The organism is Ralstonia flatus (assembly GCF_958439105.1).
Lineage (GTDB): Bacteria > Pseudomonadota > Gammaproteobacteria > Burkholderiales > Burkholderiaceae > Ralstonia > Ralstonia flatus.
Genome location: NZ_CAUDLI010000004.1, coordinates 459,439 through 559,744 on the forward strand (window position 1 = coordinate 459,439; position 100,306 = coordinate 559,744).

Genomic DNA, 100,306 nt, shown 5'->3' on the forward strand with positions numbered 1-100,306 from the left:
GGGCGCAGGCCGAACAGCCCGCCCGGTTTGACCAGCAGGAAGGCCAGCGCGGCCACATAGGCGATCCAGCCCTCGATGCCGCCGCCGACAAATGGCCCCAGGTACACCTCGGCGAGCTTCTCCAGCGCGCCGATGATCAAGCCACCGACCACCGCGCCCAGGATCGAATCGAAGCCACCCAGCACCAGCACCGGCAGCGCCTTGAGCACCACCAGCGACAGCGAGAACTGCACGCCCAGGCGAGCGCCCCACAGCAGCCCCGCCACGAGGGCGATCACGCCGGCTGTGGCCCAGACCGTTGCCCAGATGCGCGGCAGCCGCAAGCCCACGGCAATGGCGGCGAATGTGTCGTCCGCCACGGCACGAAATGCCAGGCCCACGCGTGTGTAGCGGAAGAACACCGACAGCGCCGTCACCATGACGCCTGCAGTGGCGGCCGCAAACAAGTCAAAGCTGGAGACGAGGATGCCGCCGATCTGCAGCGGCGCATCGGAAATGCCAAGGTTCAACTCGTGTACCTGCGTGCCCCACACCAGCTGCGCCACGCCCTCTATCACGTACGACAAGCCGAGCGTCGCCATGAACAGCGTGATGGGCGGCTGGTTGACCAGCGGCCGAAGTACCGCGCGCTCGATCCCGAGCCCCAGCAGCACCATCAACGTGAAGGTGAGCAGCAACGCGAGCGGGAACGGCACGCCGCGCTCGAGCAGGCTGACAAATGTGAGCGCGGCAAACAGCAGCTGTGCGCCCTGCGCGAAATTGAGCACGCCGGAGGTCTTGTAGATCAGTACAAAGCCGATCGCCACCAGCGAATACATCACGCCGGACAGCAGGCCGCCCACCAGCACCTCGGCAAAGAACGCCAGGTCGAAGTCGGCCATCATTGGGCCTCCGCCGCGCTTGGCGCGTCGTGTGCGACGCCGAGGTAAGCATCGATGACGGCCGGGTCGTCGCGCACGGCTTGCGGCGTGCCGTCGGCGATCTTGCGGCCGTAGTCGAGCACTGCCACGCGATCGGACAGGCCCAGCACGATGCCGATGTCGTGTTCGATCAGCACGATGGTGGTGCCCCACTGGTCGCGCGCCGCGCGGATCAGGTCGGCCATCTGGACCTTCTCCGTCACCGTCATGCCGGCGAGCGGCTCATCGAGCAGCAATAGGCGGGGCCGCGCGACCAGCGCACGCGCCAGTTCAACGCGCTTTTGCAGCCCATAGGAAAGCGTGCCCGCGAGCTGGTCCTGCACGTCGCCCAGGCCGACAAAGTGGATCACCTGTTCCGCACGCTCGCGCGCATCGGCCAGCTCGCGGCGCGCGCGGCCCAGCCCGAGCAACTGCTCGACGAAGACGGAGCGGGTGTGCTGTACGCGGCCGAGCGCAATGTTGTCGCGCACGCTCAGGCCCTTGAACAACGCCAGGTTCTGGAACGTGCGGGCAATGCCAAGACCGGCCAATCGTGCCGGCGACACCTTGCGCATGGCGCGGCCATTGAGCCAGATGCCGCCGCGGTCCGGTTGGTACAGGCCGCTGATGATGTTGACCAGCGAGCTTTTGCCCGCACCGTTGGGGCCGATGATGGCGCGGATCTCCCCCGGCGCCACAGTGAGGTCGATGCCCTTGAGCGCCTGAATGCCGCCGAACGACAGGTCGATGTCGGCCAGCCGCAACGCGGGTGCCGCGGCCGGTACGGCATGGGTGTCAACGCTGCGCGCAGGCGATGGCGCATCGGCGTTACGCGTGTCGGCGTAGCGTGCGAGCGGCGGTGGCGGGGCAGCAAGTTCAGCGGACGTGTGAGACATGACGGTCTCCGCAAAGCGACAGGCAACAGAACTCCCCCGCGCCCACTCCACTGAGCGGGCGCGTGCGGGAAACGCGGGTATCAGGTCAGGCGGTCAGGCGGCGGACGTGGCGGCCTCGGCCTCGCGCGTGTCGGCGCTTGTGTCGGCACTTGTGGCAGCAGCGCGTTGCGCTTCCAGCTCGCGCACCAGCGGCAGCACCTTGCGACCGAAGTACTCCACTTCTTCGATGAAGTGCAGGAAGCCCGCCAGGATCAGGTCAACGCCGATCGACTTCAGGTGCACGATGCGCTCCGCAATCTGCTGCGGCGTGCCGATCAGGTTGGTGCGGAAACCGTCGTTGTATTGAACGAGATCCTCAAACGTGGATTTCGCCCAGTTGCCTTCGCCTTCGGGCGATGCCTTGCCGGCTTGCTTCACCGCATCGCCAAAGGCATGCACGGCTTCCACGTGCGCATGCTTGATGATGTCGTCCAACACCGCCTTGGCTTCTTCTTCGGTATCGCGCGCGATGATGAAGGCGTTCACCCCGATGCGGACCTTGTGGCCGTTCTCGCGGGCCTTTGCCTGGATATCGTCGATCTGCGCCTTGATGCCTTCGGGCGTATTGCCGTTGGTGAAGTACCAGTCCGATACGCTGGCTGCGTTGTCGCGTGCGGCGCGCGAGCTGCCGCCCTGGAAGATCTCCGGGTGCGGCTTCTGCAGCGGCTTGGGGCTCAGCGTGTAGTCGTTGATGCGGTAGAAGTCACCCTTGAAGGTGAACTTGTCCTGCGTCCAGATGCCCTTGAGCACGCGGATGAACTCGTTGGAGCGGCGATAGCGCTCATCGTGTTCCAGCCAAGGCTCTCCGAGTGCCTGGAACTCGCCCTTGAACCAGCCGCTGACGACGTTGATGGCGATGCGGCCGTTGGAGATGTGGTCGATCGTGGCCAACTGCTTGGCCACCACCGCCGGATGCCAGGGGCCCGGCAGGATGGCGGCCAACACCTTCAGCTTGGTGGTGGCGTGCAGGATGGCCTGGCTGAACGACACCGATTCGTGCTGATGCTCGGCGCCGTAGCCGGCGGTAAAACGGATCTGGCTGAGCGCGTAGTCAAAGCCGGCTTTCTCAGCCGTCTGCGCCAACTTCTGGTTGTATTCGAGGCTCCAGTCGGTGCGCTGCGGGATGGTGCTGACGACCAGGCCGCCGCTGACGTTCGGCACCCAGTAGGCAAACTTGATAGTGGCGCTGGAAGAAGATTGGCTCATCGCGATGGTCCTTTGCTCAGTGCGGGATGGGAACGAACGAAGCGGCGCTTCAGGCGGCTTGCGCCACCGGGGCGGTGCGAAGGTCTGCGGCCGGCGCCGTGCTCAGCAGCGGCAACGCACGCGTGACGGCCAGGGCGATCCGGTCACGCAGTGCCTGACTGGTGATGTCGTAGCCGCTGAAATCCTGCTCCGATGCATACACGCCCAGCGGCAATGTGCGCGCCTGGAAGAAGCTGAAAAGCGGCCGCAGCTGATGGTCGATCACCAGCGCGTGACGGTCGCTGCCGCCCGTGGCTGCCAGCAGGACAGGCACGTCGATGAGCGCTTCGTGGTGGACCAGATCAAAAAGATGCTTGAACAGACCCGTGTATGAGCCGCGATACACGGGGCTCGCGACCACGAGCACATCGGCCGATTCAATGGCGGCAAGTTCCGCCTGCACCCGGCCCGGCAGCTGGTCTCGATACGACGTGCCACCAATGGCTGGAGCCAGCTCTTCGAGCGTGATCAGGTGGACATCGATGGGAAGAACCTCGGCGAGGGCGGCCAGCAGTTGCTCGACCAATACGAGTGTCCGCGAGGGGCGCTGCACGCTGCCCGAGACGGCCACGACCTTGAACTTGCGACTCATTGTGAGTACCTCTGCGCTTGTGCGATCGACGGAACGATGTGAATGCATGAGCGCGGCCGGCCTTGAGCCATGTCCTGCGCTTGCAAATCATTCTGCGTCGCACCATGCGCAGCGGCATACGTAGAAATCGGAGCATCTATATTTCAATGCTCGCGTTTCACGCTAAGTCTCTGAGCTGTAAAGAGAATTGAATTCAGTCTTCGGCGTTGGCGCGGTGTTGCCAATCCGCAATCGCGCAATGTCATATCGAAAGACGCATTCCGGATGTGTGCAAGCGCGCAATCTGCTGGAGACTTGCTTCCAAAGCATCACCATCAACGTGCCGGGTTCGACGACGGGCGAGGGCTTGAGTTGTGCGAGCGAGTGGGGCTTTTTTGAGAGCCCCACGTGTGACTTCAAGTCGCCATGGCCTCGCCACGCGCGCATTCCGGCACTTCGGCCGGCTCGCGAGACATCTCGCTCGCGCGATACGACTCGCCCCATGCGCGCAGGCTGATCAGCACCGGCGCGAGCGATTCGCCCAGCGGGGTCAGCGCATATTCGACTTTGGGAGGCACCTGCGGATACACGTGCCGCGCGATGACGCCGTCCGCTTCGAGTTCGCGCAATTGCAGCGTCAGCATGCGCTGCGTGGCATTCGGAATGAGGCGCGTCAGCTCCATGAAGCGCTTCTTCCCGGACAGCAGGTGGAACAGGATCACGGGCTTCCAGACCCCGCCGATCACGGAAAGCGTGACTTCGACGGCGCAGCCGCTTTTGCCGTCCAGACGTTTCAGACGCATGGTTTTATACCTACAAAATTGATAGTACCTGTGAAAATTGTACGTTCTTGCGACGCAGGAGGTACGCCGTGACAATGCCTGCAATGCGGTATCGCCGCAAGTTTTTCGGCGCTGCCCTTTCGCAACCTTTCCCCTTTCCATTAAGGACGTCGTGCTCATGAAAGCCATTACCCTGCGCCAGCCCGCTGGCCTCGACAAACTTCAGCTCGTTGATCTGCCCGACCCCGGCCAGCCGGGCGCCGGAGAAATCCGCGTGCGTGTGCATGCCAGCTCGCTGAACTTCCACGATCTGGGCGTGGTGACCGGCCGCATGCCCAGCGCCGACGGCCGCATCCCGATGTCCGACGGCGCCGGCGTGGTGGAGGCGATCGGCGAAGGCGTGGACGAGTTTGCCGTGGGCGATTCGGTTGTCTCGACGTTCTTCCCGACCTGGCTGGATGGCGGCCCGACCCTCGCCGATTTTGCGACCGTGCCCGGCGACGGTGTTGACGGCTACGCACGCGAATACGTCGTTCGCCCGGCGCATTGGTTTACGCACGCACCGCGCGGCTACAGCCACGCCGAAGCCGCAACGCTGACGACGGCGGGGCTCACCGCATGGCGCGCGCTGGTGGTCGATGCGGGCTTGAAGGCGGGCGATACCGTGCTGGTGCTCGGGACGGGCGGCGTGTCGATCTTTGCGCTGCAATTTGCCAAGAGCATGGGCGCCACTGTGATCGCAACCTCGTCTTCCGACGAGAAACTCGCGCGTGCGCAGGCGCTCGGTGCCGATTTCACGATCAACTACCGGCGCGATACCGACTGGGCGGCCAAGGTGCTCGAGTACACGAACGGCCGGGGCGTCGACAACGTGATCGAAGTCGGTGGGCCCGACACGCTGAGTCAGTCCATCCAGGCATGCCGCACCGGCGGCCATATCGCTCTGATCGGCGTGCTGACCGGTATTGCCGGCCCGGTGCCGACGGTCGAGCTGATGCGACGCCACCAGACCCTGCAGGGTTTGATTGTCGGCAGCCGGAGCCACCAGCGCGACATGGTGCGCGCTATCGACGCAACCGGCATCAAGCCGGTGATCGATCAGACGTTCGCGCTGGAAGACATTGCCGATGCGTTTGCGCATCAGGCGGCGGGCAAGCACTTCGGCAAGCTCTGCCTGTCGATTTGAATGGCGCGGGGCGACGCCGCCCCGCCTCTGCCGCCCATGCGCCGGCGTGATGGCTGCCCTTATCCCGTGAAATAGTCGGGCCGCTGCCGGCGCGTGATTTCCAGCACCGGCAGCACGTGATCCAGATGTTCACGCATGGCGCGCACGGCGCTTTTCGGGTTGTTGGACGCCAGCGCGTCGATCACCGCCCGGTGCTCGGCCAGCACCTCGGTCATGCGGCCCTCCAAGGGCAGGGTCAGCAGCCGGTAGCGATCGATCTGCGTTTTGACTTCCAGGATGATCTGCCAGACGCCGGGGTAGCCCGACAACTCGGCGAGCGTGGCGTGAAAGGCTTCGTCGGTGCGGAAGAAGCCGCGCCGGTTGCCCTCGCGCACGCATTGCGCCTGCCGTTCCAGCACGACATTGAGCTTGTGGATGCCTTCGGGCGTCATGCGTTCGGCGGCCTTCTCGATGATGGCGACTTCCAGCGCGCTGCGCACCAGCATGGCCTCTTCGAGCGTATTGAGCGGAATGCGCGACACGAATGTCCCGACGCGCGCCTGGACGTCGATCAGCCCTTCCTCGGCCAATCGCTGGACCGCCTCGTGCACGGGCGTGCGGCTGGTCCCGAATTCTTCCGCAAGATCCTTTTCGACGATGCGCGTTCCGGGCAGCAACTCCATCTCGACAATCCGCTCGCGCAGGCTCAGATACACGCGTCGGGCGGCGGTCATGGTGGCTTCGTCCTCAGGTGAGGCACGAAAGGGGCGCGAAGTCATGCAGCGAGCAACGGGTTGAGCGGCGTGGAAGGGATCGCAACGGTGCGGCCTGAGCGTGTCGATGCGACCGGAGACCCGGGGCCGCGCGGGCACCATGATAGCGGCAAACTCCGCACGCTTGAATTGCGATTCAATCCAATCAGGATCGAATACTCAAGGTTTAAAGAAATGCCACTGTCACACAGCATTCCTACCATGCGAATGCCAATCGATTTCACCGATTCATTTTATGAATCGCAGGCAATCAATACAGCATCGAACGCATTCGCTAGCTGAGTTTTTTTGAGAATTGTTCGTCTCGGATGCTTGGCGCGGTTGATCTGTGTCGATGAGAATTGCCGCTTTTCAGGCATGACGTTCATTTCCCTTCGCGCGTTGGACCAGCCCTGCGAATTGCGACGGCAATCGCTTTGCCTTCTGGGTAGCCCAAAACGTAACGGAGAGAACCATGTCAATGAAAAGTCGGGCCGATCAACAGCCGGTGACGCTGGACGATCTGGCGGCTGTTCCTGAATTGAAGCGCCGGCAGTTGCTGCGCATGATGCTGGCTTCGACCGCGGTCGGCCTGTCGGGCACGCTGGGCGGGTGCGGTGGTGGCGATGCGTCGGACGCGTCGACGGGTTCCACCTCAACGGGTACGGGCACGTCCCCCGGCGCGGGCAATCCGGGCACCGGTACGCCTGCGCCAAAAATGGTGTCGTCATTTACGCTGGCGGCCTTGCCGGATACGCAGTTCTATCCGCGCTATGCATCGGCAAAAATGGGCGAGTTGTATCAGAAGAATTATCCGACCATCAATCCGCAATTCGATAATCCATTCAAATCGCAAACGCAATGGATTGCCCAGAATGCAAAAGCGCTGAAACTGGCCTTTACCACCCATCTTGGCGATATTGTCGATCAGTCCTGGTATTACACCTCTGAGGGTTCGGCACCGTGGAGCGCGAGTACCGATCTGCTGAGCAACAGCCAGCTCAGCAACGGCACCGTGACCAAAGAGTGGGAGCTGGCGAGCCAGGCAATGCAGGTGCTGGAAAAGGCCAACTGCAACTATTCGATTTGCGCGGGCAACCACGATATCGGCGCGATCGGCTCGTCGATGCAATGGGGGCCGGACTGGGGCGTGGGCGTTTCCGGTTTCGACAACACCGACGGATACCAGGACGGCGGCAGCCACCGGCAAGGTCTTCTGGAGCCGTATCTGAAAGTGTTCCCGACCGCGCGTGCCCAACAGCAGTCAACCTTCGGCGGCTGCCACGGTTCGGGCTTTCACGAGTACCACGTCTTCCAGGCGGAGGGAAACCAGTTTCTGGTGTTGTCGATGTCGTGGCGCGCTTCGGACGATGCGATTGCCTGGGCCAACTCGGTCATCGCAAAGAACCCCGGCATTCCGGTCATCCTGATTTGCCACCAGCTCGCGGGCATTGGTTCCGATGGGGTGACGGCAACCGATACGGCCTATTCGAGCTACCTGTGGGACAAGCTGATCAAGAATAACGACCAGATTTTCATGGCCGTGTCGGGTCACTATCACGGCGCGTGCAAGATGACGAAAAAGAACGCCGCCGGCAACGACGTCATCTTCATGGTCGTCGATTATCAAATGGCCTATATGGGCGGCAACGGCCTGATGCGCCTGTTCGAATTCGATCTGACGAACAACAGGATCGTCGCCAGTTCGTTCTCGCCGTGGGTGCCGGTCAAGCCGGAAGCGAGCCTGACCCCGTTCGATTCGGCGTGGCTGACGGCGGATAACCAGAATTTCTCGATCGACATCGATTTTGCCAAGCGCTTTGCCGGCTTCAATCCCGGCTTCAAGACCGCGGCGGGCTCGGTGTCGGGCAGCCTGACCGACGTCGCGAAGGGCCTGATCCTGGCGAACTATCACAACCCGCCGCAGGTTGCGGGCAAGCCGGCGTCGGGCCCGAACGACTACCCCGTGGTGCCCAACACGCTGGCGCACTGGCGGTTCTACAACACGGCGGCGGCGGAGGGCCAGGCACTGTCCCCGTATCAGCCGGGCTTCCAGATCAAGGATGCCTCCGTGCCGGGCGATACGACGGCGGGCGCGAATCCCATTTCGCTCAACACGTGGATGGGCGGGCAACCCGGCGACCTGGTCTGGTCGAAGGATCATCATCCGCTGTCGTCGGCCCCGGGCAGCCTGCAGTTCAAGAACGCCAACCAGACGAGGTCTTCGTACTTCACGACCGACACCACTTCGCCGCTGAATGTGCAAACGTTTGCCAATGGCTACACGATCGAGTCGTTCCTGAAGATCGATTCGGCCTGGACCGCGCAGAACAATGCGTGGATGGGCATCCTGTATCGACTCGGTGCGCGCAGCGCGGCCACCGGCGTGTCGTGGCCGGGCGATGTCGACCAGGGCGACACGATGGCGATGTTCGCGTTTTCCAACTTGATGGAGTTCCAGTGGGAGGTCATCCCGACCGACAACACCCAGAACCTGGCGTGCTGGTCAGGCGGTGTCTCGGCAGGGCAGTGGCTGCACGTTGCCATCGTCAACGACGGAAAGGGCAGCACGACGATGTACGTGGAAGGCGCGCCCATCCTGCGCAACAACAGCGGGATGGACGGCATCCGCTACGTGGCGAGCAACCAGCAGATGGCAATCGGCTGCGCGCAATACGGCGGCAGCATGGGCAACGGCTTCTTCGGCAGCCTTGGCGAGATGCGGATTGTCGGCGCGCCGCTGCCGCCCAGCCAGTGGCTGACGGCACGCGCTTCCTAAGGTAAGGGCGCTCCCGCCGTTGCAATGCGGCGGGAGCGCGGCCGGAACGCGTCGATGTGGCAGGTCTGCAGCCGGCCTGGGCATCGAAATGGCGACTCAATTCCGACTCATGCGTCCTCAAAAAGCGCGTATTACGCTTCATTTCATTGACGATGTTGGCGGCACAGCGTTTCATGTCAGCAAAGCAGCTCTTGCATGGAGACGCACGTGCCACACGAAGACAACGCGGCGCCAATGTACCGAAGCGGAACCGCCGCCCGCATGGCCAAGATGCCTGTATCCACCCTGCGTGTGTGGGAGCAGCGCTATGGCGTGATTTCTCCGGCCAAATCGGAGTCCGGCCAACGGCTGTATTCGAGCGAAGACGTCCGGCGCCTCGCGCTGCTGCGGGCGCTCGTCAACCAAGGGCACGCAATTGGCGCGATTGCGCATGCGGACAGCACCGAACTCCAGCAGTTGCTGGAAGCGTCCGTGGCCGTAGAGGCGCCCGCGCCGGCGCCATCCACCGCGGCCATTTCGCTGGCCGTCTGCGGCGCATTGCTGGCGGAGCGCGTCCGGCGCAGAAAGAGCACGCTTGCGTCGCTGGGCATCGAGCCCGTCATCGAACTGCCCGCGCTTGACGGCGAGGCAAACGTCGAACCGCCGCCGCGCACCGACGCGCTGGTCGTGGAAGCCGCCTCCCTGCATCCGGAAACGGCGGAAGCCGTGTTGGCCGCGGCACGCCGTTGCGGGGCCAGCGCCGTCGGCGTGATCTACAGCTTTGGCACGGTGCGCGCCACCGACATGCTCCGCGCAGCCGGCGTGCGGCTGTATCGCGAGCCCAATGCCCAGGGCGAACTCGACCAGGTTCTGCAGGAGTTGGCGCAGCTCGTACGCGTGGATGCCGTGTACGGAAAGCTCGAGCCGTTGCGGCGCAATGCGCGCAGGTTCACGGACCGCCAGCTGGAGATCTTCGCCAACGCCTCGCAGACGCTCGCCTGCGAATGCCCACGGCATCTTGTCGGGCTGATCCGCCAGCTCGACGCATTCGAGCGGTTCAGCGATGGCTGTGCGGTGCGGTCGTCGCTCGATGAACAACTTCACCGCTATCTCGGTGATGTCGCCAACCGCGCCCGGTTGATGCTCGAAGACGCGATGGAATTCGCCATTCGGGCTGAGACGCTGCATCCACCTGCGGGTTAGCTGCGTATAGGTGGATATGCGTCCCATCCACCTCGCGCGGCAGCTTGCCTGAGGCGGCATGGGCGGTGAAAGCACCGCCGACTTTTCGGAGGCAACTTCAATGAAACTGACTTTGGATCCGCCCGGGTTTGCCGGAGCGGTTGGCAGCGTGCCGCTTTCTGTCCGGATTCGGGAGCGGCTGATGAGTGCCGGCCACCGTTTTCACGCCAACGACAACATCGCCGCCTACCTGCGCGAGGGTGAACTGGATCTGCTCCAGGCAGAGGTGGAGGAGCGCCTGCAGGCGGTGCTGCGCGCGCTCGTCATCGATGTCGAGCAAGACCACAACAGCCGGGAAACCGCGCGCCGCGTCGCCAAGATGTTCGTGCGCGAGGTGTTTGCCGGCCGCTACGTCGAAGCCCCCGAAGTGACGGCGTTTCCGAACGCGGAGCGGCTCAACGAGCTGATGGTGGTCGGGCCGTTGCGGGTGCGCAGCGCCTGCTCGCACCACCTGTGTCCGGTGATGGGGCGCGCGTGGGTCGGCGTCATGCCGCGCCAAGACTCCCAGTTGATCGGGCTGTCCAAGTACGCCCGGCTGATCGACTGGGTCATGAGCCGTCCGCAGATCCAGGAAGAAGCCATCAAGCAGATCGCCGATTTGCTGGAAGACCGCATGGCGCCCGACGGCCTGGCGGTTGTGCTGGAGGCCGAGCACTACTGCATGCACTGGCGCGGCACGAAAGACGACGAGTCGCGCATGGTGAGCAGCGTGATGCGCGGCGTGTTTCTGACCGATCCCAGCCTGCGGCGCGAGTTTCTTGCGCTGCTGCCCGGCCGCCACGGCGGATGAGCGCCCAGCCAATCCAAGAGGCATCGCCTTGAACATTCTTCAGTTTCCTGCAAAGCGCATCGCCGTGGTCGGCTCCGGCATCTCGGGGCTGGCGGCGGCGCATTTTCTTGCGAAGCGGCACGCCGTGACGCTGTTCGAGGCCGCGCCACGGCTTGGCGGGCACACCAATACGGTCGACATTGAGGAGGGCGGGCAGGTCTTTGGCGTCGATACCGGTTTTCTCGTGTTCAATGCCCGCACGTATCCGAACCTGATTGCGTTGTTCGACGAGCTGGGCGTGGCGCATTGCGAGAGCGACATGTCGTTCAGCGTATCCGTCGACGGCGGGGCGCTGGAATGGGCCGGCACCAGCCTCAGCACGGTCTTTGCGCAGCCGCGCAATCTGGTCTCGGCGCGGTTCCTGTCGATGTTGAGCGACATCCTGCGCTTCAACCGCCAGGCGCACGCCAACCTGGCCGTGGCGCGCAACGAGCGCCACAGCCTCGGCACGCTGCTGGCAGCCGGCCGCTATGGCGAGCCGTTCTGCGCGCACTATCTGCTGCCGATGGCAGCCGCCATCTGGTCGACGCCGAGCCGCGAGATCCTGGCGTTTCCGGCCGAAACATTCCTTCGGTTCTGTCTGAACCACGGCTTGCTGCAGGTCTTCAACCGGCCGCGTTGGCGGACCGTCAAAGGCGGCGCGCGCAGCTATGTGCAGGCGATTGCCGGACGGCTGGCCGATGTGCGTGTCGGCACGCCGGTGCGCGGCATCCGCCGGGCAGAGGCCCATGTCGATATCCGCACGGATACGGGAAGCGAGCGATACGACGCCGTGGTGCTCGCCACGCATGCACCGCAGACGCTGCAGCTGCTCGACGATGCCACCGACGACGAGCGCGCCGTGCTGGGCGCTTTCCGGTATCAGCCCAACACCGCATTCCTGCATCGGGATACCCGCCTGTTGCCGCGTCGCCGGCGCGTCTGGTCGGCGTGGAACTATCTGGACGCGCCCCACGCCGGTGCAACGGCGGGCGCGCCGTGCGTCAGCTACCTGCTGAACCAGCTGCAACCGCTGCCGGTGTCGACGCCCGTGGTGGTCACGCTCAATCCATCTGCGCCGCCCGCGCCCGAGCTTGAGTATCGGCGCTTCGAATACGAGCATCCGGTGTTCGACCAACCGGCCATCGACGCGCAGGCCCGCCTGCCGGCATTGCAGGGCCGCAGCCGCACCTGGTTTGCGGGCGCCTGGACCGGCTACGGATTCCACGAAGATGGCCTGAAGTCCGCGTTGCGCGTCGTGGCGGATTTCGGCTGCGCTCCGGCCTGGGCACAGGTGGCGCCATGAACGGCGACGCGCAGCTTCTCGTCGGCCAGGTCATGCACCGCCGCCTGCGGCCGGTCGCCAATCGCTTCGTCTATCCGGTGTTTGCCGTGCGCGTGAAGCTCTCCGCACTGGGTCGCCTGACCGGAGCGTGGTTCGGCGTCGACTGCCTCCGCCCGCTGTCTTTGCGCGCGCGCGACTACGGCCCGCGCGACGGCACGGACCTGCTCACGTGGATACGTGGCGTGCTGAGCAGCGCGGGTTTGCCTGCCGATGGCGAGGTCTGGCTGCAGACCTTTCCGCGCATTGCCGGCTGGATGTTCAACCCCGTCTCGTTCTGGTATTGCCATGACGCGGCCGGCACGCTGCGCGCGGTCTTGGCCGAGGTTAACAACACCTTCGGGCAGCACCATCGATACCTGCTGTGCGCGCACGACGGCGGGGCCATCGACGCGCATACCGTGCTGACATGCCGCAAGAAACTGCATGTCTCGCCGTTCTGCCGGGTCGAGGGCGGTTATCGGTTCCGCTTTGCCGAGGGCGCAGCAACGGCGCTGGTGCGCATCGACTATCACGACCGAGACGGCGCCTTGCTGCAGACCGCCGTCGGTGGCCGGTTGCAGCCGTTCGATGCCGCCCACCTGCGACGCGCGCTGCTGCGCCAGCCTTTGCTTGCACTGCAGGTCATCGGCCGCATCCATTGGCAGGCCCTGCGCCTGTGGTTCAAGGGCGTGCCGTTTTTTGGCCGCGTCCCGCACGACAGATCTTCTCCGGAGAACTCCCGATGACAGCCTCGCGCTCCCTTGCCTGGGTGCCGCCCCATGTTCCTGCTGCCGGCCGGCTGTTTCTAGCGCTGGCAGGTCGGTTGCGGCACGGCGTCCTTCACCTTGTCACGCCCGATGGCGAGGTGCAGATCGGCGATGCCCCGTCGCCCCTCGTGGCGGATCTGCGCATCACCGACTGGCGCGCCTGCGGCCGCATCCTGCGCAGCGGCGACGTGGGCTTTGCCGAGGCGTATCGCGACGGATGGATCGACTCGGGCAACCTCACCAACCTGCTGCGGCTGGCCATCGTCAATGCGGCCACGCTGGACCAGGCGATCTTCGGGAATGCGCTGGCGCGCTCCGTCCTGCGCCTGCGCCACCTGCTGCGCCGGAACAGCCGCCGCGGCAGCCGTCGCAATATCCATCTGCATTACGACCTGGGTAACGATTTCTATCGCCTCTGGCTGGACGAAGGCATGGCGTATTCGTCGGCCTGGTTCAACGGCAATCTGCGGCATGGCCTTGCTCAAGCGCAAGCCGCCAAGTACCGCCGCGTGTGCGACCTGCTACGGGTAGAGCCCGGCATGGATGTGCTGGAAATCGGCTGCGGATGGGGCGGTCTGATGGAGATGGCCTGCGCACGCGGGGCACACGTGCACGGCATCACGCTCTCGGAAGAACAGCGCCGCTATACGGCCGAGCGCCTGGCCGACGAGCCCCGGGCCCGCGTTGAGCTGCGTGACTATCGGGACCTGGACGGGGCGTACGACGCCATCGCGTCCATCGAGATGTTCGAGGCCGTGGGCGAGGCGTACTGGTCGAGCTACTTCCGGACGCTGGTGCGCTGCCTGCGGCATGGCGGCCGCGCGCTGGTGCAGAGCATCACCATCGATGAAGCGCATTTCGAGCGCTACCGCGCCGGCACCGATTTCATCCAGCAGTTCATCTTCCCGGGCGGCATGTTGCCCAGTCGCGAGCGCTTTATCCGACTGGCGGAGCAACACGGCTTGCGTGTGGTCGACCGCCTCGACTTCGGCCGCGACTACGCAGAGACACTGCGCCGCTGGAGCCAGCGTTTCGAAGCCCGCCTGGAGGCCGTGCGCGCGCTCGGCTTCGACGAGCCCTTCATCCGCATCTGGCGGCTGTACTTCGCTTACTGCGAGGCCGGCTTTGACGAGGGCCGGATCGGTGTGTCGCAGTTTCTGCTGCAGCGGGGATGACGATGTCGGCGATCGGCGTTGCTCTGGTTGCGCTGGTGTTCCTGGTGGCGGTGTTCAGTGCCGTGTGGGCGTGGCAGCTGAGCACCAGGAACGCCGGCATGGTCGATCCCGTCTGGGCGTTCTCGCTGGGCGTGGTGGCGTTGCTCTACGCGGCGCTGAGCACCGGTTCGTTGCCGGCACGCTTGCTGGTCGGTGCCGGCGGCGCGGTGTGGGGTGCACGCCTTGGCTGGCACCTGTGGCGGCGCAACGCCGGCAAGCCGGAAGACGCGCGCTACCGCAAGTTGCGCGAGGAATGGGGCGCGGCCGCATCGCGAAACATGTTTGGTTTCTTCCAGTTGCAGGCGGCGGTGTCGATGTTTCTGTCGATCGCGTTTGCCGTGCCGAGCTACCGGCCGGATTCCCCCAGCGCTTTCGCCATGGCGGTTGCCGTGGCGCTGTGGCTGATTGCGGTGGCCGGCGAGGCCGTGGCAGACGGGCAATTGCGCCACTTTGCAGCCGACCCGGCCAACCGCGGCAAGACCTGCCGGGTGGGGCTGTGGCGCTATTCGCGGCATCCCAACTATTTCTTTGAATGCGTGCACTGGCTGGCCTATGTGCCCCTGGCGATCGGGTCGCCCTGGGCATGGCTCACGCTGTTGCCGCCCGTGGCCATGGCGTGGTTGCTCGTCAAGGTTTCGGGCGTTCCGATGCTTGAGGCGCATATGCACGCCACGCGCGATGACTATGCCGAATACGCCCGCACGACGAGCGTACTGATCCCCTGGCCGCCGCGCCACTGATACCAGACGTACAGATCCAAGGAGCCCACATGACTGCACTGTCCACGCCGACCCTACCGCCGCAGGCTGCGGCCGACGCCAGTGACGGCTGGCTCATCCAGTGCTGCGAGCGCGGGTGGCTGCCGGATGGGCTGGTGCGCGCCGGCATGCGAGCCCTGATGCGCCAACGCCTGCGAGACGAAGGGCTGAACGACGGTGAACTGCGTTCGCGGCGTTTCAATGCACTGCTGGACGAACTGCACGGCAGCCCCATCGCCATCGAGACAGACGCGGCCAACACGCAGCACTACGAACTGCCACCGGCCTTTTTCGAGGCGCATCTGGGGCCGCAGTTGAAGTACTCCTGCGCCTTGTACCCGACCGGCAACGAAACGCTCGCCGAGGCCGAAGAGGCAATGTTTGGCTGCTACGCCGAGCGTGCCAGCCTGGCCGACGGTCAGTGCATTCTCGACTTGGGCTGCGGCTGGGGATCGTTGTCACTGTGGATGGCCAAGCGCTATCCCAACGCACGCATCGTGGCGTTGTCGAATTCGCGGGGCCAGCGCAGCTGGATCGAGGCTCGCGCAGCCGAGCGTGGCCTGACGAACCTGACCGTGCACACCGGAAACATCGTCGATTTCGAGTTTGCCGAGATGCCCAAGGGCGGCCGCTTTGACCGCGTTGTCTCGATCGAAATGTTCGAGCACATGAAGAACTACGGCCTGCTGTTGAGCAAGATCGCGCGTTGGATGCGACCGGACGCGGTGCTGTTCGTGCACATCTTTGCGCACCGCACGCTGGCGTATCACTTTCAAGTGCAGGACGGTACCGACTGGATGTCGAAGTACTTCTTCACCGGCGGCACGATGCCATCGGAGGCGTTGCTGCTGGAATTCCAGGACGACCTGCGCATGGCGCGGCATTGGTGGGTCAGCGGCACACACTACGCGCGCACCGCCGACCATTGGCTCGCCAACCTGGACGCGGCCCGTGATCGTTTGATGCCGGTGTTCGTCCAGACCTACGGCAAGGCCCAGGCGGCCGTGTGGTTTCAGCGGTGGCGCATGTTCTACCTGGCAGTGTCGACGTTGTTCGGCTATGCAAACGGCAACGAATGGGGCGTGGCGCATTACCGGTTCGTCAAGCGCTAGGCACCGCAGCGGCAGTCAGGGCGAAATGCCGGTGCCGTCACTGCGCTCGCCCAACCACACCAGTAGCGGCATCCATATCGCCCAACCGATGGCCAGTGTGCCGAGCGTGGCAGCCATCTCCGAAATGTGGGCTGCCCCCAGCGCTGCGCCCGCACGAAACGAGAGGGGGCCGGCAACGGCTCCCAGCAGCATCGCCAGCCACCATCTGCCGCGCAGCCAACGAAAGAGGACATTCACTTGGATTGCGAACAGCACCCACAGCGCCAGCAGCCAAGGCGGTGCGAATCCGGTCCACAACGTGCCGTGCGGATAGGCGATGAGGCCGGCACGTATCAGGACGGTTTCCCACGGCGCCGCCAGCACCACGACCCACACCACCAGCTGCAACTCCCACCGCGGCTGGCGGGCTTGCCGCAAGTGCAGCGCGAGCAGTCCGGCGACGAAGACGATGCCGACCCACGCGGCGTCGCGCGCGGCACTCAGCACGCAGACAAACCAGCCGGCCTGTCCGGCCACCGCATAGAGGAGAGCACGATGAGAACGCATCAAAGAGGCCCTCGTGGGGTCATCCTGTCAGGTTGGGCACGTTGTCTGGCCGTCGTCACGCTGGCGCTGGCCAGCACGGCCTGCTCCGGCCCGCCGCCGAATCCGAACCCGCTGGCGGCCGTGCCGCTGCAGACGGTTTCGGTCGACCTGCCGCGCTACATGGGGCGTTGGTATGTCATCGCCAACATTCCGTACTTTGGCGAGCGGGGCAACGTCGGCAGCTATGCCGAATGGTCGCTGCGGCCCGATGGCCGTATCGACGATGCGTACGTCTATCGGCCCGGCAGTTTCGACGCGCCGTTCAAACGCATGCAGTTCGTCGATTCGGTGGTGGACGGCAGTGGCGGCGGCGAATGGCGTGTGCGGTTGTTCTGGCCCATCTACGTGTCTCAGCTGACGCTGTATGTCGACCCCGAATACCGCGTGACCCTGCTCGGCTATCCGGACAAAAGCCTCGGCTGGGTGTTCTCGCGCGAGCCCAACATGAGCGATGCGGACTATCGCGCGGCATTGGGCCGTTTCCAGGCGATGGGTTACGACATTTCGCGTTTCCGGCGCGTACCGCAGTTCCCGAGCCAGATCGGGCAACCGGGCTTCCAGTCGCCGGGAGACGCCAACTAGCCGTGCGCGCATCAACGTGACTTGCCCAGAAGGTGACGGCGCAAGGACGGAGCGCGCGTGCCGGGTGCCAGCCAGATATCGAAAAAGGCGCGCGCAAACGCGGGATCGTTCACCTCGGTCGTCAGTTGTCCATTTGCGTAGAAGCGTGCTCCGCGGCCGGGCAGATACACGCCGCACAAAGTGTCGCCCGGTTTGACATCGGGGAAGGCGGGCGTCATGGCGCGCTGCCATTGCGCGAGCGTTTCGTCGGGCGGCACGGGGCTCTGCAGCCGCCGGATTTCGTCGATGGCGGTTTCGATGAGGCGGCTTCGTTCGATTGCGCGCCGGTATGTCACTTCCAGCGCAAAGGGCGCGTCATAGCTGGGCGGGAGTTCAGCGCTCCACAACTGCGCGTCGTAGAGGCAGAACCCCAGCAGGCACAGCGCTCCCTTGCCTGACAGCTGCGGCGCGGGCACCGTGTCGCGGCAGTCGGCCCAGGCGCCGACGCTCATGATGGAAGACAGGACAAGCGCCAGGGCTCGGGCGGCGTGAACGCGTTTGGCAGGCATATTGCGAGGGCGTGCGTAGGGTCAAGCGTTGAACAGGCTGCTGTGAAAGTCTACTGACAGAGCCTCTGACGCGGAGGCGCCGGTGCGAAATTTTCTCGATGCAAATCGTGCTCACGACTGACACCGATCTGCAACGGGATTCATCGGGTGTAGACGCATTTGCCAACGCAAAGCGTGTTCACTGGTTGGAATGCGCCGCGGGTTCTGCTGCATTTCGTTGACGCGCTGCGTGGTGCAGCGTTTCATGTCGCCATGGGCGGCATTCATGTAGGGAGGATTTGAATGGCAGATGCGTTGACAACCGCGTTTCAACGCGCGAAGCATGGCCTGCGTGCAGTGCGCGCGCGCTTGCAATGGCGGGCGCTGGTGCCGGTGCTGGCAGGCACGATGCTTCTGGCAGGCTGTGTGCCGACGAGCCCGCCCGAAGGCATCACTGCTGTTACGCCGTTCGATCTTCAACGGTATCAGGGGCGCTGGTACGAGCAGGCACGGCTCGATCATTCGTTCGAGCGAGGCTTGACCGACGTATCGGCCACGTACGAGCCCCAACCCGACGGCAGCGTGCGTGTGGTCAATCGTGGCTTCGATCCGGCCAAGAATGAATGGCGCGAGGCGGTCGGCAAAGCGCTGTTCGTGGGCAGCCCCGATACCGGCTCGCTGAAGGTGTCCTTCTTCGGTCCGTTTTATGGCGGCTATCACGTGGCGGCGCTCGATCCGGGCTATCGCTGGGCGCTGGTTGTCGGGCCGGACCGCAGCTACTGCTGGGTGTTGACGCGGGACAGGCAACTCGACCCCGCGCAGCGCGAGGCGATCTTTGCGCGTGCACGTGCGCTGGGCATTGATACGAATGCGCTCATCTTGGTATCCCATGAGCGGCAGGATCCGTCTCAGTAGCGCGAGGGCGTATGCACAAGACCGAAGGCGAGCACGCGGCGCAATGACATGAACCAAGGCGCAAAGATTCTCCGGCTGGTGCTGGGCGATCAACTCAACCCGCTGCATTCATGGTTTGCGGAGGTGGACGCGGACGTCGTTTACGTGCTGATGGAAGTGCGTCAGGAAACGGACTACGTCCTGCACCACGCGCAAAAGATCCTTGCCATCTTTGCGGCCATGCGCGACTTTGCGCGCGCCCTTCGGGCGGCGGGGCACCGCGTGCGGTATGTGGCGATCGACGACGAAAGCAACCGCCAGTCCGTGACCGAGAATCTCGCCGCGCTCGCCCGGCACTACGGCGCCGAGCGGGTCGAATGGCAATACCCCGATGAGTGGCGCCTGGATGAACAGTTGCGTCGTTGGGCGCCAGCGCAGTCGCTGTCGACGTGCGAGGTCGATACCGAACACTTCCTGACGGGCAGGCATGAACTTGCCGCAATGTTTGACGGCCGCAAGCAATGGCTCATGGAGCGGTTCTATCGCGAGATGCGCCGCCGCTTTGGTGTGCTGCTCGACGGCACCGGGGCGCCGGAGGGCGGGCAGTGGAATTTCGATCATGACAACCGCAAGCCGTGGCGCGGCTCGCCGCCGGAGCCCGCCGACGCGCGTCCTGTGCATGACCACCGGGTGTTGTGGGAGACCATTGAACGCAGCGGTGTGCAGTCGTTCGGCAACCCGCAGGCCGGGGCATTGCGGTGGCCTTTGAACCGCGCTGAAGCGCTGGCCTGCCTGGATGCGTTTGTCGGGCAGGTGCTGCCGCACTTTGGCGATTTTGAAGACGCCATGAGCAGCGGCCACCAGCGGTTGTTCCACTCGTTGCTGTCTTTTTCGCTCAACGTGAAGATGCTGAATCCGCGCGAGGTGATCGATCGCGCCGAGGCAGCGTATCGGCATGGCAAGGCGCCATTGCCTGCCGTGGAGGGGTTTATCCGCCAGATCCTGGGCTGGCGCGAATATGTACGCGGCATCTACTGGGCGCACATGCCCGGGTACGCTTCGAGCAACGTGCTGAACCACGATGCGCCGCTGCCGTCCTGGTTCTGGAGCGGAAAGACGCAGATGCGCTGCCTGCAACTCGCCATCGGCCAGTCGCTGCAAACCGCTCATGCCCATCACATTCAACGCCTCATGGTGATCGGCAACTTCGCCTTGCTGGCGGGGCTCGCGCCCGGCGAGGTGCACCGCTGGTATCTCGGCGTGTACATCGACGCATTCGAATGGGTGGAGCTGCCGAATACGGTGGGCATGAGCCAATGGGCAGACGGCGGCCGCATCGCCACCAAGCCGTATGTCAGTAGCGCCGCTTATCTTTCCCGCATGAGCGATTACTGCAAGGGCTGCCATTACGACAGCAAGCAGCGCGTCGGTGAGCGCGCATGTCCTTACAACGCGCTGTACTGGGATTTCTTTGCGCGCCACAGTGAAGTGTTCGGCCGTAACCCGCGGCTGTCGATGGTGTATCGACAACTCGCCAAGATGGAACCCGAAGAGCGCGACGCCCTGCGCAAGCGCGCCGAAGAAGTGCGCGCGAGGCTGGAGGCGTTATGACTGCGTTGAACCGCAATAAGGAGGTCGCGCCATCATGCGCATCCTGCTGACTGGAGGCACCGGGTTGATCGGGCGGGCACTGTGCCGCTACTGGCAGGCGCAGGGGCACGATCTGGTGGTCTGGAGCCGTACGCCTGAACGCGTCGCGCGGCTGTGTGCCGGTGCGCACGGCATCGCAACGCTGCGAGAGCTGGACGGTGCCGCGCCATTTGAGGCAGTCATCAATCTGGCGGGCGCGCCGATTGCCGATCGCCCGTGGAGCGCGGCTCGACGAGAGCTTCTATGGCGCAGCCGCGTCGATCTAACCCGGGAACTCGTGGATTGGCTCGGCCGTTGCGAGCGGCCGCCTCGCGTGCTGGTTTCCGGATCTGCCACCGGCTGGTATGGCGATCGAGGGCAGGAACCCCTGGATGAAGACAGCCGCGCTGGCAACGACGACTTTGGCAGTCAACTCTGCGTCGCGTGGGAGGAGGAAGCCCGCCGTGCCGAGGCGCTCGGTGTGCGGGTCGTGTTACTGCGCACGGCGCCCGTGTTTGCAAGCGACGGCGGCATGTTGCCCAGGCTGCGTCTGCCGTTCAGCATGGGGCTTGGCGGTCGGCTCGGGAGTGGGCGTCAATGGATGCCGTGGATCCACCTTGACGACGTGGTCGGTCTGATCGATTTCCTTTTGCACCACGCCGATTGTTGGGGCGCTTTCAATGCGTGTGCACCGGACATCGTCAGCAACGCAGACTTTGCCCGCACGCTGGCGGCGACGCTGCGCAGGCCGATGTTCCTGTCGGTGCCTGCCTGGGTATTGCGGATGGCGCTGGGCGAAATGTCCGTGTTGCTGCTGGGCAGTCAACGCCTGCAACCGCGACGGGCCTTGGAGGCCGGCTATCGGTTTCGCTTTCCGAATCTGGAGGAGGCGCTGGCGGGTCTGCTGGTGCAGGATGCGCATCCTGCTAGCCGGCAATCCGCAGATTGATGTTGAGCGGCGGAAACCACACCCGCCGCGTAGCTGGGTAGAGACCGGTGCCCGAAGGCCCCCGTCATGCGCATCAGCCTTGCCGCTGGCTGCGTGACGTGACCGCCACCGTGGTGGGGGATTCTGCGAGCGGCACAAAGCGGCGCGTCGCGCCATCCAGGGCGTCGATGCTGCCCCGCTCGATGTCATACACCCAGCCATGCAGGTTCAAGCGGCCCTGCTCGAGGGCGAGCGCAACCGACGGGTGCGTGCGCAGGTTGGCAAGCTGCGCGATCACGTTTTCACGCACGAGGCCGTCCAGCTTGGCGCGGGGCGAATCGAACGTATGCGCCGCGTTGATGACCTTGGCGGCATCGGAGTGACGCAGCCAGTTGGCCACGGCCGGAAGGTGGTCAAGACAGGTGCAGCGCGAGATAGCGCCCATCGCGCCGCAGTCGGAGTGGCCGCAGATCACGATGTCCTGCACGCCCAGCACCGCAACGGCATATTCGACTGTGGCCGAAACGCCGCCCGGCTCAGGGCCATACGACGGCACGATGTTGCCTGCGTTGCGGATGACAAACAGCTCACCGGGTTCGCGTTGTGTCAGCAGCTCAGGAACGACGCGGCTGTCGGAGCAGGTCACGAACAGCGCCTTGGGGTTCTGTGATGTTGCAAGTTGTTTGAAAAGCTCTACCCGTTGCGGATAGATATCGCGCTGAAAGCGCAGGAAACCGTCAATGATGTCGCGCATGGCGTTTTTCCCGTTCAGTGGTTGAATGCCGGCGCGGCCATGGGGGCCAACGCGCCGGCACGGCCGCTATTGTCGTCGATATCGAGCGGAAGAAAAACGGGTCCATACGGATTGCAGGGCCATGATGTTGGCGCACCGGTGGAGCTAGCGGGCGCGATCGCTGCACGTTGGCTTTCGCATCGTGTCCGTCTGGCTGCCTTGGTACGAGGCGTCGGCCGGCTGGCCGCGCTGGTCGGCAGCGGCAGCAGCGCGACCCGCGCCTTGCGACGGAGAGAGACCGCGATTGTTCTCCGGTTCGCCGCCCGACATCTTTGGGGCGGGATGGCGCGAATGGGCCTGGGTATTCAATTCGTAGCCATATACGAATTCCCCATGACTCGCGGGCGGGAAGGCGAGGGCTAGCAGCACGAGGGCGCTGCACTTGGTTTGAAAGCGATAAGACTTAGGTTGCTCCACATCGCACGCACTTCCGATATTCGATTCCGTGTTCTGCACGGTCCAGTGCGGTATCGGGAGCGGGGCGTTTGGCGTTGTGATTCCGAACGAAGCGCGTCTGCCGGAGTCCTGCCATCCCGTCGGCGCGTTCACCTGTCTGCGTTCATGGACCGCATGCGCACAAAGCCGAAGTGCCGCCCATGGCCGAGCTTGAGCGCCATCTCGATCCAAACCATGGCCCAGGGTTCGAGGTAGCGGGCGGCTTTCAGCTCCCCCATGTCGACTGCGTCGAACCCCAGTGCCATTGCCAACGCCATCACGCGTTGACGCGCGGTGGCGTCGTCGCCGGCGACCGGCATGAACAGGTTGCCCCCGGGGTAGCGCGGGTCACGCATATTTTCAAAGCCGGTGGTGTTGAAGGCTTTGACAACGCGCGCGGTCGGTGCCGCCTTTGCTATCTCCTCGGCGCCTGAGGTGGTTGTACCGACCGAAAGGCCAGCAAGTCCTGGCGCGATGGGATTGGTTGCATCCACCAGGATTCGCCCCGTCCACTGAGGGATGGCGCGTGCGATCTGGAGCGCGGCAGCATACGGCGTTGCCAGGACGACGAGGTCTACCGTTTCAATAGCGTCTTCTACGGTCGTGACCACCACACTGCGGTCTTCGGCCGCTGTCGCCAGATGCCGATATTTTTCCGGCTCGGGCACACCGAAACGCACGGGGTATCCGGCGGCAAGAAGCGCCGAACCGAGTGACTGACCGACCTGGCCGGCTCCAAGAATCGCGACTGGCATGGATTGAGATGGTTGCATGGAAGGGGGTAATGAAAACCGTGATTCAGACCGTTATTCGCCCAGAGCCCGGATGACAAGCTCCGCTGTCGCCATGCCCGAGAAATTCTGCTGGCCCGTGATGAGGTTGCCGTCGCGTATTGCGAAGCTGCGCCACAAGCCGGCTTGTACATAGTTCGCGCCGATGCGATGCATTGCGTCTTCAATGCGCCACGGCATCACGTGGCGATCGCGCGAGAGCAGATTCATGCTCCAGACGGCGTTGTCGGCAAATGCCTCTTCGACGTTCGCAAATCCCGTTACCGTCTTGCCCTTGGCCAGGTATTCCCCCGAGGGCAGCCTCGCAAAGTTCAGGATCGAGACGCCGTGGCACAGCGCCGCCGCCACCTTGCCCGACGTGTAAAACTCAACAAACTTCGCGTGCAGATTGACGGCCGCTTCCATCGTGAACATGGGCGCTTGGCCTCCGGCCACCACGATGGCGTCGAATGCACTCACGTCTATTTCGTCGACCTTGCGGGTGGCCTCAACCAGTGCGCGCAAGCTCGGCGTATGGATGAAGCCTTGGCTGATCAGGTCATTTGCCGAGTACCCACTTGCGTCTCCAGGATCGCTCATTGCATCGGCCTCGCAGGGGCCGCCATCGGGGCTGAAGAGCTCCACTGCGTAGCCTTTCTCAGTAAAGGCAAAGTACGGGTGCGTCAGCTCGCTCCACCAAAAGCCTACTGGCCAGCCTGTTGTGGTGGAGACGGCAGGGTTCGAAAGAACGATGGCAACGCGCTTTGGTGCATACGGATTCAGGCGGTTGGGGTCATGCAGGCTCATCAGCGGTCTCTGTGGAGGGCGGGATATGGAGATTGTTGTTGTTTTCTCCGCGAAGTTAAATACACAATAAAGCGACTCTTCGTTACCTATAAAGTCAACAATCCATGACCCTTGCGCAACTGGAAATCTTCGTCAAAGTGGTGCAGTCGGGAAGCTTCACCCGCGCGGCCGAGCTGCTCGGCACCAACAAGGGTTACCTGAGCCGAGTGCTGGCGCAGATTGAGGCGGAGTTAGGTACCAAGCTTCTCGAGCGGACAACGCGCACGCTTTCCATTACGGAAACGGGCAGGGAGGTGTTTGAGCGATCGGTCGGCATTCTTGCCGCAGTGGAAGAGACGCGCCGCGTTGCGCAACACGCGCAGAGCGAACCCCGCGGGCAGCTACGTCTGACCTGCGGTGTTGAATTCGGCATGCTGGCCGTCACCGGCTGGGTGCAGGAATTTCTGGCGCGGTTTCCGATGGTCTCGTGCGATGTGGAATACACCTCTCGCGTGATCGATCTTGTGCATGAAGGTTTTGATTTGGGTATCCGCATCGGCCCGCTCCCGGAGAGTCGGCTCGTGGCACGCAAGCTTGGAGAGTTGGAGTACGGCCTGTTCGCCTGTCCACGCTATCTGCAACGGCACGGGGCACCGCAATCCGCGGAGCACCTGAGCGCGCATAGCCTGATCATGTTTTCTGCCGGCTCGCACCGCACTGGGTGGAGTCTCATGCAAGGGCGACAGCAACTGTCCATCGATACAGCGCCACGGCTGCGTGTGAACAACAGCTTTGCCGTGCGTGACGCGGTACTCGGTTCTCTTGGTATTGGCCGGCTCCCGTTGATGGTGGCGGGGCCAGAGGTCGAAGCGGGGCGCCTCGTGCGCGTGCTGTCTGATTGGCACACCCCCCCAGCAGAGGTCCATGCCGTGTACCCAAGCAGCCGCTACCTCGCACCGAAGGTCAGGAGCTTCATCGATTTTGCCGCTGAGAGTTTTCCGCGTTTGGCCGAGCGGGCGCGCAGGTCCGTCGACGCCTGCTTGCAGGCATCAGCCTGACGGTCGACTTCGGCCGCGACCTCGGCGGGCTTGATGCGGGGGGCTCCGCGATGTTGTATATCTCCGCTTCAGCGCAGTACCAATTCCCGCGCACGGTCAGGCTTACAACTGCTTGAGCCCGGCCAAAATGCCGGTGTGGCGCGTGGCTACCACCTCCCAGTCGACAAGCAGCCAAAACGCCTCCAGCCATTCTTCTGGATTGGCATAGTCTCCGGCCCACGCATGGCGCCAGACGTTGCACACCAGCAGTCCGGCTTTTCCGAGCGGGAGGACGCTCGCATCGCCCGGTAGAGCGATCACGTCCATGTGCATCGCATTTGCCGGGTCCATTACAAGAAAGACCCAGCCGTCTCCGCCAAGGCCCACCACAGCGTCCTTGAACACGGTGCGAAATGCGTCAAACGATCCAAACCGTTTCACGATGTGCGTCAGCAGTGGGCCTGACGGATCCAGCAACGGCGCCGGGCGGACAATCTTCCAGAAGAACTGGTGATTGGCGTGGCCGGCGCCGCTGGTGAGTACCACCTGCTTCAGGGCGGCCGGCATTTCTGAAGACCGACGCAACAACGCCTCAATCGTCTGGCCGAGCCACGCATCGTGCTCCCGAAGTGCTGCGTTCACGGTGTCGACGTGCGCCTGCTGCACCTGCCGCAGCCGTCTGACGGCGTTCCTGCTCAACAGGGGCTCAAAGGCATTGTCAGCATAACGAGGCAGCGGTAGTTCGAACGGAGCAAACGCCCCGGCGCTTGAGGCGTTCATAGCGGCTTGCTCGACACGGATTGAGCCCGCGATTTCAAGCGTTATGCCTCTACGAGATGTTTGAGGTTCTCTTCGTAGAGAATCGTCTGGATTGCCGCGCCGCGCGGGCTGGCCCAGTCGGTTGCCAGCTCCGCCAACAACTGGTTGGTGGAGGTGATGGTGACGCCGTGCCTTGCCATCCGGTCAAGAGACGTCTGATCTGCCATTTTTGTCGGCGACCCGCCCGCGTCGGCAACGACCTGCACTTCAAAGCCGTCTTCTACCGCGCTGATGGCGGGATAGACGATGCAGACGTCGTTGGTCAGGCCGGCCATGATGATCTTCTTTCGACCAGTCGCCAGTACAGCCTGCTTGAAGGGCTCATACATCCAGCAGTCAACAACACCAGGGCGCTTGATCCGATTTTCGTATGCCTGCGGTGCGATGCGCTGGATGTCGTCAAGGAGCAGCCCCTGGAAATGATCTTCCTGGCTGGATGTCAGCATGAGCGGCATGTCGGACTCGATGGCCGTGCGTGCCAATGCGCGCGTGTTGCGCACGATCTCTTCGTAGGGCGTCGACGTTGCCAGCTTGATGGTTCCCCGCTGATGGTCAATCAGAAGCATGACGGCGTTGTCCGGGGAGAAGAGGTTTTTCATCGCGTAATCCTTGTGAGCGCAGATGTGGGAGGCAGCGAATGACGAAGCGATCCGCTGCCTGCGAGCGAGCGCAGCCAGCGGGTTGTGGCGGCGTCTCGACGTCAAACGGTTGCATTTATAGACGTTGCTTTTGTCTGTGACTAGATGAACAATCGGATACAGCTTGTCTCTTGAATAAAGACAATGGATCGATTGGATACGCTTGAAGCGCTCGTCGTGGCGGCAGATGCGGGGAGCTTTGCGGCCGCCGGTCGGCGGCTTGGAAAGTCGCGCGACTATGTCAGCAAGGCGGTGGCGGAGTTGGAAGCGCGCCTGGACGTTGTGCTTATCCAGCGAACCACGCGGCGCGCCGCGTTGACCGAGGCGGGGGAGGCGTATGTCAGAGAGATCCGCCCATTGATCGATGGCTTGCGCACCGCAGACCGGAACACGGTGTTTCATGCGCGCGGTGTACGCGGCAAGATCAGTGTCAATGCCCCGTTGATGTGGGGGCAAACGGTGCTTTCAACGTACATCCCGGGCTATCTTGAAAGCAATCCGGATATCGAACTGGAGGTTCAGCTGAGCGACGAAATTTCTGCCGAGCCGTTGGCGAAGGCCGATGTCACCGTCCGGTTGTCTCCGTCCGTGGATGCCGAACTGTATTCGGACGAGCTTGGGCAGATCAAACGCATGCTATGTGCAGCCCCCGCGTATCTGGACCGGCATGGCGCCCCCGTTGCGCCGGAAGACCTGCTCAAACATGAGTGCCTGCTATACGGAAATCTCTCTTCCGGGCCCACGTGGATTTTGAAGCGAAGAGGTGAAGTCGTTCGACTTCCCGTCCATGGACGGTTTTCATGCAACAACGGCAACGTGCTGGTCAACGCCGCCTGCGCTGGTCAGGGAATCGTGACATTGCCGGAATTCGTCGCCGCGCCGTATCTTGCGGACGGTCGCCTGGCACTGGTGTTGCACGGCTGGGAGCCAGCTCCGCTGATCTTGCACGCCATCGTTGCACATGCCAACGCGGAATCACCCCGCATTCAATCGTTTGTCGGTTACCTCCGCGAGTGTCTATCAGCGGGGGCAACGAAACCGGCGAGCGCCACGCGACGTCGCAAACTGCAATCCAGTCGGCGAACGGCGGGAACGTAGCGAGACCACCATGTGCCTTGGGCGGGTGCATCCAACGCCTGAAAACGCGCGTATACCGTCGAACGTCTTGCCTCGACCTGAAACCGTATGCGCTTCCACTTCATCCGTATCCCATCGAGCATGAGCAGCACTGACCGCCATCTGCGCGTTTGCCCGGCTTTGATGCTGCATGGAGCATGCCGATGCGTGGCGTGACTCGTCGAGCATGGATGGCAACCGCGTTGGCGAGCCTCGCAGGGTGTTCGGCCCTGGATGTTCTCAACGCCGTGTCGACGTCCGACGCAAGTGTGCCGACGCTGGGCCTGCCCTACGGCGCGCATCCGCGGCAAAGGCTGGACGTCTACCGGCCGGTTCGCCCGATGGAGGGGCCGCCGCGTGCGGTGGTCTTCTTCTACGGCGGATCGTGGCGAGAGGGCGATCGCAAGGACTATGCGTTCGTGGGCGAGGCGTTGGCCGCCGCTGGGGTGATCGCAATGGTTGCCGACTACAGGCTGTATCCGGAGGTGCGCTACCCGGGCTTCCTGCTGGACTGTGCCGCCGCAACGGCCTTCGCGCGGCGGTGGCTCAATCGGCAGGGCTATGCCGACGCGCGCTTGTTCGTTGCCGGGCACAGCGCAGGCGCCTACAACGCCGCGATGCTGGCCACCGACGGCCGCTGGTTGGCGATGCAGGGCTCGCGCATTGAAACGCTGTCGGGCTGGATCGGCATGGCCGGTCCTTACAACTTCCTGCCGATCCAAGCGGCCGACGTGCGCCCGGTGTTCAACCATCCGAATGAAACAGCGGATAGCCAGCCGTTGTTCCACGTCAGCCAGGACTGGTTGCCCCCGGCGTTGCTGCTCACCGGCGAGCACGATGCGTACGTGGATGTCCGGCGAAATACGCTCTCTCTCGCCGAACGCCTGACCGAGTGTCGGCACCCCGTCGACCTCAAGGTCTACCCGCGCCTCGACCACAAGACACTCGTGGCCGCATTGGCCTCGCCGCTGCAGTTTCTGGGGCCTGTGCTCTCGGATGTGACGCGCTTTGTGGCCAACGCCTGAGCACAATCCGCAATACGCAACTTCGCGTCGCCAGATGGCGAAACGTTCTGCAATGACGTGGCGGGGAGATTTGAATCGGGAATGCGTTGGAAATTCGTGCTTGACCAGCGCGGCGGGTCGTTCATTGCAAGACCGGGCGTCCTTATACTCGGACGGCGCGATCAAGCCGCTGAAGATCAATGAGCTACACCGTCGTCTGGTTCAAGCGCGACCTGCGGGTGCACGATCACGCCCCGCTGGTCGATGCCGCCCGCCGGGGAAAAGTCTTGTGTTTGTACGTCATCGAGCCGAGCCTTTGGGCGCAGCCGGACGCCGCATCGCAGCACTATTTCTTTATCCAGGAATGCCTGCACGATCTCGCGCAGCAACTGCGCGCATGCGGCGCACGGCTGCAAGTCCCCGTGGGTGAAGTGACGGAGGTACTCGGCCGGCTGCATGCGGCCGCGGCCTTCAGTCACCTGGTGTCTCACGAAGAAACCGGCAACGGCCATACGTTCGCGCGCGACAAGGCCGTCGCACGCTGGTGCCTCGATCACGGCGTGACCTGGCGCGAGTGGCCCCAGCATGGCGTGGTGCGACGCTTGCCGACGCGGGACCGCTGGCACGATCGCTGGGCAGAACATATGTATGCGCCGTGCGTAGCCGCCCCCGGCGTAGGCACCCTCAGAGATGTGGTCCTGCCATGGCCGGCGAAGGACTGGCCTGCGTGCGAAGCGCTTGGCTTGGATGCACATTCGCCACCGCGCCGCCAACGCGGCGGACGCGCGCGCGGCAGTGAGGTGCTGCGCGATTTCCTGCTCGAACGAAGCCGGAACTATCGGGGTGGCATCTCTTCGCCTTTGACGGCGCCGAGCGCGTGCTCACGTCTGTCTCCATACCTGGCCTACGGATGCCTCGGCATGCGCGAAGTAGTACAGGCGACCGAGCAACGGCTGCTCCAGCTCAAGACCAGCACAGACGACGATGCGGTGTGGCAGCGTAAGGGGCTGGCTGCGTTTGTCAGTCGCCTGCATTGGCATTGCCACTTCATCCAAAAACTGGAATCCGAACCCGCCATCGAGTTCCGCAACCTGCACCACGGCTACGACGGCCTGCGTGAAGACGCATGGAACGCCGCCCACTTTGCTGCCCTGGTCGCCGGGCGCACCGGCTGGCCGATGGTGGACGCCTGTGTGGCCATGCTGAGAGAAACCGGATGGATCAACTTTCGCATGCGAGCCATGCTTGTCTCGGTGGCTTCCTACCCGCTATGGCTGCATTGGCGGCCGGTGGGCGTTTGGCTGGCCCGGCAGTTCATCGATTACGAGCCGGGGATCCACTGGAGCCAGATGCAGATGCAAGCCGGCACCACCGGCATCAACACCACGCGCGTCTACAACCCCATCAAGCAGGCGCAGGACCAGGACCCGCATGGGCGGTTTGTCAGGCGCTGGCTGCCGGCCCTGCGCCGCGTGCCGGATGCGTGGCTCTTGCAGCCGTGGCGCATGCCGCCCGATGTGCAGGCGCGCTGTGGTGTGCGGGTGGGCGAGGACATTCCCGTTCCGCTGGTCGACCTTGATGCAGCAACGCGGCAGGCCAAGATGCGCATCCATGCGTTGCGTGCGCGGCCGGACGTTCACGCCGCCAATGAGGCGATCGTCAAGAGACACGCTTCGCGCTTGCGCCGTGACCGTGTCAGCAGCCCGCGCGGGAATGCATCCACGTCTTCGCAGCTCAGTCTCGACTTCTGAATGCGCCGATGCACAAGAAGCTGAACCTGCCGGACAAACGCTGCATGCATTGCGGCTTGCCATTTACCTGGCGCAAAAAATGGGCGCGGGACTGGGATGCGGTCAAGTACTGCTCGGAACGTTGCCGTAGAGAGGGCAAGCGGGGCAGGGCGCCGCATGGAGAGATGCGTTGAGTACCGTGCTGTTCTAATTTCGCAGCGATCTGCGACTGCATGACCAGCCGGCACTGCGTGCCGCGTGCGAGAGCGGCGCCACGCACCTCGTCCCGGTGTACTGCCATGCTGACTACGAAGAGCAAACGCCCTGGGGCTTCGCACGTGTGGGCGTGCATCGCCGGGCCGTAGTTGCGGCGGCACTCCGTGATCTGAGTCGCCAGTTGGGCGGTCTCGGCAGCCGCTTGGTCGAGTGCTGCGGGCCGCCTGGGCAGGTTCTGCCCGCATTGGCGCAGGCCGTGGGTGCCAGCGCTGTGTTTTGCGAAGACATCGCCGCGCCGTACGAACAGGCCGAGGTGGCCGAACTGCGAAGCGCAGGGTTGCAGGTGCAGACTGTCTGGCAGAGCAGCCTGATTGATCCGCTTGCGCTGCCGTGGCCGGTCCAATCGCTGCCGGCTGTCTTCACAACATTCAGGCAAGCGATCGAGCAGGCGCGCATTGCACCGTCGACGCCTCTGCCGCCGCCAGCCGGCCTTCCGCCATGGCCCGCGGGCGTCGTCATTCCGCCTGGGCTGCAGCGCAAGTCGGCGCACGTTGCAAACGAAACGCTGCCGGCAGATTCGCGCGCGTCCTTTCCGTATGGCAGGCCGGAGTTTGATGGAGGTGAGACGGCCGGCCTTCGGCACCTCGCCACATACCTGCAGCGCAAGTTGCCTCACACGTACAAGCGCACGCGCAACGCCTTGGCTGGTGTGGATTTCTCGAGCAAGTGGTCGCCGTGGCTTGCCACCGGCGCGTTGTCGCCCCGACGCGTGATGGCAGAGCTGCAGCAGTTCGAACAGTTGCACGGGCAAAGCGACGGGAGCTACTGGCTTTGGTTCGAGCTGCTGTGGCGAGACTACTTCCGCTTTCTGCATCTGCAGCATGGCGCTCGGCTGTACCGCGCACGGGGCCTCGCCGATGCGCGGCAGAACCCCGAGCGCCCAGATGCGCAGGGCTTCGAGCGCTGGCGCCACGCATCTACCGGCGAGCCGCTTGTCGATGCCGCGATGCGCGAACTGGAAGCCACCGGCTACCTCAGCAACAGGCTCAGACAGGTGGTCGCCAGTTACCTCGTGCATGAGCTGAAAGGCGACTGGCGCGCCGGTGCCGCGTGGTTCGAATCGCAACTCGTCGACTACGACGTCTACAGCAATCAAGGCAATTGGCTGTATATCGCGGGGCGTGGCACCGACCCACGCGGCGGTCGGCGGTTCAACGTCCGGAAGCAGGCTTCCGAGTACGACCCGGATGGGGCTTATCTCCGGTTATGGGCGGCGGGATAGTGCGCCGGGGGCACCGCCGAGCACCCTCGCCCCGGCCGTGGAAGGCGATCGGGAGACGAGCTGGAGATCACCAGGCAGTGCGCCCGCTAAAGACTGGCCATGTGAGGTCGATTATTCACAGCGACGCCCCGAGCTAGCACGACATGACTGAAGCAGTACAACTGGAAAGTGGACGGCCTTCGCGGACCGAAATTCTGGCAGCCGCACTCATCACCGTCCTGATTGTTGCCGTGGCTGCGATTGCCTTCAGTCATGCGCGACGCACGTTGCCGGAAGTCAGGCCGTTTCTGCCCATGTTCCTGACGGTGGTCGTGCTGTGCGAAGGGCTGACCGGCTACCTGCTGTTTCAACGCGCCCGCCTTGTTCAGACGCCTTTTTATGGGGCGCTTGCCGGGGCCTACTTTTTCGCGGCGTTTCTGGCGGCGGCACAGTTGCCCACGTTCCCTGGCGTATTCAGTGCGGACGGTTTGCTCGGCGCCGGCCCTCAGTCCGCCGTGTGGCTATGGACCTTCTGGCATTCCGGCTATCCGCTGTTGCTGCTGCTGGCGGCGTTGAGCCGGCATTGCCATGAACGCGGCAGTTCGAGCCCTCTGCCCACGCAAGTGTTGCGAACATTGCCGTGGGTGGGCCCCATTTCTGCAGCGGCCGTTGTGCCCCTGTGCATCTGGGGCACTGACTTTTTACCTCCGCTCATCCAGGGCGGGGCATACATCGACCTCGTTCGCATCCTGGGTGTTCCCGTGATCGGATCAAACGTCGTTGCGCTTGCCGGACACCTTGCGCTGACAAGGCTGCGGCGCTCGGTGGATGTCTGGGTTGCCGTGGCACTCGCTGTCGGTTTGGCCGACTCGATATTGACCCTGCATGGCGGTGCTCGCTATACGTTGGGCTGGTACGCAGCACGGCTGCTCAGCGTGGTGTCGTCGGCGGTTGTGCTGTCGATGCTGATTGCGGATATCACGCGGCTATATCGGGCGCTGATGGCCGCCAATCAACGGCTGGAGCGGCAGTCGTTGCTAGACGGTCTGACACAGGTCGGCAATCGCCAAGCATTCGACAGGTGCTGGGCCGCCGAATCGAAACGCGCCCGGCGTACGGGCCAACCGCTGTCGGTGCTCATGATCGACATCGACCATTTCAAGCAGATCAACGACACATACGGGCATGGCAGGGGCGACGCATGTCTTGTGGAGGTTGCCAACATCTTGTCGCGCGTTGCGGGAAAGCGCCCAACCGACTTGGTGGCGCGCTATGGAGGCGAAGAGTTTGTCGTCCTGCTGGCAGACACCGAGCGGTCGCGCGCCAAGCTCATCGCCGAGCAGGTGCGTCGCGCCGTCGAACAGGCCGCCCTGCCTGCGCCCTCCGTTCGCGGTGTCGTGACTGTCAGCATTGGCGTGGCGGCCTACGCACCGTCGGCGGGCCATGCACCTGTCGCAGACGCGACATCTGAAGCGCTGATGCAAGCCGATATGGCGCTCTACGACGCTAAACGCGCGGGCAGGAATGCGGTGATGGTGCGCTAGGCGTGTGCGGCCGGGGGCGTTCCGGACTTCCCTTGATTGGGGACCGCACGGCGAGCCCAAGCAAGCCCCTCAGGATTTCGCTACACTATTAATTGACGCATCAATCGTTGATGTAGCATTTGTCTTGCCGCTGCCCGCCATGGCTGTCCACACCGCGCTTCCGCATTCCCATACCCAGGTCCTGCCGTTCAAGGAGTCGCTCCTGGCGATGATCGGCATTTGCTTTGTCGTCGTTCTGGTGGCGTTCGACCAGACGGTGGTCTGCACCGCCTTGCCAACGGTTGTGGCCGAACTCAAAGGCTTTGAGCTGTACGCGTGGGTGGCGACGTCGTACCTGCTGACTTCCGTGGTGACGGTGCCGATCTTCGGGCGCCTGGGCGACTTTTACGGGCGCAAGCCCTTCGTGATTGCGTCCATCGTGGTCTTCACGCTGGCGTCGGTCATGTGCGGCATGGCCGGCAGCATGACGTTCCTGGTGTGGTCGCGGGCGCTGCAGGGCATTGGCGGCGGCATGCTGGTCGGCACGGCTTACGCGTGCATCCCCGATCTCTTTCCCGATGCGCGCGTGCGCTTGCGCTGGCAGGTGATGCTGAGCGCCTCGTTCGGTATCGCCAACGCCATCGGGCCAACGCTGGGCGGGTGGATGACGCAGGCATTCGGATGGCGGTCGGTGTTCTACGTGAACATCCCGTTTGGTGTGCTGGGGCTGTGGTTTGCCTGGCGCTTCCTGCCGCATCTGCGTCAGAACGTGCACACCGGACGTATCCGGCTGGATTGGCAGGGCGCGGTGCTCATCACGGTGGCGCTGGGCGCGTTGCAGCTGTTCGTCGAATGGCTGCCGCGACATGGCCTGACGCCGGCGTTGTTCGGCTGGCTGGTGCTGTCGGCCGCAGCGTTCGTGGCGCTGTGGTGGTGGGAGCAGCGTGCGGAGCAGCCGCTGCTGCCGTTCGATATGCTGCGCAACCCGGCGCTGGCCGCGCTGTTCATGCTGGCGTTGCTGTCCGGTTTTTCGATGTTTGCGGTGTTGTTCTACGCGCCGTTGCTGTTTCAGGGCGGGTTTGGCATGTCGCCGCAGGAAGCCGGCTTGGTGATCACGCCGCTGGTGGTCTGCATCACGCTGGGCAGCATCATCAACGGGCGCATCGTCACGCGTATTCCCAAGCCCAACGCCATGCTGTATGCCGGCTTTGCGCTGCTGACGGTGGCGGTGGCGGGCATGTCGGTGTCATCCCGCGGCATGCCGCACGTGGTGCTGACGTTGCTGATGCTGCTGGCAGGGCTCGGGCTCGGTTTCGTGCTGCCCAATCTGACCGTGTTTGCGCAGCAGACGGCCGGCCGCGCGCACCTGGGCATTGCGACCGCGTTGCTGCAATCGCTGCGCATGGTGGGCGGTATGGTCGGCACGGCGCTGGTCGGCACGCTGGTGAGCGAGCGCTATGCCTCGGGCGTTGCCAATGCGCTGCGCGCGGACAGCGCGACGCAGTGGTTGCATCAGCTTGCCGATCCCGAAATTCTCATCGATCATGACGCGCAAGCCGCCTTGCTTTCGCAGTTGCATGCTGCCGGCCACGACGGTGCGGCGCTGCTCGAAGCTGCGCGCCATGTGCTGGTGGGCGCCATCCATATCGGCCTGATCGTGGCGACGGTGGTGGCGCTGATTGGCCTCTGGTATGTGCGGCGGGTGCCGCCCGTGGTGCTGCACCATGTCGAGCCCGTGCAACATACGGAATAGGCGAGACACGCCGGAGCGGTTAGGATGCGCGGTTTCCCAGCAATCTCAGCCCTGATCGATGACCTCTGAACGCGAACGCTTCGCCGTCATGCACCAGTTCGGACGCACCTATCGTGCGTTTACGGCCGCCTTCGAGGCGCATGTCGGCCAGCCGATGCCGCGCTGGCGCATCCTGCTGGCGCTGCACGACAACACCGGCGGCGGCATGGCCCAGAAGCAGCTCGCCGAGCGCCTGCAGATGGACCCGGGCGCGCTCACCCGCCAACTCAAGGTGCTTGAGCAGCTCGGCTGGATCGAACGCGCAACGGATGCACGCGACAATCGCCTGACCAACGTGTCGCTGTCAGATGCCGGCCTGGCTGTCGTGCTCGACTGCATGCCGCGCCGCATCGCCTTCATCAATGCCACGCTCGACGGGCTGCCGGACGATCTCGTCCACGCGCTGTCCGAAGCGCTGGCGCAAATCGAAACACGTCTGGCCGAAGTGCCGGCGCCGGCCACCGCGGCCTCCACCGCATCCGATAGCAAATCCGCAGATCAGCCCGCAGACCGCTAATGCGCGCTGAATGCGTTCCCGGAGACAACCATGTCCATGGTGATCAACAGCGCGCTGTACCGCAACGGCAAGCGTGAGCGCGACCTGTCCGTCGAGGCCATCAGCGACGTGCTGCACACGCCGGGCTCCTTTGTCTGGCTTGGTTTGCATGAGCCCGACAACGCGATGCTCGACCTCGTGCAGGAGGAATTCGGCCTGCACGATCTCGCCATTGAAGACGCACGCAACGCGCACCAGCGGCCCAAGCTGGAGGTCTACGGCGACGTGCTATTCATCGTGCTGAACACCGCGCAGATGGAAGATGGCAACGTCGTCTTTGGCGAGACGCATCTGTTTGTCGGCCGGGACTTTCTTGTCTCGGTGCGGCATGGGCCGTCGGCGTCGTATTCGCCGGTGCGCGAACGTTGCGAGCGCACGCCGCAATTACTGGCCAAGGGCGCACCGTTTGCGCTGTATGCGGTGATGGACTTCGTGGTCGACAACTATCAGCCCGTGCTGGAACGCCTGCAGGAAGAATTCGAGCAGATCGAAAGCCAGATCTTTGGCGACACGTTCGATCGCGCGGCCATCGAGCGCCTCTATATGCTCAAGCGCCAGCTTCTGCGCCTGCGCAACGCCGCGCTGCCCGTGGAAGACATCGCCGGGCAGCTCGTGCGCCTGCATGAAGACGTGGTGCCCAAGGAACTGCGCGCGTATTTTCGCGATATTGCCGACCATGCGCACCGCGCGGTGGGCGCGCTCGACGTGATTCGCGAAATGCTGACCACGGCCATCTCCGTGAACGTGGCGCTCGTGTCGGTCACGCAAAACGACATCGTGAAGCGGCTGGCGGGGTGGGGCGCTATTCTGGCGATTCCGACCGTGGTGTTCAGCAACTACGGCATGAACTTCAAGGGCATGCCGGAGTTGGAGCATCCGGCGGGGTATCCCATCGTGCTGGCGTGCACGGCCACCGCTTGCGTGTGGCTGTATCGCAAGCTGCGCAAATCCGGCTGGATCTAGGAGACAAGAGATGGCGCGTTGCTGCTGGGCGGGCGAAGACCCGCTGATGATCGAGTATCACGACACCGAGTGGGGCGTGCCCTCGCACGATGATCGCCACCTTTACGAGATGCTCATTCTCGAAGGTGCGCAGGCCGGGCTGTCATGGCAGACCATTCTTCGCAAGCGGGCGCGCTATCAGGAAGTGTTCGAGGGGTTTGATGCGGCACGCGTGGCGCGCTTCACGCCGGCGCGCATCGAAAAGCTGCTCGCCGATCCGGGCATCGTACGCAATCGCGCCAAGGTCGAGGGCGCCGTCATCAATGCGCGGAAGGTGCTGGAACTTCAGGAAGAAATGGGTTCGCTCGACGCATTCCTGTGGTCGTTTGTCGATGGCAAGACCATCGTCAACCGCTGGGACAGCTACCGCGATGCACCCGCCGCGACCGACGCGTCCAAGGCGATGAGCAAGGCGCTGATCAAGCGCGGTTTCAAGTTTGTCGGCCCGACCATCTGCTACGCCTTCATGCAGGCCACCGGCATGGTCGACGATCATGAAGCGGGGTGCTTTCGCGCCGGCAAGGCTTAGCGCGTGAAGCCTCTTTTTGATCGGGCGAATGTCCGTTATTCTCGCCAGTCCCAACATTGACGGAGTCGTTCTTCATGTCGCTGAATTTTCTCGGCATTGCCGGTAGCCTGCGCCGCAAATCCACCAACCAGGGCCTGCTGCGCGCGGCATCCACTCGCCTGCCCGCAGGCGTGGAAATGGACCTGGCCGACCTGACGGATATTCCGTTCTACAACGCCGACATCACGGAGAAGCCTGCCTCGGTGGTGCGCGTGCTCGAGCAGCTCGGGCGCGCCGATGCGCTGGTGCTGGCTTGCCCCGAGTACAACTATTCGCTGGCGCCGGCGCTGAAGAACATTCTGGACTGGGCCTCGCGCGAGCCCAACAACGCGTTGCTGGCAGGCAAGCCGGTCGCCATTCTTGGTGCGGGCGGCGGCATGGGCACGTCGCGCGCGCAGTACCACCTGCGTCAGGTGTGCGTGTATCTGGATCTGCATCCGCTGAACAAGCCGGAAGTGTTCGCCAACGCGTTCGCCGGTGGCTTTAACGCCGATGGCGATCTGACGGACGAGCGCATTGCCGGCCTCATCACGGAACAGATGCAGGCGCTGGCCAACTGGACGTTGAAGCACAAGGCCTGATCGAAGCCTCGCGATAGCGATCTCACTCGCCGGCGTGCAGCGTACGGTTGCGTCCGGCGAGTGAGCCCGCCACGAGCGAGGCCAGCGCAATCGCGCTGAACAGCCAGCCCATCACGGCCCAGCTGCCGGTCAGATCGTGCAGCACGCCCATGAGGTACGGCCCCGCAGCGGCCATGGTGTAGCCGATGCCCTGCGTCATGGCCGACAGGCTTGCCGCCACGCGCGCATCGGCCGAGCGCAGCACGATCAACGACAGCGCCACGCTGAAATTGCCGCCCTGGCCGAGCCCCAGCAAGACCGCCCACCACCACAGCGTCGACAGCGGCGCGTACAGGCAACCCATCAGGCCGGCCCAGCACATCAGCATCATCAGGACGACGGCGGGGCGCTGGTCGCGCCCGAGCCGTGCCACAAACGGCCCGCCCAGCGCGGTGATGAGCTGCACGAGAATCGACACCGCCACCACCACGCCGGACTGCACGGCGGATAGCCCGCGGTCTTGCAGGATCACGGGCAGCCAGCCGAACACGCAATACGCCAGCGACGATTGCAGCCCCATATGGAGCGTCACCTGCCAGGCAATCGGCTTGTTCCACAGCGACACACGTTGCAGCCGCGTGGCCGCTCCCTTGCCGTGCGCATGCCGCATGTGCGGCCACCAGCCGACAAACGCCAGCAGAGCGGGCAACGCCCAGAATGCCAACGCCGGCTGCCATCCGCCAAGCCATGCCGAAAGCGGCGCGCTTGCCCCCGCTGCCACCGCCGCGCCAAAGCACAGCGCCATGGTGTAGACGCCGGTCATCAGGTCTGCCTGCCGGCCGAAATCGCGCTTGACGATGCCCGGCAGCAGAATGCCCGTCACGCCAATGCAGGCACCCGCCGCCAACGTGCCGATGAAGAGCGGCGCAACGCCGCCCGCGCTGCGCAACGCAATGCCTGCCGCCAACGCAATCAGCAAGCCGCCCACGGCGCGTTCTGCGCCAAATCGCCGAGCGAGCACTGCGGCGGCCGGCGCAAACAGGCCGAGGCACAGCACTGGCAGGGTCGTCAGCAAGCCCGCCGTGGCGCCAGACAGCCCCGTGCCTGCCGTCACCTGTTTAAGCACGGGCGACAGGCTCGACAACGCCGGGCGCAGGTTCACACCCACCAGCACCAATCCCACCACCAGCAGGATCAGCGCCCCGGATGAACGGGGTGCAGCGGTGTCATGTGCAGCAGGAGGTGGCGGCGAGTGCGGTGTGTGGGACATGGCAGAGCAGGCTGGCGGGCAAGCTGCCGATTGTAGGGCGCGCGCCGGATTGGTGCATGCGCGCCGCCCAATCCCAATGATGCCGACTCCGGAATTACGTAGGGTTGAGTCGCGCAGCCAGTTCGCTCAGCACATCTGCGGAGGGCGCGCCGCGCTCCGCGGCCAACGCCAGCGCGCGCCGTGTGAGTGCCGCGTACAGCGTTGCGTGATCGGCGCCGAGGGCATCGAGCGCTTGCAGATGTTTGTCGATCACGCCGCCGTCTCCGCGCGAGACCGGACCGGCGAGCGCTCCAGCCAGGCCGCGTGCGCGGGCTGCCGCCAGGGTGCCGTCCACCAGCGGCCACATGGCCGCGACAGCGGCATCGCGGTCGATGCCAGCGGCCTCCCACAGCGTGGCGGCTTCATGCAGCGCGCACAGCAGGAAGCTGGCCGCGTAGTTGGCGCCAGCGTGATACAGGGCGCGTTGCCCGGCGCGCACCTTCAGCGGCGTGCAGCCTAGCCGCAGCGCAAAGCTGGCGAGCGCCGCATCGTGCGGGGCGTCGGCGTCAATGGCGATGGAGGCGCCGCCCAGGCGTTCCGCGTCATCCGGCAAACCGGCAAACAGGAAGAGCGGGTGGAAGCTGGCGGTCTCCGCGCCGGCCTGGCGGGCGGCATCCAGCAAGTTGCGCTCGCCCGCGCCGCTGCAGTGGAGGACGAGCTGGCCCGGTCGCCAGCGCACGTTGCCGACCACGCCGGGGATGGCGTCATCCGGCACGGTCACGAACACCCAATCGGCGGCATCCGCCACGCCTTGCGCATCGACGGCCTTTGCGCCCGTGGCTTGTGCGAGCCACGCGGCGGCCGCGGCCGACCGGTTTGCAACCGCCACGGTGCGCACGCCTGCATCGTGTGCCCGTGTGGCCAATGCCCGCGCCAGCCGCCCCGTGCCAATCCAGCCCACGGAAACGGGCGCTTCGATTGCAAAAGACGTCATAGCAAACCTCGAATTTTTATCGTCAGCATCTTATAGCGAAGGATCATCGGTAGACGAAGATGCGGCTATCGCGCGCGCTGCGACTGCGGCCGGTAAACTGCACGGCTTTACCGGCCGAGTTGGGGCCGGGCGCAAGCGAGCGGTTTTCTTCAGGCGGACATGTCAGTGCAAGCAGGTGTTATGCAAAGCAAAAGTCGGGCAACACTCACCGGACTCATCGCCGTGCTGCTGTGGAGTTCGATCGTCGGATTGATCCGCGGCGTGAGCCAGCATCTGGGGGCTGTGGGCGGCGCCGCCATGATCTACACCGTCGCGTCGGTGCTGTTGATGTTCACGGTCGGCTTCAATCAACTGAGGACGTTTTCGCGGCGCTACCTGCTGTGGGGCAGCCTGCTGTTTGTGTCGTACGAGCTGTGTCTCTCGCTGTCGATCGGCTATGCCAGCAGCGGGCGGCAGGCGATCGAGGTCGGGATGGTCAATTACCTGTGGCCGACCTTCACGATGCTGGCGGCCATCGCGTTCAACAAGCAGCGGGCGAATGCGCTGATCGTGCCGGGCGTGGTCGTGTCCATCCTCGGAATCTGCTTCGTGCTGGGTGGGGACCAGGGGCTTGATATCGCCGGCATGGCCGGCAACGTCAAGGACAACCCGCTCAGTTACGGATTGGCCTTTGCAGGCGCGGTGATCTGGGCGGCGTATTGCACCGTGACCAGCCGCATTGCCAACGGCAAGAATGGCGCAACGCTGTTTTTCATCCTGACCGCGCTGGCGCTGTGGATCAAGTTCTTCGCCACGGGCGGCGGGGCGATGCATTTCAGCATGTCGGCGGTCGTCTACCTTGCGTTGGCCGCATCCGCAATGGGGTTTGGCTACGCGGCGTGGAACGTCGGCATCCTGCACGGCAACGTCACCGTGCTGGCGGGCGCGTCGTATTTCATCCCTGTGTTTTCGGCGGCGCTGGCTGCGGCGCTGTTGCATGCGCCGCTGTCATTTGCGTTCTGGAAGGGCGCGTCGATGGTGGTTGCCGGGTCGATCCTGTGTTGGCTGGCTACGCGCGGTGGTCGCGCAAAGACGTTGTCTTCGTCCAAGTCTTCTGCCTGACGTAAGAAAGGGCGCATGGAAGCCTTCAATGCGCCCACTATTTCGCAATTAACTGCCAAGAATTCAAGAAAACTTCGGATGGAGCCAGCACGGGAACGGGGCGTGCTAGATGCCGTGTAAGCCGCAGCGCCACGACGGAACGGCGGCATACCAACACAGAAACAGGAGGCATCATGTTGAGCACCATCCTCATCATCGTTCTCATCTTGCTGCTGATCGGCGCATTGCCGTCGTGGCCGTACAGCCGGAGTTGGGGCTACGGCCCGACGGGGGGTCTCGGGCTGATCGTGGTGATCGTCGTCATTCTCGTGTTGCTCGGCTATATCTGACGCCGCGGTCGACGCCGATGCGCGCAGGCTTCTGAGCATCGCCTGACCAGTTTTCGAGGGTTGGCTGAGCACCGTGGCGGGGCGGGTGTCTTGCAGACGCTTGACTGGGCATAATCCCAGCTGCGTTCCAGAAGGACACTTCCTATGAAGACAGGTCGGACAGGTCGACTCGCCGGCAGCCACGCGCCCGGCGGTCGCGCCCGAATCGCGCCGCTGGTGCTGGCCCTGCTGCTGGCCGGATGCGCGGTCGGGCCCGATTACCACACGCCGCCCCTGCGCGGCACCGAAGCCCCGCAAGGCTGGCATGCCACGCTGCCCCACCACGGCAGCCGCATGGCGCTGGCGCGCTGGTGGGAGCAGCTTCACGATCCTGTGCTCACCCAACTGGTTGAGCAAGCCGATGCGACGAGTCCGACGATTGCGCAGGCGGTAGGTCGCGTGCGCGAAGCGCGGGCGAGCGTTTCGTCCAGCCGCGCGGGGCTGCTACCGCAATTAAAAGGGTCCGGTTCTGCCATGCGGCAGGGCGGGTTCGGCGGCAGCCAGTTTGCCGGCGGCGCGGGCGGGCTTTCCGGTGGCGCACTCAACCCGACGCTGGGGCTCGGCACGATCACCACGCTGGCGGCGCAGGCCGACGCCTCGTGGGAGATCGACCTCTTCGGCGGCAAACGCCGCAGCCTGGAAGGCGCCGATGCACGGTTGACGGCCAGCGAGGCCGATTGGCACGACGCGCGTGTATCCCTCGCGGCCGAGGTCGCCAATACCTACTTGCAGCAACGCGAGTGCGAGGCGCTCGTGAATATCGGCGCGGCAACGCTGTCGTCCCGACAGGAAACGCTGCAACTGACCGAACGTAAATTCCGCGCGGGCTTTGTCGCGCCCGCGGACTTTGCGCAGGCGCAGGCCACCGTGGGCGATGCGGTGAATGCGCTGGAGGGCCAGCGTGCGCAATGTGCGCAGGGTATCGACAAGCTCGTCACCCTCACCAGCCTCGACCATGACGCACTGAACGGGCTGCTGTCCAAAAATAGCGCGCAGATTCCGGCGCCGCCCGATGCCGGCGTGCCCGATGTGCCGGCGCAGGTGCTGTCGCAACGGCCGGATGTGTCGTCGGCCGAGCGCGCGGTGGCGGGAGCCAGCGCCGATATCGGTGTGGCGGTGGCAAGCCGCTTGCCGTCGATCACGCTGGCGGGGTCCATCGGCATCAATTCGTACCGCCTTGGCGGTCAATCGTTGACGAGCAAGTCGTGGTCGTTTGGGCCGTCGGTGTCGTTGCCGATCTTTGACGGCGGCTCGGGCGCGGCGCGTGTGGAAACGGCGCGTGCCCGTTACGACCAGGCGCTGGCCAGCTATCGCGGCAAGGTGCGCCAGGCGGTGCAGGAAGTGGAAGACGCGCTGGTGCGCCTCGATGCTTCGGACCGCCGCGTCGATGCTGCCGCGATGGCCGATGCGCAATACGCAAAGGTGCTGGAAGCGTCGAATGCGCGCTACCGCCTGGGCGCCGGCAGCCTGCTCCAACTGGAAGACGTGCGGCGTACGGCGTTGCAGGCTTCGCAATCGCTGGCGGCCGTCAAGCTCGAACGTGCACAGGCATGGGTGGCGCTGTACAAGGCCGTCGGCGGCGGCTGGCGCGACGATGGCGCCAATCCCCCTCCCGAAAACAAGACCACTGCGCCGGCCGCACAGGGCGGGGCGCATACCGGAACCGCTTCATGACAGGACAACGAGTTTGGATGGGCGCGCTGGCGGTGTTGCTGGCCGGCGCGCTGGCGGCGTGCGGCAAATCTGCGCCCGAGAACAAGAAGAACGAGCAGACGCCCGCCAAGCCGGCGCTGGCTGTCAACGTTGCGCATCTCGCACAGCAGGTGTGGCCGCGTGTCGCCACGGCCAGCGGTGCGGTGCAGCCGTGGCAGGAAGCCAGCATCGGCGCCGAGGTGAGCGGGTTGAAGCTGGCGGAAGTGCTCGTCAACGTGGGCGATGTGGTCAAGCAAGGCCAGCTGCTTGCCCGTCTGTCGGATGAAACCGTGCGGGCCGATGTGGCCGCGCAGCGTGCCAGCCTGGCCGAAGCCGAGGCATCGGCCGCGCAAGCCGCCGGCGAGGCGCACCGCGCGCACGAACTCGACAAGAGCGGTGCGATCAGCCAACAGGATCTGATCCAGTACGACACGCAGGCCAAGACGGCGGCTGCCAAGCTGGCCGCCGCCCGGGCGCAGTTCGAGAGCCAGCAATTGCGTTTGCGCTACACGCGTGTGGTCGCGCCCGACGATGGCGTGATCAGCGCACGCACGGCCACCGTGGGCGCCGTGGTGTCGTCCGGCACCGAACTGTTCAAGCTCATCCGCAAGAACCGCCTGGAATGGCGCGCCGAAATGCACGGCGACGTCCTGCCGCGCATCCAGCCCGGCCAGGCCGCGCGCGTGCGCCGCATGGACGGCGGCGTGGTGAACGGCCGCGTGCGCCAGGTCGCTCCCACGGTGGACGCCAACACGCGCAATGGCCTCGTCTATGTCGATCTGCCGCCGGAAGCTGCAACGTCCGGCGTGAAGGCCGGCATGTATCTCTCGGGCGATGTGCTGCTGGGCGATGCGCCGGCCGCGACCTTGCCGGAGACCGCCGTCTTCTCACGCGATGGTTACGACTACGTGATGGTCATCGGCCAGCAAGGCCGCGTGCGCCAGACCAAGGTCACGGTCGGGCGCCGTCAGGCCGGAAACGTTGAAATCGTGCAGGGCATCGGCGCGAATGACGGCGTGGTCGCTGCCGGCGCTGCCTTCCTGAGCGATGGCGATGTGGTGCGTGTGGCGGCCGCCGGTGCAGCGTCCGCACCCGCCGCGCCCACCACAGCGGCGTCGGCAGCCGGAGCCAAGCCATGAACTTTTCCGCCTGGGCGATCCGCAAGCCGATCCCGTCGATCCTGCTGTTCATCCTGATCACGGTGGCGGGGCTGGTGTCGTTCAAGATGCTGTCGATCCAGAACTTTCCGGACATCGACTTTCCCGCGGTTTCCGTGACGGCCAGCCTGCCGGGCGCCACGCCCACGCAGATGGAAACCGAGGTCACGCGCAAGATCGAAGACAGCATTGCGAGCATCGGCGCGATCAAGCACATCACGTCCACCATCAACGACGGCAGCTCGACCACGATGGTCGAGTTCCAGCTCGAGAAGGATGTGCAGGAGGCCGTGAACGACGTGCGTGACGCGGTCAGCCGCATCCGTGCGCAACTGCCGTCCGACGTGCAGGAACCCGTCATTTCGCGCGTGACGTTCGCGAGCATGCCCGTGCTGACGTACGCCGTGGAAGCGTCCGACATGGATGCGGAGGATCTGTCCTGGTTCGTCGACAACACGGTCAACAAGCGGCTGCTGTCGGTGCATGGCGTGGCCAAGGTGACGCGCCAGGGCGGTGTGGACCGCGAAGTGCGCGTGCAGCTTGACCCCGTGCGCCTGCAGGCGTTGAACGTGTCGGCGGCGGACATCAGCGCGCAAGTGCGCGGCATGCAGCAGGAAGCGCCGGGTGGGCGCGGCAACATCGGCGGGCAGGAGCAGGCCGTGCGCACGCTCGGCACGGTGAAGAGCGCGCGCGAACTGGCGCAGATGGACATCCCGTTGTCCGACGGCCGGCGCATCCGCCTGTCGGATGTGGCCGACGTGCGCGATACCTCGGCTGAGCCACGCCAGATGGCGCTGTTCGACGGCAAGGCTGTCGTGAGCTTCCAGGTGTTCCGCTCGCGCGGCGCAAGCGAAATCTCGGTGGCCAAGGGCGTACGCGAAGCGCTGGCTGCGTTGCAGGCCGAGCGGCCCAACGTGCATGTGACCGAGGTCTACAACATGGTCAAGCCGGTGTCGGACGCGTACACCGCGTCGATGCACGCGCTATACGAAGGCGCCATCCTCGCCGTGATCGTGGTGTGGCTGTTCCTGCGCGATTGGCGGGCCACGTTCGTGTCGGCGGTGGCGTTGCCGTTGTCGATCATCCCGACCTTCGCGGCCATGCAGTTGCTCGACTTCACGCTCAACGGCATCACGCTGCTGGCGCTCACGCTGGTGGTCGGGATTCTTGTCGACGACGCCATCGTGGAGGTGGAGAACATCGTGCGCCACCTGCGCAATGGCAAGAAGCCGCTGGAGGCCGCCATGGAAGCGGCGCAGGAGATTGGCCTGGCCGTGGTGGCGACATCGCTCACGCTGGTGGCGGTGTTTCTGCCGACGGCCTTCATGGGCGGTATCTCGGGCAAGTTCTTCAAGCAGTTCGGATGGACGGCGTCGCTGGCGGTGCTGGCCTCATTGCTCGTGGCGCGGCTGCTCACGCCCATGATGGCGGCCTACATGCTCAAGCCGCAGGACGAGCCGAACCGCGACAGCTGGATCATGACGCGCTATCTGCAGGCGGCACGCTGGTGTCTGGTGCATCCATGGAAGACGGGCGGCATGGCGGCGGCGTTCTTCGTTGTGTCGGTCGCCATCATCGGGCTGATTCCGGCAACGTTCCTGCCGCCCGAAGACTGGGCGCAATTGCAGATGACGGTGGAAAGCCCGCCCGGCAGCACCATCGCGCAAACGCGCGACAACACCGAGCGCGTGCGCAAGATCGTGATGCAGCACAAGGAAGTCCGTCACGTCTATACGGCCATCGGCTCGGGCGTGATGGCCGGCGTGCCGGGCTCCAGCGGCGGCGACGTGCGCAACGGCACGCTCACGATCTCGCTGACTGACCGGCATGATCGGCACGTCAAGCAGCAGGACGTCCAGCGGCAGTTGCGCGAAATGCTCGAAGGCGTGCCGGGCGTGCGGATCTCGTTTGGCGCGGTGGGCTCCGGCGAGCAACTCCAGGTGGTGCTGACCGGCGACGATCCTGCCACGCTTCAGCAGGCCGCGCGCGATGTGATGCGCGATCTGCGTACCGTGCCGGGGCTCGGTGCGGTCACGTCGTCGGCCAGTCTGCTGCGGCCCGAAATCGTCATCCGCCCCGACTTTGCGCGCGCGGCACAGCAAGGCGTGACCGCCGCGGCGATTGGCCAGGCCGTGCGCGTGGCAACCGCCGGCGACTACGACGTCAACCTGCCGAAGCTGAATCTGCCCGAGCGGCAGGTGTACATCCGCGTTGAACTGGATCCGAAGGCGCGCAACCAGATCGACACGATCCGCCAGTTGCGCGTGCCGGGCCGCAACGGCGCGGTGCCGCTGGAAAACATCGCCGATATTTCCATCGGCAGCGGCCCCGCGCAGATCGACCGGTATGACCGCAGCCGCAACGTCACCATCAGCGTCGGGCTGGAAGGGCGCGCGCTGGGCGACACCAACATGGCGGTGGAGGCGCTGCCGTCCATCAAGAACTTGCCGCCGGGCGTGCGCCGCATTGCCTCGGGCGATGTGGAAGGCATGCAGGAGCTGTTCAGCAGCTTCTTCCTCGCCATGTTTGCCGGCGTGCTGTGCGTGTATGCGGTGCTGGTGCTGCTGTTCCACGACTTCACGCAGCCGGTGACGATTCTGGCGGCGCTGCCGCTGTCGGTGGGCGGAGCGTTCGGGCTCTTGGCGTTGTTTGGTTTCAGCTTGTCGTTACCGGCGTTGATCGGCTTGCTGATGCTGATGGGCATCGTCACCAAGAACTCGATCCTGCTGGTCGAATACGCCATCGTTGCGCGGCGCGATCTCGGCATGTCGCGCACGGAGGCGATCATCGACGCTTGCCACAAGCGTGCCCGCCCCATCGTCATGACCACGGTGGCCATGACGGCGGGCATGGTGCCGATGGCGCTCGGCTTGGAAGGCGATGCCGGCTTCCGCGCACCGATGGCCGTGGCGGTGATCGGCGGTCTGCTGACTTCTACGCTGCTGAGCCTGCTCGTGGTGCCGGTGGTGTTCGAGAAGGTGGACGACTTCAAGGAGTGGGCCTTGCGCAAGTTCCGCGGCGTGCGCCATCACGGGCACGGGGCGGAGGCCGCGTCGGAGCATGGCCCGCGCTAGGTGTAGCATCGGCGGTCTGCCAACGTACCGCGCTGCGGAGACCGCCCATGCCCGATGCCGTGCTCTTCCAGACCGATGGCCCGGTCTGCACCATCCTGCTCAATCGACCCGAATGCCGCAACGCGGTGGACGGGCCGACTGCTGCCGCGCTGCTCAATGCGTTCGAGCGTTTCGAAGCCGATGACGCGTTGCGCGTTGCCGTGCTTGGCGGCACCGGCGGCCACTTCTGTGCCGGCGCCGACCTGACGGCCGTCGGCGATCCTTCCAGACGCAATCATCTCGATCCTGACGGCGGCATGCCCGGCCCGATGGGCCCTTCGCGCATGGCGCTGTCCAAGCCGCTCATCGCTGCGGTAAGCGGCTATGCCGTGGCGGGCGGGCTGGAGCTTGCGCTGTTGGCCGACCTGCGCGTCATGGAGCGCGACGCCGTATTCGGCGTGTTCTGCCGCCGCTGGGGTGTGCCCCTTATCGACGGCGGTACGGTGCGCTTGCCGCGCATCATCGGCATGGGCCGAGCGTTGGACATGATCCTGACTGGCCGCGCTGTTTCCGCGGACGAGGCGCTCGCCATGGGGCTGGCCAATCGTGTCGTCGGAATCGGCGAGTCGCTTGCCACGGCGCAGAAGCTTGCCAGAGACATCGCCGCCTTCCCGCAGCAATGCATGCTGGCCGATCGGGCGTCGGCGTATGCGCAGTGGGATTTGCCGGTGGCGGCAGCGCTGCAACAGGAAGGCGCGCGTGGCACGCCGATGGTGTTTGCCGAAGGGGTGGAGGGCGCCGCGCGATTTGCAGGCGGTGCCGGCCGGCATGGAGGGCCGGATACCTCAGCTTGAGAAAAAAAAACGCCAACCGGAACAAATGGTTGGCGTTTTACTGTGTGGCGGCGCGGTTGCTTAAGCCGTCGCACCTTCGTCCTGCGTCGCCTGGCTCCCCGCATGCAGCGCATTGGCATGCTTGGCGCGCAAGCGGCGCGTGGCTTCCACCATGCCTTGCAATGCCGCTTCCACTTCCGGCCAGCCGCGCGTCTTCAGGCCGCAGTCGGGGTTGACCCACAGGCGTTGCACCGGCACAACCTGCGCCGCCTTGTCGAGCAACGCTTCCATCTCTTCCACACGCGGCACGCGCGGCGAATGGATGTCGTACACGCCCGGCCCAATCTCGTTCGGGTACGCAAATTCGCCAAACGCGTCCAGCAGTTCCATGTTCGAACGCGAGGTCTCGATGGTGATCACGTCGGCATCCATCGACGCGATGGCCGGCAGGATGTCGTTGAACTCCGAATAGCACATGTGCGTGTGGATCTGCGTGTCGTTACGCACGCCGGAGGCCGACACGCGGAACGCACGCGCCGCCCATTCCAGGTAGCCCGGCACATCGGAGGCGCGCAACGGCAGGCCTTCGCGGAAAGCCGGTTCGTCGATCTGGATGGCGGCAATGCCGGCGGCTTCCAGATCGCACACTTCGTCGCGCAGGGCGAGGGCGATCTGCAGTGCGGTCTGCTCGCGCGGCTGGTCGTCGCGCACGAACGACCACTGCAGCATCGTCACCGGGCCGGTCAGCATGCCCTTCATCGGCTTGGTGGTCAGGCTTTGTGCGTACTTGGACCACTCGACCGTCATCGCTTCCGGGCGATACACGTCGCCGTAGATCACGGGCGGCTTTACGCAGCGCGAGCCGTAGCTCTGCACCCAGCCGTTGGCGGTGAAGGCGTAGCCCCACAGCAGTTCGCCGAAGTATTCGACCATGTCGTTGCGCTCGGCTTCTCCGTGCACGAGCATGTCGAGGCCGAGCGCTTCCTGGCGGCGCACGACGTCGGTAATCTCGGCGCGCATGCGCTGCAGGTAATCCAGCGCGGGGAGTTCGCCGCGCTTGTGTTGCGCGCGCGCCTGGCGAATCTCGGCCGTCTGCGGGAACGAGCCGATGGTGGTGGTCGGCAGCAGCGGCAGGTTCAGGCGGGCTTGCTGCGCTTCTGCGCGGTCGGCGTAAGGTGCGGCGCGCTCTGCATCTTCCGCGCGGATCGCGGCGACGCGCTTCTTGACGCCAGCGTTGTGCACGCGGCGGGATTGGGTGCGCGAGGCGATGGCCGCGCGGTTCTCATCCAGCGCCTTCTGCACGGCGGCGGGGCCTTCGACCAGCGCGAGCTTGAGGATCGCCAGTTCGTCCAGCTTCTGGCGCGCGAAGGCCAGCCAGCCCTTGAGTTCGTCGTCGAGCTTGGTTTCGGCGGACAAGTCCACCGGCACATGCAGCAGCGAGCAGCTCGGCGCGACCCACAGGCGATCGCCAAAGGCTTCGGCCAGCGGCGCCACGCGTTCAAGAACGCGCGCGAGATCGGAGCGCCAGATGTTGCGGCCGTCGACCACGCCAACGGAGAGCACCTTGTCTGCCGGCCACGGTGCGAACGCGCCAAGCTGTTCCGGCGCACGCACGAGATCCAGGTGCACGCCATCGACCGGCAGGGATTTGATCAGTGCAGCGTGGTGGGACGCAGCTTCGAAGTACGTCGCCAGCAGCAGCTTCGGGCCGTTGGCAGCGGCCAGCGCCAGGTAAGCGGGGCCGAATGCGTCCACCCAGGCTTGCGGCAGATCCAGCACCAGCGCTGGTTCGTCGATCTGCACCCATTCCACATTCAGCGCGGCCAGGCGCTGCAGCACAGCCGCGTACGCCTGAAGCACTTGCGGCAGCAGTGCGAGCTTGTCGGTCAAGCCGTTGCGCGCCTTGGCCAGATGCAGGAACGTGACCGGCCCGATGAGCGCTACCTTCACGCGGTGCCCCGCGGCCTGTGCCTCGCGCACTTCGTCGAACAGCCATTCGGTGCCTTGGCCCCATTGCCGATCGAGGAGGTCGGGCGTCAGTTCAGGCACGAGGTAGTGGTAATTCGTGTCGAACCACTTCGTCATTTCCATGGCCGCGTGATCGGCATTGCCACGGGCGAGCACGAACGATTGCGCCAGCGTCAGGTGTGCGGCGTCAAAGCCGTAGCGCGTGGGAATGGCGCCGAGCAGGGCGGCCGTCTGCAGCACCTGGTCGTACCAGGCGAAATCGCCCACGGTCACAAAGTCGAGGCCGGCGTCGCGCTGGGCAGTCCAGTGGCGCTCGCGCAGGGCACGGCCGGTGGCGCGCAGGTCGTCTTCGGACGAGGCGCCTTTCCAGAACGATTCGAGCGCGAACTTCAGCTCGCGTTGCGCGCCGATGCGCGGGTAGCCGAGGGTGTGGATGGTCGTCATAGTGGTCGCAGGAGGAGCGATTCGGTTTTCAGTCCAGCGATGATCGGCGACCCGTTGTCATGAATCAAATGATATTATTTTCGATAACGTTGAATGGGATTCATAGATTGGAAATCGCACGAACATGCTCGAAATCCGCCATCTGCGCACGCTGATCGCCCTGGCCGACGGTGGCTCCGTCTCGCGCGCTGCCGAGCGGCTGCACCTCACGCAATCGGCGCTGTCGCATCAATTGCGCGCGCTGGAGTCGCACTATGGGCTGGCCGTCGTGCGCCGCAAGGGCCAGACGGTGGAATTGACCGAAGCCGGCGAGCGCATGCTGGAACTCGCGCAAAAGGTCGTCGCCGACATCCAGACCGCCGAGCGCGACCTGGAACGCATCAAGGGCCGCGCGGCCGGCACGCTGCGCATCGCGCTGGAATGCCACACCTGCTTTGACTGGCTGATGCCCGTGATGGACGCCTTCCGCCAGCGATGGCCCGAAGTGGAGATGGACCTCGTGTCGGGTTTCCACACCGATCCGCTCGCGCTGCTCAAGGACGGCCGCGCCGACGTCATCATCGGCTCCGACGCCAAGATGCGACGCGGCGTGGTGTTTGCACCGCTGTTCCGCTTCGAGATCCTCGCTGTGCTGCCCGTTGACCACGCGCTGCGCAACAAGAAGTGGCTGGAGGCGAAGGACTTTACGGACCAGACGCTCATCACCTACCCCGTGCCCGAAGAGCGCATCGATCTGATCCGCCAGGTGCTGACACCGGCCGGCATCGCATTCAACCGCCGCACGGCAGAGCTGACCATCGCCGTGCTGCAGCTCGTTGCCAGCCGCCGCGGGCTTGCCGCGCTGCCGAGTTGGGGCATCAAGAATTACGTCGATTACGAATACGTGGTGGCCAAGCGTGTCGGCAAGGAAGGCCTGTGGAGCGATCTCTACGCCGCCATGACGCGCGACTATGCGCAGGCGCCGTTTGCGCAGGACTTTATCGAGACGGCCAAGTCGATCTGCTTTGCGCAGTTGCCGGGCTTGATGCCGCTGGAAGCGTAATCAGGCGTGCCCCTTGCGGGGCAGGCGCGGCAACTTGCCTTGCAGACCGTCTTTCAGGAAGTCCAGCAAATGCCGCGTCGCGAGTGTCCGGTATCGACTCGGCATTGCCAGCATGTAAAGGCGGCTGCCAAACACGCTGAACCGATACGCGGGCAGCACGCGTTTGACGTGGCCGTCGCGCAGATCATCGGCCGCGGCGTAATAGGGCAGGATCCCGAGCCCATTGCCCGAACGCACGGCGGCTTGCAGGAACAGGTAGTTGTCGGACGAGACGCCCGGGTCCAGCGTCACGAGTGTCCGCTCATCGCCCAGTTGCGCCGACAGCCGCAACGGTTGTCCGACGGCCGGCGCGCTGACGATGGTGTGGGCTGCGAGCGCGTCGAGCGTTTTCGGCACGCCATGCACGGCCAGGTAGTCCGGCGCGGCGCACAGCACCCAGTCGACTTCATCGAGCAGCGTGGCGACCAGCGATTCCGGCGGGTTGGAAACGATGCGCAGCGCCACGTCGACGTCCTCGCCAATCAGGTCCGACACCCGGTTGTCGAACCGCACATCCAGGCGGATATCCGGATACGCCCGCTTGAAGGCCACCAGAAGCGGTGACACCAGCAAATGCCCCAATCCCGTCGGCACCGATAGCCGCACGCTGCCTTGCAGTGATTTGCCGAGCGACGAGACCAGCGCGTCGGCGGCGGCCATTTCGCGCAGGATGCTGCGGCCGTGTTCGTAGATGCCGGCGCCCACCTCCGTGGGTTCCACGCGGCGCGTGGTCCGGCGCAGCAGCTGCACGCCCAGTGCGCGCTCAAACGCCTTCAGCCGGTGGCTCACGTTCGAGCGCGTGGTCTGCAGCCGGCGTGCTGCCGCCGACAGGTTGCCCGCGTCGACGATTTCCACGAACAGCTTGAGCGCATTGAGATCCACGACGGCCCGCCAGATTGGTGAATGAGACTCGACATTCTGTTGATGCCGGTCCGGATTGTCAAAACGTGCCAACCCGGTAACATCGGCCGGAACATCCCCAGGAATCAGCGACATGGCGCTCGACGACGAATCCTTCGGCCTGCTGCAGCAATCGGTGCAGCGCTTCATCCAGGAACGGCTCATGCCGGCAGAAAACATCCTCGAGGAAGAGGATGACGTGCCCGCCGACATCGTTGCCGACATGAAAGAGATGGGCCTGTTCGGCCTGTCGATTCCGGAGGAGTACGGCGGCATTGGCCTGGCAATGGCCCAGGAATGCGAGGTGGTGTACGACCTCGGGCATACGGCGCTGGCCTTCCGTTCGGTGTTCGGCACCAACGTCGGCATCGGCTCGCAGGGCATCCTGATGGACGGCACCGATGCGCAGAAGGCCGATTACCTGCCGCGCATCGCCAGTGGCGAGCTGATCATCTCGTTTGCGCTGACGGAACCGAACGCCGGTTCGGACGCCGCGTCGCTGCAGACGCGCGCCACACTCGACGGCGATCACTACGTCATCAATGGCACCAAGCGCTTCATCACCAACGCGCCGCGCGCCGGGGCCTTCACGCTGATGGCGCGCACAGGCAGCGAAGGCGCGGGCGGCATCTCCGCCTTTATCGTGCCGGCCGATACGCCGGGCATCACCCTCGGCAAGCCCGACAGGAAGATGGGCCAGCGCGGCACCAAGACGTGCGATGTCATGCTCGATAACGTGCGCGTGCCGGCGGCCAACATCATTGGCGGCGTGGCGGGGCAGGGCTTCAAGACGGCGATGAAGGTGCTGGACCGCGGCCGCCTGCACATCTCGGCGCTGGCATGCGGCATGGCGCACCGGCTGCTGACCGACGCAGTGGCCTACGCCAAGGAGCGCAAGCAGTTCGGCCAGCCCATCGCAGACTTTCAGTTGATCCAGGCCATGCTGGCCGACAGCCAGGCGGAGCTGTACGCCGGCATGTCGATGGTGCGCGACTGCGCGCGCCGCTACGACGCCAAGCCCGTCGGCAAACAGGACCACGAAGTCAGCATGCTGGCGTCCTGCACCAAGATGTTCTGCACCGAGATGGTCGGTCGCGTGGCGGACCGTGCGGTGCAGATTCACGGTGGCGCGGGCTACATTGCCGAATACAAGGCCGAGCGCTTCTATCGCGATGTGCGTCTGCTGCGCCTGTACGAAGGCACCACGCAGATCCAGCAGCTCATCATCGCCAAGAACCTGCTGCGCGACTAGGCTGGCCCTAACAATCTGCCGGAATGTGGCTCTGTTTTGGAGCCACGTTCTGGTTCAGAATGGGCGCTTTCCTGTTCGATTGCACGATCGTTGCCGGAGTCGCCATGTACATCCCCGCCCACTTTGAAGAATCGCGTCCTGACGCGTTGCACGATCTGATCGAGCAGAATCCGTTCGGAACGCTCGTCACGCATGGCGAGCAGGGGCTGGATGCCAACCACATTCCGTTCTTGCTGCTGCCCGAAGAGGGCCAGCTTGGCGCGCTGCATGCCCACGTGGCGCGCGCCAACCCGGTGTGGAAAGACGTCGCCAACGGCGATGAGGTGCTGGTCATCTTCCGCGCGGGCGATGCGTACATTTCACCGACGTGGTATCCGAGCAAGCACGAGCACCACAAGGATGTGCCGACCTGGAACTACCGCGTGGTGCATGCGCATGGCCGCATCACCGTGCGTGACGACGAACGTTTCGTGCGCGGCGTGGTGGCTCGCCTGACGCGTGCGCACGAGGCTTCGCAGCCTAAGCCGTGGAAGATGTCGGACGCGCCTGCCGACTACATCGATGACTTGCTGAAGGTCATCGTTGGTCTTGAGATCGAGATCACGCGCCTTGAGGGCAAGCTCAAGCTCGGCCAGAACCGGGAAGCGCGCGATGCACGCGGCGCCGGCGAGGCGCTCAAGGCCAGCGGCGCGCATGTCGTCGGTGACGCGATGCTCGCTGCGCTGGCTGCAAAGACGGAATGACGCGAGCGGCGGACTGTTAATCCGTCGCTCCACACCGCATTACTTCACACTGCGCGCCGGCAGAATCTCGCCGCGCACTTCCCCAAAGCCCACGCGATAGCCATCGCCCTGGCACCAGCCGGTCATGGTGACTTCGTCGCCGTCTTCCAGAAAGGCGCGCGTGGTGCCGTTGCCGAGGTCCAGCGGCTGCTTGCCGTTGACAGTCAGCTCCAGCAGGCTGCCGTAGGAATCCGGTGTCGTTCCGCTGATGGTGCCCGAGCCCATGAGGTCACCCACGCGCACGTTGCAGCCGGACACAGTGTGGTGTGCAAGCTGCTGCGCCATCGTCCAGTACATCGCGCGGAAGTTGGTGCGGGCGATCGTCGTGCGCTCGCCGCCGTGCGGACGCAGCGCGGTTTCGAGGGCGATGTCGTAGGCGTTCGGCCGGCTCTGGCGCAGGTACTCCAGCGGCTCGGGCGATTGCGCCGGGTTGTCCACGCGGAACGGCTCCAGCGCTTCCATCGTCACGATCCACGGCGAGATCGATGTACCGAATCCCTTCGAGTTGAACGGGCCGAGCGGCACGTATTCCCATTGCTGGATGTCGCGCGCGCTCCAGTCGTTGAGCAGCACGACGCCGAACATGTGGTCCGGCGCTGCGTCCACGGAAACCGGCTCACCGAGCGCACTGGGCTTGCCGACCACAAAGGCCATCTCAAGCTCGTAGTCCAGCTTGCGGCAGGCCGTGAAGATCGGGCGCGGCTGGTCGGGCAGCTTGATCTGGCCCATCGGGCGATGCAGCGGTGTGCCGCTCACCACCACGGAGCTGGCGCGGCCGTTGTAGCCGATCGGGATTTCCAGCCAGTTGGGCAGCAGCGCGTTCTCGGGATCTCGGAACATGCGGCCGACGTTGGTTGCGTGCTCGCGCGACGAATAGAAATCCGTATAGCCGGGGATGTCGATCGGCAGGTGCATCACGGCATGTGCTTGCGGCACCAGCGCGCGAGCGTGCAGCGTGGCGTTGTCGCGCACGTGCGTGTCGGTCACGCTGAACAGCGCTTGCAGCTTCTTGCGCGTTTCCGCCCAGACGGGCTTGCCGAGGGCGATGAAGGTGTTGAGCTTGCCGGTGCGGAACGTCCCGCGTGTTGCTGCGGGGAGCAGGCCGGCGTCATCCAGCACGCCGAGATCGATGACCTGATCGCCAAGGGCCACGCCTGCGCGTGGCGACGGGTTTTCCTTGGTGGAGAAGATGCCGAAGGGCAGGTTTTCCAGGGGGAAATGGGTGTCGGGGGTGTTGGCGGATTCTAGCCAGCTTAGTTGGCGGGTGGTCATGATGGGGCGGTGGTTTGTTTGTTGAGTCGGTTATTGCTTGACGTTGCTGGTGCATCCCTTGTTTCACCCCCTGCCGGGGGGCGACTTACTTTCTTTGTCTTGCCAAAGAAAGTAAGCAAAGAAAGGCGCGCCCGAGATGGCGAAAGACTCCTTGAATTTCCGTAACCGGGCGGAGAAGGACCGAAACTCGCTGCGCTCAGACAGCGGTCCTTCTTTTTTCCGCCCGCTTACGAAAATTCAAGGCGCCATCTAGGGCAAGGTACGGCCACACCTTCTGGATGCTCGCGTTGGCGCCAAGGCGAAGTTCTTAGGGCTTGGTCGGGTCGAAATGCTTCTTCAGGCCTTGCCAGCATTCGAAGTACTTGGCTTGCAGTTGCGCGGATTCCGCTGCGAAGCGCGTGGGGCGGATCACGGCTGGCGTTTCGAACATGAAGGCCATCGTTGCGTCGACCTTGTGCGGCTTGGTGGTGTCGCCGTTGCTGGCTTTCTCGAACGTGTCGGCGTCCGGGCCGTGACCGCTCATGCAGTTGTGCAGGCTGGCGCCGCCGGGCACGAAGCCTTCGGCCTTGGCGTCGTACACGCCCTGGATCAGACCCATGAATTCGCTCGCGACGTTGCGGTGGAACCAGGGCGGGCGGAACGTGTTTTCGGCGGCCAGCCAGCGCGGCGGGAAGATCACGAAGTCGATCGTGTCCACGCCTGGCGTGGCGGAGGGGCTTTGCAGCACCAGGAAGATCGACGGGTCCGGATGGTCGTAGCTGATCGAGCCGATGGTGTTGAACAGGCGCAGGTCGTACTTGTACGGCGCGAGGTTGCCGTGCCAGGCCACGACGTCCAGCGGCGAGTGGCCGATCTTCGCGCCCCACAGGCTGCCCTGGAATTTTGCGACGAGTTCGAAGTTGCCCTCGCGGTCTTCGTACCACGCGTGCGGGGTGAGGAAGTCGCGCGGGTTGGCCAGGCCGTTCGAGCCGATCACGCCGAGGTCGGGCAAGCGGAAGAGCGCGCCGAAGTTCTCGCAGATGTAGCCGCGCGCCTCGCCATCCGGCAGTTCGACGCGGAAGCGCACGCCGCGCGGGACGACCACAATCTCCAGCGGTTCGACATCGACCACGCCCATCTCGGTCAGCAGGCGCAGGCGGCCTTGCTGCGGGACGATCAGCAGTTCGCCGTCGGCGTTGTAGAAGAAGCGGTCGGTCATTGACGCGTTGGCGGCGTACAGGTGGATGCCGCAGCCGGTTTGCGCGTCCGGCCCGCCGTTGCCGGCGAAGGTGACGATGCCGTCGATGAAATCGGTGCCGGCGGCAGGTGCGGGCAGCGGGTCCCAGCGCAGCTGGTTGGGCGAGGGCGGCACCTCGTTGAAGTTGCTGTGGAAGCGGCCCTGCGCCATGGCCTCGAACGGCAGATGCACGGCGCCCGGGCGGATGCGATACATCCACGAGCGGCGGTTGTGCGCGCGTGGGGCGGTGAACGCCGTGCCGGAAATCTGTTCCGCATACAGGCCATACGGCGCCTTCTGGGGGGAGTTCTGGCCGTGCGGCAGCGCGCCGGGCAGGGCTTCGGTGGCGAACTCGTTGCCGAAGCCGCTCTGGTAAGCGGGCCGGTCCAGCGACGCGGGGGTGAATGCGTTCTTGGCCGTCGGGGCGAGCATGTTCATGGTGAAGTCCTTGGAGAAAAAGTCAGGAGCGTCTTCAGGGAAAGCGTAGTCGTTACCGGGCCATCAGGCGGGCGTGCCGGTTGCGCGACGTGAGCCAAAGCGTGCGGCGTCCGGGCCACTGGCGGCCAGCGTAAGCACCAGCACCATGCCGAACGACACCATCGCCGGCACCGCGGCGGCCGAGAACAACGCCGGGCCGCTCCACTGCATGGCAATCAGTTGTCCGCCGATCACGGGGCCGATGACGGAGCCGATGCGGCCCACGCCCAGGCTCCAGCCGATGCCGGTGGCGCGCAGCGTGGTGGGGTAATACGTGGCGGCGAGCGCATTTACCGCAGGCTGTCCGCCGACGATGCAGAAGCCGGCCACGAACACCACCGCCACGAGCACGGGCAGCGCAGCCGCCACATGGCCGATCAGACCGACGGTGACGCAGGCGATCAGGAAGCACACGGCCAGCACGCGCACAAAGCCCAGGCGATCGATCAGCCGGCCCAGCGTGAGCGTGCCGATCACACCGCCTACCTGCAGCGCGGTGGCGACCAGCACAGCGGTATCCGTCGGGTAACCGGCATCGCGAATCAGCGTCGGCAGCCAGTTCGACAGGAAGTACAGGTCGATCAGGTTCATAAAGTTGATGACCCACAGCACGAGCGTGACCTTGGCGCGGCCTTCCGTGAAGAGGGCCGAGACCGGCATGCCCCGCGCGGGCGCCTCGGGCACCACGAATTGCGTCCGCGCGTTCACCTGCAGTTGCGGCGCGAGCTTGCCCAGCCAGCGAGCCAGACGCTGATGGCGCGTCTGTCGCATTTGCCCATGGCCCTTGAGCACCAGATATTGGAGGGATTCCGGCAGCCACAGCACCATCATCACGCCAATGCCAAGCGGCACCAGGCCGCCCACCAGGAACACCGCCTGCCACCCAAAGCGCGACAGCAGCGCCGCGCTCACAAAGCCGCCAAGCGCCGCGCCCACGGTAAAGCCGCATGACACCAGCATCATCCAGGTCACGCGCGTGCGCGCGGGGCTGAACTCGCCGGCCAGCGCCATCGCGTTGGGCATGATGCAGCCCAGCCCCAGGCCCGTGACAAAGCGCAGGATAAGCAGGGCGTTCACCGTTTCCACCTGCGTGGTGGCCAGCATGCACGCCGCAAAAAAGAAGGTCGCAACGATCAGCACCGGCCGCCGCCCGAAGCGGTCGCCCAGCACGCCAAACACGAGCGAGCCGACCAGCATGCCGAACAGCCCCGCGCCGAACACCGGCCCAAGGCTCGCCTTGGTGATGTTCCAGTCCTTGATGATGGCGGGCGCCACATAGCCCATGGCCTGCACATCAAAGCCGTCGATGATCAGGCACAGCCCACAGATGGCAAGCAACAGGATCTGGAAGCCGCCGACCTTGCCCTGATCGATCAGCCGGGCGAGGTCGATAGGCGCGGATGGGGCTTCGTGAACAGCGGGGGCAGGGCGCATGGTCGTCTCCGGTGGCGGCGTTGCCGCTCTGTTTTGGATTCTTGGTATGCGCGTATTGTCCGGATCGGGTAAAAATTTGGAATATCAATGCGAGAATGCACGATATTGATATTGTGAATGTGGGGGCGTTGCCATGCTCAATCTGCGGGATGTCGACCTGAACCTGCTGGTGCTGTTTCAGGAAATCCTGCGCGAAAAGCGCATCTCCGTCGTGGCCGAGCGGCTGGGCTTGTCGCAGCCGGCGGTGAGCAACGCGCTGTCGCGCCTGCGCCAGACTTTCGACGACGAACTCTTCGTGCGCACCCCGCGCGGCATGATGCCGACCGCACTTGCCGAGCAATTGGCCGAACCGGTGGCGATGGCGCTCGACACGCTGCAGCGCGCCTTCGGCCAGCGCACGCATTTTGATGCGGCCACTTCCACGCGCACCTTCACGATTGCCATGAGCGATGTCGGCGAGGTGTATTTCATGCCGGTGTTGGCGCAGTTATGTGCCGAGCAGGCGCCCGGCGTGCGCATCGATACCATGCGGGCCGGCGGGTTCGACATGAAGGCCGAAATGGAGGCTGGCGCCATCGACCTTGCCATCGGCGCGTTCGATGATCTTTCCGGCGAGAGCCTCTTCCAGCGTCGCCTGTTCCGGCAGGACTACGTGACGATGTTCCGGCGCGGCCATGCGCTGTCGGAAGGCAAGCTGACGCTGGAGCGCTTTCGCGCCGCGTCGCACCTGGTGGTGGCGAGTTCGGCCAGCCCGTACAACGCGATCGGGCCGCTGCTCGACAAGGCCGGGATCACGCAGTCGGCGCGCTTTTCGGTGCCGCACTTCGTGGCGGTGCCGTACATCGTCAGCACGACCGACCTGGTGGTGACGGTGCCGCGCAAGCTGGCCGAGCGTGCGGCGCCGCCGTTCGGGCTGGAGTTCGTGGCGCCGCCGCTCAGGCTGCCCGCGTTGCAGACGAATGTCTTCTGGCACCGGCGTTTTCATCAGGACGCCGGCAACCAGTGGCTGCGCAACCTTGTCGCGCAGCGCTTTGCCGAACTGGAAGGCTAGGCGTCAGGCGACCGCGGGATTGCGGGGCGGCGATCTCCTGGCACCTTCGGCATCACCCCGCATCCGCATCTGTCTGAGCGTTCTGCAGGATCAGCCGGTCCGTCCTATCCTCTGCGTTGTCTCTCGCATCTGAGATCTGAGCCTGTGCGCTCAGCATTCCATTCCCACCGTATTGGAGTCGATCACATGCGTTACAACCAGCTGGGCCGGACGGGCCTGTTCGTATCGGAGCTGTGCCTGGGCACGATGACCTTCGGCGGCAACGACGGCATCTGGCAGCACATTGGTGATTTGCAGCAAGCCGATGCCGAGCGCCTGATCGGGCGCGCGCTCGACGCCGGCATCAACTTCATCGACACGGCCGACGTGTACGCCAACGGCGCTGCTGAACAGATGACGGGGCAGGCGCTCAAGAACCTGAAGGTGTCACGCGACAGCGTGGTCGTCGCCACCAAGGTGTTCGGCCAGACCGGTGAGAGCGTGAATGCGCGCGGCGCTTCGCGTTTCCACATCATGGACGGCATCAAGGCCAGCCTGAAGCGGCTGCAGCTCGACCATATCGACCTCTATCAGATCCATGGTTTCGACCCGGCCACGCCGATCGAGGAAACGGTGCGTGCGCTCGATACGCTCGTCCAACACGGTCACGTGCGCTATGTGGGCGTATCGAATTGGGCGGCGTGGCAGATCGTCAAGGCGCTGGGGATTGCGGAACGCCTCGGCTGTGCGCGCTTCGAAAGCCTGCAGGCGTATTACACCGTCGCCGGCCGCGACCTCGAGCGCGAACTCGTGCCGATGCTCCAGAGCGAAGGCCTCGGCCTGATGGTCTGGAGCCCGCTGGCCGGCGGGCTGCTCAGCGGCAAATACACGCGCGAGCAGCACGGCGAGCAAGACAGCCGCCGCAACAAGTTCGACTTCCCGCCGGTGGACCAGGCGCGCGCCTACACCTGCGTCGATGCCATGCGCGTCATGGCCACGGTGCGCAGCGTGTCGGTCGCGCAGATTGCGCTCGCCTGGCTGCTGCATCAACGTGCGGTCACCACCGTGATCGTCGGTGCGAAGAAGATCGAGCAGCTCGACGACAACATTGCCGCCACCAAGGTCGAACTGACGGCAGAAGAGTTGTCGCAACTCGATGAACTGAGCAAGCTTCCGCCCGAATACCCGGGTTGGATGCTGGAGCGGCAAGGCGAGTACCGGCGCGGCCAGCTTGCCGGAACCCGGCACGCTGCGCGCTAGTCTGCCGGCGCAAAACCTTCGCCTTTGAACACGCGGCGCGGGTTGCCGCGTTCCACTTGCAGATGGAGCGCGCGCCGCTGCGCACGCTGTGCCGCATCGGCCGCCGCATCGTGGTCCGCCAGCTTATGAGCGAGCAGCAGCACGGCCAGCCGCTTGTTGGCGTGCTGGCTGCGCTCCGTCTGCACCTTCACGCTGATGCCTGTGGCGATATGCGTGGCCCGCACGGCCGACTCCGTCTTGTTGACATGCTGACCGCCCGGGCCCGAAGAACGCGTGGTCTCGAAGCGGATCTCGCCCGGTAGCGTTTCTGGCGGCGCCGCACAGCGCGCCACCCCGGCGAACCAATTCTTGCGCGCGTGCCGCGGCCGATAGGGGCTCGGGCAGATCCATTGGATCGTGCCTTCCCAGGCTCGCGCCACGGTCTCCTCGGCATCGCCGTCCAGGCTGATCAAGGCAGAACCCAAGGTGCCGGCACGTTCACCGTCTTCCTGTTCCAGCAGTTCGAGCTGGACACCTGCGTCTGCGGACTCGCGTTGCAGGCGCGGGAGCGCTTTCGCCACGGCCAGCTCGCATTCGGCCGGTCCCTGCGCAGAGGAGAGTTGCAACAACACCATCAGCAGCACTCCCCGCGCGTCTTGTACGTCAGCACCGGGCGTAGGCGCGCGAGCACCTTGACCAGGCCGGCGTCCACCAGCGGCGCGATCACGCTCTCGATCGGCTTGTAAGCCTCGGGCGCTTCTTCGTAAATCAACTGCTTGTCTTCGCAGATGACGTGGCTGCCGAGCTTTGTGCGATTGAGCTGCGCAGGCGTGAAGCGGCGGACCAGCCGGTCCTTGCACTCGCTGCGCATCCACTTGCGGCCCGCGCCGTGGGCGAGCGAGAACAAGCCGTGCTCGCTCGGGCGTGGCGCGACGAGGTAGCTGTAATCGCCACGCGAACCGGGAATGACGACCACGCCGGCATCCGACGGCGTCGCGCCCTTGCGATGCAGCCAGCCGCGTTCGCCAAACACCGTGGCCGGTGCGACAAAGTTGTGATGCACGTCGAGGAGCGCCTTGCCCTGCGCGTGCAGGCGGTCGAGCATGCGACGCGCGATCAGTTCGCGGTTGGCCTTGGCAAAGTGCAGCGCCGTGTCGTGGCGCGTCAGATAAGCGGCGCATGCCGCATCGTCCTGCGCGAGCCCGGCGTGCCCATGCGCGCGCACGTGCTCATCGAGGATGGCTTGGCCGAGCCCGCGCGAGCCGCTATGCACGAGCAGCAGAAGCTGGCGCGGGTCCAGCGGCAGGTTCTCTGCATCGTAGATCTCATCGATGCGCTGCAACTCTGCAAAGTGGTTGCCGCCGCCGATGGTGCCAAGCGCGGCATCGAAGCCCGTATCCGCCGGCGCCAACGCGGCGGCAAGCTCGCGCCAGCTTTCGTCGAGCGGCGTGTCGATATTGCCCAGACGCTTTTCCAGCTTGTCGAGGCTGACTTTGCTGGCATCGACGTCGGTCGACCACAGCGTCATGCCGCAGCCGATGTCGTTGCCGATCAGCGCCGGATACAGGCGTCCAACGGAGAAGAACGCAGCGCCAACGGGATAGCCGCGACCGGGATGCAGGTCCGGCATGCCGGCCACATGCCGCATGCCGTCGAGCGCTTTGGTGGTTTGAAGTTGTCGGATCGCGTCGCCTTCGATCCAGGTGTCGTCCGAGGCGATCAGGGAGACGCCGTCGAACAAATGCAAGATGCAATTGCCCATGAATGGTCCATATCAGGTCTGAAAGAAAATCTGATGTGGCAGGCCGAAGGCCGGGGCAATGCGAAGACGCTGCGAACTACAGCGCGAGAGATTCGATCAACCCAGGCAAGGGCCTGCAAAGGGGAAAGCAAGGTGACGCATGATGTTTTTCCTCCTGTGCAAAATGGTTGATCGGTAAGCGGGGCGGATACTAGCACCGCGCTTTGCGCACTCGCAAGTACGATCAAACGTAAGTGTTGGATTGTTGAAACGCGACCGCGCTCAAGTGGTGGTGGCTGGCAATGCCAGTCGCGCCGCGGTCAGTGCTTCGCGCAGGACCGCCATGTCGCCGATATGGTTTGCGAGCAGCAGGATGAGCTGCGCATTGAGCATTGCGCTCTGCTCATCGCTCAGGTTGCGGTGCGCGTCGATCAGCGCCTCGTAGAAATCGTCCGGACGGGGCAGGTTGCGTTGCGTGTTCAGCGGCATGGTGATCGCGGTATTGGCTCAAGCGGAGACGGTCGCGCGCGACGTTGCCGCAGGCGCGGTCTGGCCGGTGGCGCGGAGCAACGCGGCAGCCAGCTTGGCCGGTGCCAGCGCGCGCCAGCGTGCACAGACGTGCTGATCTGGCCGGATCAGGTAGATCGTGCCGGGGCGCGCGTCATAGCGTTGCGCGGCCAGCCCGTCGATGTCTTCCAGCGCCGTCACGTTGGCCGAGACTGTGCCCATGCCGCCGGCCGGGAAGATGGCCAGCGTCGGCAGCGGCAGCGCATCGACGTGTTCTCCCGCGCCGCAGAAGCGCAACGCGGTGAAGCTGCCGTGCAGATGGCTGAGCAGCCAGTCGGCGCGGCCATCGGCATGGCGTACCGGTGCATCGAGTGCGACAGCGCCGGGCACGAGCGTGCAGGCGAAAGGCGCCTCATCCGCTGTCTGCAACGGAGAACCTTCAAGCACCGTCGGCATCGAGAGCCGGCCGCTGTTGACCAGCGTCCGCGCAAACGGATAGTGCTTGGCCAGGCGCAGCGTGGCATCGCGAAAGAGCCGGCTGACCGCACTCTTGGGCGTGATGAAATCGGTCGAGCGCGTTGAGTGGCGGATGTTGTCGTCGGCGGCGAACTCGCGCTCGCTCGCGTAGGTGTCGAGCAGCGTGTCGGGCGCATCGCCGGCCAGCACCATGCGCAATTTCCACGCGAGGTTTTCGGCGTCTTGCAAACCGCTGTTGGCGCCACGTGCGCCGAACGGCGAGACGCGGTGTGCCGCATCGCCGATAAAGAGCACGCGGCCGTGGCGGAAGCGGTCCATGCGTTCGCACGAGAACGTATAGACGCTGACCCATTCCAGCTCGAATTCGACGCCTTCCCCCAGCAGCGCGCGCACGCGTGGGATGACGCGCTCGGGTTGCCTTTCGGCCACGGGATCGGCGTCCCAACCGAGCTGGAAATCGATGCGCCAGACGTTGTCGGGCTGATGGTGGAGCAGCACCGATTGATTCGGATGGAACGGCGGATCAAACCAGAACCAGCGCTCGCTCGGGAAGGGCGCATCCATGCGCACGTCGGCGATCAGGAAGCGGTCTTTGAACGTCTGGCCGCGGGCTTCAAGGCCCATCATGTGCCGCACCGGGCTGCGCGAGCCGTCGGCGGCGACCACGTATTGCGCGCGCTGCTCGTACGTGCCGTCGGGCGTCTCGATGCTGAGCGTCACGCCATCGGCATCCTGCGTGAGCGCCGTCACCTTGTTCTTCCAGCGCAGTTCGATGTTCGGCAAGGCTTGCGCGCGCTCAACGAGAAAGCCCTCGACGTAGTACTGCTGCAGGTTGATGAACGCCGGCCGGCGGTGGCCGGTCTCGGGCAGCAGGTCAAAGCTGTAGAGCAGTTCGTCCTTCAGGTAGACCTTGCCGACGTTCCAGCTCACGCCCTTGTCGACCATGCAGTCGCCGCAGCCGAGCCGATCGAAAATCTCCAATGAGCGCTTGGAGAAACAGATCGCGCGCGAGCCGGTCGACAGCGTGCAATCGTCGTCAACGACGACTACCGCCACACCCTGCTGTGCCAGATCGATGGCCGTGGCCAACCCCACCGGGCCCGCGCCGACGATGACGACGGGGCGAGCCGCAGGTGCCGCGCCGGGCTGCTGCTCGGCGCACGGCGCATACGCGAAGACGCGATTCTGGAAGTCGGGATTCATGTTCAGCCTTGCAGGGCGGCCCACATTTCCTTGTCGCGCTCGGCTGTCCAGATGCGCGGGTGCTTGATGCCGCTGGCCTCGTCGAAGGCGCGCGTCACGTCAAACGGCAGGCAGTGCTCGTAAATGAAGACGCTGCCGAATTTCGGGTCCATGGCCGCGCGCGTGTGCGCCATGGCGGCCTTCAGGTCCATCTTCTGCGCGACGGCTTCCTTGCCACGTTGCAGCAGCGTGGACACGAAATCCCGCGTATAGGCGAGCCCCTGGTCGACCTCGGCCGGATTGAGCAACGCGGGGCCGCGGCCGGGCACGAGCTTGTCGGCGCCGAGCGCGCGCAGCGCATCGAGTGTGGCGGGCCATTCTTCGAGCTGTGCGTCGCCGCAGTAGCAGGCGGCGTCGTATTCGACGAGGTCACCGGAGAACAGCACCTTCTGCGACGGAATCCACACCACCGTGTCGCCCTTCGTGTGGCCAGGGCCGAGGTGCAGGATCTTCACTTCCAACTGGCCCAGGAACAGCGTGAGTTCGCGCTCGAACACCAGCGTCGGCCAGGTCAGGCCGGGCACGGTTTCAACGCCCGCGAACAGGCGCGGAAAGCGCTCGATCTCGGACTTCATATCGGCTTCACCGCGCTCGACGATCATTTCGTACGTGCCGCGGCTGGCAATGATGTTCTGCGCACCCTCGGCAAAGTAGGCTGACGCGCCGAGCACGCGCACCGCGTGATAGTGCGACAGCACCACATGCTTGATCGGCTTGTCAGTGATGGCGCGGATGCGTGCGATCAGGTCTTGCGCCATCGCAGGCGTGGCGGTGGTGTCGACGATCAGCACCGAGTCGTCGCCGATGATGACGCCGGAGTTGGGGTCGCCCTCGGCGGTGTAGGCGTAAGCGTTGGGGGAGAGCTGGGTGAAGGTGACTTGTTTGGCCTCGAGGTCGGCTTGCGAGGCGAAGGCTTTGGCCATTCTGTCACTCCTGGTGTAGTGGATTACGGTTGGGGGAATTGTTTTTCAACGTGTATGGGCCCAAACGCCAGGGTTGGGGTGCGCTAATACCGGGCTATACCAAACGCTGGCAATCATAGACCGCAGGGTCTGGAGATGCGCCTAGGGTATACGTGAATTATGATTAGAAGCATTGTTTCTACAATGCATAAAAATCAAAAAGTAGCCGTCAGAGCGAGGCTGCGTGCTACGCTCGCAGCACTTTCTCGGCCCGACCTGGGCCAGCCCAGTCCAGCCAATACGCCCCCGAGACATGGAGACCACGGAAGTCGAAGACGACCTGCCACCCGATGGCGATGCAGAAGACGCGCGCGCAAGCCGTGACCGCTCGGGCATCCAGTCCATCGAAGTCGGTGCGCAATTGCTGGTGGCGCTTACGCGTGCCATGCGGGCGATGGCGCTCGGCGATCTGGCACGCGCGGCGGGCATGCATCCTTCCAAGGCGCACCGCTATCTCGTGAGTCTGCAGCGGGTGGGTGCGGTGTCGCAGGACCCGCTGACCGGCCGCTACGAACTTGGCCCGTTTGCGCTGCGCCTGGGTCTCGCCAGCCTCAACCGCTCCGATGCCATCGTCCGCACGCGGCCGTTACTGGCCGGCCTGCGAGACCAGACCGGCCACACCATCGGCATTGCCGTCTGGAGCGATCGTGGCCCGACCGTCGTGCATTGGGAAAAGGCCGGCGGCGCGCCTGGCGTGAACCTGCGCATCGGCGACGTCCTGCCGATGCTCAATTCCGCCACCGGCCGCCTGTTCGGCGCCTATCAGCCGATGGAGCAGACGCTGCCGCTCGTTGAACGCGAACTGCACGAGCGTGCCGGTGACGACCTCCCCGGCCTGCCGCGCTCTCTGACGGATTACTACCGCCTGTGCGAAGACGTCCGCACCGAAGGCGCATCGTGGGTGTCGGGCAGTCTGCTGCCGGGCGTGAACGCGCTGTCGCTGCCGGTGTTTGGCGCGCGCGGTCAACTTGTGCTGGTGTTGATCGCGCTGAACCTGCAACCGCTGTTTCATGCGCAGCGCGGCGGCGAACTGGAGCACATGCTGCGCACGTTCGTGGTGCGCTTGTCTGCCATGCTGCAGGCGCCCGCGGAAAGTCCTCCGAAGGCCGGCGGCCGGCGGAGCAAGGCGGCGCGTTAGGGTTGTCGCCAATTTCATCCTGTCGTAAGAAATTTACTATCTCGTAACTCGTGGCGCCCCCTTGCCCGGTCGACATCCGGTGCGAACTCCACGACTACAAGAACGAGGAGCTTCATGGACTTGTCGATTGCCGCCATCCTGGCGCAAGACGGCGTGACATCGGGCGCGATCTACGCGCTGCTGGCGCTGGCGCTCGTGCTGGTGTTTTCCGTCACGCGCGTGATCTTCATCCCGCAGGGCGAATTCGTCGCGTATGGCGCGCTCACGCTGGCGGCCATCCAGGCCAACAAGGCGCCGCTCTCGGCCAGCATGCTGGTCGCGCTGGGCGTGCTGACGTTCCTCGTCGAGATGGGGCGCACGTTGCTGCAACCGGAACTGCGCCTGCATGCGCTGCGCACGGGCGCCATCTATGCGGGCAAATACCTCGTCTTTCCGGTTGCCGTGTACATCGCCGCCCGCATGCTCGCCCCGATGACGCTGCCGATGATTGCGCAGGTCGCGTTGACGCTGCTGATCGTCATTCCCATGGGCCCGATGATCTACCGCCTGGCCTATGAACCGTTGGCCGAAGCCAGCACGCTGGTGCTGCTGATCGTTTCGGTGGGCGTGCACTTTGCAATGGTCGGCCTCGGTCTCGTGATGTTCGGCGCGGAAGGCTCCCGCACGGATGCGTTTTCCGATGCGCGCTTTGACCTGGGCGCGCTCAGCGTGTCGGGCCAGAGCCTGTGGGTGGTGGGCGTGTCGGTGCTGATGATCGCGGGGCTGTACTTCTACTTTGGCCGCACGGTGTCGGGCAAGGCGCTGCGCGCGACGGCGGTGAACCGGCTCGGTGCGCGGCTGGTCGGCATCGGCACCACGCAAGCGGGGCGCCTGGCGTTCACGCTGGCGGCGGCGTTGGGCGCCCTTTGCGGCATCCTGATTGCGCCGCTCACCACGGTCTACTACGAGTCCGGTTTCCTGATCGGCCTGAAGGGCTTCGTTGGCGCCATCGTGGGCGGGCTCGTGAGCTATCCGGTGGCGGCACTGGGCGCGCTGCTGGTGGGACTGCTGGAGTCGTATTCATCGTTCTGGGCGTCGGCGTTCAAGGAAGTGATCGTGTTCACGCTGATCATTCCGGTGCTGCTGTGGCGATCGCTCACCACCAAGCATGTCGAGGAAGAGGAATAAGCCGATGAACACGCTGACCAAATCTTCCGAAGGCACGGCGCAGCGCGGCTGGCTGTCGCGCAACCGCGTGCTGACCGCGTTGTTCGTCGTTGTGCTGGTGTTGCTCCCGATCGTGCCCACGCCCGAGTTCTGGATCACGCTGCTGAACTACATCGGGCTCTATAGCCTCGTGGCGCTGGGGCTGGTGCTGCTCACGGGGGTGGGCGGGCTGACGTCGTTCGGGCAAGCGGCGTTCGTTGGCCTCGGCGCATACAGCACCGCCTATCTGACAACGCAGTACGGTGTCTCGCCGTGGATCGGCTTGCTGGCCGGGCTGGTGATCACCGTGGTCAGCGCCTACGTGATCGGCCTGATCACGATGCGCATGTCGGGGCATTACCTGCCGCTGGCGACGATTGCGTGGGGCCTGTCGCTCTTCTTCCTCTTCGGCAACCTGGAATTCCTCGGCAAGTACGACGGGCTGAACGGCATTCCGGTGCTGAACGTGCTGGGTAAATCGCTGCAGACCGGCCGCGAGATGTTCTACCTGATCTGGGCTGTCGTTGTCGTGGCGGTGCTGGCGGTGCAGAACCTGCTGAATTCGCGCCCAGGCCGCGCCATCCGCGCGCTCAAGGGCGGCGGCACGATGGCCGAGGCGATGGGGGTGAACACCGCGTGGATGAAGGTGGTGATCTTTGTGTTTGCGGCGGTGCTGGCGTGCATTTCGGGCTTTCTCTATGCGCATCTGCAGCGCGCGGTGAACCCCACGCCGTTCGGTCTGAACTACGGCATCGAATACCTGTTCATGGCGGTGGTCGGCGGCGTGGGCCACGTGTGGGGCGCGGTGCTTGGCGCGGGTTTGCTGACCATCCTGAAAGACAGCCTGCAGAGCATCCTGCCGAAGCTGCTGGGCTCCAACGGCAACTTCGAGATCATCGTCTTCGGCGTGCTGCTGGTGCTGTTGCTCCAGTACGCGCGTGATGGCGTCTGGCCGTTCATCCGCAAGCTTTTCCCATCGGCCCCCACTGCCCATGCACCCGACGACGCCCCGGCACTGAAGCAGCGCGAGAAGCCGCAAGCCGGTGAGCTGATCCTCGACGTGCGCGCCGCGCGCAAGGAGTTCGGCGGCCTGGTTGCCGTGAACGACGTCAGCTTCCAGGTGAAGGCCGGCGAGATCATCGGCCTGATCGGCCCCAATGGCGCGGGCAAGTCGACCACCTTCAACCTGGTGACCGGGGTGCTGCCTGTCACGCGTGGCGAGGTGCTCTACCGTGGCGAGCGTATCAGCGGCAAGCCTTCGCGCGAGATCGTCAAACGCGGTATCGGCCGCACCTTCCAGCATGTGCAATTGCTGTCGGGCATGACGGTGCTGGAGAACGTGGCGCTCGGCGCCCATCTGCGCGGCGATTTTGCAGCGCAGGGCGGCGTGCTCGCCAGCGTTGTGCGCATGAACCAGGCCGAAGAGCAGAAGCTGCTGTTTGAAGCACGCCGCCAGCTGGAGCGCGTGGGCCTGGCCGATTGCATGTATCAGGAGGCCGGCAGCCTCGCGCTGGGCCAGCAGCGCATTCTGGAAATCGCCCGCGCGCTGTGTTGCGACCCGGCGCTGCTGCTGCTCGATGAGCCGGCCGCCGGCCTGCGCTACAAGGAAAAGCAGGCGCTGGCTGCGCTGCTCACCAAGCTCAAGGCCGAAGGCATGAGCGTGCTCCTGGTCGAGCACGACATGGACTTCGTCATGAACCTCACCGATCGGCTGGTCGTCATGGAATTCGGCACCAAGATTGCCGAAGGGCTGCCGCAGGAAGTGCAGCAGAACCCCGCGGTGCTGGAAGCCTACCTGGGCGGCGTGGAATAAGGAGAACGCGCATGTCAGTCATCCTGGAAGTGAAGGACCTGCACGTCCGCTACGGCAAGGTGGAAGCGCTGCACGGCGCCAACCTGAAGGTCGAGGCGGGCCAGATCGTGACCGTCATCGGCCCGAACGGCGCGGGCAAATCGACCATGCTCGGCGCCGTCATGGGGGCGCTGCCGACCAACGGTTCGGCCAGCGGCGTGGTCTCGTATCTCGGTCACAACCTGAGCGGTCTGCCGGTGGAAAAGCGTGTGGCACGCGGCATGTGCCTCGTTCCGGAAAAGCGTGAGCTGTTTGCCACCATGAGCGTGGAAGACAACCTCGTGCTCGGCGCGTACCGCCGCAAGCGCGCGGGCGAGCGCAACTATCTCGACCAGATGGAAGTGGTGTACGACTTGTTCCCGCGTCTGAAAGAGCGCCGCGCGCAGGAAGCCGGCACGCTGTCCGGCGGCGAGCGTCAGATGCTGGCCGTGGGCCGCGCGTTGATGGCCAAGCCGCAGTTGCTGATGCTGGATGAGCCTAGCCTCGGCCTCGCGCCGCTCATCGTCAAAGAGATCTTCCACATCATCAGCGACCTGCGCAAAACCGGCGTGGCAACGCTGCTGATCGAACAGAATGCGCGTGCCGCCCTGCAGGTGGCCGACTACGGTTATGTGCTGGAAACGGGCGACATGACGCTCGAAGGCCCGGCGCAGGAATTGGCCGTCAATCCGCGCGTGATCGAAACCTACCTGGGTCTGGCCAAGAAGGCCGCTTGAGCGCGGCCCGGTGCAGGATCAATCGTCGTAATCGCGACGATGATGCCGGCGCCATTCACGCTCGCGCCAGCGTTGTTCGCGCCATTGGCGTTCCTGCCATTCGCGGCCGCGCCCATCGTCGTAGTAGCCCGGTGCAACGATGACCGGCTGCGGCGCGACATAGGCGGGCGGCGCGTAGTAGGCCGGCGGCGGGGGCGGGGCGTACACCGGCGCCGGTGCATAGACCGGCGCGGGTTCGACATAAACGGGCGCGACCGGCACGCCGATTCCAATGTCGACATTGACGCGGGCCAGAGCCGCCTGCGACGACAGTGCGGCAGCGGCTGCCAGCACGTACAGCGCGAAGTTCTTATGCATGTGGGAATTCCTCAGGACGCCGCACTGTAGTGGAACCGGGCGCGCGCAGTCTTACAGAAGCGATACGGATGTTGCAAATTGTAACGGCGTGACGCCATGGCCGCTCACGGCCACGCGCGCTCCATCAATTCCGCGTCTGTTCCGTAAATGGCGCGCAGCGCTGCCGATGCGGCGCTATCCACCTCGGCGGACCGATAACCCAGGCGCCGCCAGAACACATCCGCGCCTTGCACCGCCACCAGCCGAGAGTGGCGCAGCCCCTGCGCATGGGCGCTGGCCAATGCCATGGCGTAAAGCTGCTCGCCCAAACGCTGGCCGCGGCCGGCAGGCGCGATGGCCATGTCGTGCACGAACCAGAGCACATCGGCCGCATCGGCAACGGGCAGCGGCACGTGCAATTTGGGCGGCGTCCATGCATGCCACGCATGCGAAAGCAGGTAACCGACCACCTCGCCGCCGCGCAAGGCAACCAGGCACAGGGCCGGACTGCGCGCCCAGCGGCTGGCAAGCGCGTCGCCCGGTTCGAGAAATCCGTCGCCGTAACACGCCTGCTGCACGGCCAGGATGTCCGGCAGGTCGTCTGCAAGGATCGAGCGGATGGCGAATTCGGGCATGGGTGTGCGGTCGGACGAAAACAGCAAAGTTTAACGGAGCGGTTCGCGCATCATGCCGTTTTCGCATAACGTGGCCACACATCGGTATTCGCGGCATGGCGCACGTATCCTGTAGATTCGTTGGCAGGGCAGTCCCGCCCACACTTGAATCCTCTCTCCCAGCATGTCGCGAATCATCTTCCTGAACGGCCAATACGTGCCGGCCGCCGAAGCCACCGTCTCTGTCATGGACCGTGGCTTTACCTTTGCCGATGGCATCTATGAAGTGACCGCCGTGGCGCGCGGCAAGCTCGTCGACAACGACGCGCACCTCGCCCGCCTGACGCGTTCGCTGTCCGAGATCGGCATCGATAACCCATACACCGCCGCCGAATGGACGCGTGTGTGCGAAGAGCTGGTGGCGCGCAACGGGCTGGAAGAGGGCGTGGTCTACATGCAGGTCACGCGCGGCGTGGCCGAGCGCGATTTCGGCATCCCAGCCGACATCACGCCGACGGCCGTGGCGTTCACGCAGGTCAAGTCCATCGTCAACAGCCCGCTGGCCAAGAAGGGCGCAACCGTGGTGACGGTGCCCGACCTGCGCTGGAAGCGTTGCGACATCAAGAGCGTCGGCTTGCTGCCGCAGGTGATGGCCAAGCAGATCGCCGCCCGCGCCGGCGCGCATGAAGCCTGGATGACCGACGGCGACCGCGTGACCGAAGGCGCGTCGTCGACCGCGTTCATCATCACCGCCGATAAGCGCCTGATCACGCGTCCGCTGTCGAACGCCGTGCTGCCGGGCATCACGCGTGTGTCGATCCTGGCGCTGGCGCGTGAACATGGCCTGACGTTGGAGGAGCGCACCTTTACCGTCGCCGAAGCTCAGCAAGCTGCTGAAGCGTTCTACACGAGCGCGTCGACGTTTGTGATGCCGGTGGTGTCCATCGACGGCGTGCAGATCGGCAGCGGCCAGCCGGGCCCGCTCACGCAGGCGCTGCGCACGCTGTATCTGCGTTTTGCCGGCGTGGACGTTGCCGAGCCCGTCGACCAGATGTGACGTAAGCGGTTGCGCCAGCGCGGTAGAATCGCCCGCTGAGTTTTTTGCAGCAAGGCGAGACACCCCATGAAGACAGGAGGCTGGCGCTGGCAAAGCGCCATCGCGGCGACCGCTCTGGTTGCTGCGCAGTGGGCAGCGATGCCCGTATCCGCACAAACCATTTCTGCGTCGGCCGCTGTGCCGACGGGGGCCGCGCAAGCCGTTTCGGGCGATGCGGCACCCGCCCTCGAATCCGCCAGCGCCGATTCCCGGTGGCGCCGGTTCGAGAGCATCAACGGCATCGTTTCGTACATCGACCGGCAATCGGTCAAGCCGCAGCCCGGCGCCGCGGCGGATGCCAATTCGCCGACCGTGCACTTCCGGCTGCTGCGCAACGTGCTGCCCGACTTCACGATCAAGACTGCCGATGGGCAGCCCATCCGCTCGTCGGTCAAACAGGTCGTGCTCGATTGCGCGCGACACAGCTATACGGTGATTGCGCAAACGCTCTATCGCGCGCGCAACGCCACCGGCAAGCCGCTCTACCAGATCCACTACGGCGACGAAGCGCAAAGCCGCTCACTGCGCGAAGGCAGCGTGTTCGAGTGGATCGCCGGGCGCTTTTGCGGCGCGGGCCACTAACGCCTGGGTCAGCAGGGGCGGCGTAAAGGCCGCCCAGTGGCGTTCCCGTTCAGATGGACGCAGCTTCGCGGCTGTCGCTTCCGTTCTCGCTTTCCTCGCGGCCCCGCGCGTAGGGCTGCCGCTCCTGCTCAAGCTCCGGATAACGGCGTGAGGCGAAGCCCATGGCGGCTTCGTACGAGCCAAACTGGTTCGATTCGGCGGCCACACCGTCGTTGACCAGGATTGCGTACCACTTCCCGTAGAGCGGGCCGTACACCACGACTTTGCTTTTCATCGTCTTGTCCCTGTTTCTTGTACCGATGGCCGACCACGCGGTTTGCGCGGAGCGGCGGCTCGAGCCGTCCGGGCGCCAGGTCATGGCGCGCCGTCAGCGTTGTGGCGGACGATGATTACAGTGCGTTACATGCGCGTCAACGTTTGCGTTGGGCGCAATCTTCTAATGCGAAGCATTGAATATGTGCTGTAGCAGTTAAATTTTGTGAAATTGACATCACCGATGTGTAGCTTCTAACGTCCACGGGCGTATTGCGCACCACATGGCGTGGCGCCTTACGCGATGTCTGTTTGTCTGCTCAACCAGACAAAACTTTAAGACTTTCCGGAGAGTCGCTGCCCATGGATTGGATTCACACCGTGTTCAAAAGCGTGCCGGAGACGGCGCTCTTTCTGTCGCTTGCCATTGGCTATGCAGTCGGCAAGATCAATTTCGGCAAATTTCAAATCGGCGGCGTTGGCGGATCGCTGATCGCCGCGGTGCTGATCAGCCAGTTTGGCGTAACGATCGATTCCGGTGTGAAGAGCATCATGTTCGCGCTCTTCATCTACGCGGTCGGCTACGAAAGCGGGCCGCAATTCTTTAGTTCCCTCAATCGCAGCACACTGCGCGAGATCGCCATGGCGGTGTTTCTGGCGGTGAGTGGCCTCGTCACCATTCTCGTGTGCGGCAAGCTGTTCGGCTTCGACAAGGGCTTGACCGCCGGCATTGCAGCGGGCGGCATGACACAGTCGGCAGTGATTGGCACCGCGGGCGATGCCCTCTCACGCATGGGCCTGCCGGCCGACGAGGTGGCGCATCTGCAGTCGAATGTGGCCATCGGCTATGCAGTGACGTACGTGTTCGGCAGCCTGGGCGCCATCATCATGTGCGTGAACATCCTGCCGCGCCTGATGGGCCGTGAGCTGCGCGATGATGCCAAGAAGGCCGAGCTGGAAATGGCCGGAGGCAAGCGCCCGCTGGAGCAGGGCGAGGTGGCCTCGCTGCCGGCACTGGTCGGACGCGTGTATGACGTGACCACGGGCGCAGGCAAGACCGTGGAGGAAGTCGAGACCACGCTGGGCGACGGCATCACCATCGAGCGCATCTTGCGCAACGGCGAGGAAATCGCCATTGAGCCGAAGTCGAAATTGCAGCGCGCCGATCGCGTTCTGCTGATCGGCCGTCGAGAAGCCGCTGCCAAGGCCTGGACGCTGCTGGGCGACGAGTCCACCGTGTCTTCCGACATGGATCAGCCGCTGCAAGTGCGCGATGTCGTGTTCACGCGCAAGGGCGCAAGTCACAAGACGTTGGGCGAGCTGAAGGCGCAGGCCACACGCGACATGAAGCACGGCGTTTACATCGCACGCATCACGCGCATGGGCAAAGCCGTGCCGCTGTTGGACGGCACGGTCATGCTGCACGGTGATGTCGTCACCCTGCATGGCGCACCTTCCGATGTCAAACGCGCGGCCGCCGAAGTCGGCTATCCCGTGCTGCCGGGCGACAAGACGGACTTCGTCTACCTCGGGCTGGGCGTGCTGGTCGGTCTGCTGATCGGTACGCTGGTGGCAAAGGTGGGCGGCATACCGCTGACGCTGGGCAGTGGGGGCGGGGCGCTACTTTCCGGGCTCGTGTTTGGCTGGCTGCGCGGCAAGCACCCCACCTTCGGCCAGTTGCCGAATGCAGCGTCGCAAATCCTCAAGGACATGGGCTTGGCCGCCTTTGTCGCCTGCGTGGGCCTGGGTTCTGGCGCGCAGGCGTGGGCGACTCTGCAAAAGAGCGGCGTGTCGATCTTCATTGCCGGCGTGATCGTCACGATGGTGCCGTTGATCCTGACCTACCTGTTCGGCCGTTATGTGCTCCGCTACGACAACGTTGCGGTGCTGGCGGGTGCGCTGTCTGGCGCCCGTTCGGCCAACCCCGCGTTTGGCGGCGTGTTGGAGAAAGCCGAGAGCAGTGTGCCGACCATCCCCTTTGCCATTACCTACGCGCTCGCGAACGTGCTGCTGACCCTGCTCGGTCCGCTTGTGATCGCCTTCGCCTGAACGTCTCCTCAGCCTGCTACCCGCGTGGCGGGCTTTCCTTCGCCAACGCTGCATCCACGGGAATCTGCGATGACCACCAATCCGACGCAAAAATCCAAGGAACTGGAAGCCCTTGGGCAACTGAGCCCGTTTGAACTAAAGGACGTGCTGATCCAGCTCGCGCAGAGCGACTCGCAACGCATCATGCTCAATGCCGGGCGCGGCAATCCGAACTTCCTCGCTTTGGAGCCGCGTCATGGTTTCTTCCAACTGGGCCTGTTCGCACTGGAGGAGTCCGAACGCTCGTTTTCCTATCTGGCCGAGAGGATTGGCGGCATCCCGACCAAGCAAGGCTTTGAGGCGCGCTTTGAGAGCTTTGCACGTCGCAACGCAGATGTGCCCGGCGTGAAGTTTCTGCATCACGCGGTGTCGTACGTACGCGATCAACTTGGCCTTTCCGCCGAAGACTTTCTGGCGGAGATGGTGAACGGCATTCTCGGCTGCAACTATCCGGTGCCAGACCGCATGCTGAAGATCAGCGAGCAGATTGCCGCGCGCTATCTGAAGCAGGAAATGATCGGCAGTGCGCCGTTTGTCGGCCAGTTTGATCTGTTTGCCGTCGAGGGCGGTACGGCGGCGATGACGTATCTGTTCAGCACGCTCAAGGAAAACTTCCTGCTTAATGCCGGCGACAAGATTGCGCTTGGCATGCCGATTTTCACGCCGTACATCGAGATTCCGGAACTCAACAGCTTCCAGCTCGTCGAGGTCAAGCTGAATGCAGACCCATTCAACGGCTGGCAATACACCGACGAAGAACTCGACAAGCTGCGCGATCCGAGCGTGAAGGCTTTCTTCCTGGTCAACCCCAGCAACCCGCCGTCAGTCAAGATTTCCAAAGACGGCTTGAAGAAGCTCAAAGCCATCGTGGACGAGCGCCACGAGGCCGGCAACGATCTCATCATCCTGACCGATGATGTGTACGGCACGTTTGCGGACGACTTTGTCTCGCTGTTTGCGGTGGCGCCGTACAACACGATCCTGGTGTATTCGTACTCCAAGTACTTCGGGGCGACGGGTTGGCGCCTGGGCACCATCGCCACGCATGAAAAGAACGTGCTGGACGATAAGCTGGCCGCGCTGCCCGAAGACAAGCGCAAGATCCTGCACCAGCGCTATGCGTCGATCACGACCGAGCCTGACCAACTCAAGTTCATCGATCGTCTGGTTGCGGATAGTCGAACCGTGGCGCTGAACCACACGGCAGGTCTGTCGACGCCGCAACAGGTGCAGATGGCGCTGTTCTCGCTGTACGCGCTCATGGATCAGCCGAATGCCTACAAGGCTGCGGTCAAGCGCCTGGTGCGCGGGCGCAAGGCTGCCCTGTATCAAGCCATCGGTATCGAGTGTGAGGCTGACGAGAATGACGTCGCCTACTACAACATCCTTGATGCCGAAGTGGTGGGCCGCAAGACCTATGGTGAGGCGTTCGTGCAGTGGTTCAAGACCAAGACCAAACCGGCGGATGTGCTATTCCGCCTGGCCAAGGAGAGTGGCGTAGTGCTGCTGCCCGGCAATGGCTTTGGGGCACTCAACCCATCGGTGCGCGTGTCGCTGGCCAACCTGAACGAGCCGGACTACATCCGCATCGGTGCAACGCTGCAGCGCTTGCTGGAGGAGTATCACCAGCGCTGGCTGGACGAAGGCGGAAAGTAACGCGCTGACAAGATCAGGCCGGCACCCACGTGCCGGCCACGCGGGCCTGCTGCAGTTCCGGGGGCTCCTGCCCTGATTCGACATAGTCGGCGAAGCGGCGGATGTAGTCGGCCACCCACTCGGGGCGACGCAGGGGCAGCCAGTGGCCGGCGTCGACCTCGTGGCGCCAGTAATGCGACACCCAGGCCTCCACAGCGCGCGTCACGGCGGGGCTGACGTAGCGATCGCGCGTCGGCACGATGAGCTGCACGGGCGCATGCGGCGCACGCGCCTGCGGGCGGGCGAGGCGGTCGCGAAAATTTGCGCGGTACATTCGCACGCCGTTGCAGGCATCGCGCACAAGGGTCGGTCGCTGGGTTTCGATGCGGATGCCCTCCGTTTTGTGCAGCCACCACGGCCAAGCGCGCGCGACCCACAGCCGCCACGACCATTCCGGCACCAGCGGCAAGTGGAAATACCCCACATACCAGGATTGCAGCCGCTGCTTCCACACTGCACGTTTGGCGGTCCATGTGCCGGCATTGAGCTGCGCGCGCATCCAGTGGCCGACGTGGTCCAGGCACGGGCCCGAGATCGACGTGTATGACGCGATGCGCCCGCGCAGCCGATCGGTCGTCACCGATTCCCAGCTGTGGATGGAGCCCCAGTCGTGCCCGACCAGATGAAAGCGCTCGCCCGGCAGCAGCGCGTCGGCCACGGCGGCAAGGTCGTCGACAAATTGGGGGATACGGTAACCGGTGGTGTCTGCGGGCGCATCTGATAGGCCGGCACCGCGCACGTCGAAGGTGAGCACGCGGCGGTCGCGCGCCAGGGTATCGCGCACGCCGTGCCAGACCGAACTGTCGTCCGGATAGCCATGCACAAGCACGATGGCGGGGCACTGCCGCGCAGACGCGTCGGCGGGCAGGGTCATGCGGGCATGCAGGCGAAGGTCGCCGGAGCGCACCACGTGGCTGCTGTGCATCGGGTCTCCAGTGAAATGGGCGCGGGAGTCTCCAGCCTACGGGGTGATCGGCTGATGCGGCAACGCGTGTTTCTACCCGTTTCAAGCAGTGCCTGAGGCACTCGGGGCGGGTTCGGCCTGCAGCAGCGGCGTGGCTGCCGTGAAGGCTGCCAGATGCTCCAGCAACGTCCGCACCTTGCGTGGCAGCTGTTGCTGCGGCCACACCGCATAGATGGGCCGCTGCGGGGTCCGCCATGCCGGCAGCAGGCGTATCAGCCGGCCAGCCTCCAGCGCCTGGTGGCAGAGCGTGTGCGGACAGTACAGCAGGCCGAGGCCCGTTTCAGCCAGCGTCACGCCCAGTTCGATATCGTTCAGGTCGCAGCGTCCATGGGGCTGCAGTTCGATGGTTTCCTCACCGTCGGGTGAGGTGAAGCGCCATGTCGAGAGCGGCGACGACACCAACAAGCGATGCGCTTGCAGGTCATGCGGATGGGTCGGCGCGCCATGCGCGGCCACGTACGCCGGCGACCCCACCAGCACCATCCCGATCACGCCGAGCCGCCGTTGCCGTAGCTTCGGGTCGTCTTGCTGGCCGACGCGGATGGCCATATCGGCACCATGTCGCCACACGTCTTCATTGCTGTTGCTGAGCGACAGCTCCAGCCGGATCTCCGGCCATGTCGCCATGAAGCTCGCATAGGCAGGCGCCAGCAGCCCGCGCGACAGGTTCAGCGGTGCGAGCACGCGCAGGGTGCCCTTGACCTGGTTGAGATCGTCGTCGAGCGTGGCCGTGGTTTGCGCAAGCGCGGTCAGCAGCGGGCGGCATTGCTCGTAGTAGAGCAGCCCCTCCGGTGTCGGTTTCAGGCTGCGGGCGCTGCGCAGCAGAAGCTGGCAGCCCAGCGAGGTCTCCAGCTTCTGCAGGCGTCGTGTCAGCGTGGCGGGCGGCAGGTTGGCGTGACGCGCTGCGGCCTGCAGGCTGCCGTGGTCCACGATGGAAACAAAGAGGGCCAGATCGTCGAGCATGATTCCATTTATGGAATTTAAGTTTCAGTAAACGTCTATAGTTTCTTGAAACGCGGTTGTCTAGCATACCGTCAATCACATTTGATGGCTTGCAAGGAGAACCGCCATGTCGACGCCTGTTTCCACTGCCACACGTCTGCGCGTCATTTTTGCCTGGCTGATGTCGGGCCTGATGTCGCTGTTGATGACGGGCTGGATCGGCTGGATCAACGCCGGTATCAGCCCCGACTTTCTTGCCCGCTGGGCGCATGCCTTCGTGCTCGCCTGGCCGGCTGCCTTCACCATCGTGCTGGTTGCCGCGCCGGTGGTGCAGCGGCTGACACAGCGCCTCGTGGTACCCAATCCGCTGCAGCCCTGAAAAGAAAACAGCCCACCGGGAGGACGGTGGGCCGCAAGGTTGACAGCAGGAAAGACCGATGGAAACGGACGCCGGACTGACATCCCGTAGAGTCCGGCGATATGGCTGGTACAACACCCGACCCTTATCGTATTGACGCCGATGTGCGTGGAGAGCGCACTGCCCGATACCGGGTCGTGACCGGGCCATGGAGCGCACTGTAGAGGGGCGATGCTTTCGGCAAACTTTCTACTGGCCGAGAACCGTCTCCGGAAAATCCCTAGGGTCTGGGCCCACACGCGCGCGCGCCGTACGTGGCAGCACGTCAAGCGGATGTAGGAAAGCCGGCTGCACGTGGAGGAGCCGGCTGGCAGAATGCCGGAGCGTTGCCACCCGTCCAGCTCACCATGCCAGCACCTGCCGACCTCCACATCCGCCCCATCCGCCAAGACGACTTTGCCGCGTGGAAACCGCTCTGGGATGGCTACAACGCCTTCTACGGCCGTGCGGGCGAGACAGCGTTGCCCGACATCGTCACGCAGACGACATGGCAGCGCTTCTTCGACGAAGCGGAGCCCGTCTACGCGCTGGTGGCCGAGCGTGGCGGCGAGCTGCTCGGCATCGTGCATTTCCTCTACCACCGCAGCACCACGCAAATCGGCATGAGTTGCTATTTGCAGGATCTGTTTACGGCGCAGGCCGCACGCGGGCAGGGCGTGGGCCGGGCCTTGATCGAAGCGGTGTACCGTCGCGCGCAGGCCGACGGCTTGCCACGCGTCTATTGGCAGACGCACGAAACCAACGCGACTGCCATGCGGTTGTATGACACGTTGGCGGACAAGTCGGGCTTCGTGGTTTATCGCAAGTTGTTCTGAGCCTTTCAGGCATCGCAAACCGTATTTCGGCACGGCGAAACGGTTGCAATCGCTACGGTCCTCGGGCCCACCAGGGTGCTTATCGTTCGGCTCCTCACGCCCCGGCGGTGCCCCGCAGCGTCGGCGGCAGTGTCGACAACGAGGACCGAGACGGATGTTCGCCGAAGGTGAGGTGACATTGCCGCAGCCGAGCCCAGGCGGCCTCATAGCTGCCGAGTCGCGCCGCGGCGGTGTCGCGGCACCAAGACCGTTGTCCAGTGCGCGATCCGGCGGAGCCGCCGTCCACCGCCGCCGCATTTTTCCGCGAACCATAGGGTAATCCCGCATCTGAGATTTCGAAGACGCGGTCTATAGTTGCACCTGTGTTCCAGATATTAACAGGCGTTTCATAGGTAAAACAAGCGAAACGTGATGGAGTCGACAGAAATGCAACCGCAATACAACCCCGACCTGGCTCCGTGGGAGCCCATTTCTCCGAACAACGTCGCTGGCAAGGGCCGTGTCGAGCGCCCCGGCCACGTCGCCAATCTGGTGTGGCAAACACGCGCCGCCGAGCCGACCGCCTATGAGAACCAACTGGCCGATTCGCTGGAAGCGGCATTCCTGGGCGGCGCCCAAACGCCGGCCGACATCGTCGCCGTGCTGAACGAGCGCGGCCCGCGCAATGCGGCCGGTGGCGAGACCTGGACGGAAGACACCTTCCTGGCCGAGATGCGCCGCCTGGGCGCCTGAGACGAGGCCGGTTCCAACACGATTCGACGCCGCATTGCCCGCAGAGGCGCACGGCTCAACCCATCAGAAGAGGCAAGCAATGGAAGGCAACAAGGAAGCGCAGAAGGAAGCGCGCATCAACACCGGTCTGCGCAACTACTGGTATCCGGTGGCGGCGTCGTGGAATGTGAAAAACGCGCCGGTGGGCATCACGCGGTTGAGCCAGAACATCGTGTTGTGGCGTGACACCGCCGGCCAGGTGCATGCGCTGGAAGACCGCTGCCCGCATCGTGGTGCGCGCCTGTCGATGGGTTGGAACCTGGGCGACCACGTGGCTTGCTGGTACCACGGCGTTGAAGTGAACGGCCAAGGTACGGTGACGAGCGTGCCGGCTGTTGACGCTTGCCCCATGGAGGGCAAGACCTGCGTGCGCAGCTACCCGGTGCAGGAACGCGCCGGCGCCATCTTCCTGTGGTTTGGCGACAAGGCCCCGTCCGAGTTCGACGACGCGGTGGGCACGCTGCGCTTGCCTGAAGAGCTGACCAGCGACGAGCACAGCCACTTCCTCTGCTTCGCGCATTGGAACGTCAACTACCGCTATGCCATCGACAACGTCATGGATCCGATGCACGGTGCCTACCTGCACGCCGTGTCGCACTCGATGGCCAGCGGCGAGAAGAAGGCCGTGATGGAAGTGGTTGAAACCGACCACGGGATCATGTTCCAGAAGACCGGCCAGCGCGGCGTGAACTTCGATTGGACCGAGTTTGGCGAGACCGGCACGATGTGGCTGCGCTTGTCGATTCCGTATCAACCGAAGGTCGGGCCGGGCGGGCCGTTCACCATCATCGGCATCGTGACGCCGGTCGATGAGGAGCACTGCATCGTCTACTTCTGGCGCACGCGCCACGTGCAGGGTTGGCAGCGCGACGTGTGGCGCTTCCTGTATCGCAATCGCCTCGAAGGCCTGCACTGGGATGTGCTGGAACAGGACCGTGTCGTGCTGGAGTCGATGGCACCCGAAGCGCGCGAGCACGAGACGCTGTATCAGCACGACATCGGCATTACGCGTATCCGCCGCGTGCTTGCACGCCGCGCCGCCGCTGAACTGGCCGACGCGCCTGTCGCCATGCTCAAGCCGGTTCCCACGGAAGCCCAACATGCCTGAGCGCAATTCAACCGCCGGGCTGCTGGCTGGCCGCAAGGTGCTCGTGACGGGCGCCGCGCGCGGTCTGGGTCTGGCCTTTGCCAAGTCGATCGCCGAAGCCGGTGGCGCCGTTGCGCTGGCCGACATTCTTGGCGAGCGCGTGCAGGAAGAGGCCGCAGCGCTGCGCGCGGCAGGCTTTGATGCGCATGGCTTCACGCTCGATCTTGGCGATCCGGCTTCCATTCAGGCATGCGCTGCAGCGGCTGCGCAGGCGCTGGGCGGGCTCGACGGGCTTGTCAACAACGCGGCCATCACGAACTCGGGCGGGCGCGATGCATCGTCAATCGACATCGAGACCTGGGACCGTGTGATGAACGTCAACGTGCGCGGCACATGGTTGATGACGACGGCTTGCCTGCCGGCACTCAAGGCTTCTGGCCGCGGCGCCATCGTCAATCTGTCGTCCGACACCCCGCTGTGGGGCGCACCGAACCTGCTGGCGTATGTGGCCAGCAAGAGCGCCGTCATCGGCATGACCAAGTCTCTGGCGCGCGAATGCGGCGCAGACGGCATCACCGTCAACGCCATTGCACCGGGCCTGACGCTGGTGGAAGCCACCGAATACGTGCCGGCGCATCGCCATGCTCTGTACCGCGACCAGCGCGCCATTTCGCGCGATCAACTGCCCGACGACGTGTGCGGCGCCGTGCTGTTCGCGTTGTCCGACCTTTCCCGATTCGTGACGGGCCAGACGCTGGCCGTCAACGGCGGTTTCGTCATGCAGTAATGCATCCACACACCATTCAGAAGAGGTATTCGATGAGCGATCTCTCCGAACAACAGCAAGTGCAACGCACGTGGGACCGCCCGGAAGGCGCGTCGTTTGAAGACTGGATGAACAGCCGCGTGGCGCGTTTCTCCACCCGCCGCTACGACTGGGACGCCCTCAAGTTCCAGGCCGACTTCGACCCGAAATACCGCCGGGCGCAAATGCGCTACCTCGGCACGGGCGGCACGGGCGTGGCCGCTGACACCAACACGGTGCCGGCGGAGCACTTCACGTTTTCGACGATGGTCATTCCGGCCGGCCACGAAGGCCCGTCGCATCTGCACACCGATGTGGAAGAGGTGTTCTTCATCATTCGCGGCAAGCTCAAGCTGGTGCTCGAGAAGGACGGCGAGCGCTTTGAGACCATCCTGACCGATCGCGATCTCGTCTCGGTGCCGCCCGGCGTGTACCGCGAAGAAATCAACATCGGCGATGAAGATGCGCTGATGTGCGTGATGCTCGGCGCCAAGAAGCCGATCACGCCGACGTATCCGCCCGAGCATCCGCTCGCCAAGATCAAGCGTTGATGCCATGAGCGCGCAGGCTGTCATGTCTTCCCATCCGTTCCGCGTTGCCGACGCGCTTGCCGTGCTCGGCGCTGGGTTTGCCGAACGCACCGTCGCCATCAACGTGCACGGCGACCGCATCGGCTATCGGCAATGGGGCGAGCGCGGGCCGGTGGTGGTGCTGTTGCACGGCATCAGCTCCAGTGCTGCGTCATGGCTGCCTTGCGCGCAGGTTCTTTCGCACAACATGCGCGTGCTGGCATGGGATGCGCCGGGCTACGGCAGTTCCACGCCGCTTGCAGACGTTGCACCGCGCGCTGCCGACTACGCGGTGCGGCTGCAGGCGTGGCTTGCCGCGCTCGATGTGACGCCCGATGCAATCGTCGGTCATTCGCTGGGCGCGCTGATGGCATCGGCGTATGTGGCCGCCGCGCCAGCGGCGATGCAGCCGAAGTGCCTGCTGCTGCTGAACCCCGCGCAGGGCTACGGCCAACCGGGGCAGCAAGAGAAGTCCCGCAGCGTGCAGGCCCAGCGTCTTGCAACGCTCGACCAGCTTGGCATCGACGGCATGGCGGAGTCGCGCCACGCGCATCTGCTGCGCCCGAATGCCACCGACGAAGAGCGCGCCTGGGTGCGCTGGAACATGAAGCGCCTCAACGACGGTGGGTATCGCCAGGCCGTGGCGATGCTGAGCGGCGACGACATCGGCGCCTATCTGGGCAAACGCCCAGCATCCACACCCGCGCAGATCGCATGCGGCGATGTCGACGGCGTTACACCGCCGCAAGGCTGCGAAGCGCTGGCGAAGACGTTCGATCTGCCGTTTGCGCTTGTGCCGTCAGCCGGGCATGCCTCCTATATCGATGCGCCTGACGCTGTTGCAGGCTGGATCGAACATGCGGTTCTCTCCCAATCCCAAACGCCTAAGCGCCAAGACGTATGAGCAACGACCTCATCCCAGAAGACGTGCAGGAAAAGTACATCGTGCCGGGGCTCGAACGCGGCCTGCGCCTGCTGTGCGAGTTCAGCCACAAAGACCGTGTGCTGTCTGCGCCGGAACTGGCGCGCCGCCTGAAGGTGCCGCGCTCCACGGTGTTCCGCCTGCTGACCACACTTGAAGTGATGGGCTTCATCGAACGCGTTGACGGCGGCCGCGATTTCCGCCTCGGCATGGCGGTGCTGCGCCTGGGCTTTGAATATCTCGCGTCGCTGGAATTGACCGAGCTGGGTCGCCCGCTGCTCGATCGTCTGCGCGACGAGATTCACTACCCGTGCAACCTCGTCGTGCGCGATGGCCGCTCGATCGTCTACGTGGCGAAATCCGTCGCGCCCACGCCGTTCACCAGTTCGGTGAATGTCGGCACGCGCCTGCCGGCTCACGCCACGGTGCTGGGCCGTGTGCTGCTGGCCGATCTGTCGCTGGCTGAGCTGCGCCAGCTGTATCCGGAGCCGCAGCTGGAAGTGTTTTCCGCCAACACGCCGCGCACGGTGGAAGAGCTGTTCGAGATGGTGCAGCGCGACCGCGAACACGGCTACGTGCTGCAGGAAGGCTTCTTCGAAGCCAACATCTCGACGATTGCTGCGCCGGTGCTGGACCGCGCCGGCAAGGTGGTGGCTGCGCTCGGCACGACGATTCCTTCGCCGCGCATTGAGCCTGCGCAGCTCGATCTGATGATCGACAAGGTGCGTGCCGCTGCTGGCGAGCTGTCTTATCTGCTGGACTACCGCCCCGCAGGCGGCAAGGTCGTCAACCTGTTCCGCGAATGACCATGCCGATGATCGACCTGACTGGCAAGACCGCCGTCGTGACGGGCGGCTCCTCCGGCATCGGCCTGGCCACCGTTGAACTGCTGCTGGAAGCTGGTGCCGCTGTGGCGCTGTGCGGCCGCAATGCCGAACGCCTCGCGCAGGCCGAACAAGGTCTGCGCAGCCGGTTCCCCAATGCCCGGCTGTTTGCTGCAACGTGCGACGTGCTCGACGCCGCCCAGATGGCAGCGTTTGCCGACGCCGTGGAGCAAGCGCTCGGCCCCGTCGACATGCTGGTCAACAACGCGGGCCAAGGCCGCGTCTCGACGTTTGCCGATACCGACGATGCCGCGTGGACGCAGGAGCTGCATCTCAAGTTCTTCTCGGTGATCCATCCCACGCGCGCTTTCCTGGCGCAACTCGAGCGCTCCGAGCACGGCGCGATCGTCTGCGTGAATTCGCTGCTCGCGCAGCAGCCCGAGCCCCACATGGTGGCCACCTCTGCCGCGCGTGCGGGTGTGCTCAATCTCGTGCGTTCGATGGCGACCGAATTTGCACCGAAGGGCGTGCGCGTCAACGGCATCCTGATCGGCCTGGTGGAGTCCGGCCAATGGCGCCGCCGCTTCGAGGCTCGACCCGAAGAAGATCGCCATCTCGACTGGGCTGCGTGGACGCGTCGCCTGGCCGCGCAAAAACACATTCCCCTTGGACGACTGGGCCTGCCCGAAGAGGCAGCCCGCGCCATTCTGTTCCTTGCCTCGCCGTTGTCTTCGTACACCACGGGCAGCCACATCGATATCTCCGGAGGACACTCCCGTCATGCATAAACGACAACAACAGGAACAACAGCTGGTCACGGTGGGCCACGCGATTGCAGCCTTCCTGGAGGCCTGCGAGGTCAAGGCCGCTTTCGGTGTCATCTCGATCCACAACATGCCCATCCTCGATGCGATGGGCGAGCGCGGCAAGATCCGCTTCGTCATGGCGCGCGGTGAAGCCGGCGGCGCCAACATGGCCGACGCCTATGCCCGGACCACGGGCGGCCTGGGCGTCTGCCTGACAAGCACCGGCACCGCTGCCGGCAATGCGGCAGGCGCCATGGTCGAAGCCCTGACCGCCGGCACGCCGTTGCTGCACATCACAGGTCAGATCGAAACGCCGTACCTGGACCAGAGCCTCGCGTACATCCACGAAGCGCCGGACCAGCTCACGATGCTCAAGGCCGTCTCCAAGGCTGCCTTCCGCGTGCGCAGTGCCGACACGGCCATCAGCACGATGAAGCTGGCCGTGCAGACCGCGTTGACGGCCCCGGCCGGCCCGGTGAGCGTGGAGATTCCCATCGACATCCAGGCCGCGCTGATTCCCATGCCGGACGACCTGCGCCCGCTGCTGGTGCCGCAGCATGTGCCGTCGGCCCACGCGCTGGACGAACTGGCTGAACGTCTGTCGCGCGCGCGTCGTCCGATGCTGTGGCTCGGCGGCGGTGCCCGCCACGCTGCGAAGCAGGTCAAGCGCCTGATGGACCTCGGCTTTGGTGTGGTCACCAGCACGCAGGGCCGCGGGATCGTGCCGGAAGATGACCCCCGCTCGCTGGGCGCATTCAACCTGCACAAGCCGGTCGAAGCGTTCTACCAGACGTGCGATGCCATGGTCGTGGTGGGCTCGCGCCTGCGCGGTAACGAAACGCTCAAGTACGAACTGAAGCTGCCGCGTCCGCTGTACCGCATCGATGCGGATGCCTCGGCGGAGGGCCGGTGCTACGCCAGCGACTACTTCGTGTGCGGCGATTCGGCGCTTGCGCTGGATGGCCTGGCCGACCGGCTGGAAAAGAAGATGCAGATCGACGCGACATTCGCGGCAGACCTGCGGGCGGCACACGAGGCGGCCGTAGGCGGGCTGATCGACGGCCTCGGTCCGTACGCCAAGCTGGTGGAGGCTTTGCAAGCCGCCGTGGGCCGCGAGTTCAACTGGGTGCGCGACGTGACGGTGTCGAACAGCACCTGGGGCAATCGCCAGCTCCGCATCTTTGACTCGCGCGCCGGCGTACATGCGCTGGGCGGCGGCATCGGCCAAGGTTTGGCGATGGGCATTGGCGCGGCGATCGGTGCGGCTGCAACCGGATCGGGCAAGACCACGTTCTGCCTGGCCGGCGATGGCGGCTTCATCCTGAACCTGGGTGAATTGGCGACTGCGGTGCAGGAGCGCGCCAACCTCGTCATCGTGCTGATGAACGACAAGGGCTACGGCGTCATCAAGAACATCCAGGACGCGCAGTACGGCGGCCGCCGCCATTACGTGGATCTGCACACGCCGGACTACGCGGCCCTCGCGCAGTCGCTGCAACTGCGTCATCGCCGCGTCTCGGATCTGGCCGACGTGGGCAGCGCATTGAAGGAAGCCACCAGCGGCGAGGGCCCGTTCCTGATGGAGATCGACATGCTCTCCATCGGCAGCTTCAAGACGATCTTTGCAGGCCCGCCGGTCAACCAGCAGGCCAAGGACGGCCAGGGCGAGCGCGCAGCCGAGCGCACGACGGTGGTGGCGTGAACCTGCAACCGAGCCAATTGAAGGAGCCGGACATGCTGCATGTATCGATGGTCGGGTGCGGAGCGATCGGGCAGGGCGTACTGGAACTGCTCAAGAGCGATCCGGATGTGTGCTTTGACGCCGTGATCGTGCCCGAGCACGCGATGGACAAGGCGCGCGAGGCCATCGCCCCGTTCGCACCGAATGCGCGTGTCACGACGCATCTATCGGCCGACGCACATCCTGACCTGCTCGTCGAATGCGCTGGCCATGATGCGCTTGAAGAGCATGTGTTGCCGGCGTTGGAGCAGGGCATCGACTGCCTGGTCGTATCGGTGGGTGCGTTGTCGGAACCCGGCGTGGCCGAACGGCTGGAGGCTGCGGCCCGCCGTGGCAACGCGCAGGTGCAGCTGCTGTCGGGCGCCATCGGCGCCATCGACGCGCTGGCCGCTGCGCGCGTCGGCGGGTTGGACGCCGTGGTCTACACCGGCCGCAAGCCGCCGCGCGCCTGGAAGGACACGCCGGCCGAGCAGCAGTTCGACCTCGATGCGCTGCGCGAGCCGACCGTGATCTTCGAAGGCAACGCCCGTGAAGCTGCGCGTCTGTTCCCGAAAAACGCCAACGTGGCGGCCACGCTGTCATTGGCGGGCCTCGGTCTGGAGCACACGCACGTCAAGCTGCTGGCCGATCCAACGGTGGACGAGAACATCCATCACGTCGAAGCGCGCGGCGCCTTTGGCGGCTTCGAGCTGACGATGCGCGGCAAGCCGCTGGCGGCCAATCCCAAGACTTCTGCGCTGACGGTGTTCAGCGTGGTGCGTGCGCTGGGCAACCGCGCGCACGCCGTTTCGATTTAAGCGAGGCCATTGCGCCATGACTGTTTCCAACCCGAACGCAACCGCAACGTCCGTGTTGCCCATCTGCATTGCCGGCGATTGGCGCCTCGGCACGGGCGAGCGCTATGCCACGCGCTACCCCGCCACCGGTGAAGTCGTTGCAGAACTCAACGCCGCCAGCGTCGCCGATGTGGAAGAGGCTGTGGCGGGCGCCTACCGCGCCTTCCTGTCCAGCGGTTGGGCGCAGCGCAAGCCGCACGAGCGCGCAGCCGTTCTGTACCGCGTAGCTGAGCTGATCCGCTCGCGCAGTGAAGCGTTGGCACAACGCCAGCGCCTGGATAACGGCAAGCCGATCAACGAGACACGCGCGCTGGTGGCAAGCGCTGCGGCCACGTTCCAGTTCTTCGGCGCCGCATGCGAGACGCTGGAAGAGTCGCTCACGCCAATGCGTGGCGATTGCCTGACGATGAGCGTGCATGAACCCATGGGCGTGGTGGCCGCCATCACGCCGTGGAATTCGCCGATTGCCAGCGAAGCGCAAAAGATGGCGCCCGCGCTGGCCGCGGGCAACGCCGTCGTCGTCAAACCGGCGGAGGTTACGCCGCTGATGGCGCTGGAACTTGCTGCCATCTGCGAAGAGGCGGGCGTGCCCAAGGGCATGATCAGCGTGCTGCCCGGCAAGGGCTCCGTGATTGGCGATGCGATTACGAAGCATCCGCTGGTGCGCCGTGTGTCGTTCACGGGTGGCACGAACACGGGCAAACACATTGCCCACATTGCCGCTGAGAAGATGATGCCGGTGTCGCTGGAACTCGGCGGCAAGTCGCCGACGATGGTGTTTGAAGATGCCGACCTCGACCACGCCGTGAATGGCGTGCTGTACGGCATCTTCAGCTCGTCGGGCGAGTCGTGCATCGCCGGTTCGCGCCTGTTCGTGGCGCGTTCGCTGTACGAGCCGTTCATGGATCGCCTGGCCGCTGCCGCAGCACGTCTGCGTGTCGGCAATCCGGCCGATGAATCGACGCAGATGGGCCCGCTGATCACCGACCGCCACCGCGAGACCATCGAGTCGTACGTCGCGATGGGCGTGGAAGACGGCGGCCATCTGCGCACGGGCGGTTTGCGCCCGGCAATTGCCGGCTGCGAGTCGGGCTATTTCTACACGCCGACCATCATCGAAGGGCTCACCAACAGCGCCCGCATCTGCCAGGAAGAAATCTTTGGCCCGGTGCTCGTCGCCATGCCGTTCGACGATGAAGACGAATTGATCGAACAGGCCAACGACAGCGTCTACGCATTGGCCGCCGGGATCTGGACGCGCGACTACAAGCGCGCATGGCGCATCGGCCGCGCGGTGCAGGCCGGCAACGTGTGGATCAACACATACAAGCAGTTCTCGATCTCGACGCCGTTTGGCGGCTGGCGCGACAGCGGCCTGGGCCGCGAGAAGGGCCGCCTTGGCATCCTGCAATACATGGAGCAGAAGAGTCTCTACTGGGGCTTGAATGAACAACCGCTGGCCTGGGCCAACGCCAACTAAGCGCCGCTAACAAAACCCTCCTGGCGTTGTTGTGCCGCCTTGCCGTACTCAAGTACTGTCTGCGGCGGCACGCCTAGCCAGGACCGCTTCGCTGGGTCTTGTTACCGGCTCTAACGCCGAAGCAAACGCCCAGACCACAGGAGATCAAGATGAACACGATTCGAGGCATCGACGAAATCGTCTACGGTGCCGACGACCTCGCCGCCTGCAAGCAGTTCTTCCTGGATTGGGGCCTCGCCCTGCAATCGGAAGACGCCAGCGGCCTGCTGTTCGAAACGCTCAACGGCTGCCGCGTGCGCGTGAAGCGCAGCGACGATGCCACGCTGCCGCCGGCCATGGAAGCCGGCCCGACGCTGCGCGAAGTGATCTGGGGCACCGATTCACAGGCTGTGCTCGATCGCCTGGTCGACACGCTGGCCGACCAGCCCGGCTACGTCCACGCCAACGGCCGCGTCGGTTGCACCGACCCGAACGGCCTGGCCGTGCGCGTGCAGCTGTCCACCAAGCGCGACGTCGACGTGCAATGCGCCGCGATGAACACGTGGACGGACAAACCGCGCCGCAACCAACCCAGCCCGATCTACGAGCGTGCGACGCCCATCGAAGTCGGACACGTGGTCTTCTTCGTCAAGGACGTGGCGGCCACGGAGCGCTTCTATGTCGAGAAGCTCGGCTTTGTGCCCTCCGACCACTACCCGGGTCGTGGGGCGTTCCTACGCTGCGAGCCCGAAGGCGGCCATCACGACCTGTTCCTGCTGCAGACGCCGCAGGCCAAGAGCGGGCTCAACCACGTGGCTTTCACCGTGCGCGACATCCATGAAGTGTTCGGTGGCGGCATGCATGTGTCGCGCTGTGGGTGGGATACGCAGCTGGGTCCGGGCCGTCACCCGATTTCGTCGGCGTACTTCTGGTACTTCAAGAACCCGGCTGGCGGCCTGATCGAGTACTACGCCGATGAAGACCAGCTCGACGCCGACTGGCAGCCGCGCGATTTCGAGCCCGGCCCGACCGTGTTCGCCGAATGGGCCATCGACGGCGGCATTGACGGCAACACACGCCGGCAGAAGAACGTCGCCGGCCCCGAAGGCAAGTTCCTGACGGAAAAGCGCTGAAACGTTGCAGAGAGACGTGCTATGAATTCCCCCCTCAACCTGCGCGTGCATGCCATGCGCTACGAAGCCCAAGGCATCGTGAGCGTGGAGCTGCGCGATGTCGACGGCAAGCCTTTGCCCGAGTACGCACCCGGCGCGCATATCGAACTGCATCTTGGCAACGGGCTGGTGCGCAGCTATTCACTGTGCGGCGCGCCAGAGGTGCGTGACCGTTACGTGGTCGGCGTGCTGCTCGACCGCAACAGCCGCGGCGGCTCGCGCTATGTGCACGAGCAGTTGCGCGTCGGTTCGACGCTCAAGATCGGCGGCCCGCGCAATCACTTCGAGCTGGACGAAACCGCGCCGCGCACCGTGCTGGTTGCAGGTGGCATTGGCGTGACGCCCATCGTCTGCATGGCGCGTCGCCTGGCCGAGCAAGGCAAGACGTTCTCGATGCTGTACTGCGCCCGCTCGCGTGCCGAAGCGGCCTTTGCCGATGAGCTGGCCGCCCATGGCGAAGCGGTGCGTTTTCACCTGGACGCAGAAGCCGGTGGCCCCCCCGATCTGAAAGCGCTGCTTGCAGGGCATCCGGCCGATACGCATTTCTATTGCTGCGGCCCCGGCCCGATGTTGCGGGCATTCGAGGCGGCCTGTGAGGCGCTGGGCTACACCAACGTCCATATCGAACGCTTTGCGGCCGACCCCGGTGTGGAATCGGTGCAGGACGGGGAGTACCAGGTCAAGCTCGCGCGCAACGGCGCTGAATTGTGCGTGCCGGCGGGCAAGTCGCTGCTCGACGCACTGCTCGAGATTGGCGTCGAGGTGGAACACAGCTGCAAGGAAGGCGTGTGCGGCTCATGCGAAACGCGCGTGCTCGAAGGCGAGCCCGACCACCGTGACAGCGTGCTTTCCAAGAGCGAGCGTGCATCCAACCAGACGATGATGGTTTGCGTATCCGGCTGTAAGGGCAAGCGCCTGGTGATCGATCTGTAAGCGCAGGATGGTTTAGGCGCTGGCCTGACCAGCCGCGCCGTCTTTTTTTGCGCCCTGTTTTTCTTTTAAACGACGTTTCGCATACGAAACAAAGCAAGAACCACAACCAGCTCGTCCACCAAGACGGCGATAACAACTGGCGGGGCGGACACCTTGTCCAGTGGAGGAAACAGCAAATGAAGACAACCTTGTTCGCCCTTGCGGCGATGAGCCTGGCCGGTACGGCGGCGGCCCAGAGCAACGTGACGCTGTACGGCAGCATTGATGAAGGCGTGGCCTACATCAACAGCCTCAAGAGCGGCGCGTCTAGCGGCTCGGCGCTGCGCATGGACCCCGGCACGATGCAGCCGGACCGCTTCGGCCTGCGCGGCTCGGAAGATCTCGGCGGCGGTACGCAGGCCATCTTCCAGTTGGAATCGGGCTTTCTGGGCGACACCGGCAGCAGCGTGGTCGCCGGCAAGCTGTTCAATCGCACGGCGTGGGTCGGCCTGACGAACGATCGCCTCGGCAACATCCAGCTCGGCCATCAGGCGGATTTCATGTTCGATTACCTCGGCCGCCTGAGCAACGGTTTCCAGCTCACCAACTTCTACCTGTTCCACCCCGGCAACTTCGACAACCTGGCCAACCAGTTCCAGATCGACAACGCTGTGCGTTACGTCTCGCCCATCTTCGGCGGGCTGCAACTGGGCGGCATGTACGGCTTTGGCGAGGTACCCGGTTCGCCGTCGAAGAGCCGCAGTTACAGCCTCGGCGCGTACTACACCAATGGCGGTTTCCGAGCCGCCGCGGCCTATACCGCGTCCAACGACCGCGCGCTGGACATCGCGGGTCGGTTGGGTATCACGAACACGCTCGGCACGACGCTCGTGCCCGGCGTGATGACGCCGATGAGTTCGGTCAAGTCGTTCGGTACCGGCGCGCTGTATCAGTTCAGCGGCCTGCCGGTCCAGATCAACGCGGTCTATACGCAAACGCGTATCACGCTGGGCGGCGCCAACGCCCGCGCACAGAACGTCGACCTGGGCACCGCGTGGCATTACAGCGCCGCCAATACGCTCAACGTGGGCTATACCTTCAGCAAGTACGAGGGCGCCCGCTGGAACCAGTTCAGCCTCGGCAACGTGTATGCGTTTTCCAAGCGCACGCAGGTGTACCTGCAAGGTACGTATCAGCGTGCGTCCGGCGATGCGCAGTCTGCTGCCATCAACGGCGTGGGTGTAGCGGCGCAGCGCAACCAGGTCGTTGTCAGCACCGGGGTGCACCACTCGTTCTGACGTCCTGACCCAACGCGCCGCTGGGCAGCGACCCGGTGGCGCATCAACTTCCTCCGGAAGGAGCTTCACATGAAGCCAGGTGTTTTGATTGATAGCGGAATTGACCACGATGCGTCGCGGGGTGCGATGAGCCTGGGCAAGATCGTTGCCCGGATCGAGCGGCTCAAGAGCAACGGCATGCACGTGCGTGCGCGTCTGCTGATCGGGTTGGCGACATTTTTCGACGGCTTTGACGTCATCGTCATCGCGGCCACGCTGCCGCTGCTGATTGCGCAGTGGCACCTGACGCCGGCGCAGATTGCGTTTGTGATCGGTGCCCCCGGCATCGGCCAGTTGGTCGGCGCGTTGGTGTTTCCCATGCTCGCCGAGCGATTCGGTCGCGTGCGCATGATCGGCTATAGCGCGGGCATCATCGGCTTGATGAGCCTGCTGTGTGGCGTGGCGCCTAGTTTTGCCGTGTTTGCAGCGCTGCGTATCGTGCAAGGCGTTGGCTTGGGCGGCGAGCTGCCCGTGGCGGCAACGTACATCAACGAAGTTACGCGCGCACATGGTCGCGGACGCTTCGTGTTGCTCTACGAGGTGGTGTTCCCGATCGGCCTGCTGGTGTCCAACGCCTTGGGCGCATGGCTGGTGCCGCATTTCGGATGGGAGGTGATGTACTTTCTCGGTGGCATTCCGCTGGTCCTGTTCTTTACGCTGCCCAAGGCCGTGCCCGAGTCTCCGCGCTGGCTGGCCACCAATGGCCGGATGGCTGAGGCGGACGCTGCGCAGGCTCGTTTTGAAGCCAAGGCGAAGGAGCCGCTGCCTCCGCTGGGCGATACCTCGGCCTTCGAGCAGATGTCACACCGCCACCCGAAGCGCGGCATGCGCGATCTGTTCGGCCCGGTGTACATCAAGCGCACGGTGGTCGTGGCCATGCTGTGGGCAACGTGCGGTTTCATCCAGTACGGTCTGTCGACATGGCTGCCGACGGTCTACAAGACGATCTATCACGCGCCGCTCCAACTGGCGCTGAACCTCGCGGCGCTGGCGTCGGTGCTGGGTGTGGTGGGCTCGTTGGTATGCGCGATGATCGTCGACAAGGTTGGCCGCAAGCCCGTGATGGTGGTGTCGTTTGTACTGTGCGGCGTCTCGCTGGCCCTGGCCGGGCTGCTGCACGAGCAGTCGCTCTATGTGGTGGCAGGGTTGTGCTCGTTGGCGCTGGGGTTGATGGCGTGCGGCTTTATCACCGCCTATGTCTATACGCCGGAGCTGTACCCGACCAACATCCGCGCGATCGGCTGCGGCATGGGCGGCGCGTGGCTGAAGATTGCGGCGATCTTTTCGCCAATGCTGATCGGTTCGACCATCGGCTCGGGCAACGTCAGCAATGCGTTCCTGCTGCTGGCCTTGGTGCCCATCCTGGCGGCAATCACCATCCACTTCCTCGGCATCGAGACCAAGGGGAAAGTGCTGGAGCAGCTCGAGCTGTAAGCCGGAAGCGCTTGAGGGTCACAAGACGGCGAGGGTAGCGCTCAGTAGGCGCGCCTTCGCCGTTTTTGCTTCAGACGATGGTGTGATCTGCCATAAGCTCCGGCGTCCACCATGGCGAGTAGTCCCGTGCCTTAGGTGCTTGGCGCGCGCACATGGAAGCTGCTGCGGAGTAGCGGTATCCGGCAGGGTGACCGGCCAGCCCCGGACTGTGCGCTCGGGGATGCAGGAGAGATTCGCCCGCCGGGCGTTTGCGACGCGCGATGCCCTTGAGAAAGCGAGGTCTCGAAATAGCGGGCAAGAAGCGTCATTGCTCGTGCAATGACTTTGAGACCCCCTCTCATAGACTGAAAACGTGCCGATAAGAAGTCATCGGGCACGCCGAGATGGGAGGGGATATGTCCACCACAGCAGCCAACTGGATCGTCGTTCTGACATGTGCCTACATGGAATACAGCACATGGCGGGGCATGAGCGTCTACCGCCGCACGGTGGGCTATGAAAGCGTGGTGTGGTGCTGATCAGGCGCCGTGGGGCTTGGGCAGCAACCTGCGGACGAGATCGCCATGTGCCGAATACTTCCCCAGCAGCGCGTCGCCGTCAGCCAGTTCGAATTCGCTGAACTCGAACCCCGGCGCCACGGTGCAGCCGACGAGCGTGTATCCATGCTCGCCCGGCACGCGCTCGGCCGCAAACCAGCGGCCAGCCGGCACCACCGCCTGGTACACCGCCGTCGCATCGTCGGCCGCGTGGCCCAAATGATGCGTCTTCACCGTACCGTCTTCCTCCAACACATGCACATTGAGTGAGTCCCCCGCATGGAAGTGCCACAACTCGTCCGACTGGATCCGATGCCAGGCGGAATATGCATCATCCGCCAACAGGTAATAGATGGCGGTGGCAGCCGCACGTTCGATGGGCGGGATGCCTCGCTGGACGCGTTCCTCGCTGCGATAGGTTTCGCGATAGAAGCCGCCTTCCGGGTGCGGTTCGAGGCCGAGGCGGGCGATGAGGTTCTGGGCGGCGAGGGCGAGCGGCATGATGGGAAACCTTCGACTCAGTTCTGCTGACGGCGGAACGGAAAGCGTTGCTGGTTGACGAACCCGTCGGGCATGTAGTCGCCCACCACGCCGTACTTCTCCGGGAAGGCCTTTTTCGATTTCACTGCGGTACCGAACAGGTAATCGATGAAGGCGAAATGCGCGGCGTAGTTCTTGTCGATCGCTTCGTCTTCCGATGAATGGTGCCAGTGGTGGAAATCCGGCGTCACGAAGATGTACTTCAGCGGGCCCCACGGCAAGTGCACGTTGGCGTGATTGAACACCGCCTGAAAGCCCACGATGATGATGTAGACATCGACCACCGCCTTGTCGAAGCCCAGTACGAACAGCGGCCCCAGCACTGCCACCCGCGTGACGATCAATTCAAGAATGTGCTGACGCGAGCCTGCCAGCCAGTCCATCGTCTTCACGCTGTGATGCACGGCGTGGAAGCGCCAGAGGAACGGCACCTCGTGATACGCGCGGTGCGTGACGTACTCCATCAGATCGGCCACCAGCATGCAAAGCAGCAACTGCGGAATGAACCAGATGTGCTGCACCATTTGCTGGAAGTCTGCATGCACCATCCAACCGAACACTCGGTGGATCAGGAAGTTCACCACCAGCAGCACCAGCCCTACGATGAAGTGGTTCACCGCAAAGTGGACCATGTCGGTCTGCCATTCGGGGCGGAACACCGGCTGCTTCTTATAGAGCGGGAACAGCTTCTCGAGCAGCACGAAAATCGCTGTCGAACCGAGCAGGTCGAGAATGAACCAGTCCATGCCGATATACGGCGTGTGATCCGGAAAGTCGCCCACCGGCACGCGCGAGCCGCCCAGCGCGACGGCAACCACCACGAACAGGAACGCCAGGCCGTTCAGGCGACGGCGGTTATCCAGCACGATATTCGCCAGCGATAACCCGCCGGAAATCAACAGCGAGACAAACAGGATCTGCCGAATCACATCCACCGAATACGCGCGGCGTAATTCCGGCGTCGTCAGATACTGCGGAAAGTGAAAGGCCAGCACGCCCAGCAAGCACAGAAAGCCCAGCACCAGCGCCAGGATCGTGCCGATCATGCCCCGGCCGAACTTCAGGCCGCCATTGGCATGCAGCAGCGCATTGGCATCGCGGATCGTCGCGTCGGCCACGCGGACAATGGCGGGGTGATGTTCCTTTTCGGGCATTGGCGCCAAAGGCTGTTTAGACGCATCCATGGATCTGACTCGCAGTATTGTTTTGTTTTATTAACAATGCGATTGCCAATCGGGTATTGGCGCTCATTCGCATTGCGGCGCGATTATACGGATCGGTTTCACACATTCAAACGAGCTTTTTCGCGCGTAACAATCATCTGCGATTGTCACGCTTTTCTGTTGTGTGTCCGAGTCACGAATCCGCATCTGCAGCGTTGGATGCGCAACGCAGGGCGTTGCCTTTCCGTGCAAGGCGATGCATTGTGAGGCCCGCGCCTGACGGGCGCGACGATACAAGACTGAAAAGGGGAGCAACCATGTCCGAAGGATTTCACGTTCACGGTGCGCATGATCATGCGCTCGAGCACGCAGCAGAAAGCGGCCACGCCGACAGCTTTGCCGGGCGAATTGCTGTCATGACGGCGATTCTGTCGACGGCCGGCGCCATCTTCGGTTACCAGGGCGGTGCAACGCAAAATGCCGCGCTGCTTGCCAAGAATGAAGCTGCCATTCATAAGACCGAGGCCGCCAACCGCTGGGCCTATTACCAGGCCAAGGGTCAAAAGCAGGCGATTGCCGAGCTGACCGCCCAACTTCCCGGTACCGATCAGGCCGCTGCCAAGCGCGACGCCCAGCGCTACGCAGCCGAGAAGGAAGACATCCGCCGCCAGGCCGAAGACCAGGAGCGTCTTGCCAAAGAAGCCGACGAGGCCAGCGAGCTTGCCGTCCACCATCACCACCGGTGGGCGCAAGCGGTGGCTGCCATCCAGGTGTCGATCGCCCTGGCGGCCATCACCTTGCTTTCTCGCCGACGCTGGATGCAGGTGCTTTCGTACGGCGTTGGTGCCGTCGGCGGTGTCGTGGCCGTGCTGGCGCTGCTTCACATCTGACCGGTTGGTGCGCTGCTCACTGGCGGTTCCGAGGCAACATACCCAGCCGCCAGAATGGCGCGCTTGAAGGAGGCATCCCGCCTCCATGAATCAGGAATGAACAGATGACACGTGGAATGTGGATGCGGCGCACATTGATGATCGCAGGCTTGTTGGCCAGCGCATGGGCCATGGCGGCCGGCCCGGCCGTCGAGCCGGGCGAGTACGTCTACATCCTGGGCGGCAGCGCGAGCGGCACGATGACGGTCAAGGGCAGCAGCTTCAACATCACGACGATTGGCGGCAACTGCCACACGTGCGCGATCGAAGGCACATTCCGTGGCCGCGTTGGCGTCGACAAGGATGAAGGCACGTGCCGCATCGCCGTGTCAGGTAATAAGGATGCGCTCAAGCTGGATTCCTCCGCCACCGCCGAGGCCTGCCGAGCTTTCTGCGGCATGCGCGCCATGTTTGATGGCGACTATCGCCGCGCACCCGCCGCCTGCACCGACCCCCAGCGCCAAGCCCGCATCGGCCAGGCCCACAAGCAATATGCCGCCAAGGATTACGACGCAGCACGTACAACGCTGCGTTCGCTGCTTTCCGAGTGCGATCCCTTCATGGACTGGATCGAGCGCGACAAGGCCCGCAGTGATCTCGCGGTAACTGAATACCATCGCGGTGACAATGCTCAGTGTTTGGCTGTGTTGTCCGAAACGACGGCCGTGAAGGCGCAGAAAGACACATCGCTGAGCCTGCCGCCGTGCGACGCCGAGAATTACGCGTCCACCAGCAAGGCCATCCTCTACAACCAGAAGCTGTGCCAGTCGCCGGGCAAACGTTGATGCCAACTGCATCTCTATAAGTAACGGGGCAGGGTGATGACCTAGCCCCAACCTGTGTCGGTGGGCTGGCCGTCGCGGCGTTCGCCGGTGTCTCAACCGTGCCATGACGCAGCAGCCCACGGCGATGCAGGCCGGTGATCAACAAGATTTTTGCGAGTGACTCACAAAAGTGCTTGCCAGCCGCGCGCCCACACATTAGTATTCGCCCCTCGCTGCAAAACACAGCGCCGAAACGCAAGTGGCGGTGGTGGTGTTAAGTGGTGGAGAAGCAGGTGTGGGGCGGGTTTGCGGTCGATTGGGTGGTTGGCGATTGGCGGTGAATCGAGTGGTAGTTGGCAGCGAGTTGACGGATAAAAATTCTTCGACGAGTTGTTGACAGCGACGAAAAAGCTCTGCATAATCTCGTTTCTCTGCTGCAGACAACGCAGCGA

General features: G+C 64.5%; 97 protein-coding genes (1 of these 97 cut by a window edge). 64 read left to right on the plus strand and 33 right to left on the minus strand.

The features are described 5' to 3' along the window. From R2676_RS12270 to R2676_RS12290, 5 genes are all read right to left on the minus strand, one after another. Window positions 1-866: the 5' portion of a branched-chain amino acid ABC transporter permease gene (locus R2676_RS12270; protein ID WP_206274882.1), read on the minus strand. 16 nt of this gene lie to the left of the window's left edge; only the first 866 of its 882 coding nucleotides appear in the window; it begins with the start codon at window positions 864-866; the stop codon falls past the left edge of the window. A gap of 14 nt (window positions 867-880) precedes the next feature. Continuing rightward, complete coding sequence (locus R2676_RS12275) at window positions 881-1,795, minus strand: ABC transporter ATP-binding protein (RefSeq protein ID WP_206274810.1); 915 nt, start codon at window positions 1,793-1,795, stop codon at window positions 881-883. 93 nt (window positions 1,796-1,888) lie between these two features. Beyond that, window positions 1,889-3,040: a dimethylsulfone monooxygenase SfnG gene (sfnG, locus tag R2676_RS12280; RefSeq protein WP_206274811.1), complete on the minus strand. Its 1,152-nt coding sequence runs from the start codon at window positions 3,038-3,040 to the stop codon at window positions 1,889-1,891. Window positions 3,041-3,089: 49 nt separating this feature from the next. Next, window positions 3,090-3,671 (minus strand): FMN reductase, encoded by a 582-nt coding sequence (gene msuE / locus R2676_RS12285; protein WP_027680067.1) that lies wholly within the window; start codon window positions 3,669-3,671, stop codon window positions 3,090-3,092. Window positions 3,672-4,066: 395 nt separating this feature from the next. After that, a complete protein-coding gene (locus R2676_RS12290) occupies window positions 4,067-4,453 on the minus strand; it encodes a winged helix-turn-helix transcriptional regulator (RefSeq protein ID WP_206274812.1) in 387 nt (128 codons plus the stop codon). A gap of 157 nt (window positions 4,454-4,610) precedes the next feature. On the opposite strand from R2676_RS12290, the gene R2676_RS12295 reads away from it, so the two are divergent. Beyond that, the gene (locus R2676_RS12295) at window positions 4,611-5,618 is read left to right on the plus strand and encodes a zinc-dependent alcohol dehydrogenase family protein (RefSeq protein WP_206274813.1); all 1,008 of its coding nucleotides are present in this window, start codon (window positions 4,611-4,613) and stop codon (window positions 5,616-5,618) included. Between the two features lie 59 nt (window positions 5,619-5,677). Here R2676_RS12295 and R2676_RS12300 read toward each other — a convergent pair whose 3' ends face one another. Next, window positions 5,678-6,331, minus strand: a complete 654-nt coding sequence (locus R2676_RS12300; RefSeq protein WP_206274814.1) for a GntR family transcriptional regulator — start codon at window positions 6,329-6,331, stop codon at window positions 5,678-5,680. A 493-nt stretch (window positions 6,332-6,824) separates the two neighbouring features. Here R2676_RS12300 and R2676_RS12305 point away from each other — a divergent pair, with 493 nt between their 5' ends. The 8 genes from R2676_RS12305 to R2676_RS12340 all read left to right on the plus strand — a co-directional run bounded on the left by R2676_RS12305 (window position 6,825) and on the right by R2676_RS12340 (window position 16,332). Further along, window positions 6,825-9,128, plus strand: coding sequence for a LamG-like jellyroll fold domain-containing protein (locus R2676_RS12305; protein ID WP_316857142.1), 2,304 nt, complete (start codon window positions 6,825-6,827; stop codon window positions 9,126-9,128). Window positions 9,129-9,362: 234 nt separating this feature from the next. Further along, window positions 9,363-10,310 (plus strand): MerR family transcriptional regulator, encoded by a 948-nt coding sequence (locus R2676_RS12310; RefSeq protein ID WP_316887258.1) that lies wholly within the window; start codon window positions 9,363-9,365, stop codon window positions 10,308-10,310. Between the two features lie 100 nt (window positions 10,311-10,410). Then, window positions 10,411-11,139, plus strand: coding sequence for a GTP cyclohydrolase I (gene folE / locus R2676_RS12315; RefSeq protein ID WP_027680080.1), 729 nt, complete (start codon window positions 10,411-10,413; stop codon window positions 11,137-11,139). A 28-nt stretch (window positions 11,140-11,167) separates the two neighbouring features. Then, on the plus strand, window positions 11,168-12,463 hold the full coding sequence (locus tag R2676_RS12320) for an NAD(P)/FAD-dependent oxidoreductase (RefSeq protein ID WP_206274816.1): 1,296 nt from the start codon (window positions 11,168-11,170) through the stop codon (window positions 12,461-12,463). Continuing rightward, window positions 12,460-13,227: a DUF1365 domain-containing protein gene (locus R2676_RS12325; protein WP_206274817.1), complete on the plus strand. Its 768-nt coding sequence runs from the start codon at window positions 12,460-12,462 to the stop codon at window positions 13,225-13,227. Before R2676_RS12320 ends, R2676_RS12325 begins: the two co-directional genes overlap by 4 nt. Beyond that, window positions 13,224-14,423 (plus strand): class I SAM-dependent methyltransferase, encoded by a 1,200-nt coding sequence (locus R2676_RS12330; RefSeq protein ID WP_206274818.1) that lies wholly within the window; start codon window positions 13,224-13,226, stop codon window positions 14,421-14,423. Before R2676_RS12325 ends, R2676_RS12330 begins: the two co-directional genes overlap by 4 nt. Window positions 14,424-14,425: 2 nt before the next feature. Continuing rightward, window positions 14,426-15,202, plus strand: coding sequence for a DUF1295 domain-containing protein (locus R2676_RS12335; RefSeq protein WP_206274884.1), 777 nt, complete (start codon window positions 14,426-14,428; stop codon window positions 15,200-15,202). Between the two features lie 29 nt (window positions 15,203-15,231). Beyond that, a complete protein-coding gene (locus R2676_RS12340; protein ID WP_206274819.1) occupies window positions 15,232-16,332 on the plus strand; it encodes an SAM-dependent methyltransferase in 1,101 nt (366 codons plus the stop codon). Between the two features lie 15 nt (window positions 16,333-16,347). On the opposite strand, the gene R2676_RS12345 is transcribed toward R2676_RS12340, so the two are convergent. Continuing rightward, entirely contained in the window at window positions 16,348-16,878 is a 531-nt protein-coding gene (locus tag R2676_RS12345; RefSeq protein WP_206274820.1) for a DUF2878 domain-containing protein, read from the minus strand. On the opposite strand from R2676_RS12345, the gene R2676_RS12350 reads away from it, so the two are divergent. Then, entirely contained in the window at window positions 16,867-17,499 is a 633-nt protein-coding gene (locus R2676_RS12350; protein ID WP_102079163.1) for a lipocalin family protein, read from the plus strand. The genes R2676_RS12345 and R2676_RS12350 overlap by 12 nt on opposite strands. Before the next feature lie 11 nt (window positions 17,500-17,510). On the opposite strand, the gene R2676_RS12355 is transcribed toward R2676_RS12350, so the two are convergent. Next, window positions 17,511-17,990 carry a chalcone isomerase family protein gene (locus R2676_RS12355; RefSeq protein WP_206274885.1) on the minus strand — a complete coding sequence of 160 codons (480 nt, stop codon included), beginning with the start codon at window positions 17,988-17,990 and terminating at the stop codon, window positions 17,511-17,513. Window positions 17,991-18,329: 339 nt separating this feature from the next. Between R2676_RS12355 and R2676_RS12360 the strand changes: the two genes are divergently transcribed. Genes R2676_RS12360 through R2676_RS12370 form a run of 3 tightly spaced genes read left to right on the plus strand, consistent with a single transcriptional unit; the run spans window position 18,330 to window position 21,498 of the window. Continuing rightward, window positions 18,330-18,941, plus strand: coding sequence for a lipocalin family protein (locus R2676_RS12360; protein ID WP_206274821.1), 612 nt, complete (start codon window positions 18,330-18,332; stop codon window positions 18,939-18,941). Window positions 18,942-18,989: 48 nt separating this feature from the next. After that, window positions 18,990-20,531 carry a cryptochrome/photolyase family protein gene (locus R2676_RS12365; protein WP_206274822.1) on the plus strand — a complete coding sequence of 514 codons (1,542 nt, stop codon included), beginning with the start codon at window positions 18,990-18,992 and terminating at the stop codon, window positions 20,529-20,531. Window positions 20,532-20,565: 34 nt separating this feature from the next. Next, on the plus strand, window positions 20,566-21,498 hold the full coding sequence (locus R2676_RS12370) for a TIGR01777 family oxidoreductase (protein ID WP_206274823.1): 933 nt from the start codon (window positions 20,566-20,568) through the stop codon (window positions 21,496-21,498). A gap of 73 nt (window positions 21,499-21,571) precedes the next feature. Here R2676_RS12370 and R2676_RS12375 read toward each other — a convergent pair whose 3' ends face one another. Continuing rightward, window positions 21,572-22,231: a carbonic anhydrase gene (locus R2676_RS12375; protein WP_206274824.1), complete on the minus strand. Its 660-nt coding sequence runs from the start codon at window positions 22,229-22,231 to the stop codon at window positions 21,572-21,574. Here R2676_RS12375 and R2676_RS12380 point away from each other — a divergent pair. Further along, entirely contained in the window at window positions 22,157-22,633 is a 477-nt protein-coding gene (locus R2676_RS12380) for a hypothetical protein (RefSeq protein ID WP_316857226.1), read from the plus strand. The genes R2676_RS12375 and R2676_RS12380 overlap by 75 nt on opposite strands. Window positions 22,634-22,815: 182 nt before the next feature. On the opposite strand, the gene R2676_RS12385 is transcribed toward R2676_RS12380, so the two are convergent. After that, the gene (locus R2676_RS12385; RefSeq protein ID WP_206274826.1) at window positions 22,816-23,460 is read right to left on the minus strand and encodes an NADPH-dependent F420 reductase; all 645 of its coding nucleotides are present in this window, start codon (window positions 23,458-23,460) and stop codon (window positions 22,816-22,818) included. Window positions 23,461-23,511: 51 nt separating this feature from the next. Continuing rightward, complete coding sequence (locus tag R2676_RS12390; protein WP_206274827.1) at window positions 23,512-24,282, minus strand: type 1 glutamine amidotransferase domain-containing protein; 771 nt, start codon at window positions 24,280-24,282, stop codon at window positions 23,512-23,514. Between the two features lie 104 nt (window positions 24,283-24,386). Here R2676_RS12390 and R2676_RS12395 point away from each other — a divergent pair, with 104 nt between their 5' ends. Next, the gene (locus tag R2676_RS12395; protein ID WP_206274828.1) at window positions 24,387-25,319 is read left to right on the plus strand and encodes a LysR family transcriptional regulator; all 933 of its coding nucleotides are present in this window, start codon (window positions 24,387-24,389) and stop codon (window positions 25,317-25,319) included. Window positions 25,320-25,421: 102 nt separating this feature from the next. Here R2676_RS12395 and R2676_RS12400 read toward each other — a convergent pair whose 3' ends face one another. Both R2676_RS12400 and R2676_RS12405 read right to left on the minus strand, forming a co-directional pair. Next, window positions 25,422-26,078, minus strand: coding sequence for a superoxide dismutase (locus R2676_RS12400; RefSeq protein ID WP_206274829.1), 657 nt, complete (start codon window positions 26,076-26,078; stop codon window positions 25,422-25,424). A gap of 41 nt (window positions 26,079-26,119) precedes the next feature. Continuing rightward, window positions 26,120-26,716: an isochorismatase family protein gene (locus R2676_RS12405; protein WP_206274830.1), complete on the minus strand. Its 597-nt coding sequence runs from the start codon at window positions 26,714-26,716 to the stop codon at window positions 26,120-26,122. Between the two features lie 183 nt (window positions 26,717-26,899). On the opposite strand from R2676_RS12405, the gene R2676_RS12410 reads away from it, so the two are divergent. From R2676_RS12410 to R2676_RS12460, 11 genes are all read left to right on the plus strand, one after another. Beyond that, on the plus strand, window positions 26,900-27,853 hold the full coding sequence (locus tag R2676_RS12410) for a LysR family transcriptional regulator (RefSeq protein WP_206274831.1): 954 nt from the start codon (window positions 26,900-26,902) through the stop codon (window positions 27,851-27,853). 182 nt (window positions 27,854-28,035) lie between these two features. Continuing rightward, a complete protein-coding gene (locus R2676_RS12415; protein ID WP_206274832.1) occupies window positions 28,036-28,896 on the plus strand; it encodes an alpha/beta hydrolase in 861 nt (286 codons plus the stop codon). A gap of 179 nt (window positions 28,897-29,075) precedes the next feature. Beyond that, window positions 29,076-30,626 carry a cryptochrome/deoxyribodipyrimidine photo-lyase family protein gene (locus tag R2676_RS12420; protein ID WP_206274833.1) on the plus strand — a complete coding sequence of 517 codons (1,551 nt, stop codon included), beginning with the start codon at window positions 29,076-29,078 and terminating at the stop codon, window positions 30,624-30,626. Window positions 30,627-30,670: 44 nt separating this feature from the next. After that, a complete protein-coding gene (locus R2676_RS12425) occupies window positions 30,671-30,799 on the plus strand; it encodes a DUF2256 domain-containing protein (protein WP_410482517.1) in 129 nt (42 codons plus the stop codon). A gap of 29 nt (window positions 30,800-30,828) precedes the next feature. Then, window positions 30,829-32,103, plus strand: a complete 1,275-nt coding sequence (locus R2676_RS12430; RefSeq protein ID WP_316857220.1) for a DASH family cryptochrome — start codon at window positions 30,829-30,831, stop codon at window positions 32,101-32,103. A gap of 143 nt (window positions 32,104-32,246) precedes the next feature. Then, on the plus strand, window positions 32,247-33,626 hold the full coding sequence (locus R2676_RS12435; protein ID WP_316887255.1) for a sensor domain-containing diguanylate cyclase: 1,380 nt from the start codon (window positions 32,247-32,249) through the stop codon (window positions 33,624-33,626). A gap of 139 nt (window positions 33,627-33,765) precedes the next feature. Next, entirely contained in the window at window positions 33,766-35,358 is a 1,593-nt protein-coding gene (locus R2676_RS12440; RefSeq protein WP_206274836.1) for an MFS transporter, read from the plus strand. 58 nt (window positions 35,359-35,416) lie between these two features. Continuing rightward, on the plus strand, window positions 35,417-35,914 hold the full coding sequence (locus R2676_RS12445) for a MarR family winged helix-turn-helix transcriptional regulator (protein WP_206274837.1): 498 nt from the start codon (window positions 35,417-35,419) through the stop codon (window positions 35,912-35,914). A gap of 30 nt (window positions 35,915-35,944) precedes the next feature. Further along, window positions 35,945-36,916, plus strand: coding sequence for a magnesium and cobalt transport protein CorA (locus tag R2676_RS12450; RefSeq protein ID WP_206274838.1), 972 nt, complete (start codon window positions 35,945-35,947; stop codon window positions 36,914-36,916). A gap of 10 nt (window positions 36,917-36,926) precedes the next feature. Then, entirely contained in the window at window positions 36,927-37,484 is a 558-nt protein-coding gene (locus R2676_RS12455; RefSeq protein ID WP_027680103.1) for a DNA-3-methyladenine glycosylase I, read from the plus strand. Window positions 37,485-37,558: 74 nt separating this feature from the next. Continuing rightward, window positions 37,559-38,104, plus strand: coding sequence for an NADPH-dependent FMN reductase (locus R2676_RS12460; RefSeq protein WP_206274839.1), 546 nt, complete (start codon window positions 37,559-37,561; stop codon window positions 38,102-38,104). A 22-nt stretch (window positions 38,105-38,126) separates the two neighbouring features. On the opposite strand, the gene R2676_RS12465 is transcribed toward R2676_RS12460, so the two are convergent. Together R2676_RS12465 and R2676_RS12470 are read right to left on the minus strand one after the other, a co-directional pair. Next, window positions 38,127-39,353 (minus strand): CynX/NimT family MFS transporter, encoded by a 1,227-nt coding sequence (locus R2676_RS12465; protein WP_206274840.1) that lies wholly within the window; start codon window positions 39,351-39,353, stop codon window positions 38,127-38,129. 94 nt (window positions 39,354-39,447) lie between these two features. Continuing rightward, window positions 39,448-40,326 carry a Rossmann-like and DUF2520 domain-containing protein gene (locus R2676_RS12470; protein WP_206274841.1) on the minus strand — a complete coding sequence of 293 codons (879 nt, stop codon included), beginning with the start codon at window positions 40,324-40,326 and terminating at the stop codon, window positions 39,448-39,450. Between the two features lie 180 nt (window positions 40,327-40,506). Here R2676_RS12470 and yddG point away from each other — a divergent pair, with 180 nt between their 5' ends. The 6 genes from yddG (at window position 40,507) to R2676_RS12500 (ending at window position 48,551) form a co-directional block, all read left to right on the plus strand. Next, entirely contained in the window at window positions 40,507-41,427 is a 921-nt protein-coding gene (gene yddG, locus R2676_RS12475) for an aromatic amino acid DMT transporter YddG (protein WP_206274842.1), read from the plus strand. Window positions 41,428-41,600: 173 nt separating this feature from the next. After that, window positions 41,601-41,756 (plus strand): DUF3309 family protein, encoded by a 156-nt coding sequence (locus R2676_RS12480; protein ID WP_012430511.1) that lies wholly within the window; start codon window positions 41,601-41,603, stop codon window positions 41,754-41,756. A gap of 144 nt (window positions 41,757-41,900) precedes the next feature. Continuing rightward, window positions 41,901-43,469, plus strand: coding sequence for an efflux transporter outer membrane subunit (locus tag R2676_RS12485; RefSeq protein WP_206274843.1), 1,569 nt, complete (start codon window positions 41,901-41,903; stop codon window positions 43,467-43,469). After that, complete coding sequence (locus tag R2676_RS12490; protein ID WP_206274844.1) at window positions 43,466-44,626, plus strand: efflux RND transporter periplasmic adaptor subunit; 1,161 nt, start codon at window positions 43,466-43,468, stop codon at window positions 44,624-44,626. Before R2676_RS12485 ends, R2676_RS12490 begins: the two co-directional genes overlap by 4 nt. After that, window positions 44,623-47,718, plus strand: a complete 3,096-nt coding sequence (locus R2676_RS12495) for an efflux RND transporter permease subunit (protein ID WP_206274845.1) — start codon at window positions 44,623-44,625, stop codon at window positions 47,716-47,718. Before R2676_RS12490 ends, R2676_RS12495 begins: the two co-directional genes overlap by 4 nt. Before the next feature lie 47 nt (window positions 47,719-47,765). Next, a complete protein-coding gene (locus R2676_RS12500; RefSeq protein ID WP_316857127.1) occupies window positions 47,766-48,551 on the plus strand; it encodes a crotonase/enoyl-CoA hydratase family protein in 786 nt (261 codons plus the stop codon). 60 nt (window positions 48,552-48,611) lie between these two features. Here the strand turns inward: R2676_RS12500 and metE are convergent, their stop codons facing one another. After that, the gene (gene metE / locus R2676_RS12505; RefSeq protein WP_206271974.1) at window positions 48,612-50,942 is read right to left on the minus strand and encodes a 5-methyltetrahydropteroyltriglutamate--homocysteine S-methyltransferase; all 2,331 of its coding nucleotides are present in this window, start codon (window positions 50,940-50,942) and stop codon (window positions 48,612-48,614) included. 124 nt (window positions 50,943-51,066) lie between these two features. On the opposite strand from metE, the gene R2676_RS12510 reads away from it, so the two are divergent. Then, complete coding sequence (locus tag R2676_RS12510) at window positions 51,067-51,984, plus strand: LysR family transcriptional regulator (protein WP_027680114.1); 918 nt, start codon at window positions 51,067-51,069, stop codon at window positions 51,982-51,984. Here R2676_RS12510 and R2676_RS12515 read toward each other — a convergent pair whose 3' ends face one another. Continuing rightward, window positions 51,985-52,905 carry a LysR family transcriptional regulator gene (locus R2676_RS12515; RefSeq protein WP_206272010.1) on the minus strand — a complete coding sequence of 307 codons (921 nt, stop codon included), beginning with the start codon at window positions 52,903-52,905 and terminating at the stop codon, window positions 51,985-51,987. It abuts the gene before it with no gap. A gap of 112 nt (window positions 52,906-53,017) precedes the next feature. On the opposite strand from R2676_RS12515, the gene R2676_RS12520 reads away from it, so the two are divergent. Then, complete coding sequence (locus tag R2676_RS12520; protein ID WP_206271975.1) at window positions 53,018-54,175, plus strand: acyl-CoA dehydrogenase family protein; 1,158 nt, start codon at window positions 53,018-53,020, stop codon at window positions 54,173-54,175. A 104-nt stretch (window positions 54,176-54,279) separates the two neighbouring features. Then, entirely contained in the window at window positions 54,280-54,918 is a 639-nt protein-coding gene (locus tag R2676_RS12525; protein ID WP_206271976.1) for an FMN-binding negative transcriptional regulator, read from the plus strand. A 39-nt stretch (window positions 54,919-54,957) separates the two neighbouring features. Here R2676_RS12525 and fahA read toward each other — a convergent pair whose 3' ends face one another. The 3 genes from fahA to R2676_RS12540 all read right to left on the minus strand — a co-directional run bounded on the left by fahA (window position 54,958) and on the right by R2676_RS12540 (window position 59,356). Next, window positions 54,958-56,229 carry a fumarylacetoacetase gene (gene fahA / locus R2676_RS12530; protein ID WP_206271977.1) on the minus strand — a complete coding sequence of 424 codons (1,272 nt, stop codon included), beginning with the start codon at window positions 56,227-56,229 and terminating at the stop codon, window positions 54,958-54,960. Between the two features lie 307 nt (window positions 56,230-56,536). Continuing rightward, on the minus strand, window positions 56,537-57,883 hold the full coding sequence (gene hmgA, locus R2676_RS12535; RefSeq protein WP_206271978.1) for a homogentisate 1,2-dioxygenase: 1,347 nt from the start codon (window positions 57,881-57,883) through the stop codon (window positions 56,537-56,539). A gap of 63 nt (window positions 57,884-57,946) precedes the next feature. Then, on the minus strand, window positions 57,947-59,356 hold the full coding sequence (locus R2676_RS12540; RefSeq protein WP_206271979.1) for an MFS transporter: 1,410 nt from the start codon (window positions 59,354-59,356) through the stop codon (window positions 57,947-57,949). 133 nt (window positions 59,357-59,489) lie between these two features. On the opposite strand from R2676_RS12540, the gene R2676_RS12545 reads away from it, so the two are divergent. Next, window positions 59,490-60,407, plus strand: coding sequence for a LysR family transcriptional regulator (locus tag R2676_RS12545; RefSeq protein ID WP_206271980.1), 918 nt, complete (start codon window positions 59,490-59,492; stop codon window positions 60,405-60,407). Between the two features lie 186 nt (window positions 60,408-60,593). Then, on the plus strand, window positions 60,594-61,646 hold the full coding sequence (locus tag R2676_RS12550) for an aldo/keto reductase (protein WP_206271981.1): 1,053 nt from the start codon (window positions 60,594-60,596) through the stop codon (window positions 61,644-61,646). Here R2676_RS12550 and prfH read toward each other — a convergent pair. The 5 genes from prfH to R2676_RS12575 all read right to left on the minus strand — a co-directional run bounded on the left by prfH (window position 61,643) and on the right by R2676_RS12575 (window position 66,515). Beyond that, window positions 61,643-62,260 carry a peptide chain release factor H gene (gene prfH / locus R2676_RS12555; RefSeq protein ID WP_206271982.1) on the minus strand — a complete coding sequence of 206 codons (618 nt, stop codon included), beginning with the start codon at window positions 62,258-62,260 and terminating at the stop codon, window positions 61,643-61,645. The two genes, R2676_RS12550 and prfH, sit on opposite strands and share 4 nt — an antisense overlap. After that, window positions 62,260-63,387 carry an RNA ligase RtcB family protein gene (locus tag R2676_RS12560; RefSeq protein ID WP_206271983.1) on the minus strand — a complete coding sequence of 376 codons (1,128 nt, stop codon included), beginning with the start codon at window positions 63,385-63,387 and terminating at the stop codon, window positions 62,260-62,262. The genes prfH and R2676_RS12560 overlap by 1 nt, the downstream gene beginning before the upstream one ends. A 261-nt stretch (window positions 63,388-63,648) precedes the next feature. Beyond that, window positions 63,649-63,855 (minus strand): DUF2783 domain-containing protein, encoded by a 207-nt coding sequence (locus R2676_RS12565; protein ID WP_206271984.1) that lies wholly within the window; start codon window positions 63,853-63,855, stop codon window positions 63,649-63,651. An 18-nt stretch (window positions 63,856-63,873) separates the two neighbouring features. After that, a complete protein-coding gene (locus R2676_RS12570; protein WP_206271985.1) occupies window positions 63,874-65,553 on the minus strand; it encodes an FAD-dependent oxidoreductase in 1,680 nt (559 codons plus the stop codon). Between the two features lie 2 nt (window positions 65,554-65,555). Next, window positions 65,556-66,515 carry an MBL fold metallo-hydrolase gene (locus tag R2676_RS12575; protein WP_206271986.1) on the minus strand — a complete coding sequence of 320 codons (960 nt, stop codon included), beginning with the start codon at window positions 66,513-66,515 and terminating at the stop codon, window positions 65,556-65,558. Between the two features lie 292 nt (window positions 66,516-66,807). On the opposite strand from R2676_RS12575, the gene R2676_RS12580 reads away from it, so the two are divergent. The 4 genes from R2676_RS12580 to R2676_RS12595 all read left to right on the plus strand — a co-directional run bounded on the left by R2676_RS12580 (window position 66,808) and on the right by R2676_RS12595 (window position 71,445). Next, window positions 66,808-67,692, plus strand: coding sequence for an IclR family transcriptional regulator (locus R2676_RS12580; protein WP_206271987.1), 885 nt, complete (start codon window positions 66,808-66,810; stop codon window positions 67,690-67,692). Window positions 67,693-67,806: 114 nt separating this feature from the next. Beyond that, a complete protein-coding gene (locus tag R2676_RS12585; RefSeq protein WP_206271988.1) occupies window positions 67,807-68,859 on the plus strand; it encodes a branched-chain amino acid ABC transporter permease in 1,053 nt (350 codons plus the stop codon). Window positions 68,860-68,863: 4 nt separating this feature from the next. After that, on the plus strand, window positions 68,864-70,690 hold the full coding sequence (locus R2676_RS12590; RefSeq protein ID WP_206271989.1) for a branched-chain amino acid ABC transporter ATP-binding protein/permease: 1,827 nt from the start codon (window positions 68,864-68,866) through the stop codon (window positions 70,688-70,690). An 11-nt stretch (window positions 70,691-70,701) separates the two neighbouring features. Next, window positions 70,702-71,445: an ABC transporter ATP-binding protein gene (locus R2676_RS12595; RefSeq protein WP_206271990.1), complete on the plus strand. Its 744-nt coding sequence runs from the start codon at window positions 70,702-70,704 to the stop codon at window positions 71,443-71,445. 18 nt (window positions 71,446-71,463) lie between these two features. Here R2676_RS12595 and R2676_RS12600 read toward each other — a convergent pair whose 3' ends face one another. Together R2676_RS12600 and R2676_RS12605 are read right to left on the minus strand one after the other, a co-directional pair. Beyond that, complete coding sequence (locus R2676_RS12600; RefSeq protein WP_027680138.1) at window positions 71,464-71,802, minus strand: hypothetical protein; 339 nt, start codon at window positions 71,800-71,802, stop codon at window positions 71,464-71,466. 104 nt (window positions 71,803-71,906) lie between these two features. Beyond that, complete coding sequence (locus R2676_RS12605; protein ID WP_206271991.1) at window positions 71,907-72,416, minus strand: GNAT family N-acetyltransferase; 510 nt, start codon at window positions 72,414-72,416, stop codon at window positions 71,907-71,909. 163 nt (window positions 72,417-72,579) lie between these two features. Between R2676_RS12605 and R2676_RS12610 the strand changes: the two genes are divergently transcribed. Then, window positions 72,580-73,452, plus strand: a complete 873-nt coding sequence (locus tag R2676_RS12610; RefSeq protein ID WP_206271992.1) for a D-amino-acid transaminase — start codon at window positions 72,580-72,582, stop codon at window positions 73,450-73,452. Between the two features lie 66 nt (window positions 73,453-73,518). Continuing rightward, complete coding sequence (locus R2676_RS12615; protein WP_045218400.1) at window positions 73,519-74,073, plus strand: surface-adhesin E family protein; 555 nt, start codon at window positions 73,519-73,521, stop codon at window positions 74,071-74,073. A 49-nt stretch (window positions 74,074-74,122) separates the two neighbouring features. Here the strand turns inward: R2676_RS12615 and R2676_RS12620 are convergent, their stop codons facing one another. After that, the gene (locus R2676_RS12620) at window positions 74,123-74,347 is read right to left on the minus strand and encodes a hypothetical protein (RefSeq protein ID WP_206271993.1); all 225 of its coding nucleotides are present in this window, start codon (window positions 74,345-74,347) and stop codon (window positions 74,123-74,125) included. Window positions 74,348-74,688: 341 nt separating this feature from the next. On the opposite strand from R2676_RS12620, the gene aspT reads away from it, so the two are divergent. Continuing rightward, window positions 74,689-76,374, plus strand: a complete 1,686-nt coding sequence (gene aspT / locus R2676_RS12625; protein WP_316857117.1) for an aspartate-alanine antiporter — start codon at window positions 74,689-74,691, stop codon at window positions 76,372-76,374. Window positions 76,375-76,443: 69 nt separating this feature from the next. Then, entirely contained in the window at window positions 76,444-78,069 is a 1,626-nt protein-coding gene (locus tag R2676_RS12630) for a bifunctional aspartate transaminase/aspartate 4-decarboxylase (protein WP_206271995.1), read from the plus strand. Window positions 78,070-78,082: 13 nt separating this feature from the next. Here the strand turns inward: R2676_RS12630 and R2676_RS12635 are convergent, their stop codons facing one another. Both R2676_RS12635 and R2676_RS12640 read right to left on the minus strand, forming a co-directional pair. Continuing rightward, window positions 78,083-79,033, minus strand: coding sequence for an alpha/beta fold hydrolase (locus R2676_RS12635; protein ID WP_206271996.1), 951 nt, complete (start codon window positions 79,031-79,033; stop codon window positions 78,083-78,085). Between the two features lie 81 nt (window positions 79,034-79,114). Beyond that, window positions 79,115-80,035 (minus strand): LysR family transcriptional regulator, encoded by a 921-nt coding sequence (locus R2676_RS12640; protein WP_206271997.1) that lies wholly within the window; start codon window positions 80,033-80,035, stop codon window positions 79,115-79,117. 106 nt (window positions 80,036-80,141) lie between these two features. On the opposite strand from R2676_RS12640, the gene R2676_RS12645 reads away from it, so the two are divergent. From R2676_RS12645 to R2676_RS12725, 17 genes are all read left to right on the plus strand, one after another. Continuing rightward, complete coding sequence (locus R2676_RS12645) at window positions 80,142-80,393, plus strand: DUF2798 domain-containing protein (RefSeq protein WP_206271998.1); 252 nt, start codon at window positions 80,142-80,144, stop codon at window positions 80,391-80,393. Between the two features lie 386 nt (window positions 80,394-80,779). Beyond that, window positions 80,780-81,247 (plus strand): GNAT family N-acetyltransferase, encoded by a 468-nt coding sequence (locus tag R2676_RS12650; protein WP_206271999.1) that lies wholly within the window; start codon window positions 80,780-80,782, stop codon window positions 81,245-81,247. Between the two features lie 426 nt (window positions 81,248-81,673). Continuing rightward, the gene (locus R2676_RS12655) at window positions 81,674-81,979 is read left to right on the plus strand and encodes a recombinase-like helix-turn-helix domain-containing protein (protein ID WP_206272000.1); all 306 of its coding nucleotides are present in this window, start codon (window positions 81,674-81,676) and stop codon (window positions 81,977-81,979) included. A gap of 79 nt (window positions 81,980-82,058) precedes the next feature. After that, window positions 82,059-83,126 (plus strand): aromatic ring-hydroxylating oxygenase subunit alpha, encoded by a 1,068-nt coding sequence (locus tag R2676_RS12660; protein WP_004634822.1) that lies wholly within the window; start codon window positions 82,059-82,061, stop codon window positions 83,124-83,126. Then, on the plus strand, window positions 83,119-83,892 hold the full coding sequence (locus R2676_RS12665) for an SDR family oxidoreductase (protein ID WP_009239758.1): 774 nt from the start codon (window positions 83,119-83,121) through the stop codon (window positions 83,890-83,892). The genes R2676_RS12660 and R2676_RS12665 overlap by 8 nt, the downstream gene beginning before the upstream one ends. A gap of 32 nt (window positions 83,893-83,924) precedes the next feature. Continuing rightward, on the plus strand, window positions 83,925-84,461 hold the full coding sequence (locus R2676_RS12670) for a cupin domain-containing protein (RefSeq protein ID WP_102065176.1): 537 nt from the start codon (window positions 83,925-83,927) through the stop codon (window positions 84,459-84,461). 4 nt (window positions 84,462-84,465) lie between these two features. After that, complete coding sequence (locus R2676_RS12675; protein ID WP_206272001.1) at window positions 84,466-85,383, plus strand: alpha/beta fold hydrolase; 918 nt, start codon at window positions 84,466-84,468, stop codon at window positions 85,381-85,383. After that, window positions 85,380-86,207 (plus strand): IclR family transcriptional regulator, encoded by an 828-nt coding sequence (locus R2676_RS12680; protein WP_024974095.1) that lies wholly within the window; start codon window positions 85,380-85,382, stop codon window positions 86,205-86,207. Before R2676_RS12675 ends, R2676_RS12680 begins: the two co-directional genes overlap by 4 nt. A 2-nt stretch (window positions 86,208-86,209) precedes the next feature. Then, window positions 86,210-87,013 carry an SDR family oxidoreductase gene (locus R2676_RS12685; RefSeq protein WP_206272002.1) on the plus strand — a complete coding sequence of 268 codons (804 nt, stop codon included), beginning with the start codon at window positions 86,210-86,212 and terminating at the stop codon, window positions 87,011-87,013. Then, window positions 87,006-88,733 carry a thiamine pyrophosphate-binding protein gene (locus R2676_RS12690; RefSeq protein WP_206272003.1) on the plus strand — a complete coding sequence of 576 codons (1,728 nt, stop codon included), beginning with the start codon at window positions 87,006-87,008 and terminating at the stop codon, window positions 88,731-88,733. The genes R2676_RS12685 and R2676_RS12690 overlap by 8 nt, the downstream gene beginning before the upstream one ends. Window positions 88,734-88,765: 32 nt before the next feature. Continuing rightward, complete coding sequence (locus R2676_RS12695; RefSeq protein WP_027680155.1) at window positions 88,766-89,569, plus strand: aspartate dehydrogenase; 804 nt, start codon at window positions 88,766-88,768, stop codon at window positions 89,567-89,569. Window positions 89,570-89,585: 16 nt separating this feature from the next. Continuing rightward, complete coding sequence (locus R2676_RS12700; RefSeq protein ID WP_206272004.1) at window positions 89,586-91,088, plus strand: aldehyde dehydrogenase; 1,503 nt, start codon at window positions 89,586-89,588, stop codon at window positions 91,086-91,088. Window positions 91,089-91,237: 149 nt separating this feature from the next. After that, entirely contained in the window at window positions 91,238-92,200 is a 963-nt protein-coding gene (locus R2676_RS12705; RefSeq protein ID WP_102065171.1) for a VOC family protein, read from the plus strand. 21 nt (window positions 92,201-92,221) lie between these two features. After that, complete coding sequence (locus R2676_RS12710) at window positions 92,222-93,172, plus strand: PDR/VanB family oxidoreductase (RefSeq protein ID WP_206272005.1); 951 nt, start codon at window positions 92,222-92,224, stop codon at window positions 93,170-93,172. A gap of 176 nt (window positions 93,173-93,348) precedes the next feature. Further along, the gene (locus tag R2676_RS12715) at window positions 93,349-94,449 is read left to right on the plus strand and encodes a porin (protein WP_206272006.1); all 1,101 of its coding nucleotides are present in this window, start codon (window positions 93,349-93,351) and stop codon (window positions 94,447-94,449) included. Window positions 94,450-94,518: 69 nt separating this feature from the next. Further along, on the plus strand, window positions 94,519-95,922 hold the full coding sequence (locus R2676_RS12720; protein WP_102065168.1) for an MFS transporter: 1,404 nt from the start codon (window positions 94,519-94,521) through the stop codon (window positions 95,920-95,922). A gap of 395 nt (window positions 95,923-96,317) precedes the next feature. Continuing rightward, window positions 96,318-96,440 (plus strand): hypothetical protein, encoded by a 123-nt coding sequence (locus R2676_RS12725; protein ID WP_004634792.1) that lies wholly within the window; start codon window positions 96,318-96,320, stop codon window positions 96,438-96,440. On the opposite strand, the gene R2676_RS12730 is transcribed toward R2676_RS12725, so the two are convergent. Then, entirely contained in the window at window positions 96,441-96,959 is a 519-nt protein-coding gene (locus R2676_RS12730; protein WP_206272007.1) for a cupin domain-containing protein, read from the minus strand. It lies immediately after the preceding gene. 17 nt (window positions 96,960-96,976) lie between these two features. After that, window positions 96,977-98,182 (minus strand): sterol desaturase family protein, encoded by a 1,206-nt coding sequence (locus R2676_RS12735; protein WP_102065166.1) that lies wholly within the window; start codon window positions 98,180-98,182, stop codon window positions 96,977-96,979. Between the two features lie 296 nt (window positions 98,183-98,478). Between R2676_RS12735 and R2676_RS12740 the strand changes: the two genes are divergently transcribed. Then, a complete protein-coding gene (locus R2676_RS12740) occupies window positions 98,479-99,051 on the plus strand; it encodes a DUF4337 domain-containing protein (protein WP_027680163.1) in 573 nt (190 codons plus the stop codon). A 122-nt stretch (window positions 99,052-99,173) separates the two neighbouring features. After that, complete coding sequence (locus tag R2676_RS12745; RefSeq protein ID WP_410482495.1) at window positions 99,174-99,875, plus strand: hypothetical protein; 702 nt, start codon at window positions 99,174-99,176, stop codon at window positions 99,873-99,875. A gap of 195 nt (window positions 99,876-100,070) precedes the next feature. Here the strand turns inward: R2676_RS12745 and R2676_RS12750 are convergent. Then, window positions 100,071-100,306: hypothetical protein (locus R2676_RS12750; RefSeq protein ID WP_316857115.1), on the minus strand; the 236-nt coding region annotated here is incomplete at its 5' end.

Excerpts from the sequence above, each read along its gene's own strand:
- R2676_RS12645 (WP_206271998.1), top strand. The coding sequence starts at position 80,142 with ATGTCGACGCCTGTTTCCACTGCCACACGTCTGCGCGTCATTTTTGCC.
- R2676_RS12345 (WP_206274820.1), bottom strand. The coding sequence starts at position 16,878 with ATGCGTTCTCATCGTGCTCTCCTCTATGCGGTGGCCGGACAGGCCGGC.
- R2676_RS12635 (WP_206271996.1), bottom strand. The coding sequence starts at position 79,033 with ATGCACAGCAGCCACGTGGTGCGCTCCGGCGACCTTCGCCTGCATGCC.
- R2676_RS12730 (WP_206272007.1), bottom strand. The coding sequence starts at position 96,959 with ATGCCGCTCGCCCTCGCCGCCCAGAACCTCATCGCCCGCCTCGGCCTC.
- R2676_RS12560 (WP_206271983.1), bottom strand. The coding sequence starts at position 63,387 with ATGGGCAATTGCATCTTGCATTTGTTCGACGGCGTCTCCCTGATCGCC.
- R2676_RS12545 (WP_206271980.1), top strand. The coding sequence starts at position 59,490 with ATGCTCAATCTGCGGGATGTCGACCTGAACCTGCTGGTGCTGTTTCAG.
- R2676_RS12340 (WP_206274819.1), top strand. The coding sequence starts at position 15,232 with ATGACTGCACTGTCCACGCCGACCCTACCGCCGCAGGCTGCGGCCGAC.
- R2676_RS12680 (WP_024974095.1), top strand. The coding sequence starts at position 85,380 with ATGAGCAACGACCTCATCCCAGAAGACGTGCAGGAAAAGTACATCGTG.
- R2676_RS12370 (WP_206274823.1), top strand. The coding sequence starts at position 20,566 with ATGCGCATCCTGCTGACTGGAGGCACCGGGTTGATCGGGCGGGCACTG.
- R2676_RS12325 (WP_206274817.1), top strand. The coding sequence starts at position 12,460 with ATGAACGGCGACGCGCAGCTTCTCGTCGGCCAGGTCATGCACCGCCGC.
- R2676_RS12610 (WP_206271992.1), top strand. The coding sequence starts at position 72,580 with ATGTCGCGAATCATCTTCCTGAACGGCCAATACGTGCCGGCCGCCGAA.
- R2676_RS12615 (WP_045218400.1), top strand. The coding sequence starts at position 73,519 with ATGAAGACAGGAGGCTGGCGCTGGCAAAGCGCCATCGCGGCGACCGCT.
- hmgA (WP_206271978.1), bottom strand. The coding sequence starts at position 57,883 with ATGAACATGCTCGCCCCGACGGCCAAGAACGCATTCACCCCCGCGTCG.
- R2676_RS12300 (WP_206274814.1), bottom strand. The coding sequence starts at position 6,331 with ATGACCGCCGCCCGACGCGTGTATCTGAGCCTGCGCGAGCGGATTGTC.
- R2676_RS12695 (WP_027680155.1), top strand. The coding sequence starts at position 88,766 with ATGCTGCATGTATCGATGGTCGGGTGCGGAGCGATCGGGCAGGGCGTA.
- R2676_RS12575 (WP_206271986.1), bottom strand. The coding sequence starts at position 66,515 with ATGGCCAAAGCCTTCGCCTCGCAAGCCGACCTCGAGGCCAAACAAGTC.
- R2676_RS12375 (WP_206274824.1), bottom strand. The coding sequence starts at position 22,231 with ATGCGCGACATCATTGACGGTTTCCTGCGCTTTCAGCGCGATATCTAT.
- R2676_RS12580 (WP_206271987.1), top strand. The coding sequence starts at position 66,808 with ATGGAGACCACGGAAGTCGAAGACGACCTGCCACCCGATGGCGATGCA.
- R2676_RS12500 (WP_316857127.1), top strand. The coding sequence starts at position 47,766 with ATGCCCGATGCCGTGCTCTTCCAGACCGATGGCCCGGTCTGCACCATC.
- R2676_RS12640 (WP_206271997.1), bottom strand. The coding sequence starts at position 80,035 with ATGCTCGACGATCTGGCCCTCTTTGTTTCCATCGTGGACCACGGCAGC.
- R2676_RS12665 (WP_009239758.1), top strand. The coding sequence starts at position 83,119 with ATGCCTGAGCGCAATTCAACCGCCGGGCTGCTGGCTGGCCGCAAGGTG.
- R2676_RS12275 (WP_206274810.1), bottom strand. The coding sequence starts at position 1,795 with ATGTCTCACACGTCCGCTGAACTTGCTGCCCCGCCACCGCCGCTCGCA.
- R2676_RS12425 (WP_410482517.1), top strand. The coding sequence starts at position 30,671 with ATGCATTGCGGCTTGCCATTTACCTGGCGCAAAAAATGGGCGCGGGAC.
- R2676_RS12355 (WP_206274885.1), bottom strand. The coding sequence starts at position 17,990 with ATGAGCGTCGGCGCCTGGGCCGACTGCCGCGACACGGTGCCCGCGCCG.
- sfnG (WP_206274811.1), bottom strand. The coding sequence starts at position 3,040 with ATGAGCCAATCTTCTTCCAGCGCCACTATCAAGTTTGCCTACTGGGTG.
- R2676_RS12415 (WP_206274832.1), top strand. The coding sequence starts at position 28,036 with ATGCGTGGCGTGACTCGTCGAGCATGGATGGCAACCGCGTTGGCGAGC.
- R2676_RS12590 (WP_206271989.1), top strand. The coding sequence starts at position 68,864 with ATGAACACGCTGACCAAATCTTCCGAAGGCACGGCGCAGCGCGGCTGG.
- R2676_RS12660 (WP_004634822.1), top strand. The coding sequence starts at position 82,059 with ATGGAAGGCAACAAGGAAGCGCAGAAGGAAGCGCGCATCAACACCGGT.
- R2676_RS12700 (WP_206272004.1), top strand. The coding sequence starts at position 89,586 with ATGACTGTTTCCAACCCGAACGCAACCGCAACGTCCGTGTTGCCCATC.
- R2676_RS12465 (WP_206274840.1), bottom strand. The coding sequence starts at position 39,353 with ATGTCCCACACACCGCACTCGCCGCCACCTCCTGCTGCACATGACACC.
- R2676_RS12330 (WP_206274818.1), top strand. The coding sequence starts at position 13,224 with ATGACAGCCTCGCGCTCCCTTGCCTGGGTGCCGCCCCATGTTCCTGCT.
- R2676_RS12360 (WP_206274821.1), top strand. The coding sequence starts at position 18,330 with ATGGCAGATGCGTTGACAACCGCGTTTCAACGCGCGAAGCATGGCCTG.
- R2676_RS12690 (WP_206272003.1), top strand. The coding sequence starts at position 87,006 with ATGCATAAACGACAACAACAGGAACAACAGCTGGTCACGGTGGGCCAC.
- R2676_RS12495 (WP_206274845.1), top strand. The coding sequence starts at position 44,623 with ATGAACTTTTCCGCCTGGGCGATCCGCAAGCCGATCCCGTCGATCCTG.
- R2676_RS12490 (WP_206274844.1), top strand. The coding sequence starts at position 43,466 with ATGACAGGACAACGAGTTTGGATGGGCGCGCTGGCGGTGTTGCTGGCC.
- R2676_RS12550 (WP_206271981.1), top strand. The coding sequence starts at position 60,594 with ATGCGTTACAACCAGCTGGGCCGGACGGGCCTGTTCGTATCGGAGCTG.
- R2676_RS12520 (WP_206271975.1), top strand. The coding sequence starts at position 53,018 with ATGGCGCTCGACGACGAATCCTTCGGCCTGCTGCAGCAATCGGTGCAG.
- R2676_RS12525 (WP_206271976.1), top strand. The coding sequence starts at position 54,280 with ATGTACATCCCCGCCCACTTTGAAGAATCGCGTCCTGACGCGTTGCAC.
- R2676_RS12675 (WP_206272001.1), top strand. The coding sequence starts at position 84,466 with ATGAGCGCGCAGGCTGTCATGTCTTCCCATCCGTTCCGCGTTGCCGAC.
- R2676_RS12620 (WP_206271993.1), bottom strand. The coding sequence starts at position 74,347 with ATGAAAAGCAAAGTCGTGGTGTACGGCCCGCTCTACGGGAAGTGGTAC.
- R2676_RS12540 (WP_206271979.1), bottom strand. The coding sequence starts at position 59,356 with ATGCGCCCTGCCCCCGCTGTTCACGAAGCCCCATCCGCGCCTATCGAC.
- R2676_RS12630 (WP_206271995.1), top strand. The coding sequence starts at position 76,444 with ATGACCACCAATCCGACGCAAAAATCCAAGGAACTGGAAGCCCTTGGG.
- R2676_RS12650 (WP_206271999.1), top strand. The coding sequence starts at position 80,780 with ATGCCAGCACCTGCCGACCTCCACATCCGCCCCATCCGCCAAGACGAC.
- R2676_RS12455 (WP_027680103.1), top strand. The coding sequence starts at position 36,927 with ATGGCGCGTTGCTGCTGGGCGGGCGAAGACCCGCTGATGATCGAGTAT.
- R2676_RS12710 (WP_206272005.1), top strand. The coding sequence starts at position 92,222 with ATGAATTCCCCCCTCAACCTGCGCGTGCATGCCATGCGCTACGAAGCC.
- R2676_RS12395 (WP_206274828.1), top strand. The coding sequence starts at position 24,387 with ATGACCCTTGCGCAACTGGAAATCTTCGTCAAAGTGGTGCAGTCGGGA.
- metE (WP_206271974.1), bottom strand. The coding sequence starts at position 50,942 with ATGACGACCATCCACACCCTCGGCTACCCGCGCATCGGCGCGCAACGC.
- R2676_RS12655 (WP_206272000.1), top strand. The coding sequence starts at position 81,674 with ATGCAACCGCAATACAACCCCGACCTGGCTCCGTGGGAGCCCATTTCT.
- aspT (WP_316857117.1), top strand. The coding sequence starts at position 74,689 with ATGGATTGGATTCACACCGTGTTCAAAAGCGTGCCGGAGACGGCGCTC.
- R2676_RS12685 (WP_206272002.1), top strand. The coding sequence starts at position 86,210 with ATGCCGATGATCGACCTGACTGGCAAGACCGCCGTCGTGACGGGCGGC.
- R2676_RS12745 (WP_410482495.1), top strand. The coding sequence starts at position 99,174 with ATGCGGCGCACATTGATGATCGCAGGCTTGTTGGCCAGCGCATGGGCC.
- R2676_RS12740 (WP_027680163.1), top strand. The coding sequence starts at position 98,479 with ATGTCCGAAGGATTTCACGTTCACGGTGCGCATGATCATGCGCTCGAG.
- R2676_RS12295 (WP_206274813.1), top strand. The coding sequence starts at position 4,611 with ATGAAAGCCATTACCCTGCGCCAGCCCGCTGGCCTCGACAAACTTCAG.
- R2676_RS12440 (WP_206274836.1), top strand. The coding sequence starts at position 33,766 with ATGGCTGTCCACACCGCGCTTCCGCATTCCCATACCCAGGTCCTGCCG.
- R2676_RS12390 (WP_206274827.1), bottom strand. The coding sequence starts at position 24,282 with ATGAGCCTGCATGACCCCAACCGCCTGAATCCGTATGCACCAAAGCGC.
- R2676_RS12595 (WP_206271990.1), top strand. The coding sequence starts at position 70,702 with ATGTCAGTCATCCTGGAAGTGAAGGACCTGCACGTCCGCTACGGCAAG.
- prfH (WP_206271982.1), bottom strand. The coding sequence starts at position 62,260 with ATGGTGTTGTTGCAACTCTCCTCTGCGCAGGGACCGGCCGAATGCGAG.
- msuE (WP_027680067.1), bottom strand. The coding sequence starts at position 3,671 with ATGAGTCGCAAGTTCAAGGTCGTGGCCGTCTCGGGCAGCGTGCAGCGC.
- R2676_RS12400 (WP_206274829.1), bottom strand. The coding sequence starts at position 26,078 with ATGAACGCCTCAAGCGCCGGGGCGTTTGCTCCGTTCGAACTACCGCTG.
- R2676_RS12305 (WP_316857142.1), top strand. The coding sequence starts at position 6,825 with ATGTCAATGAAAAGTCGGGCCGATCAACAGCCGGTGACGCTGGACGAT.
- R2676_RS12310 (WP_316887258.1), top strand. The coding sequence starts at position 9,363 with ATGTACCGAAGCGGAACCGCCGCCCGCATGGCCAAGATGCCTGTATCC.
- R2676_RS12335 (WP_206274884.1), top strand. The coding sequence starts at position 14,426 with ATGTCGGCGATCGGCGTTGCTCTGGTTGCGCTGGTGTTCCTGGTGGCG.
- R2676_RS12445 (WP_206274837.1), top strand. The coding sequence starts at position 35,417 with ATGACCTCTGAACGCGAACGCTTCGCCGTCATGCACCAGTTCGGACGC.
- R2676_RS12725 (WP_004634792.1), top strand. The coding sequence starts at position 96,318 with ATGTCCACCACAGCAGCCAACTGGATCGTCGTTCTGACATGTGCCTAC.
- R2676_RS12450 (WP_206274838.1), top strand. The coding sequence starts at position 35,945 with ATGTCCATGGTGATCAACAGCGCGCTGTACCGCAACGGCAAGCGTGAG.
- R2676_RS12480 (WP_012430511.1), top strand. The coding sequence starts at position 41,601 with ATGTTGAGCACCATCCTCATCATCGTTCTCATCTTGCTGCTGATCGGC.
- R2676_RS12705 (WP_102065171.1), top strand. The coding sequence starts at position 91,238 with ATGAACACGATTCGAGGCATCGACGAAATCGTCTACGGTGCCGACGAC.
- fahA (WP_206271977.1), bottom strand. The coding sequence starts at position 56,229 with ATGACCACCCGCCAACTAAGCTGGCTAGAATCCGCCAACACCCCCGAC.
- R2676_RS12385 (WP_206274826.1), bottom strand. The coding sequence starts at position 23,460 with ATGCCAGTCGCGATTCTTGGAGCCGGCCAGGTCGGTCAGTCACTCGGT.
- folE (WP_027680080.1), top strand. The coding sequence starts at position 10,411 with ATGAAACTGACTTTGGATCCGCCCGGGTTTGCCGGAGCGGTTGGCAGC.
- R2676_RS12435 (WP_316887255.1), top strand. The coding sequence starts at position 32,247 with ATGACTGAAGCAGTACAACTGGAAAGTGGACGGCCTTCGCGGACCGAA.
- R2676_RS12510 (WP_027680114.1), top strand. The coding sequence starts at position 51,067 with ATGCTCGAAATCCGCCATCTGCGCACGCTGATCGCCCTGGCCGACGGT.
- R2676_RS12735 (WP_102065166.1), bottom strand. The coding sequence starts at position 98,182 with ATGGATGCGTCTAAACAGCCTTTGGCGCCAATGCCCGAAAAGGAACAT.
- R2676_RS12420 (WP_206274833.1), top strand. The coding sequence starts at position 29,076 with ATGAGCTACACCGTCGTCTGGTTCAAGCGCGACCTGCGGGTGCACGAT.
- R2676_RS12570 (WP_206271985.1), bottom strand. The coding sequence starts at position 65,553 with ATGAATCCCGACTTCCAGAATCGCGTCTTCGCGTATGCGCCGTGCGCC.
- R2676_RS12670 (WP_102065176.1), top strand. The coding sequence starts at position 83,925 with ATGAGCGATCTCTCCGAACAACAGCAAGTGCAACGCACGTGGGACCGC.
- R2676_RS12350 (WP_102079163.1), top strand. The coding sequence starts at position 16,867 with ATGAGAACGCATCAAAGAGGCCCTCGTGGGGTCATCCTGTCAGGTTGG.
- R2676_RS12565 (WP_206271984.1), bottom strand. The coding sequence starts at position 63,855 with ATGCCGCTGAACACGCAACGCAACCTGCCCCGTCCGGACGATTTCTAC.
- R2676_RS12470 (WP_206274841.1), bottom strand. The coding sequence starts at position 40,326 with ATGACGTCTTTTGCAATCGAAGCGCCCGTTTCCGTGGGCTGGATTGGC.
- yddG (WP_206274842.1), top strand. The coding sequence starts at position 40,507 with ATGCAAAGCAAAAGTCGGGCAACACTCACCGGACTCATCGCCGTGCTG.
- R2676_RS12460 (WP_206274839.1), top strand. The coding sequence starts at position 37,559 with ATGTCGCTGAATTTTCTCGGCATTGCCGGTAGCCTGCGCCGCAAATCC.
- R2676_RS12405 (WP_206274830.1), bottom strand. The coding sequence starts at position 26,716 with ATGAAAAACCTCTTCTCCCCGGACAACGCCGTCATGCTTCTGATTGAC.
- R2676_RS12720 (WP_102065168.1), top strand. The coding sequence starts at position 94,519 with ATGAAGCCAGGTGTTTTGATTGATAGCGGAATTGACCACGATGCGTCG.
- R2676_RS12290 (WP_206274812.1), bottom strand. The coding sequence starts at position 4,453 with ATGCGTCTGAAACGTCTGGACGGCAAAAGCGGCTGCGCCGTCGAAGTC.
- R2676_RS12585 (WP_206271988.1), top strand. The coding sequence starts at position 67,807 with ATGGACTTGTCGATTGCCGCCATCCTGGCGCAAGACGGCGTGACATCG.
- R2676_RS12600 (WP_027680138.1), bottom strand. The coding sequence starts at position 71,802 with ATGCATAAGAACTTCGCGCTGTACGTGCTGGCAGCCGCTGCCGCACTG.
- R2676_RS12715 (WP_206272006.1), top strand. The coding sequence starts at position 93,349 with ATGAAGACAACCTTGTTCGCCCTTGCGGCGATGAGCCTGGCCGGTACG.
- R2676_RS12365 (WP_206274822.1), top strand. The coding sequence starts at position 18,990 with ATGAACCAAGGCGCAAAGATTCTCCGGCTGGTGCTGGGCGATCAACTC.
- R2676_RS12485 (WP_206274843.1), top strand. The coding sequence starts at position 41,901 with ATGAAGACAGGTCGGACAGGTCGACTCGCCGGCAGCCACGCGCCCGGC.
- R2676_RS12605 (WP_206271991.1), bottom strand. The coding sequence starts at position 72,416 with ATGCCCGAATTCGCCATCCGCTCGATCCTTGCAGACGACCTGCCGGAC.
- R2676_RS12410 (WP_206274831.1), top strand. The coding sequence starts at position 26,900 with ATGGATCGATTGGATACGCTTGAAGCGCTCGTCGTGGCGGCAGATGCG.